This window comes from Methylobacterium phyllosphaerae (assembly GCF_001936175.1).
Classification (GTDB): domain Bacteria; phylum Pseudomonadota; class Alphaproteobacteria; order Rhizobiales; family Beijerinckiaceae; genus Methylobacterium; species Methylobacterium fujisawaense.
On record NZ_CP015367.1, the window covers coordinates 5893241 to 6008583 of the forward strand.

Sequence of the window (115343 nt, forward strand, 5' to 3'; positions counted from 1 at the left end):
TCGGCTCGGCGTAGAGGCGCGCCGTCGGCACGGCGGCGCCGATCATGTTGGGCAGCGCCACGATCTCGATGTCGCGGCCGAACCCGTCGAACAGGCGTGGATCGGCGGTCAGCACCGAGACGGCCCGGTCACGAGCAAACTCGGCGGCCACCGCCATCGTGCGGTTGGCGTGGCCGCGGCCCTGATGATGAACGAAGAACGCGATCGGCTTCTTCATGGCGGTGGGTTCGGGCTCGCTCTCAAGAAAACAGGGCGTCGGGCCGCCGGGCCGCGGCGATCTCGGGTTCGGTCGGCGGGCGGATCAGGCGGATCGCGGGGGCGGCGACGTCCCAGTCGATCAGCCCCGCCGCGCGGAACTGGTCGAGCCAGTAGGTCATGCACCAGCGCCCGTGCCGCGCCCGGAAACGCGCCGCGTTGGCGAGGATCGACGCGAAATGCTGCAGCGGCGGCACGTGGACCGGATGGTGCTGGTGATAGGCGCGAGCCCCCGCGACCCAGAAGACCGGCAGCCCGGCGGCGGCAAGCCGGGCGGCGAGGTCCGTCTCCTCACCGCCGTAGCCCACGAAGGCCTCGTCCATGCCGCCGGCCGTGCGCCAAACCGCGGCCGGTAGGGCGAAGGACAGGCCCCAGAGCTGGCCTGCATCGGGTTCCGGCCGCAGGCCGTTTTCGGGCAAGGCGGGCCGGGCCGGATGGGCTCGGCCGAGGCGGTCGAGTACCGCCGGCTTGCAATCGCCGGTGCCCGCCCCCGGCGGAAGGTAGAGGACCTCGCCGAGCAACAGCCCCTGCGCCGTAGCGCCGGCCCGCGCATAGGCTTCCGTCAAAGTCGGCGACGGGATGCAATCCACGTCGAGGAAGACGAGGAGTTCAGCGCACGCTGCCTCGGCGGCCCGGTTGCGCGCGGCGGCCAGCGGCATCGGCTCGCCCGGCACGTGGAGGTGCCGGATCGGGCAGCCGGGATCGGGCAGGTCCGGCGCACGCTCCGACTGCATCCAGGCGATCACCAGCTCTCGCGGGGCCAGCGTCTGGCGGGCGAGACCCTGCATCAGGTTACGGAGCCGGTCGGCCCGGCCGCGGACCAGGGTCAGGACGCTGGGAGCCGGCCCCCCCGCGTGCTCAGCCGGCATCGGCGAGCATCCGGCGGAAGTGCGAGACCCCTTCAATGATGCCCCGGGCGTGGGTCCGACGGGACACGTAGGAGTGCTTCAGGGCGGCATGGCTTGCGAGGTCGTCGGAATAGTTCGCCACGATGATCGCCTGCACGCGGGCGCCGAGCATCTCGATGTCGTTGCCGGAATCGCCGGCCACGAACACGGCGTGCTCCGGCAGGTCGTACAGGGCCCGGACGTGGTCCACGGCAGTGCCCTTCGAGGCGGCCTCGGGCAGGACGTCGAGATACCGTCCATGACTGTGAATCACACGCGCGGCGATACCGGCCTCTGCCAGACGCGCGCGGACGCGCCGTTCGGTCTCGGTGTCACCGAAATAGCTCAGCTTCAGGGCCCGCTGCTCCAGAGGACCCTGCGGGCTCAGCCCATCAAGCCTGTCGAGCGCTGCCTGCACGGCGGGCCGATCCCAGCCGGGCTCTATGATCCGGCGCCACGCGGCGTCTGCCGTGTATGTCACGCCGTTGGCGTCGAGGTGGTAAATTTCGGATCCCACCGAGGTGATCATTACCTGAGGCCGGGGGCTGTCCTGTTGCTCCAGCACGGCCATCGCGCTGTGGAAGGACCGGCCGGTTGCGACGCCGAAGGCGAGCCCCGCCTGCCGGCTGCGCCACCGGCGGAAGATTCCCATCGCCGCATCGCAGCCGACCAGCGTGTTATCGATGTCGCAGACGAGCAGCTGCCGGGGTGTCTGGGTGGGCGGCTCCGGGGACAGCAGCGCGCGCAGCAGGACGTGATAGCGGGCGGCGTGCCGGTCCCAGTCGTAGGCTGCAGCCGCCCGGGCGCCGCCAGCCACGCAGCGTGCGTAGAGGACCGGATCGCCCAGGATCCGCAGGCACGCTTCCGCGATCGCCCCGTGGGTGCGTGGATCGACCAAGAGCCCGTTGCCGCAGGTCTCGACGATGTCGTTGGGGCCGCCGCTGTCGGTGGCGACCAGCGGCAGGCCGGCGGCAGAGGCCTCGAGTAGCGTCAGGCCGAAGGGCTCGTTGAGGGCCGGGTTGACGAACAGGCCGCCGCGCGTCCGAGCATGGGCGTAGATCGCCGGAACGTCCTCCGGACGGTGCGTCTTCGGGTAGGCGACGCGCCCGTAGAGATCGTAGCGATCGATCAGGACGAGGAGGTCGCGCATGGTCGCGGCCATGTCGCCGTCGAGGGTATCGATGTCGTCACGGGTCCCGGCGATGATCACGAGGTTGGCGTGGGCCTGGAGCGCACGACTCTTGCCGTAGGCACGCACCAGCGCAGCGAGGTTCTTGCGCGCCACCGGCCGGGCGAGCGCCAGGATTGCCGGCCTGTCCGGATCGTCGAGGAAGCGGTCGATCGCCGCGTCGACCCGGGGATGGGTCTGGGCCGCGGCGAAGCGGGCGAGGTCGCTGCCTGGAGGCAGGACGCGGACGCGTCCGGGATCGTAGGCCGCATAGCCGGCGTACTGCACCTCCGCCTCGTCCCGCGAGGAGGCGATCACGAGCTGGGCTCGCGCCACAGCCTCCTCCTCGGCGGCGATCCGGCGGGCGAGATCAGGCCGGACGGGGGCCGTGCCCAGCATCGTTGCCTTCACGCGTCCGAGGGAATGGGCCGTGAAGACGAAGGGGATGCCCAGGCGATCTTCCACCAGGGCCGCCACCGTCGCCGCGTCCGCGTAATGCGCGTGAATGAGATCCGGCGCCCGGGCCTGGGCGGCGATCCAGGTGATGAGGTTTTCGGCGAAGGACGCGACCTCGGCGTGCATCGCCTCCTTGGCGCGGTAGTCCGGGGACGCGCTCGCGAGCCGCACGAGCGTGACCTTGTCGGCGATCGGCTCTTCGGGCACGGCGTAGGCGGCCCCGAGGGAGCCGCGAAACAGACGGGTCGCCACCACGATCCGCGTGAGATCGCGGTCCTGCACCGAGGCCGAGACCAGATCGAGCAGGTAGCGGATATGGCCGCCCGTGTCGGCGGTGAGCCCGTAGACGACGCCGTCGCCGCGCAGGCAGCCCTGCAGGGCGATATGCAGGACAAACATCAGGCGTGCGCTGCGGCTCTCGCGCGCCGCAGAACGCTTAACTTATGTAAAGCGAACGCCGCGCCCCGGCTTAACATATGTAAAGAGGTTGCCGTGCTTCGCGTCGCGCAGGTCGCTCCGAACATTTTTCCCGTTCCCCCAGACCATCACGGCGGCACCGAGCGGGTTGTGCACGATCTCAGCACGGCGCTACGAAGCTTGGGTGTGGAACTAACATTATTCGCCCCCTCGGACAGTGCGACAGACTTACCGCGCGTCGGCAATTACCCGAGTCTCGCGGCGCTGGAACGGCAGTATGGGCGCGTCGCACCCGGGGTGCCCGCCGTCCTGGAGGCTCTGCAGCTGGAGGACCTGCGGCAGCGGCTCGACGATTTCGACATCGTCCATTGCCACGGCGAATTCGCCCACGCGGCGCTGCTGGGCGCGCGGCGCCGACGCAGCCTGACCACCATCCACTGGCGGGTCGACGAGCTCGACCGGGCCTTGTTCTTCCAGGGTTTCCCCGACCTGCCCGTCGCGGCGATCTCGGCCGCGCAGGCGACCGGCATCCCGGCCGTGAACCTGGCCGGCATCGTCCATCATGGCATTGACCGGGCGCGCTATGCCTTCCGCGCCGCGCCGGACGACCATGTCGCCTTCGTGGGTCGCATGACCGACCAGAAGCGGCCCGACGTGGCGATCCGGGTCGCCCGCGTTGCCGGTCTGCCGATCCGGCTCGGCGGCACGATCGATGTCGGCAACCCGGACTATTTCGACCGCTGCGTGCGTCCCCTGCTGAGCGTCGACGCGACCTATCTCGGGCCCGTCGACGATACCCGGAAGGGCGAGCTCCTGGGCGGCGCCCGGGCGCTCCTGTTCCCGATCGACTGGCCCGAGCCCTTCGGCCTCGTGATGATCGAGGCGATGGCCTGCGGCACTCCGGTGGTCGCCTGGAACCGCGGCTCGGTTCCCGAGATCGTCGAGGACGGGGTGACGGGCTTCATCGTCTCCAGCGAAGCCGAGGCGGTCGCGGCCCTCGCCCGGATCGGGCAGCTCGACCGCGCCGCGATCCGCCGCCGGTTCGAGGAGCGCTTCACCGCCGAACGCATGGCCCGGGATTACCTCGCCCTCTACCACCGCCTGCGCGCCGCCTGATGCGCACCGCCTTCCTGGCCTGGGACTACCCGCCATCGCCGAGCGGGCTCTCCACCGCGGCCCGAGAGATCGCCGAGAGCCTTGCGCAGGCGGGCGCGGAGGTGACGGTGTTCACCCTCGACCGGACCGGACACGAACGGATCGGCGGCGTCACCGTGTCGGGGCTCGCCCTGGCGCCTGGCAGCTCCCTCGCGCGCCTGCGCCTCTGGGGCTCCGCCGGCCATCTCGCCGCCCCGCTCGCCTTCCGGCGTGCCGTGCTCGAGGCGCATCGCCAAGGGCCCTTCGCCGTGATCGAGGCGACCAATTGGTATGCGCCGGCTGCCCTGCTCGCCGGCCGGCGGGATCTGCCGCTGGTGACCCGCAGCTCCACGCCGGCCGCCTTCACCCGCGACCCGGCCGGCAGCCTGCGGAACCGCCTCGACGGCTGGACGGCTGACCGCCTGGAGCGTCGGCAGGCTCAGGCGAGCGCTGGGCTCATCGCAAACACCGCGACGCACGCGGGGGTGATCACCCGTTGCTACGGGCTGACCGGGCGGCAGCCCGAGGCGGTGATCGGTCTCAGCCTGCCCCCCGAGGTCGCCGAGGCCGCGAGTGGCGCCCCCTATCCGGAGGCGGCGGAACCGATCCGCCTGCTCTTCGTCGGGCGGGCGGAGGCGCGGAAGGGGTTCGATGCCCTTCTCGGCGCGGTCGCGATCCTCGGCACCGAGTGGGCGAGGGGCGCTCTGCCCGCCTTCCGGCTCGACCTCGTTGGCGTGCCGCCGGACGATCTTCCGGCCGATCTGCCCGATGTGGCGCGGCCGCACATCCAGGCCCGGGGCCGGATCGACGGCCGGGCGCTGTCGGCGGCCTACGCCGAGTCTCACGCGGTGCTGGCGCCCTCGCGCTACGAGAGTTTCGGCCTCGTCTACCAGGAGGCGCTCGCCTACGGCCGGCCGGTCGTGGCCTGCGCCGAGGATGCGAGCGCCCGCGCCTTCGTCGGCGTGCCCGGCGCCGGCCCCCTGGCCGCGGCCGCGACCGGGCCGGCCCTCGCCGACGCCCTGCGTCCGCTCCTCACCGATCCGGACCTGCGCCGCGCCTATCGCGCCCGCGCCCTGGCGGCGGCCGGGCGCTTCAGCCGGGCGAGCCTCGGGCGCGAGACCCTGGCGCTCTACGAACGGGCGATCACGGCGGCGCGGGGCGGCTGATCGTGCAGCCGCAGCAGATCCGGTCCGCTCCGACCCGTCAGTCTGCGTAGGGGCGCAGCAACGCGGCCTCTTCCTCCGGACGTCCGCGCCCGGGATCGAGCGCCTCGTAGCGCCGCGACCGTGCCCGGACATGGGCCGCGCTCAGGCGATGCTCGATGCCGCCGTGCAGGGCGATGAGGCTCCCGGGCCAGCCGCGGTCGAGAACCGGGCGCTCATGGACGCGGCCGGCGTAGACCAGATGGGTGCGGTTCAACCGATACTGGACATCCGGGAACACGTCCGAGAGGACGCCGTCGACCCGGTTCGCCCGGGCGAGGCCGATCGAGACGACGGCCTCCGCCTCGGCCAGGGCCGCCAGGGCGGGCAGCAAGCGGCCGGTCGCCGGGCCGAGCGCCTCGTCGGCGTCGAGCTGCAGCATCCAGCCGTGGCGGGCGAGGCCCTGGAGGGCATTGCGCTGCGCGGCGAAATCCCCGTCCAGGGGGCGGCCGGCCACGCGCACCGCCCCCGCGGCGAAGCCCGCGACCTGGACCGGCTCCGCCGCCCGCGCCGGCCCGTCGATCAGGATCGCGACGTCGTCCGTCCAGCCAGCCTGCGCCGGCAGCGAGGCCAGGACCGCGTCCCGGTCCGCCGGACGGCAGAGGAGGCCGAGGGACACCGGGCGCCCGTCGGCGGCTTCGAGGGCGAACAGCTCAGCGTCGGCCGCCCGGGTACCGTGGGGGTGTCGGAGTTCCGCGCGGCCGGCTGCGTCGCGGGGACGGACGCCGAGCCGCCAACGGGTCGCGGCGCTACGCAGGGTATAGAGGTCGAGGCCGTAGGGCGCCTCCGGGTCGGGCGCGAAGACGGGACCGGCGAGGCTTCGGGCCAGATGCGCGCGGCAGGCCTCCGGGGCCGCGCCGTGCGCGAGCAGGACCCCGCAGGCGTTGCAGGCCAGCGGGAAGGCGCGGCGCGCGCCGCCCGGATAGGACAGGGTCCGGTCGCTCGGCCCGATCATGGCGGCGGCACAGACGAAACACCGGCGCATGATCCCATCTCCCACGCCCGCGATCCAGCAGAGGGGCCTGGATGCGTCGGGCCCGCGCCTTACCTCCGCGGTTCCCATAACCCCTGCCGCACGTGATCCCGGACGTCGACTCCCTCCCTGCCGGACGCGCCGGCCTACCAGCCGACGGGTCCCTCGCCATCGTGGGCAACGCGCCCGGAGCGGGTGCGTGCGCAGCCGCGATCGATGCGGCGGACAGCGTGGTCCGCTTCAACAACGCGCTCGGCTTCGGCGGCGGCACCGGCCACCGCGTCACGCATCTCGCCCTGGTCAACCGCGGCGGCCAGCCGCGGGAATGGCTGGCGGACCGGCGCTTCCTCGAGCGCCCGGTGGTCCGCGCCGCGCAGGCCTTCATCCTGCCCTTCCCGATGCTGCCGGCGGAGCACAACGTCCCCGAGCCGATCTGCTGGACCCGCGAGCTTCTGGCGCGGCTGCGTCCGTTGGGCCGCCCGGTCCTCCTCCTGCCCGAGACGCTGCACCAGCAGGCTCACGCCCTGCTCGGCCCGCGCACGGCGGGACACCCGAACCCGAGCACCGGCTTCCTCGTGACGCTCGCGCTGCTGCTCGGCCGCCCGGCGGGTGCAGGACCGGCGCAGGTCTTCGGCTTTGGTTTCGACGGCTGGCCCGGTCATCCCTGGGCGGCCGAGCGCGCATGGTTCGCCGAGGCCGAGGCGGCCGGACGCATCCGAGTGCATCCACCATCTCTGACCGAGCAATAACGTCATGACCACGCTGATCACCGTCCTGAAGGGCGGCGGGCGCTACGACGCCACCTGGGTCGCCCGCCTCGCAGGCGGCATCCGCCGCCATGCCCCGGCTTTCGAACGGATCGTCTGTCTTACGGACCTGCCAGTGGCCGTCGCGGGCGTGGAGACGATCCCGCTCCGGCACGCTTGGTCGGCCTGGTGGGCGAAGATGGAAGCGTTCCGGCCCGGTCTCAGCACGGGTCCGACCCTCCTGTGCGACCTTGATACGGTGCTGACCGGCCCAGCCGATGCCCTCGCCCAGCCCGGCCTCGCCGCGATGGAGGACTTTTTCCACGCGGGGCGCCTCTCCAGTGCGCTGCTGCGCTGGTCCGGGGACGAGCTCGCATCGCTTTACACGACCTTCGCGGCCGACCCCGACCGCTGGATGAGCCCAGGATCCTGCGGCCCCGTGCCGAACGCGGTGCATGGCGATCAGGTCGTCATCGACCACCTGCTGCGTCGGAGCGGGCGGCAACCGGATTTCATCCAGCGCCTCCATCCCGGCCTGCTCGATTTCTATGACCCCCGGCGCGATTCCCATGGCCCGGTCGTGATTTTCATCGGAGCGGCGAAGCCGGATACGGCGACTGGAGCCGTGCATGCTGCGTGGACGCGTAGCTGATGGAGGATTCCCGATGTCGTCTCGGCTACAACTTCTGAAGCGTTATCGTGATCAGGTCGGCCGCAGGAAAGACGACCTATCTGGACAGAAGCTCCGAAGCTGCCCTTTGCCTACGGGCTACGTTCTCGCATGATCCTACGCGTGCCAGTGGCTCGCAGTCGGACAGGGAGAATGTCCGCATTTCGGGCGGCGGCATTCCGAAGCGGAATGGCAGGTTTCGGCCAAGTCCAGCCCCGCTGGCGTGTGGCTCCGAATGACCGGATTGGGTGGTCTTCTGCCGGTCTGCGTTCGGGCAGTGATCGATGGAAGCGGACATCGTCTCCGTGCCCGCCCACAACCCTCCGCCGAAGCCAAAACGTCCGCTTGTAGGCGGCACAATGAGATAGAAACTTACCGCTGGGACGAGTGGAAAGCGGGCGTGGAGTAAGGCACCATCTAAACGGGCGCGATGATAGGTCACCCTGATGACAGCTACGTTTGTGCGTGTGTCTCTCGCTGCGACAGCTGTTGCTTTCGCGGTAAGTTGCCTCCCCGTCCATGCGCAGGCTCCGCAAGCCCAAGCTAACCTGTCGAGCCGCGACCGAGAGGCTCGGGAGGTTTTTAGGGCAGTGATCGCCAAGGAGGCAGCGCCTGGACGTTGTCGATATGGCACCGATTGGGATCGAACCATGCTCGACGCTGACAGCATGCGCGTCGTCCGTGCCGAGGTAGGGAGTACCGTGCGGCCCACGACGGGAGACTTCCGCGCAATCGTCGATCCCGACCAACGTGCCGATGCAACCGCCTTCTGCACGGACGCGGAGTTGGGGAGCTACACTGCCGAGCGCATTGCGGAATTCGAGGCTAGCTCGGAGCCGAATATGCAGATTGATCGTAGGCTCTTCCACTACCCGATCTTCGATCAATTTCGGACCAAAGCTGTCGTGGTGGTGACCCATCTTGTTCTCGATGGCCGATTTCACTCGTCCGGCAAAATCGGCCGTCATCCCGCCGGGCTGGGTGTGGCGGCCCAGGTTTACAGGAAGGTCGGCGGTAGCTGGCGTTTCCTGCGATCTCACCTCCTCGGAATTTCCTGAGCCAAAAACAGGCGGAAGATCCGCGAAGGGTGGTTTTCCGCCGGTCGGCTTCCAGGCGAATGATGCATCGAAGCGAACATCATGGAACGCCAGTTCGCGACCCGCGGCAAGTTCGTTAAACCTAAGATAGGGAGAGATGCACGTACTTTTTGCTTACGTTTTGCCACTAAGATTTTCGGAATGCGACTATAATAAAACTGAGCGAGCATCGGAATGATTTTATTTACCGCTCCAATTTTCTCTCTGATCGGCGGTTTCGTCCTGGGCTACCTGCGAGGTTTTCAGCGTTCGCGATTTGGATGGCGTGCCAACAGGTTTGCACCGCTCATATTCATAGTGCCGGCAGCGATGGCGTACGCCCAAGATCGGATAGACGTGCTGATCATACTCGTGGCGGGAATTGCAACAAGCTATATCTTTCTGATGCTCGGCATAATTCCTGGCGGCTTATTCGGTCAGCGCACCGGTCGTCTCAGAAGTTGGAAGACCTAAGCTGTATTTACAATTATGCATGATTTCTTACAGGGACATCATATATTGAAACAACTCATCATCACATTGACAATCTCTATTTTGTGTTGCGTATTTGGCATGGCTGCTGTGCTCGCATTTTTCATACACCGGTTTCCTAGACATGATTGGTCGGGGAAACCCATCCCGGAATGCAGCCCTGGTTTATTTACAAATCAACCCTGCGGACCGGGTAATTAGATATAATTGCTTTTAGAATGAAGTCAGTTTTTTATATGTCAAGCATCTCCACCTAAAACTGGGTGTCGGCTGACATGTGTCCGCTATCAGGAAGCGGCGACCGCGACCCGCACGCCTGGTATGGGTCGAGTGCGGAACGGCGGCTGGGGGTGGCAAGCAGCCTGACTGCTTCTGAGTGGGTTTACCGGGAATCGGCCATCCTCGGCCCGCCAGCGCGATTCGAGGATGGCCTGCCGTCGGATCAGTGACCGCCGACGGCGAACGTCGCCCCGGGCTTATCGTGAGTGCCGATACGCTCGACCATGGTTGCCGTCGCCTCGTTCATGCCGACGACGTCGACCGTGATGCCATGGTGGCGGAGCTTCAGGACGACCCGGTCAAGAGCGTTGATAGCCGAGATGTCCCAGAAGTGTGCCGCCTGCAGGTCGATCACCACGCCCGTCAGCCCTTCCTCGCGGAAGTCGAAGGCGGCGTGGAAGGCTTCCGCCGTGGCGAAGAAAATCTGCCCGGTTATCCGGTAGGTCCGCACGTCGCCCTCGCCACGGGAAGACCGGACGGCGAAGAACTTCGTGACCTTGTGGGCGAAGAACAACCCACTCAAGACCACGCCGAACAGCACGCCCTTGGCGAGGTCGTGAGTGGCGACCACCACAGCGACAGTGCCGAGCATGACCACGCTCGACGCCTTCGGATGGGTGACCAGGGTGCGCAGAGACTTCCATTGAAAGGTGTTGATCGAGACCATGATCATCACGGCCACGAGCGATGCCATCGGAACCTGTGCCACGTAGGGCCCGAGCACCACGATGAGGAAGAGCAGGAACACGCCCGAGAACAACGTCGAGAGACGGCCGCGCCCACCGGAGGACACGTTGATGACCGACTGCCCGATCATGGCGCAGCCAGCCATGCCGCCAAAAAATCCGGAGGTGATGTTGGCCACGCCCTGACCGGCGCACTCACGGTTCTTGTTCGAGGTGGTGTCGGTCATCTCGTCGACGATCGCCGCCGTCATCAGGCTCTCCAGCAAACCGACCATGGTCAAGGTCAGCGAGACCGGAAGGATGATCCACAGCGTGTCGAGGGTGAACGGCACCTGTGGCAGGGCCACCCACGGCAGCTCGCTCGGGAGCGCCCCCATGTCGCCGACCCTGTGGATGCCGAGGCCGAGGTACATCGAGACGGCGGTAAGCAGGATGATGGTCACCAGCGGTGATGGCACGGCCTTGGTCAGGTACGGCAGCCCGTAGATGATGCCGAGGCCAACGGCGGTCATGACGTAGACCGTCGTGCCTTGGCCGAGGAGCTCGGGCATCTGCGCCAGGAAGATCAGGATCGCCAAGGCGTTGACGAAACCGGTGACCACCGACCGCGAGACGAACCGCATCAGGTTGCCCAGGCGCAGGGCCCCGGCGACGATCTGCAGGAGCCCGGTGAGGATGGTGGCGGCAAACAGGTAGCCGACGCCGTGGTCCTTCACGAGGCCGACCATGAGGAGCGCCATGGCGCCGGTGGCGGCGGAGATCATCGCCGGGCGGCCGCCGGCGAATGCGGTGACCACGGCGATACAGAAGGAGGCGTAGAGGCCGACCTTGGGGTCGACGCCTGCGATGATCGAGAAGGCGATGGCTTCTGGAATGAGGGCCAGGGCGACCACCGCGCCGGCCAATAATTCACGCGTGACCGTGTTCGGAACCCATTCGCTCCGGAGATGTGCGAAGTTCATGTTGGATAGGGACTTTCATCGTCCCGGCACGCGAAGCGTCTGCAAACCCGTGCGGGAGGCGCAAGACGGCAGGTCGGCCCCCGCGGGAGTCCGTGACACAGTCGCCGTCGATTGCGTGGTCCGGCGGATTGGCGGCCGGAAGAGCCACCCGGGCTTTCACCGGGTCCTGTCCTATACCGCCCTCGTACATCAGCAGGGTGGTGCGTTGCAATATCCCAACGATGTCCGGCGCGTCGCCTACCGCAGGATCGGCTTCGACGTCCCAGCATTTGCACGTCTGCTGACCGGGCCTGCTCAGGCGGCATTGGACGACTGGGTGGGGTCGATTGCGGGAGGGCCGCTCAGGGTGGTTTCCCGCCGGTCTGCTTTCAAGCAAATGACCAAGGTTAAATGACGTTCGAGTTCTGGTTATCGATAGACAAGGATCTTGCGCCCGACTCGGGGTCAAAACCAACTGGCGTGTGCAGGGCCGTTAAGCCGCTGTCCGTAGCCTCAGCCGGATCATCGAACTGACTGTTGCGCCGCTCGTCGATGCTCACCGGGTGAGCAGCCGTACCTGTGCTTGAAGCGCCGAGAGAAGTGCGCCTGGCTGGTGAACCCGGACTCATAAGCCAGCGTGCCAATCGGTAGGTGCAACGAGGCTGGGTCGGCCAAGCGCTTCGCAGCCACCGCCAGCCGGCGCTCCCAGATCCAGTCGGAGATGTGCTGACCGCGCTCGTGGAACAGCTCCTGCAGCCGCCGTAGCGAGACACCCATGGCGGCTGCAAGTCGAGGCGGATCGAGCGTCTGGTCGTGCAGATTGGCTTCGACGTAAGCCTTGGCACGCTGGACCACGACGCTACCGTGCAGCGGCCGGGGCACTTCCTTGGCCAAGCGCTCAGCGATGCTGGCCATGATCAGGTCCAGCCCGATCGACGACATGCGCTCCGCCGTGTCGGCGCCAAGCTGTCCCTCGACCCGGATCAGCTCCCGGAAGTAAGTCAGGGCCAGCGTCGTGGAGGCCAACTCCGCCCCGATGGTCAAGGACGTGTAGAGGTTGGACGGACCAAACAGGCCCTCCAGGCGCGCGCGCGGCAGTTCGATCACTAGTGACTGGCCATCGTCAGCTGTTCCCAGCACGGAGGGCCGACGATTGAGCAAGACCAGATCGCCGGGGCGTTGAACGGCCGCTCGGTCTTCCTGCATGGTTCCCGACGTCGTTCCGGCCAGCTTGAAGAGTGCCAGCACCGAGTCAGGGGCGTGGCTCGACGGGCGCCTTCGGCTTGTTTGCTCTGCTGCACTTTGCGTGAAACGCGCGATCGGCAAGGACCCGATCTTCGTCGCCTCGACCTTGCTCGTGAACGGCCGGTCACCAAGGCGGGTAAACTCGAACTCTCCGTATCGGTCCGCCAGCAGATCGCGCCAGACCTTGAACCTGTTCGCAGGCGGCAGCGTAGCTGTAGAATGAAGAAGATGCATCGACAGGTCTTGTGCTCACCGCCCGCTGAGGCATGTGCCATCACCGACGTTGAATGGTCGTCGTCACCTGGACACAACACCTCAGCTGATATCTATGACGATCGTATACAATCTTCAGAAATGGTGTCCATAGCGCCGCCATTCTGTGAACGGGAAGTCGCACCCAGCTGCGTCCGCGTATGGGAATTTATCTCGGCCGGTTGAGTGACCGGGTTGGGTCGCTACCGGAACGGCGGTAGGGAGTGGTCTGGAGACGGTCTGCTTCTACCGCAGATTGGGCCAATGTGCTGGTTCGGAGTCGGGAGCCGATCGACGACTTGCTCCGCCCGGGCGGTAGAAGTCTCAGGGATTCTCCGAAGATGGTCCGGTCTGTGCTTGCCCCTGCTGGTCACCCGATCGTGCCGGTCCCTGTCGTCGCTGGGCGCGCGGACGGACGATGGGTTTGCCCCGATGGAAGGGCGGCGCCCCTTTTTTCCACCCCGGTTCCCCCATGCCCGAATGCCTCGTCTTCCGCGTGCCCGCGCAGCATCCCGCCGACGTCTCCGAGGTGATGGGCCTCGTCGCTTCCGGGGCGGTGGACGTGACCGAGATCGTCGCGATCTTCGGCAAGACCGAGGGCAATGGCTGCGTGAATGACTTCACCCGGCAGCTTGCGGTGATGGCCCTGGAGACGGCGCTCGCCACCGCCCTCGGCTGCACGGCGGCGGAGGTCGGCGCGCGGATCGCCCTCGTCATGTCCGGCGGCACCGAAGGCGGGCTGTCGCCGCACTTCCTCGTCCTCGCCCGGCGTGACAGCCCTGCGGTGCCGGAGGGCAAGGCGCTCGCCATCGGCACGGCCTTCACGCAGGAGTTCCGGGCGGAGGAGATCGGCCGGATGGCGCAGGTCGAGGCGACTGCGGCGGCGGTCGGCCGGGCCATGGCAGAGGCGGGGCTCACCGATCCCGCCGACGTGCATTTGGTGCAGGTGAAGTGCCCGCTCCTGACGAGCGCTCGGATCGCCGAGGCGGCCGCCCGGGGCCACGGCGTTGCCACACACGACACCTACGCCTCGATGGGCTTATCCCGCGGCGCCTCGGCGCTCGGCATCGCCCTCGCCCTCGGGGAGGTCGACCGCGAACATCTCACGGATTCCGCCATCGGCACCCGACGCGATCTTTTCTCCGGCCGCGCCAGCTGCTCGGCGGGGATCGAGCTGATGCGCAACGAGATCATCGTGCTCGGCAACTCCCAGGGCTGGACAGGCCCGCTCGCCATCGCCCACCGGGTCATGGACGACGGCATCGACCTGCCCGCCATTCGGGGGGTGCTCACCGACCTCGGCTTCCTGGAAGCGGGGCAGTTGCCGCCTCATGAGTCGGAGCGCGTGATCGCCCTGCTCGCCAAGGCCGAGCCCTCCCACGACGGCCTGATCCGGGGACGGCGCCACATCATGAACGACGACAGCGATATCAACGCCACCCGGCACGCCCGCGCCTTGGTCGGCGGCGTGGCCGCCGCGGCGATCGGCCGGACGGACCTGTTCGTCTCCGGCGGCGCTGAGCATCAGGGGCCGGATGGCGGCGGGCCGGTAGCGGTCATCGCCCGCGTGAGGGACTGAAGCCGTGCGCGGGGCCGCAGAAGTGCGTCCGCTCTGCCGAGGGCCGTTCGCCAAAGCAAGCTGGTAGCCCTCGGCCAGCTCCCGCGGCGCCAACGCGCCTCCGAGTGCCTTCGATCGGTGGACGGCAGTCCTTCGGCTTCAGGGCAAGGACGCATCGAAAGCTGACGTTGATGGGCGATGTTGCCGTCCCGAAAACATTGAGAATCGGAAGGCAACACATTCACTCAATCCAACTGTGACGATGCCGTGAGACGCGCAATGACTGGACTGGCGATCAGCCGGGAGGGTGCCCGGGAAGACGGCAAACCCTGTGCCGGATTGCAGCTTCGACTTATCGCTAACGCTGCAATCCATCGAAGCTGGCAACCAGCGCGTCGATGAAGACTCGCACCTTGGCCGACAAGCTGCGGTGGCTCGGGTAGATCGCGTGAATCACGGTCTCGATGCCCTCGGCGGTGGGCCATAGCCGAACCAGCCGGCCGTCCGCGACGTACGGCCTCGCAAGGAAATCTGGCAGGTACGCGATGCCGGCGCCGCCCAGTAGCACTGGCAGCAGAGCCGCGGAGTCGGAGATGGCGACGGCCGGCGGCAGCTCGATGCGTCTGGCGTCGCCGGTCGCATTGTCCTGGTAGGCCATGGCCCGGTCGCCGTATCCGATCAGCGTATGGTCGGTGAGGTCGGCGGCGTGAGCGGGCGTTCCCCGCGCCGCGAGGTAGCCGTGGCTGGCGCAGAGCCATGCCTCCGAGACCAGCAGCCGGCGTGCGATCAGGTCGCTGTCCACGAGCGGTCCCACCCGGATCAGCAGGTCGGCCGTCTCGGCCGGCATGTCGATGAACCGGTTCTCGACCGCCAGCATCACGCGGACCTGGGGATAGGCGGCCATGAACCCCGGCAGCATGGGAGCGACCAGTGCGGTCGCGACCGTGAAAGGCAGGCTGACCCGCAGCGTACCGGCCGGAACGCCTCCCAACCCTTCGAGTGCCGTGCCTGCCTCGTCCACGTCGGCCAGGATGCGGAGCGCGTGCGGCCGAAACAGCGTGCCGGCGTCGGTCAGCCGCAAATGCCGCGTCGAGCGGTCCATCAGCACCACGCCGAGATCGCGCTCTAGCCGTGCGAGCGCGCGGCTGACCCCCGACTTCGGCAGGCCGAGCGCGCGCGCCGCGGCCGACACGCTCATCAGGTCGGTGATGCGCACGAACGCGCGCAGGTCGGAGAGCTGCATTGTCGTTCCACCTTTTGCAACACCCTATCCCATCTCGCCCAGCTAATCGCAGGAGAGCGCAACGCCTATTCACCTGATCGGCGAGCGGATGGAGGAATGAGTGGTGGATGGCGCGCAGACCCAGCACTTGGTGGTCGTGGCAGGAGCCACCGGCGATCTCGGCACCCGGATCGTCAAGGCACTGACGGCCAAGGGTAGGCCGGTACGGGCGCTGGTGCGCCGGCCGGCCGATGAGCTGGCCCGCGGCAACGTCGAGCAAGTCTCCGTGGATTTCGGAAACGGTGTTGCGCTGACTCACGCCGTCTCCGGCGCCGCGTGCGTCGTGTCTGCGCTGAACGGTACCGCGCCGGTGATCCTCGACACGCAAGGGCAACTGCTCGACGCGGCGGTGGCAGCCGGCGTGCCGCGCTTCATCCCGTCCGACTTCTGCCTGGACTATCTGACAACTCGGCCGGGCGACAATCGCAACATGGACCTGCGACGCCAATTCGCGGCCCGCCTCGATGCGGCACGGATCCGTGCGACCTCGATACTCAACGGGCCGTTCGCCGACCTCCTCGAAGGCCAGGCTCCTATCGTGCTGCACCGCTTTCGCCGCGTCCTCTTCTGGGGCGATGCCGACCAGGTGTTCGACTTCACCGCCAAGGACGACGTCGCCGCCTACACCGCGGACGCGGCGCTCGACCCTGCTGCGCCCCGCCATCTGCGCATCTCGGGCGATCAGATCAGCCCGCGCGGGCTGGCCGAGCTGTTGACCAGCCTGGAAGGCCGGCGCTGGCGGCTGCTGCGCGCCGGCGGCATCGGTCGCCTGAGCGCGATCATAGCTGTCGCGCGCGCGCTGACCCCGGAGACCGACGCGCCGTTCCCGGCGTGGCAGGGGATGCAATACCTGCGCGACATGTCGACCGGGCGCGGCAAGCTGCACGGCTTCGACAACACCCGCTACGGCAAGACCGATTGGACCAGCGCCGCAGCCGTCCTCGCCCCCACGATCCGCTGAGCATCGACCCGCCAAGGGAAAGCCATGCCATGACCGACGCTATCACTCCCTTCCCGATCCGGGTCGCCGACGCCGACCTGACCGACCTGTCCGACCGCCTCGCCCGCACCCGCTGGCCCGATGCCGGCACCGTCACCGACGGGAGCCAAGGTCCGACCGTGCACGCCATCCGCCGTCTGGTCGGCCGCTGGCACGATGGCTACGATTGGCGGGTGGCAGAAGCCCTCATCAACGGCTGGGGCAGCAGCCGCACCGTTATCGACGGCCTCGGCATCCACTTCCTGCATGTCCGCTCGCCCGAGCCCGATGCCCAACCGCTCTTGCTGGCGCATGGCTGGCCAGGCTCGATCCTGGAGTTCCGCGACGTGATCGGGCCGCTGACCGACCCTGCGGCGCATGGCGGAAATCCGCGGTGTGCGTTCCACCTCGTGATCCCGTCGATGCCGGGGTTCGGATTCTCCGACAAGCCGACCGAGCCGGGTTGGAACGTCGGCCGCGTCGCTGGCGCCTATGTCGAACTGATGCAGAGGCTGGGCTATGGCGACCGGTGGTTCGCCCAGGGCGGCGATTGGGGTGCGGCCGTGGTGACGGTGCTGGCGCACATGCGCGCGCCCGGCCTCGCCGGCATCCACCTGAATATGGTCATGTTCCAGCCGACCGAGGACGAGATCGCGGACGCGACGCCGGAGGAGCAGGCGATGCTGTCCGGCATGGCGCGATACGACCGGGTGCAGTCGGGTTACATGAAGCTCCAGAACACGCGTCCGCAGTCGGTCGGATTTGCGCTGGCGGACTCGCCGGTGGGGCTGGCGGCCTGGATCTACGCGCTGTTTCAGGACGTGACCGACAGCGGCGGCGAGCCCGAGCGGGTGATCCCGCTGGACCACATGCTCGACGACATCATGCTCTACTGGCTGCCGAACGCCGGAGCCAGCTCGGCGCGGTTCTATTGGGACAACGCGCAAGGCCAAGCGGGTATGCCGAACGAACCCATGCCGCTGCCAGCCGGCGTCAGTGTGTTCCCCGGTGAGGTGATGCGGCTGTCACGGCGCTGGGCGGAAAAGCGTTTCGTGGACCTGCGTCATTACAACCGGCCCCCAAGGGGCGGACATTTCGCGGCCATGGAGAACCCTTCGGCCTTGGTCGCAGATGTGCGCGCGACGTTCGCGAAGGTCGGATAGTTCCAGGTGGCTCGGCCTCCACGCGAGGTCATCATCGTGGTCCAGTGCGCGTCCGCATCCCCGTCTGATGCGTCCGATCTCTGTCCGCTTCGAACTTGCGTCGCCCAGCACCGAGAAGGACCGCTTTCGGGACGTAGCAACGGCTGTCGGGACGGTCGATATGGGTCGTTTGGAGACGGTCCGCTTTTGGACGAAAGTGTAGGAAGCAGATGCCCCACGGCATCCAATCGACCGCGATCGGTGTTGGTGAGGTCGGCAGCAGCCTTTCTCAGAAGCGCAGCTGCATCCGAGCAGTCCCCGCATGCGAGAGGAAGTGGTCTCCGACTTGACCTTGATACTCGCCGGTCACCTCGATGCCGCCACCGAGGCTGACCTGAAAACCCAGCCCCACTTCGCCGAGGCGATCGGGGATCGATGATTCCGTAGCGAACAGGCCCAGCGCGCCGGTCCCGTTAAAGCTCGCCTTGCCGGTGAAATGGTCGTCCGACAGGAGTGTCACGCCAAGGGTGCCGTAGGGGCGGACCCAGCGCCCCCCGTCGAGGTCGATCCGGCCGCCGATCTCCATCATCGGGCTGAATGCCACCAGCGTCTTGGCCACCGGCCGCATGTCGAGGTTGAAGCCCGGCGCCCCGGTCTCGGAATAGGCGGGGCTGTAGCTGTAGAGCAGGTCCAGATCCGCGTAGGGCTTGAGATACCAGTCGCCGAACAAGACTTGGTAGCTCGCCCGCAGCCGACCGCCCGCGGTGAGGATCCCGGACTTGCTGCGCGCCGTGGCGGTAGCGCCACCAAAATCGATCAGGCGTTTGTTGTCGGCCCAGGAATAACCAAGATTGGCCGAAGCCGCGAGCAGCCAGGGGCCAATCTGGTGCTTGAGCGCCGCAGAGACATCGGCGGCATCGCTCGTTGTCCCGGTGATCCGGTCGGGGTCGCTCTGGATCGCCCGTGTGTAGGCGCCAGTGAGGCCGAAGAACCAGTCCGGGGCGAACTCGGTCTGGAGTCCGCTTTGGTAGCTGAGGGCGGTCTGACGGTAGCCAACGTCGTCCGCGGTGGCGGATTGGGTCGTGTGAGCGCTGGTGATGCGCCCCCAGACGCATTCACCCTCACGCAGGAGCGTACCGGTTCCCGTGAACGCCGGGCAACTCATGGCGCGCTGGAGACCCTTGCGGGTATCGAGCGTCCGGTCGGTCAGGTTGTCCTGGTTGGATTCTGGCTTCAACTCGTCCAGGGCGGCGGCATAGGCCTTCGAGCTGTCGACGGAGAGGAAGCGTCCGTAGAGCGTGCCCAGCTTCGTCGTGTTTCCGTCCCAGGCATCCTGCAGGCCTTGCGCCACGCTGCGCTGGTCCTCGGTCAGGGTCACGCCGACCGGCGCCGTGAAATGAGCCTGCGGCACCAGCGCGATGCTGTTCCCCGTCGAGACGATCGTCCAGGAGATTGGGATGGCCCCCGAGCTGATGCTGCTTCCGGTGGCGCTGGCGCCGACGTTCTCCACTTGGCCGGCCCTGAGGAAAGTGTAGCGGCCGGGCGAGAGACCATCGATCACGTGCGGCTCGACCACGCCCCTCAGGGAGGCAGTGCCGGTGACGGTCAGAAGATCGTTCCGCAAGGCGGGATCTGTCGCCAGCGGTGCGATATCGACCAACAGGCGCCCGGACTCGGTCTGCTCGAAATTGCCGGTTATCGTCGCCCGGGCGACTTTGCCGACCCCGCCGATGTCGAGGATGGCGCCGTTGCGCAGGCGGCCGCCATCTCCCAGGGCGATGACACCGTCGGGACCGGTGCGCAGGATCGCCGAAGCTGCGCCGTCGAATCCGTTGTCGAACAGGACGCGACCCGTCTGCCCTCCGCCTGTGAGGTCGACATCGCCGATCAGCGTACCGCGATTGGTGATCGTGCCGGTGGTGAACGCGCCGACGATCGCCCGGCCCGAGGCGGCGCTGACCACGGCGCCCTCCTCGATGGCGATCCTATTGTCGTGCCCACCCTCGACGCGCATCGCCGCGCCCGCGCCGCTGCCGCCAGTGACGAGGCCGCTGACCCGGATGACGATCTTGCCGCTGCGGCTCGGATCGAGCTCGAGGCTACCATCGGTCCGCTGGACGCCGGATTGTGCCAGGATCGCGTGGGCGTCCAGGCCGGACGCGATGATCGACCCGGCCGACTCGATGGAGATATCGCCGCCGCTCCCGGTTACGGCGCGGCTTCGCACGGGCTGCATCCCCGTCTCGCCGGACAGGCCGACGAGGAGCCCGCCACCTCCGCCGAGGCTCTGAGCGACGATGCCGTGGGATTGCGTGCCCGCGGTGCGGATGACGGAGCCCTGCTCCAGGTTGACCCTGACCGCACCGCCGGAGCCGCTACTGCCGTCCGCCAGTCCGTAGGGGATCGCGTAGCCCATGGCCTGATGGGCGCCGCCGTAGCCGCCGCCACCGCCGATCGACTGCAAGAGCAGGGCCGGTGCCGCGTCGCCGGTGGTCAGGATCTGCGCGCTCGCCCCCATCCTGACCTGGATCGAACCGCCATCGCCAGCGGCACCGCCCGTGCCGCCCAGCCCGAACGTATATTTATGGCCGCCCGGTCCCGCCGCCACGGAGGCGAGCCCGCCGCCGCCGCCGATGCTCTGGGCCAGGATGCCGACCGCGCCGAAGCCGCTCGTGGCGACCGTGCCGTCCTGAACGATCCGCACGGTGCCGCCATTGCCCGCCATGGCTCCGGAGCCGCCGAGCGTCAGGCTGCCGGACTTGGCCGAGACGGAGGCAGGATCCTCCGGCGGTGCGATCTGTACGATGTCGAGCGCTGCGAGCAGCGCATCCGTCAGCGCCTTGGCATCGCTCTTCGTGTCATCCTTGGCGCCACTCTTGGCGTCGCTCCCGGAGCCGTCCCTGGTCGTGCCATCGTCAGCCGCGTCGTCGCCAGCCGGTGCGGCGAAGCTGCCGCCGCCGCCGCCGATGCTCTGAGCGACAACGGCATGCGCCTCGATCCCGGCCGTCGCGACGGTGCCGCGGTTTTCGATCGTGACGTCGCCGCCATGCGCGCCGACACCACCGCGGCCGCCGACGTTCAGATTGAGTGTCAAACCCTTGTTGACTTGGCTGTCGACGCTGGCGCCGACACCGGTCCCGCCGCCGCCGCCGATGCTCTGCGCGTAGAGGCCGTAGGCTGCATTGCCCTCTGTAGCGACCGTACCGAGGTTGAGGATCCCCACAGGACCGCCAGTATTGCCCGTGCCGCCCGAGCCGCCGACGGTCGCCGCGATGTTGGTCGCATTGGTGGCCTGTGCGAACGAAACGCCGCCCTGGCCGCCGCCGCCGCCGATGCTCTGCGCCATGATCCCGTGAGCGGAGGCTCCAAGGGTCGTGATCGTCCCCTCGTTCTTGACGTTGACCTCGCCACCGGAGCCTCCGCTTGCCCCGTCGCCGCCGAGAGCCAAAGTTGCCGAGATATTGGGCAGCTTGGTCCCGGTCTTCTTCTGTGTGTCCAGGTAGTTTGAGATGCCGGTCGAGTAGGATTTCAGCGCCTTGCCGAAATCCGATTTCTTCAGCTTGTCAGCGAGCCCCTTGTAGGTGTCGCTGGCCTTGATGTCCTTGAGGAATTGTTCAAGCGATTTCTTGTCGTCCTTGTTATTTTTGTCGGCGGCCCACTTCTGATACGCTTCGACGCCGATCGCCTGCTTGATCTGCTGCCAGATCTCCCCGACGGCGTCAGGCGCGACATCCGTTCCGGCCGCGAGGCTGCCCCCCGTACCGCCGCCGCCGCCGATGCTCTGGGCAAGGATCCCGTGTGCGCCGTCACCCGAGGTCGCGACCGTGCCGGTCGCGGCGTTGACGACAGCCACTGGGCCGCCCGTGCTACCGGTCCCGCCGGATCCGCCAAGCTGTCGGGTGATTTTGAACGTACCCGTGGCGGCACCCGACACCTCGCCGCCGTTGCCGCCGCCGCCGCCGATGCTCTGGGCCTGGATGCCGGTCGCGTTCGAACCGCCGGTCAAGACCGTGCCTTCGTTCGTGACCTGGACGGTACCGCCGCGGTTGCCGACGCCGCCTGAGCCGCCAACGGTATCGCTCACCGACAGGGTGTCGGCGATCGGGAGCTTGCCGAGAACTTCGTTGAGGGTCTTGTCGAAGGAGACTCCGGACGTCGCGACTGCCGAGGCCGGCCCGGCATTACCACCGCCGCCGCCGACGCTCAGCGCGAGGACGCCGATCGCGGCGTCGCCTCCGGTCATGACGCGACCCGTCTGAGTGACGGTCACGTCGCCGCCGGTACCACCGCCTCCACCCTCCCCACCGCTCCGATCGCGGTTCTTCCCGCCGATGCCCCGGGTGATGGCGATGTTCTGGCGCAGGCTCAAGGTGTTGCTCGTCGCGGTCGCGCCACCGCCGGTTCCGCCGCCGCCACCGATGCTCAGGGCCTCGATGCCGGACGCGCCGTCGCCGGAGGTCCGCACGGTCCCGCGATTGGTGATGGTAGCGCTGCCGCCGTTGCCGCCGCCGCCGCCCGTGCCGCCGAGGATCGTGGTGGCAGCCACAGCCATCTGCTGCGGCGGTGCGACGGCCAGCGCGTAGGCCGTCGCGTTGCCGCCGATTCCGCCGCCGCCGCCAACGCTGAGGGCGAGGAGGCCGGTCGCCCCATCGCCGTAAGTGGTAACGAGGCCGGTGTTGGCGACACGCGCTGCGCCGCCCGCGCCACCATCCCCTCCCGAACCGCCGATCGCGGTGGAGAACGCGAAGCTCGGCAGCGCCTTGCCGGTCGGGGTCACGAGGGGTGCCGTGATCGCTTGCGCGTTGGCCAGGCCGCCCACGCCGCCGCCGCCGCCGATGCTGAGCGCCGCGAGGCCGTCCGCGCCGAGGCCGACGGTCGTGACCGTGCTGCCGCTCTCGATGACGGCGGAGCCGCCCTGTCCGCCTCGGCCTCCGCTCCCGCCGATCGCCCACGACGCCGAAAGCCCTACACCCACCGCCTTGGTCCTGGCCTCGCCGCCGGCACCGCCGCCGCCGCCGATGCTCTGAACCAGCACGGCCGTCGCGCCGTCACCGCCGGTCTCGACCGTACCGCCGACGCCCGTGAAGCGGGCGAGGCCGCCATCGCCGCCGCCGCCGCCGCTGCCGCCCAGGCCGACAGAGAAGAAGGCATTCGCCGTGAACGCGTCGCCGCCGATGCCGCCGCTGCCGCCGATGCTCTGGACGAGGGCGCCGTATGCGGCGTCACCCGCGGTCACGATCCTGCCGCCGGCATCGACGATCTCGGCGGTGGCGCCTCTCCCCCCGGTGCCGCCGGTACCGCCGGTGGAGAACCACAGCGTCCTGCCCCCGGCACCGCCGCCATTTGCCTCGGACCTCACGGCCAGGGGCGAGAGGGGCAGGGCCGTGTCGGCGCTGCCGCCACCGATGCTCTGCGCGACCAGACCGATCGCCCCGGTACCGCCGGTCGTCACGGTGCCGCTGTTGGTCAATGTCACCGATCCGCCCGTGGCGGCATCCCCACCCTTGCCGCCGCCGAAGATGCCGTCGCCGCCCCTGCCGCCGGGGCCGCCGACCGACTGCGCAACGATGCCCAGGGCATAATCGCCCTGCGTGACCACGGTGCCGCGCTGGATCACCGTGACGGTGCCGCCGTCGCCGCCTCGGGCTCCATCCCGTCCACCTGCATCGCCCTGGCTTCCGCCTCGACCGCCGATGCTCTGGACGAGGGCGCCGAAGGCATAGTCGCCAGCCGTCCTGATCGTGCCGGCCATGTCGAGGCGCGCAGGGCCACCGATGCCGCCCTGCGTCACCTCGGGTTTGCTGTAGGCGGTTCCTGTTCCGCGGTTGCCGCCCGCGCCGCCGATGGACTCGACGATCGCCGCAGTAGCACCGGCACCGTCGGTGCTCACCTGCCCGGACGGCGTCACGACGAGCGAGGCCGACCCGCCGGTCCCGCCCTTCCGGAACGCAGTCTGGTCGGCGGCAACCCCGCCTGAGCCGGCATTTCCCCCGGTGGCGCTCGCTCGCACGCCAAGGAAGGCTTGCCCCACGGTCGAGACCATGGACGAAACGGTGAGCGCAACTGGGCCGGCATCTCCGCCGCCGCCGAAGTTCGTGAGGGCGAATCCGCCATCCCCGCCCCGGGAAAAAACGAGGAACCGGGGAATGGGCTTGAACTCCGGCCGAGCGCCGCTGCTGACTTGGTCGCCCAGTCCGGCGACGTCCTCCAACAACGTTACCGAGACGGCACCGCCGGCGCCTCCGTTGGCGCCGAAAACCGAACCGAGGCCAAAATCGTCGCCTCGTCCACCGCGTCCGCCCTTCGAGCCAATTTGGAGCGTCACGGCGGGATCAAGCCCGGCGGCTGCGGTATCGACATCGATCAAGGTCAGATCGCCGCCAGCCTGGCCGGGCGTGGCAGAAGTGTTCCGGCCAATGATGACGACTTTGCCATCCCGGCCATCTGCGCCGATGACCACTTGGGGTTGGGATTGCTCGGCGGCGTGCGCAGAGAAGCTGACGATCAATGCCAGGGTGGCGGTGGCCGTAACCAGAAATCGTTCGCGGCTACGGACCGTCCCGTGGCAAATCACAACAGATGGCTGACCTGACAGAGACGGCATCGAGAAAAGGCTCTTTGCTCGCACGGATCCGCACATCTGCGCAGCCCTCAGCGAGAGGGTTGGGGTCATCGGTGCACGGATTGCCCGTCATCGAGGCCGCCCAATTCGACGAATGTTTTCCTCAAAGATGGTTAACAAAATCTTTACGACAGACCCATTCCCGTAAGCCTGGCAGAACATCTTCAGGGCGGCCATCGATTAAAGGCTGTACAATTCGACATCGACGCAATGATGGAGAACAATTCCGAATATCAATTGCTGACCGGGCAGGGACAAGGCGCGGTCTGACATCAACGGGGAGGCTGGGTCGATAGTGGCCATTTGCTACCGCGTTGAGCTACATCTCACATGCGCGCGTTATTCGAGCGGTTGGCTGGGATCGCGATCGGAACTGGATTCTCCATCCGGAAGCGGACCTTCCGCATGCGACCCAACCCGGGCACTTGGACCGTCGTTTGCGGTTCTCCAAAGCGGCCGCTGGTCACTCAGGAAATCAGCCGATCAGCCAAGGCTGCAGCTTCGACTGCGTCGATCCATGCACTCTTGCATGCGCCATACGCGTGAGAGTTTTCGGGGTGGAGCGCTCGGCACCTGACTTTCTCATGCGCATAGGATGCGACGAGATCTGGTCTCTTCCGAAGGTAGTCGCGAAAGACGAGGTGGCGCTCGATATCGGGAGATCCCTTTGCGAAGCAGTGCAGTTGTACGAGCCGCCGCCCAGAATGGCACTCGTCCTTCGTCGCGTAGCGCCGCCCCGGCAGTCCGAACTCGCCCCACCATGCGAAGCCGACTGCTTCGAGGTCATTTCTGCGCCGATCCAGGTCATGGAGGTCGCCGACGACCGGCATGAGATCCAAAATGGGCTTTGCTGCCAGACCGGGGATAGCGGTCGATCCGATATGGTGGACGGCAAGTAAGATTGGATTGAGCGCAATGCGCAGGATCGCGGCCTGCGCCTCAGCCGCTTCTGACCAGCAGGGGTTGTGTTCGGCCAACTCGACCTTGAATGGGGGCGGCATCAGATGTTCAACAACGTGCGCCCGCGCGCGGCGTCGATGACCACATGTGCGGGAACGTTGATCCATGTGTCACCGCTTAGGTCGGCCCCTGCTTCCAGCCAATCGCCCACGATATGGTAGCCCAGGGTGTAGCCGAGCCAGCGCGGATACCGTCCCCCGAAGCCGAAGAACCACGCACGGTGGTCGTGCCCGTTGCCGACGAGCGTCGCGTTGTCCGGCAAGTTGGCCGCGAGCACCTCGTTGGTGACGGCACATTCCCACGGCTCGGGCTGCGAGTTGAACAGGCGGCTCACGAACTGCCCTGCCAAGCCCTCGCTCACCAGGGCCTCACCCAGCGTCCAGCCGTAGCCGGGTCCAGCCATGCGCAAGCAGTGGTGGGCCTCGTGCGCCACAGTCCGGCGCAGGTCCCCATTACGCAGCGCGCGTGAGAAGTTGGGGTTGTCGGGGTCGATAGTCAGGGAGAACAGGCCAGGTCGCATCGCCAGTCCCGTCGTGCCAGTCTCCGGGATCACCGCGCCGGGCAGGCGTTGCACGAGAATGTCGAGCGGCGACACCGGCAAGACGCCCGCTATAGCCTTTCGAGCGATCTCGACCTCTTCGGCGATGGTGCTACGCCAGGGATCCAGATCGCCGGACGCCTCAAGCCAATGTAGCCGCCACGTCATCCTGAACCTCGTCGGGCCCCTTAGCCTCATCCTGCCGTTGGTGGCAGGACGGGACAACCCGCCTACGTCTTGGAGACGGGCGCGGCGGCGACGTCCGCTTCACGCCATTGTCGCCCGACAGCGGACCGGCAGAAATCCACCCAAAGCACTCGGCCGCGTGCTCAAGGAGCGGTTCAGACGTAGGCGACCGGCAACTCGCCGACCTGCGTCGTGTAGCGCGGCGTGCGCATCTCGAACTTCGTGTTCCAGTCGCGCCGGCTCACCAGCCCCGCGCGCGCCGGCACCACGGCGCCGCGGCCCCAGCGCGCGTTGCACGCGTCCATCGCCGCCATGAGCGGGCCCGACCGCTCCCGGTCCAGCGCGCCGATCAGCGCCCGCGGGCTGTGGGATAGCGGCACGAGGTCGTTCGTCACGAGCCCGGCCTTGCTGTACCGCCACGGCCGTTCGCCCGGCTCGCGCCAGGTCCTCGCCACCCCGTGCCGCGCGGCCTTGATGAGCGCCAGCGTGTCCGAGCTGTGCTCCGGCAAGCGCACCGTGGTCGAGACCGAGCGCATCGGCGCGTCGCGGTCGTGCTCGCTCGTGTGGTAGAAGATCGTCACGTGGTTGGTGCCGAGCCCCTCGCGCCGCAGCTTCTCCCCGAGCCGCGTCGCGTGCGCGGCCACCGCCTCCTCCAGCACCGCCCGCTCGGTGATCCGGCTGGAGAACGAGCGGGTCACCGCGCAGCCCTTGCGCCGCGCCGGCACCATCTCCAGCGGCAGGCAGGCCGCCCCACGCAATTCGTAGATGATCCGCTCGCCCACCACGGTCAGGCCCCTGCGTACCGGCCGCGGATCGAGGTCGCGCAGGTCCGCGACGCTCTCGACGCCCATCGCCTGGAGCTTGGCGAGCGAGGCCCGGCCGATGCCCCAGACCTCGCCGACGTCGATCCGGCACAGCCAATGCGCGTAGGCCGTCGGGTCGGTCAGGTCGCAGACGCCTTCCAGCACCGGTACGGTCTTGGCGATGTGGTTGGCGAGCTTGGCCAGCGTCTTGGTCGGGCCGATACCGACGCAGGTCGGGATCCCGGTCCAGGCCCGCACCGTGGCGCGCAGGTCCCGCGCCAGCTCGACCCGCAGGCCCGGCGCCACGTCGGTGAGGTTCAGGAAGCTCTCGTCGATGGAGTAGACCTCCACCTGGGGGCTGAACTGCCGGTAGACCGCGTTGGTCCGGCCCGACATGTCGCCGTAGAGGGTGTAGTTCGACGAGAACACCCGCACGCCCTAGGCGCGGCACAGGTCGCGGATCTTGAAGAACGGATCGCCCATCTTGATGCCGAGCGCCTTGGCCTCGGCGGTCCGGGCGATGGCGCAGCCATCGTTGTTCGAGAGCACGATCACCGGCACCGCGGCGAGCTTCGGGTCGAACACGCGCTCGCACGAGCAGTAGAAGCTGTTGCCGTCGATCAGCGCCACGGCGCGGCCGCCGCCGATCCGGTCGCGCTGCCGGGCTTCCGGCGTGCTCACGAGAGTTGCCCGCGGGCGACATGCCAGCGGATCGAGAAGCGGACCACGCCCCAGATCACGCCCTCCCCGAGCTCCTCGACCGCGAAGGCCGGCAGGTCCGGGTTGCAGAAGGCGAGCCGGGCGGTGTTGCCGTCGATCACGAGGCGCTTGCAGCTCATCTGGCCGTCGACCGCCGCCACGACGATGCTGCCGTGGCCGGCCGTGAGGCTGCGGTCGACGCAGGCGAGGTCGCGGTCGTAGATTCCGGCGCCCTCCATGGACGAGCCACTGATCCGCCACAGGAAGGTGGCGGGCGGGTTCGGCACGAGCCAGCGCGGCAGCTCCAGCGCGCCCTCCAGAAAGTCGTCGGCGGGCGACGGGAAGCCGGCGCACAGGGCCTGCCCGATCAGGGGCACGCGGACGGCGTCGGGACTCTCAAACAGCAGCGCGTCGATCGGGTGGATCGGCACGGGGCTCAGGCCGTCCAGCCGCGGCATCGTGCGTATCCGCGGGAGATCAGCCGACCCTGTGCGAGCACGCGCGCTTCGGCGTCTTGCAGGTCGGTGAGCGCATCCTCCACCGCCCGAACGAGGGCGGCCCAGGCATCGCCGGAGGCGGCCCGGTGATAGGCCAGGGCGATCACCTCGGCCTCGGACAGACGGATCTCCACAGGCGGTTCGTGCCGTTGGGCATGCATCCGGATCACAACCTCGACTAGAACACATCGGGAACAAAGCCCGATGGTGGGGCGTGGTTCAATGGCCGTGTCGGATCCCGCGGAGATCGCAGTGGGCACGTGTGGAGAGGTCGGGAAAACGCCAATGCCGCGGAGGCTTTATCGCTTCCACTGCCTGGGAGGCGGTGATGCCGTGTTCGACCTGCAGGGGCGGTGGCTGTCGAGCATCCGCGAAATCCGGCAGCACGCGGACCGGGTGGCGCTGGGCCTGATGGAGGGGGTCGGCTGTCAGGACTGGACCGTGTGGTCGGTGGACGTGCGCGATGCCGCAGGTCGGCCCGTGCTGCTCCGCGCGTTCACTGCGGTACGGGTCGGCGGCACGTCGGCGTAAGGGCGGGAGCCGCACCATGGCGATGACGACCAGCTTCGTGGTGCAGCCGTTCGAGATCCACCGCAAGCGCCTGCGCCCGGCCCGCCAGGAGCCGGCGCAGACGGAGAGCGGCGCGCTGAAGAAGGCCGAGACCCTGGCCAGGCGGATGCCGGGTGCGGCGGCGCTGAAGGTGGTGGCCGACGACGAGACCGGCGAGCTGGAGGGCGTCACGATCCTCGGCCAGTGGGGCGAGGTGCCGGACGACTTCGCCGAGAGCCTGCAGGGCTGAGCGTCAGCCACGCCGCTTGGCCGCGAACTCCCAGACCGGCGGGCCCAGGTCTGACCCGGCTTCGTCCGGTAGCCGGAGAAGCGGTCGAACACGATCCGGTTGGGCTCGACGCCGACGGTCCGGCTAGCGTTGACCATCAGGGCGCCGGCCTACGTCACGCGCAGGAAGCCGTGCTCCGGATGGACGCCGAAGAGCTGCGGCGCGGCTCAGCCGAGCCGATACGCAACGCGGCTCGTGATGCTGGATGCCCGGCGGCGGTAACCGGGCCGTTCGGTGCCGGCCGAAGGATGGTCCCGCGCAGGGATTCCGAGCACGAAAGAGCCCGCGCCGGCGAACCCGGCGGGCGGATGTCCGAAGGGACAGGGCGACACCCTATTGCGGGCGGAACAGGTCCGGGTGATCCTGCCTTTGCCAGTCGACGCACGATCGACGGCACGGGAGGTAAGCATGACGATCTTCCAGGTGAGGCAGAACAGCACGCGCGCGGTCCTCTGGACGGGACAGGCCGACACAGCGGATCGGGCATTGGAAGTCGCCGCCCAGGCCGCCGGTTATCACGGCTTCGAGGAGCTGCCCGAGACGGCGCGCGCCGATATGACGGCTGAGGCCGTGATCGTCTGAGCACGAGAAAAAGCCCCGTGCGGCGGGCCGGCGGGGTCGGCGCATTCGAGGGATATGGCCGGCTGGCAGACGCCGGACACGAAAAAACCGCCGCGGCCGGAGCCGGGCGGTTCGAGAGAGTCTACGCTTGGGGATTGGTCTACGCGCACGCGGCGGCACGGTTCCCGCGCCTGAATCGGCGAGCGGCGCCCCGGCCGAAACCAGGGTGCCCGGGGCAACGTGAACGTCTGCGTTTGCGGGTGCCAGACCCGCTCGGCCCCGCCCCGATCTGCTCACGGGGCGGAGGAGCGTCCGATCTCACCAGCGTGTGAGCCGAGCCGATACGCAACGCGGCTCGGCGGTAAGATGGCGAGCACCGGTTACCGAGCCGTGCTCGTGCCGGCTGCCGGCCAATCCCGCGCCGGGATTCCGCGCACGAGAAAGCCCGCGCCGGCGCGCCGGGCGGGCTTCTCAGGTCGGGCACCGAAAGGGGGGAAGTTCAGCCAAACCTCGCACCGAGGCTAGGCGGGACGCAGGGAAAGGAAAGCCCCGCTGACGTCAGTGAATCGGAGAGCGAGGGAGCGGCATCCGCTCAGGCAAATCGAACCACCCACCGTTGAAAGCGTTCACGCCCCGCAACAACGGAGAGCACGACATGAAGGTGATCTCAGCGACCGTCCTTGGCCTGGCGCTACTCATTGGAGCCGCTCCGGCCTTCGCGCAGCCATACGGCGGACGCGATTACGGCTACGATCGCGGCGACTACGGGCCCCGTGACAGAGGCTACGGAGATCGCGGCTACGGAGATCGCGGCTACGGCGACCGTGACCGCCGCGATTACGATCGGGATTACGACCGAGGCTCCCGGGGCGGGCGTGGCGACTACGCGTTCAACGAGGAAGAGTATCTGCGCTGCAATCCGGACGTGCGCCGAGCGGTCATTGGCCGAGCGATCAAGTCGGGTCTGGAACACTACCGCAAGGTCGGGATGGCCGAAGGCCGGAAGTTGACCTGCAATTAGAGCGCATTCGAAGAGCAGAGCAGACTGTGAGAACGCCCCGCGCGGCAATGCCGGCGGGGCTGACGAAGGCGGACGCAGATGATGGCGCTTGGCGGCTACCTGCTGCTGCCGCCACCGCCGCCGCCCTGAGGAACGGCGCGCTCAGGCTGATTGGCATTCCCGGCGGAGGACGAGCTGTTCGACATCGTGTCGGCCGGCTGCCCGGTCGGCGAAGTCGTCACGGCGCCATTGCTACCGGTCGTGCTGTTCTGCGGCGCAACCACGCCCGAAGCGCCAGGAGCGGAGGGCGCCACGGGAGTCGCCGCGGGAGCCTGCGCAGAGGCCCCGCCTGCGAGGAGGCTGAAAGCAGCGGCGGCTGCGAGAACGCGATGGCGCATGAGAACCTTCCTTTGCACTAAAGGCTGAGAAACGCACTCGCTCGAGAGATAGTTCGATACTGACGAAGCCAGGGGGGCTCGAAAAAGCCCCGCGCGGCGGTGCCGGCGGGGCTGAGTGGATCCTGGGAGGAAGCTGAGCTCAGGCAAGCGGCGGGCCACCAGTACGAGAAAACCGCCGCGATCGGAGCCGGGCGGTTCGAAGTGATCTCGCTGGGGGAATGTCGAGGCCTCGCCTATGCGGGGATGGCGGCGCGGTTCCGGTCACCGATCCGGCTCACCGCCCCGCCAGCCCGATCTTGGCCAGCACGATCCCCCCGAAGGCCAGCAGCGCCGCCGAGGCCAGCCCCCAGCCGATCTTGCGCAGATCCCGCACCTGCCCGGCGACCTCGGCCAACCCCTTGGCGGCCTCGGCCTTCGCCCCGTCCACCGCCTTGTCGATCCGCCGCTCGATCTCGTCGCGCGCCACGAAGTGCTCGATGTCCCGCCGGTAGGCCACGCCCTCCAGCTTCTCGTCCATCCGGTCGAGCTTGCCCCCGAGCGCATCCATCTGGCGGCCGGTGGCCTCGACGCGCTCGATCAGGCGCCCGATCCATTCGGGCAGATGGTCGGCCATGGGTCCGGTCCTTCGCTCGCCGCGGCCCGGCCGCGCCGTCCAGGCCCGGGGCGGGGTCTCGTCCGTCATCGGGGCGCGCCCGCGGTTCCGGTGTTCACCCCTTCGGCCCGATCACCTGCGGCACGATCTTGTCCACCGAGCGGGCCAGCATGTAGGCGCCGATCCCGACGGTCAGCAGCGACCACAGCTCGGCCGGCACGCCCTTGAGCGCCGCCACAACCTCGACCTGCAGGCCGAGCATCGGCGCGACCACGCCCACCCAGGTGATCATCGCCAGCGCCCACAGCACGGTGATCGGCCGGGCGTTGCGGGCGAGCGGGCTCTCGGACCCCGCATCGGCCTTCATCACCTCGGCCATGGCCCGGCCGAGATCGTCCTGCTGCTCGATCAGGGCCTTCTGCAGCTCCAGCTGCACCTGGAGCCGCTGGCCTTCGTCGGGAAGCACCTTCTGGAGGATCAAACCGAGCGCGCCGAGCAGCGCCGGCAGGAGGGCGAGGAACCCCATGGTCAGGCCCCCTTCTGCATGTTGCGGCGGACGGCCTCGCGCAGGCGCGGCCACCAGGCGGTCGATGGCGGGGCCGGGGCGGCCGGCGGCGCCGCGGCGGCGCACGCCGCCCGGAGGCAGGCGAGGAAGACGGCGTGATAGCCCGCGATCCGCGCGCCGTTCCGCGCGCCGTCACCGTTGACGATGGCCCGCGCACCCTCCGGATCGTCGGTGCCGCCGTCGAAGTAGCGCGCGAGGGTATGGCCGGGGCGGAACAGGCCGTCGCGCGCGCCGACGATCAGGATCGCCGCGCTCGTCTCCGGCACGAGCGCCAGGTCCGGATCGCCGACGAGGTCGAGGCCGAGCCGCCGGCCGAACCGCCGGTAATTGTCGAGCCAAGTGAGCTGGCTCGCGCCGCGGCCGTAATAGACCCGGCCGTCCACCGGCACACCGTAGGGATGCCCGCGCCCGAGACCGTCCTCGCGGATCGACAGGTTCAGCCGGCATTCGTGCCAGGCGGTGGCCAGGGTGTAGGCGACGTGGCGGAGATCGCCGGGCCAGCCCAGGCGCTCCCAGGCGTCGAGGAGGCCGGTCAGCCCGTCGACCTCGGTCTGCGCGAGGGTGGCGCCGAGCAACCCCGTCGCGCGCAGCCGCGCGAAGAAGGTCGCCCGCACGAGGGGAGCGGTCATGTCGGCCTCACGGGGGTCCGGGTGGAGAGGGAGCGGCGCCGAATCGGCACCGCGGCTACGTCAGGGCGAGGCTGACGCCCGCCTTGTTCGCGGCCTTGAGGGCGGTGGCGTCGGTGCGGCCCTGCGCCCCGGAGAAGCCGACCGCGATGCCGGCGCCGAAGGACAGGCCGAGACCCTTGAGGATCTGCTGGTAGGCCTCGGGCCAGACAATCTCGCCGCCCTGCACCCAGGGCATCGGCAGGCGGCCGTCCTCGCCGAGGATCGGCTTGATGGGGGCGCCGTCGATCGGCTTCAGGGCCAGGAGGTCGCCCGCGCGGGAGCGCTTCTTGAAAGTGGTCCAGGCGTCGAGGACGAGCACGTCCTCCAGGCCTATGCGCAGCCAGTCGGTCCAGGGGAGGACGCCGTCCGGTTTGGCGAAGAAGGCGGTGATGGCCCACTTCATCCGCGCGGCTTGATCCTTCCGCGTCTCGATCATGAGCCGCATCAGGTCGTCGCCGTCGGCGATCCGGCGTAGCTGGGCGAACGAGACCGGCTCTTAGAGCGCGGGACAAAACCGCAGCGAGCGGGTTTGGCGTGCATGGACGCTCTCGTAGCCGGAGCGCCCGTACCGGCGCGCCAACTCCACGAGATCGGCGGTCAACGCCGCCTCATCGTCTCTGCCCCGCGGCACCTTGCGCTGCGTCGAACGATGCTGACCGAGCGCACGGCACGCGCGGCGCTCGGAGACGTCCAGGACGTCCATCACAAGCTCAATGCAGGCGCGTCGGCGCGCGGGGCTGGTCAGTTTCCCCGGACAGCCTCCTGCAGGATCAGCGTGTCGAGCGTGAGATCCGCGATCACTTTCCGGAGCCCCTGGTTCTCGGTCTCCAAGTCCTTCATGCGCCGGACCTGGTCGCTCTTCAGGCCGCCGTACCCCTTGCGCCAGCGATAGTACGTCACCTCCGTCACGTTGGTCGTGCGGATCGCGTCCCCGACGCTCTGGCCCTGCGAGACCAGCACATCCATCTGCCGCAGCTCGGCGACAACGTCCTCCGGCTTGTGCCGCTTCGTTCCCATCTGTCCGTCCTCGCATTGGCCCGAAAGCCAGACCTCAGGGCGGACCACTTCATTGGGGGCGGATCATCCCCTGCAAGCTTCTCCACAGTGGACCAGCCGCTTACGGCCAGACTACGCCACGCCGGATCGCCAGCGCGCACAGAACCGGACGTTCGGCTTGGCGCCCATCCCGGTCATTCAGCTTGTTTCGAGAACGCTCCGAAGCGGACATCTCTTCCGCAAAGATCCCAGGCCGGAGAAGAACCGACACGGTGAAGATTTTCGCGCCTTCCACCGGTCGCCGCTCGCATGCAGCGGCACCGATCAGGCTGGCGCCGACCGCGAAGGTCCCGTCATCGACCAAACGCTCGCCGATGCGGTGCTGCACAGTGATCCTGAACGCCGCTCAAGGTACTTCGTCCCGAGCGCCCGCGCTTCATCCGGCAGCAGCCAGGCTTCACAGCCCCCTCACGGGCTGGTCGGCACCACGGCCCCGACGCTTGCCGCCCGAGCCTTCAGCCTTGCGGCGGCCGCGGCGTAGCCTCCGCCAGCGCCATCGATGAAGTGCATGTGCCCGCGGCCGGGCACCGGAGGGCTGATGCAGGTCAACTGCGCAGCCAATTGCCGTTCCAGCCCGAAATGGCAGATCCCCCCGCGCCTCCGCACCGGCGAGCTGCGCCTCCAGCTGATCCGCGAAGGCCTCTGTGCAGTCCAGCGTCATCCGCAGCGCATCATCGTATTTGCGGAAGTCCGTATTCCCGACGATCTCGTGCCGAAGCGCGGCCGGATCGAACCCTCCCACCCGCAAGCCGATGCGGTAGATCAGGTATTCGGGGATCGATCGTGCCACGAGGCGAAGCTTGCGCCAGAGGCGGCTCAGACGGGAGCCCGGCATGGCGCGCAGCTCAAGATCCAGGCCCGCCCACGGTCCGTGCATCTGCGGTCCCTCATCCTGCATCGGATGTGCGACCTCGGCACTGATCTCCACACTGTGCAGGATTTCTTGCACGAGTTGCCGGAAGGCCGGCGCGTCGCCGCTGTGCTGCGGCACGAGCATGAGCGAGAGAATCGACGCGTGGCGGGGACGGATTGCCTGCCAGCGGCAGGAGAGGCCGGTCAGGTCGGGCTGGCTACCGGGCTCAGCCGGTGCGACGGCATAGTCGCCGGTCTTCATGGCGGACTCTGCCCAGGGCAGGCCGCCTCCGCTGAACATGGCATAGGAAACGTGAGCACTGGGCGCGTAGCGCGCGACGCGCACGTCGAGCCCGCGATCGCGCACGGCTGAGACCGGTACCAGAGCGGTGCGCAACTCGAGCTGCAGCGCCTCGCGGACCCAGACGGCCGTTGCGGCCAGCGCTTCTCTGGCGGCGTCTACGTCTCCCGGGGCAATCGCGAAGCTTGCCCCGTCGCCGGCGAAGACGAACGGGAACGCGCGCCGGCCGAGGGCATTCGAAACGGCCGCGATGATGGCTGCGCCGGCCGCATTGACCGCCTTGTAGCGGCCGAGCCCGATCTGCTGCTGAGAGCCGACGACATCGGTCACACCCAGCCACCAGGTCGTGGGAAGCGGCCGATAGAGGCCTGGATCCATGAGGCTGGAGAAGGCGGTAAACCGGGGCAGGCTCGCGTAGAAATCAGGGGTCGTGCGGCCCATTGCGGCTTCGATTGGCTCCTCTGCACGTCCCGATGTCCTCGTCGCCGTCATCGCCCTGCTCCCCGGCACAGCCTCGGACGCGCGGCGCGCCCGGAACGCGGCACCGACATCTTCCTTGGTGGGACCACCATCACCACGGTCGCATGCACGCCTTCAAGCGAACGCGCTACGGCGGCGACAAACTCACGACCGCTCCGCGCTGCCGCTCGGCTCATGTCTAATGCGGTTGCGGTTTGACTTTCGATATTCGGGCGGCGTCTTCGGGACGAATGGGTCCAGGGTGCCGGCTCCCATCCCGTCGTCACGGCAAGCTTTGGTGTGACGACGTCGGCCAACCGGCCGCCGCTGCGGGTGCAGCGGCGGCCGATCGCGCACCGGGGCCTCAATCAGCCGAAGACGGATGCTCCGTCAGCTGCAGACGCGCTCGTGTCCGAAGAACAAGGGGTTGTAGACGACGCGGCAATCCCTGAAATCCGAGCTCAGGAAGTAGCCACCCGTGGGATAATTCCAGTCGAACCCGCCGAAGTGCCGACGGTAGCCACGGTGGTGGAAGTATCGATGGTGGCCGAACCCGCCGTTTCCGAAGCGACCGTACCCGAATCCGCGATGGCCGAAGCCGCCGTGATGGCCGAAGTTGCCGTGACCAAATCCGCCGTGACCGAACCCGCGGGCATCGGCGCTGGCGGCACCGCCGGCCAGTGTCGCGAGCGCGAGACCTGCGACCATCATTGTCTTCGTCGAAGTCGTCTTCATCGTGCTTCTCCCTGTTGGGGTGACAGCACTCTGCGCCCGACGATGGCCGGCCGCTGTGACCGCCGTCACAGAGGCCCGGAAACGCGGCGTTGCGCGGGATCTATGGCAGCCGCGCAGGTTCGCGCGTCAACCAAACCGCGATGGGTTGGGACCGTCCGCGGATGGAAGCCGTCCGCCGCTCGTCGAAGAGGCCGGCCGGCTCAACGATGCCGGCCGCCGTCAGGAGATCGGCGCTGACGGCGAGGCGGGCCTTGGCCTCCGACGCCACGGCCAGCAGGCGGCTCGCGACGTTGACGGTATCGCCCGTCGCCGTGACCTGCTGATTGGTGTCGCTGCCGAGGCGCGAGAGGATCGCCGGTCCGGAATGCGCGCCGATCCGCACGTCGAGCGCCCGTCCGGCGCCTGCCAGTTCGGGATCGCGCGCGATCCAGTCGCGGGTCCGGACGATGAGATCGCCGGCCGCCCGCACGGCGTTTTCCGCCTGCGCGGGATCGGGGTCCAGGGCGCCGAACACGACCATCGCGCCGTCGCCCATGAAGTTGACGACGAGGCCTTTGTGCGACGAGGCGGTCTCGTCCACGAGATCGTGGAACGTCTTGAGGAGGGCGCGGGTGCGGACCGGGCCCAGGCGCTCACTCTGGCCGGTGAAGCCGGTCAGATCGATGAAGAGCACCGGGATCTCGCGCGTGAGGGGTGCGGCCAGATAGGTCGGGTCCCAGGCGAGCCGTTCCGCGAGCGCGGCGGGTTGAAGTCGGCGCAGGGCCTGCTCCGATCGGGCGAGCCTCAGGCCCTGGCGGCGATCCAGCGTCTGGCGCGCCACCGCGCACAGGAGCGTCGGCAGGCCAGCGGCTGCGAGCGGCAGGGCGGCGCTCATCCAGATGCCCTGGCTAAAGGCGACAGTGCCCAGAGCGAACCAGGCGGCCAGGAGGAGGAGTACGAGGATGGCTGCTGGGAGCGGTGGGGCCAGCGCGATCAGGAGCACGGCGGCGCCCGCGAGAATCCCGGCCGCCACCCCGTCGAGCCGCCGAACGCGCGCATCGCGCACGAGTCCGTCGCCCGCGGTCAGATGGGCGATGCCGGTCGCCAGCAGTTCGACGCCGGGCATCACGGGATCGAACGCCGTCGCAAAGGTGTCGCTGCCCCCGAGTGCCGTCGCGCCGATCACCACGACACGGTCCGCCAGAGCGGCGACGGGTGCCGTCCCATCGAGAAGTGCGGCGGCGCTCAAAGTCTGGATCGTGCGCCGCGGCCCGTAGGGACGAAGCGGAAGATGATAGCCGAGGTCGAGCCGGATGACGGCAGGCCCGATCCCGACCTGTCCCTCGCGCAGAACCGGATCGCTTCGGGCCGCCAGGGCCGCTGTGCGCAGGACGAAATGGGCCGCAACGCCGTTGTCCGCTCTGGCAACGAGAGGAAGGTGCCGCGGAACGCCGGCGGCGTCCTCGGACAGGTTGACGAGTCCCGTCAGCGCGGCCGCGCCGATCACCGGGATCGGGCGATGCACGGCGGTGGCGACCGGGATGCCCCCTTCGTTCGTGGCCTCGTCGAAGACGGCTGCCGCCGCCAGGACGGCGGGCACCTTGCGGAGGGCGGCGGCGAGGGCACGATCCGCCTCGGGCTGGCGCCCGTCTTCGAGGAACAGGACATCGACGGCGAGCGCACGGGGGTGGGCCGCGGCGATCGTTTCGATCAGCCGCGCCATCGTCGTGCGCGAGATGGGAAAGCCTCCTTCCCGGCGGACGATTTCGTCGTCGATGGCGACGATCGCGACATCTTTGGGCGGCATGCGTGGACCGGCCAGGCGCATGCGCAGGTCCGTCGCCGCCGCCTCCAGGTAATCGAGGGGCGTTGCCCGTCCGGCGATGTGCAGGTGCGCGAGCCAGCCGCTCCACCCCAGCGCGGCCACGAACATGAGGAGGGCGAAGCGTCGCTTGGTCCGCCCGGGGCGCGAGATCGACTCAAGCCGCGGCACCGGACCCGCGGCTCTCACCGCCCGAAGCGCTCGAGCAGGCTTCTGACGCGCTCCTGCGGCCACCGTCGCACGTCCAGGGGGGCCTGATCCTCACCGACATCGACGCCCTCACCCGGGCCGAGCGTGACGAACACGGCCGGGGTGTTCCGGCGCGCGACGGCGACGCGGCCGCGAGCCACGAAAACCGCCGTCTTGGCGGTGGTCACATCGACGGCGTAGATCGTGCCGCGCACGGAGGCAATCGCGTGGGGGGTGAGGATCTGGAAGCCGCCCCGGCGCGTCTTCGAGCGCGTCGGCAGGGTCACGAGTACGGCGCTGCCGCCGATCTCCGCTCCCTCGAGCTGCCCGTCGCCGTCCCGATCCACCGGCCGTAACGTGGCCGCTCGCTCGGCTTCGAGCGTGAGCCCGTCGGTGCATCGCAGGATCCGCAGAGGCGGGTCGAAGCGGGTCGTTTCCGTGCAGCGCGTCTGGGCATGGACGGTGACCGGGACGACGACGGCCGCGAATGCGGTCACGACGCGCGCGAGATTCCTCATGGGGTGGATCCCTTCTGCCGCCTCAGAGCCGTGAGGGCGCGCCGAGGGCCGCCAGACGCGGCGCGACCTTCACATGCACGCGTGAGCGCCCAAGATCGATGATGCCGGATCGACGCCAATCCTGAAGGACGCGATTGACGCTTTCCCGCGCCGCGCCAACGTAAGCGGCGAGTTCTTGCTGTGTCACCTGGATTTCTGCGCCGTAATCCTCGGACAGCATAACCAGACGCCGCGCCAGCCGGGCATCGAGGGGAAGGAGCGTCGCCTCCTCCATGCGCTCGCTCATCCAGCGCAACCGTCGGCACAGGAAGCCGATGATCCGCGCCGCCAGGGCCGCGTCGTGCGCCAGGAGTTCGAGGAAGTCCCGCCGGTCGATGACGAAGAGATCCGTCGTCTCGAGCGCGATGGCCTCTGCGGTGCGGGCATGGCCATCGAGCAGGGCGATCTCGCCGAAGACATCGCCGGGGCCGAGGAGGTTGAGCGTCACGGACCGGCCGTCCTCGGTGCCGGTGGCGATGCGGATCTGCCCGCGACGGATCGCGTAGAGGGCATCGCCTGGGTCCCCCTTCTGGAAGAGGATCTCGTGACGCGCAACGCTGCGCATCCGGCAAAGGCCGGCGATGGCTTGTAGAGCGTCTTGGCCCAGCTCGGCGAAGAACGCGTTGGCGGCCAAGAGCCCGACAAGCCTGTTCGGCGCGCTCACGACATCCTCTCTCGACTGTGCCGACCCAGGCTCGTGTGCGCTCCGCAAAGTTCTCCGCGGCGCAGCCTGGTGTCAGCATGATGCCGCACCGTGTCGCCTCTGACCGGCGGGCGGGTCCGTGACAAAACTCACAGCCCGGCTGGCCACGCCGTCCCACGAGGACCGGCTATCGGCCAGCGATCGCGTATGGCCGCCACCGCCTCTCGGGGAGACGCGATCCGGGCTGCCCGCCGAACCTTCGGACGGCCCTGCTATGTCGGAGGTTCCCGCAGCCGGGATGCGGCTGTGACCGAGGGATCGGTTCGCCCCGAGGCTTTTCAGAAGGCCGGACCAAGACGCATCTCCGTCGGCAAGATCGACGACAATGGCGTGGGGGCGAACCGAGCCTATCACGAGAAGCGCGGCATGCAGATCCGCGAAGATCTCTGTAACGCATTCGGGAGTCGAAGCGAACAGGCCCTCGTGAACTTCATCCCGCGCTTCCGGTGTGACGTCGATCACAGTCGCGGAGGTCGAAGGCATGGAACATCCACCCGAATTCCTGCGGCTCAGGATTATTTTCGCGGGACCCGCCGTGTTGGCGGGACAAAACGCTCCGTTCATCAGCAACGGCAGCGCAGCAGTAGAAGGATGTTACATATCATGAGCCAGTCTCGTCGCGAGGACCGCGATTCATCCCGGCGCGCGCAGGAGAACCAGCAGCGCCTGGTCGCCGACCTGCGCTCGCAATACGATGTCATCATTTGCGGCGCCGGATCCTCGGGCTCGGTCGTGGCGCGGCGCCTCGCGGAAAATCCCGACCTGCGCGTGCTGCTGATCGAAGCCGGAGGCAGCGACGATGCCGAGACGGTGCTCGACCCCGCACAATGGCCGGCCAACTTGGGCAGCAAGCGGGATTGGGGATTTCAGGCGCAGCCGAACCCGCACCTGAACGGTCGTGCCCTGTCGATGTCGATGGGCAAAGGTCTCGGGGGCGGCTCCAGCATCAACGTGATGGTCTGGGCGCGCGGGCATCGCAGCGACTGGGATTACTTCGCTGCGGAGGCGGGCGATGCCGAGTGGAGTTACGACAACGTCCTCCAGATCTATCGTCGAATCGAGAACTGGCAGGGTTCACCGGATCCGCGGTATCGTGGCGAGTCCGGGCCGGTCTGGGTCCAGCCCGCCTCGGATCCCAGCCCCATCGCACACGCGATGCTCGATGCGGCCCGCGAGGTCGGCATCCCGACCTTCGCGCATCCGAATGGCCAGATGATGGAGGGGCCGGGCGGCGCCTCGATTTCGGACATGCTGGTTCGCGACGGCCGGCGCCAATCGCTCTATCGGGCCTATGTCCACCCTTGGCTCGACCGCCCCAACCTGACGGTCCTCACCGACACGACCGTGCGGCGTGTCCTGATCGAGCAGCAGCGCGCGGTCGGCGTCGAAGTGGTCCACGCCGGGCAGGTCCTGGAGATCAGAGCCTGGGCCGAGGTGGTGCTGTCCCTGGGCGCCATCCAGACGCCCAAGGTTCTGATGCATTCCGGCATCGGGGACCATGCGGAGCTGACGCGCTTCGGCATCCCGGTGGTGCAGCACCTGCCGGGCGTCGGCCAGAACTTTCAGGACCATGTCTCGTTCGGATGCGTCTGGGAGTATGCCGAACCCATCGCCCCCCGTAACAGCGGCAGCGAGGCGACCCTGTATTGGACGAGCCGCCCCGGGCTCGATGCGCCGGACGTGCTCTTCTGCCAGGTCGAATTTCCCGTGCCGAGCGATCGGACCGCGGCGCGCGGTGTGCCGGCGCAGGGCTGGACGATGTTCGCCGGTCTGGCGCGCCCAGCGAGCCGCGGCCGGCTTCGGCTGACGAGTGCCGATCCCGAAGTGCCGTTGGCGATCGAGGCCAACATGATGTCCGATCCCGCGGATCTGACGACGGCCGTCGCCTGCGTGGATCTGTGCCGCGCGCTGGGCAACGCCCAGGCGTTTCGGCCGCATGTCCGCGGAGAGGCCATGCCGGGCGACATCCGGGGAGACGCACTCGAAGACTTCATCCGTGATGCCGCCGTGACCTACTGGCACCAGAGCTGCACGGCCAAGATGGGCCGCGATGCCATGTCGGTGGTCGATGCATCGCTGAACGTCTACGGGATCGACGCTCTGCGCATCGCGGATGCTTCGATCATGCCGCGTGTGACGGCGGGAAACACGCAGGCCCCCTGCGCCATCATCGGAGAGCGGGCGGCACAGATGATCGCTCAGGCGCACGGCCTGTGATCACCCTGCAGGTCGCGGCCCGGCCGGGTTCCGAGGCTGCCGGGTCCGGCTCTTCTGCTTCGGGCGCCACGCCGTGTCGTGGTGAACATCATTCTGGCGGTCGCCGATGACTTTCCAAGACGTTCAACACACGCTGCGGCAGATGGGCGATGCGGCAAGAGGCCTTGCTGCGATCGGTGCAGCCCTACGCCTGCGGCGGGAGGCGCCGGACATTCATCCCGAGGTCGCGCGCCGGCTGCACGACGTGGTCGCCGCCGTGGTGCCGGGCGGCCTCGGTGACCTTGATCAGGCGCAGGTCTCCGCGTCCCTGGCCTCCGTCACGCTCGCCCTGCAGGAGGCGCGGGATCTGTTGGAGTGTCCCGAGCGACCGCCCGTCTGGCAGGTCCGCGATCCTGCGATGTTGCAGGCTCAGGGCCAAGCCTCGCGGGTCGTCGTACGGCGCTTGGCGGCCCTGGCGGCCGACCGCCCGGCGCTCGCGGCCGCCCTCACCGGGCGCTTCCTGGATGTCGGCACGGGTGTGGGCGGCATTGCTCTCGAAGCCGCAGCGCAGTGGCCCTCGCTGCGTGTCGTGGGCCTGGACATCTGGGAGCCGGCCCTCGAACTGGCCCGTGCGAACGTGGCGGCAAGCCCATTCCGCAGCCGTATCGATCTCCGCCTGCAGGATGTGACCCAGTTCGATGATCCAGCCGGCTACGCGCTGACGTGGCTTCCGGCACCCTTCCTTTCCCAGGACGCGGCTCGGACAGCGCTCGACCGGCTAACGGTTGCCCTCCAGCCGAAGGGATACCTTGTTGTCGGTCTCTACGCTCCGCCTCCGGATCCGGTCGGCGCCGCGCTTGCAGCCCTGCGGCTGGCCCGAAGCGGCGGCCACCTATGGTCGTGTGCTGCGATGGAGGCTGAACTTCGCTCCCGTAAATTCACCGCCATCGAGACTTCTGCGGGACAGCCGGTCACGCTCATGATGGGACGACGCGCGTAGAACGCTTTCCGTCGAGGCGGTGGCCTGCCGCGACGGGGCGCATCAAGCCGGCCAGTACCGACCGGGTCCAAGGCAGCGCGATCAGGACCGACGATCGGGCGGCTCGAGAGCCGCTGCCGCGTCGCGCCTGCGAATGACTTTCGAAGCCGCGATCCGGTTGTTGGGGCGCACCCCGAGGCCTCTGCCTGAACCGCTTCGAGTGTCCGCTCCGGTGCAGTTGGCCCCCCAGAGCGGACCGGCGGGTCTCGGCCAAATCCCGTCGTGGTGGCAGGCGCCTCTGAATGACTGGGGTGGGTGGTTTGCCGCCCTTCCGCTTTATAGTGCAGACCGGAGAAAGCGGACGTCCGGCGATTGCGCTCAAGCTCACCGAAAGTAAGGAGCCCCAGCGGAGATTGTTCGCCGCCAGATCGAACGACATTGAAATGAACTGACTAAGGTGAAGGTGAGGCGGTCATCCTGAAGCTCTCAAGTTCTCAATGCGTCGACAACCGCAGTATCCAGAGAAGTGCACGGCACGTCGCCGAGGAGTTCCATCAATCGACTTCCGTCGAGGCGCATCGCGTGCGCCCAGAACGGACGGACATCCATGACTTCTCGGGGGAACCCACCGAACGGTGCGAGCGCGCGCATCAGCGCCCAGGGGAATCGGCGCTCGGGCAGGTCGGTGCGACCCGAAGCCCGGCGGACCGCAGCAACCATCGCGCGACCATCGGCATCGTAGTGGCCGGGAAACTGGAGCCGCTCGCATGGCAGCAGGCGATCCGCAGGCAGTTCCAGCAGGTGGATGATGGTCTCAGCGAGGTCGGGCAGGTACGCCCAGGCATGGCCAACGTCCCGCGTTGCGGGATTGACGATGCGCGTGAGCGGCGGCTTCGCCAGGGCCTGCGCGAACCAACTCTGGCCCGCCCCCGGTCCGAAGAAATCGCCCGCTCGCACGACGAGACTCCTCACCTCCGGGGCGGCCTCCGCCAAGCGCTTCTCCATCTCGACGCGGATCGCGCCCTTGCGCCCTCGCGGATGCTGCGTGGTCGTCTCGTCGATCACCGGGGCGAGGGTCGGGTCGTAGTTGTAGATCGTGCCCGGCAGGACGATCCGGGCGCCAGCCTCCCGCGCCGCCGCGAGCGTGTTGTCGAGCATCGGCAGGACTAGCCGATCCCACCCGCGATAGCCGGGCGGGTTCACCGCGTGGACGATGACGCTCGTCCTTTCCGCGGCGCGAACCACGTCCGCCCGGTTCATGGCGTCGCCAGCTTGCCAACCCGGTGCGACCGGGGCGCTCCAGGCAGCCGCCGCTCGGCTCGGATCACGTACCAAGGCAGTGACGTGCCACCCACGCGCCAGCATCGCTCGGGTCACCGCACCGCCGACGCCGCCCGTCGCCCCCAACACCAGAGCCGTTCTCATCGTCCTGTTCCTCCGTTCGTCCCCGCGTTGATGCGTCGAACGAGAGGTCCGGTAAATTGACGAGCTTCGATGGTCCGCCTATCGAATTTCGATGAGCAATGCGGACTGCGACTGGGACGATCAACGCGCCTTCCTAACGGTGCTCGACACCGGTAGCCTGTCGGCCGCAGCGCGAGCCCTCGGCCTCACCCAGCCCACCGTCCGGCACCGGATCGAGGCGCTGGAGCGGGCCGTCGGGCAACCGCTCTTCGTCCGCGGCGTGAACGGGTTGGCGCCGACGCCCGAGGCGCTCGGCTTGGTTGGGCACGTCCGGCGCATGGCTCACGCGTCCGAGGCGTTCCGGCGCGAGGCGAAGGGAGCGGCGTCCGAGGTGGCCGGCCCGGTCCGACTCAGCGTCTCGGACTTCGTCGGCATCGAGGTCGTGCCGCCGATGCTGGCGGCTTTGCGAGAGCACCACCCGCGCCTCACGGTCGAACTCCTCCTCACCAACACCAACGCCGACCTACCCGGCCAGGAGGCGGACGTGGCGGTTCGCATGGCGCGGCCGAGCCAGAACTCGCTCGTGGCGCGCCACGTCGGCAGCATCCCGCTCGGGCTCTTCGCGTCGCCGGCCTACCTCGACCGGAACGGCATTCCCGAGACCGTCACGGACCTTACCCGGCACGCCATGGTCGGGCCCGACCGCATGCCGGCCTACCTCGCGATCTTGGACGCCCTGGGCCGCGAGGCGGGCGGGCCGCTGCACGTCGCCCTGCGCAGCGACAGCCATCCCGCGCAACTCGCCGCGATCCGCGTCGGCCTCGGCATCGGCGTGGTGCAGGTGCCGGTCGGCGAGCGCGATCTCGTGCGCGTCCTACCCGACCGCGTCGTGTTCGACCTCGACACCTGGATCGTGGCGCACGAGGACGTGCGGCGCAGCACCCGCATCGACGCCCTGTTCAACCACCTCGTGGAGTCTTTTCAAGCCTACTGCTCCCGGTAGAGGCCGCCCTCAGCCGCTGGGCGCCGACGACACCAGGAGATCCCGCAGCCATGCCTGGGCCGGGTGCCGGTCCGAGCGCCTGTGCCAGAGCAGGTGGAACTCTACTGGGGCGAGTTCGACGGGGCAGGGCCTGACCGTGAGGAGAGGCGCCATGCCCGAGCCGGTCACGACGCCTTCCATCAGCGTCGCGACGAGATCCGTGCGCGCCACGAGCGCCGGTGCCGCGTACATCTGGGGGAGCACCACCCCGAGCCGCCGGCGAAGGCCGCGTTCGGAAAGGGCCTCGTCGACGGCGCCGAACCCGTCGCCCTCGGGGGAGACCAGGACATGCCGGGCGGCAGCGAAGGCCGCCGCGTCGCCGAGGCATTCGGCGGCCGGCGAGCCGGACCTGGCGACGGACACGAATCGCTCGCGGAACAGGGGCCGCGCCAGGATACGCGCCTCGGTGCCGGGAGGTACGCCAACCGCCACATCGGCCAACCCCTCGTCCAGCAGGCGGACCGCCTCGTTCCTGTCCGTGAAGCCCCGGATGTGCAGGTCCACTCCCGGCGCCGCGGCCGCCAACGCCTCCGCGAGCGGCGGCAACAGGACGTGGGCGGGATGCTCGGAGAGGGCCAAGGTGAAGACGACGGACGCCTCGGCCGGACGGAAGTCGTCGCGCAGCGCCAGAGCCTCACCGACCGCCCGCAGCGCACCCTTGAAGGGGGCGGCGAGATCCTGCGCCCGGGGGGTGGGGGCCAAGCCCTTGGGGCCCCGCACGAACAACTCGTCGCCCGTCGCCTTCCTCAGCCGGGCAAGCGCCGCACTCATGGCGGGCTGGGTCAGACCGATGCGACGCGCCGCGCGCGTCACGTGACGCTCCTCCATCAGTGCATCGAACGCCACGATCAGGTTCAGGTCGAGCCCATGGAAATCCATGGCGTGGATGTTCACACATCAACACCATGCGTTTCAATGATGACCTACACCATCTTACGTCTCCGGGATTGGAACGGAGATCAAAGATGCCCGACCCCCGCATTCCCGATGGCGCGGCCCTCGTGCTCACCCACGGACAGCGCACGGCGCTGGAAGCCTTTTACGGCGCTCTTGGGCGCCGCGACGTCAACCTGCTTGACGGGGCCACGACGCCGGACTGGGAAGATATCCCGCTCGCACCGGGCCAAGGCCCCGGGCCGGAGGGCGCAAAGCCGGTTTTCCGGATGCTTCTCACCGCGTTCCCCGACCTCGTCGTCGAGATCGTCGACGTCCTGGCCGAGCGGGACCGGGCTGCGGTCCGCGCGCGCGTGTCCGCCACCCATGCCGGCCCCCTCTTCGGGGTTCCGGCAAGCGGCCGCCGCGTCGCGTTCGTGCTGCACGAGTTCCACGACTTCGAAGGCGACCGGCTCCGCCGCACATGGCACCTGGAGGACCTGTTCGGCCTGTTCTCGCAAGCCGGGGCCTTCCCGGCGCTTCCCGGAAGGCAAGGCTGATGCGCGCCCTTCTGATCGACGGCTACGCGCCGGTCCCGTCCGCGCACCTCGGCACCGCCGCGGATGTCCGGCCCGGGCCCGGGGAGGTCCGCATCCGGGTGGAGGCCGCGGCCCTCAACCCGCTCGACGCCAAGCTGGCGCACGGCGACATGACGGGCTGGTTCCCGCTGGCATTCCCCTACGTGCCAGGCACGGACTTCGCCGGTGTCGTGGACGCACTCGGTGAGGCGGTCACGGATCTCCGACTGGGTGATGCCGTCCTCGGACGCAGCGACCCGGTGGCGGGCGGTGCCCTGGCTGAAGCCATCATCGTCCCTGCCCGCTGCGTGACCCGCCGCCCTGAGGGACTGGACGGGAGCATCGCCGCTTGCCTTCCGACCCCGGCCGGCATCGCGTACCAAGCTCTGTTCGATCACCTCCGCGTCCCGGAAGGGGCGGTGCTGCTGATCCTCGGGGCGGGCGGCGCAGTCGGGCGCGCCGCGATCCAGCTGGCTCCCGCGGGGGTGGAGGTCGTCGCCTGCGCCGGCCAACCGCGCGGAACCGACCCGGCCTCCCCCGCACGCTGGGTCCGCCCCGACGAACCCGATTTCCTTCGTGTGGCGGCCAAGGCCGATTGCGTCCTCGATTGCGCCGGTGGGGAAATCCAGCACCGGGTCATCGCGGCGATGCATCCGCGGGCCAAGCTCGCGGCCATCGTGGCGCCTGCGGACGAGGCGGCCGTTGTCGCTCGGGGCATCGACGCTGCCTTCCTCGTCCTGGAGACGCGCCGGGATACGCTCGCCGCCATCGCCGATGCCGCGGCACGGGGTGTCCTGCATCCGGAGGCCCCGGCCGTCTTCGGCTTCGAGGAATCGGCGGCGACCTACCGCGACTACGTCGCCGGCCGCACGATCGGCAAGCTCGTGATGACGACCGGAGGCGGGCGATGAGCGGGTTCGGACACGGGCGTGGGGCCATCGTGACGGGCGCATCCCGCGGCATCGGCGCGGCCATCGCCCGGCGTCTCGCCGCCGAGGGCTTCGGCGTGACCGTCGGCTTCGGCTCCGATGCCGGCGCCGCCCATTCCGTCGTGGCCGAGATCCGCGGCCGCGGCGGCGATGCGGTCGCGGTGGAAGGCGACGTCACGCGTGAAGAGGACGTCGCGCGCCTCTTCGACGAGGCCGCGGCACGCTTCGGAGGCCTGGACGTACTGATCAACAACGCCGGAGTGATGTCGCCGATGCCGCTGGCTGGGCTGGACGGGGTTGCCTTCGACCGTCTCATGGCCGTCAACGTCCGTGGCGTCGTGAATGGCTGCCGGCAGGCTTGCGCGCGGCTCCGGGACGGGGGCCGGATCGTCAACCTGTCGACCAGCGTCCTGGCTATGGCCCCGGCCGGATACGGACCGTACTGCGCCAGCAAAGCGGCGGTCGAGGCCCTGACCCGTTGCCTCGCCAAGGAACTCGCGGCTCGCTCGATCACGGTCAACGCCGTCGCACCGGGACCGACTGAGACGGATTTGCTCGCGGCGGCCAACGGCGCGGATCGCCTGGAAGGCTATGCCCGGATGACGCCGCTCGGGCGGCTGGGGCAGCCGGACGACATTGCGGGCGTCGCGGCTTTTCTTGCCGGGCCCGAGGCGTCCTGGGTTACGGGACAGGTGATCCGCGCGAACGGAGGCATGGCCTGACCGCGTTGCAGGACCACGGCCGTCGTTCGCGCCGAGCGTGCCCTGAAACTTCAGAAGCGCCGGTGCCAACCGCCATGCCGGAAGCCGCCCCAACGGTGGCCGCCATGCCAGGCGAAGCCGCGGTGCCAGCGGTGCCAGCTGTCTCGTCCGGCGGGGCATCCACGATGTCGGCCCGCAGCGCCTCGCCGTTGATGGCGCGCAGGATGGCGGGCCTCTGCGCCGGGTCGGCGTCCCCCAGGAGGCCCATGATGCCGCCGGCCTGGTCGAGGCGGGGGAACCGGGTGGCGTAGGGCGACCGTTCCTGGCCGCGCTGCCACTGGTCGATGCCGAAAGTTGCCACGACCAGCAGCGAGAGCGCGCCCAGCAAGACCAGCATGATCCGCCCGAGCAGGCCAACGCGGGCCATCAAGGGGCGGCCCTAACGGGTGCCGCGAGGATGTAACCCGCGTTGCGCACCGTCTTGATCAGAGCCGTCGCCTTCCATCAGCGTCGTCGAGCTTGTGCCGGAGGCGGCTCACCTGCACGTCGATGGTGCGGTCGAAAGCGTCCGCCGCGCGGCCCCGTGTCCAGTCGAGGAGCTGGTCGCGAGAGAGCACCCGTTGGGGCCGGGTGACGAAACAGTGCAGGAGATCGTGCTCGGCGCTGGTGAGCGGGATCTCGGCAGCCGGCTCGCCGATGGTGACGGCGCGGCCCGCGAGATCGACGATAGGGTCGGCGACGGCGAGCCGTTCGGGCGCGGGTTCCACCGAGGCGGGGGCGCCATTCGCGCGACGCCGGACCGCGCGGATGCGGGCCAACAGGACGCGGGCGCTGAACGGCTTCGACACATAGTCGTCGGCACCCATCTCCAGGCCGAGCACCTTGTCGATGTCCTCGTCCTTGGCGGTCAGTATGACGACCGGCGGGCCGGCCGCCTCGCGCAGGCGGCGGCAGATGGAGAGCCCGTCCTCGCCAGGAAGCATCCAGTCGAGGACGACGAGGTGCGGCCTAGGTCCCGTCGCGAGCAGGCGGTCGAGGCCTGCGCCTCCGTCGAGGGAGACGACGCGAAAGCCTTCTTCCTCCCGGTAGCCGGCGAGCTGGCTGCGGATGTCGTCGTCGTCCTCGAAGATGGCGATGGTGGTGCCGTCTGTCATGCCCCGAGGATAGATCGCCGGGGCGGGGCGGCAACGCAAAAACAGACGTCGTTACATATCGTTACACGCTTCCGGCGTCCCGTCACATCGGGGAACGGGACCGGCGCGATGGTCTTCCGCATCAAGACGGGCCCTTCCCCAGGGCGAGAGAAGCGGAAGTGAGATCAGCATGGTGACATCCCCGATCTGGCACGTCGTATCGGCTCTGGCCGTGGCCGGGACACTGGCGGTTCATGGCGGACCTGCGCACGCGACGCCGCGGCATGCGCCTGCCGGCACGCTGCACTTCGATGATGGCGGCGAACGCTACCGCGGCTACCGCATCGAGATGGCCCGGGACGTCCCGAACGCCGAGATCGGCCAGTTGCGTCAGGCGGCCGAGCATCAGGTCAACATCGTGGAGGCGACGAGCCTGGACGAGGGCACCAAAGCCTTCCTCCGCCGCTTCCCGGTCGTCGTCCATTCCGGGGCCGGTGAGCGCAGCCATTACAGCGGCGGCGACCACGTCGACATCGCGGTCGAGGACCCGAAGGACGACCGCCCCATCCTGCTGCACGAGTACATGCACGTCTACCACTTCCGGAGGCTGCCGGGCGGCCGGAATAATCCGGACATCCTGACGTTCTACGGGCGAGCGAAGGACGGGGGCTTCTACCCGGCAGGCGCCTACCTCCTGACGAACCAGGGAGAGTTCTTCGCCATGACCGCCAGCGTCTACCTGCACGGCAAGCTGGCGCGCGAACCCTTCACCCGCGACGAACTCCGGCAGAAGCAACCGGTCTACTACCGCTTCCTCACCCGGCTGTTCGGCCCGGTCGGAACCTAAGCCCCTTCGCGCAACCGTAGCCAATTCCCGACACCCTGACATTCGAGGGAATGACAGATGACCACTCGATACATCGCGGCCTGCGTCCTGCTCCTGAGCATCGGGCCCGGCGTTGGCTGAAACCCTGCCCCTGCGCCACGGCGCCTATGTCGGCGTGGGCACGGATTGCACGAACCCGCGGAACGTCGAGTTGCGAACGTACGACGGAGGCGGTCTGGGGAGTTCGAAGGCGAATGATTGCCGGAGCCGGGTTCTGCAACAGCAGGGAAACGTGTTCGAAATTGAGCAGGATTGCCGCCAATTCGGCGGCCCGAAAGTCGAGGGTAGCACCGAACGCTCCACCATCCGGGTCGACGGGCCGGACCGCTACACGGACATGACGGACGGCGGCAACGAGAGCTTTCGCTTATGCCCCGGACTAAAACCGTGACGGCAGGAAACCTGGAATCGACTGGTTCGTAGGACCAGAGATGGACCCTGATCCACGCCCACTAGAGACGATGCCGATCTTGAGGGCTGGACTGGTTCGGAAGCGCGAGGGCCGTTCAGGGTGGATTTGTGCCTTTCCGCTTCCGAGCCCAAATGGATCGAAGCGGACAATGGTTACTCCGCCCATACTGCTCGCGCAGGCTGTCTGCGCCGGCGGATTGATCTAACGCAAAGTTCCCGTCGCTCGCTGGCACAGCATTGCGCGCTGGCCCTTCGGGTGTCAGCCGCGACCGCTGGCGTCTTGGTCGGTTTTTCCTCCCCCAAGATGCTGGCGGTCGCGTCACTCGCCGAGGGCAGTGCCATGTCAGACGACGAGGATGAGGCATCCACGCCACCGCCATCGTTCGTCCGCATGCGATACACATTCGTCTTGCTCAACGAATACGCCGAGTGGTGCGATCTCTGCACGCTCTACGCCTTCGATGATGCCGAGGCTTTGGCCGTCTCGAAGACCTTGGCAAACGGCCGACCCTTCGAAGTGTGGCTTGGGTTCCCCTGCATCGGCGTCTTCTTAGGCACGGAGCACTGAGACCGAGCCCGGTCCGCCCGACCGTGCGCGGAGCCTCCGGAGGTGATTCGTCGAACAACTGTACAGGTCGGCGCCGTGCCGCTCTGCTTAGAGCGGCGAAGCCAGAGGGCATTAGCTCTCGCCCCATCACAGGCTTTCGTGAGGCCTGCTCTACGCCCGCTCAAGAGGCATGCCGAGCCGGTTCGAGCCATTCGCCAGCGCCAGTGTTCAGTGGAGGCGGCGGGTGAACTCGGCAATGCCCTGCATCAGACGATGCAAGTGGTAGGGTACAGGCGTAGCGCCCGTCCGGACGGCCAAGACCTCAATCAATCCATCGACGAAGTGGGCTGAGCCGTTATAGGCGAGGGTCCAATCCGGGAACTGCCGCTCCTTGATGTCCTCGTAGACGAGGATCTGGACGTCCCGATGTCTCCGATCTCGGCTGATGCTCGTCATGAGCGTGTCGATTGATCCGCCAGAGCCTTCGAGGATCTGGGCGAACCAGTGTTGCGAGGCGACCAACGCGCCCGTGACGTCGAGCACGGCGTTGCGCGCGTGAAATCTCGACGATGTCGGTGATCTCGTCGGGCGTGGCCAGCTTCTGACTTATGTAGAGCGATGAGCAGTCCATCCTCGAAGCGATGCACTCGGCACGCTGACCGACTTTGATCCGGATCAATTTTTAGGCGGCGGGTTCCCTGCAGACAGATCGGTACGGCGCCTCGGTGAGCAGTCTTTCCTACGATAGGCGCTTGGGCGTTCATGATGCGGAATGCTCGCATTCTGGAACTGCGCGCTTCGGTCTCCAATCGCAGGCAACTCAAGCCGAACTTGCCGGATGGTCGCGAATGACCGGTTTCGAGAGGCGCCGACGATCATCGGCACGTCTCATATGAGTCGGCAGCGGGCCGTCCGCTTTTCCGGCGGACCTCCTCCGAAGCGGACCGACGGCTTTCGGCCAGACTACGTCATGCCAAATCGCCATCGCGCGCAGAACCGGACGTTCGGCTTCACGCTCATCTCGGTCACCGGCCTCAGTAAGGCGCTCAGTGTAGCGGATGCTGACGTAGTGCGAGCTGCGGTCGGAGTGGCAGACGAGGCCACTACCAGCGGAGGGGCGGCGCTCGTGCCTGGCCTGCTCCAGGACATAGAGGAGGCCTTGCTCCGCCCACATCGTCTTGTCCGCCGACGTTCGCAGGTAGTCGCTCACCGCGCAGGACGTTTCGTCGAGCCCCGCCTCGATGATCTCGAGCTGGCGGACGAACGTAGGCCGGACGGCCAAGAGGGCTTCGATGTCGCCGGGCACGGGCTTGGGAGCCAGGGAGACCAGAAGGTCCGGCAGGTTGTGCCTTTGGATGAAGGAACGGAACTGCCGCTTGTAGGCATCTCCTTCGATGATCGCCGGCCTGCCTGCGCGGATCAATTCGTCGGCCCATTCCTTCGCGATGCCGATGGCGCTCCTGGCTATGGCCAACGCGAGTTCCGGCGGATCCGTCACCTCGATGAGTTTCAGCAAAGGCAAAACGGGAGAGTGGTCGCCGTTCTCCAGACGGAGCCGAGCAATCGCGCATGCTCGAAGGTCCTTGTCCGCGGCTAGATATCTTTTCAGATGCGATGCGCACGCGGCGGATGTCGCGGTATTCTAGACCAGTCTTCCGACCTTCGCGTCGACCGAAGCCACCTCGTCTTCGCTGCGGGCTTCGTCAAGCGCCTGGACCAACTTTCCTGTCCGCGTCGGCACCACGTAGAGGTTGAACCGCGCCTTCAAGACGTCGATGCTGCCGCGCCGGCACCCTTCAAGCCAATGCGAAGGTCTTCCAGAGATCGGCCGTCCTGTCGGGCACTGGATTCTGCCTGGGCGCGCTCTTGCATTGCTCAAGCAGGACGGAGCCGTCCGGGTAGTGAACGGCGACATCGTCCAGGTGCTCGAGCGGGATGAGCGCTCCCGGCGGAGCCGTCAGAAGCTGATGGCAGAGGCGCACCGGCTGAAGCGCGAAGCCAAGATACTGGCCAGGCGCCGCATGCGCGGCTTGCTTCGAGGCGATGTCCATTTCGTACCTTGAGGAACAGTTCCGCAAGGAAGAGGGAAGGTCATCTCCCTCGAGGTGCCCATCACCCGATTTCCGTCGTTCTCTGCAGGTGCCGATGATGAGCCGCTGCCCCCGACTCGGCAAGCTCTGATGCAAGCCACGCGGGAGCACGCTTCCGGAGAGGCGGTGGGAGGCGACGATAGGACGTCCGCCGACTTGCGATCGGATGCCTCTCCCCTCCGTCCTTTGGATGGGAGGAGGATGCCGCCTACAGGACCCGTCGTCGATGGCGACACCTTCCAGGTGCGACGGCGCAGATCGTCGCCGTTGCCGGTCACGCCGCACGGTTCCTTCCGGCCGCCTGGCTCAGGCCGGGTTGAAGGAACCACTGTTCCTTTATTTCGAGCGAATCAGTTGTGTCTCGGCGCTTGGCGGTGCGAGACCGGTGTACCTTCAGAAGCTGGAGCCGGTGCCGCCGTGGGGGGACAAATCAGGGTCAAACCGCGAATCTAACTTTCGCAAAATCTAGCAACCGCAGCGACTTAGATGATGTCGAGTCATGCTGGCGGAGACGGAGGGAGTCGAACCTTCGTTCCAGCTTGGAAGATGCAACTACAAAAAGATGCCGATGCGACTCCCTTGCTGGCGCAGGACCGGTGGCCGACGTGCCACCACCATCGGAGCGGTTGCCGGTCGTTGATCGCTTGAGCTGAAAGAACGAAAGCGCCATTTTAGAGCAATGGACCTGAAGCGGTCTATGCACACAGGCGACATCGGTACCAATCCGATACGAGTTTACAGGTCGGATCGTCCGTGACGCCGAAAAGCTCAATAAAATCAGTGGTAGCGAGGGAGGGATTTGAACCCCCGACACAAGGATTATGATCTGATCGCGAGCACGGCTAAGTCATTGACAGCGCTGACCTTAGTGAAGGGCTGCGCTAGCGGTGCGCTAGATCGATCAAGCTTGCAGTTAGATGGCTGACGGCCCTCGAGAATGGCTGCTTTTGCGCGTGTCACGCTTACCTGAGATGTCCGATCAGGGTGGACGGGAGATGGTCCGCTTCTGGACTGGAATGAGCCGAGGCGGACGCCGTACTCGCACTCAGCCGCAATGCCAGCCGCTCACGATGGCCTGGATGCGAACATCGCAGCGACGCTGTGTGGAGCCTCCAGGCCAAAGAACCGGGCAAGGTTCCGGGCGGAGGCAGCGGCAATCTCGGCGCTTCGAATAAACATGCTTTGCTCATATGCGGTGAGCGCAAGGCCGATGTGATCGGGCGAGGCAATGATCGCCCTCGCGAGTTCGGCGCCATCGTAGAGGGCGAGGTTCGCGCCTTCGCCCGCGAACGGCGACATCAGGTGCGCCGCATCGCCGACGAGGGTCACACCGGGCACCCGGTCCCATCGGTGGCCGACCGGAAGGGCGTGGATGGGGCGGAGGACGGGATCGTCGTCACCGGTCGTGATGAGTGCGGTCAGGTGCGGGGGCCATCCGGCGAACTCGGCCGCGACGCGGGCCAAAGTAGCTTTGGTGTCGCGAACGTCGATGGCGTCGAACCAGGATGCCGGCCTCTTCAACGCCGTGTAGGTGTGCAGCCGCCCGTCCGCATACCTGTGGGCCAGGATGCCTTGGCCCGGTGCCACAGCCATCAGCGTACCGCCGCCAATCGCCTCCGCACTGGCCGGAAGGCGACTGTCGCCGTCGCGGACCGTCGTCTCGATGAACGATACGCCAGCGTAAGCGGGCGTTGCGCGCGACAGCAAGGGGCGGACCTTCGACCATGCTCCGTCCGCGCCTACGAGCAAGTCGGCGGTGACCGTCGCGCCGTTCGTGAAGTTGACCGTGTGCCGCCCGTCGCCGCAGGCGGTGACCGTAGCCGCCCGGTGGTCCCACTTGATCGTCCCGACGGGGAGCGAGGCGATGAGCAGCCGCCGGAGGACACCTCGATCAATTTCGGGCCGATGGTCCGCCGGGCTGCCGGGTCGGTCGAACAGGATATGGCCGCTTCGATCCACGACGCGTTTGGCGTTTTCACCGTGGCACACGAGGCTGAGGAAGCCGTCGTGAAGTCCCGCGGCCCTCAGGGCGATCTGCCCGGTTGGTTCGTGGATGTCGAGCAGGCCGCCCTGAGCACGCGCATCGACCGACGGCTCCCCCTCGTAGACCGTTGCCGTGATCCCATGGAGATGGAGGATGCGGGCCAGCACGAGGCCACCGGGGCCCGCGCCGAGGATCGTGATCGACTGTCGCATGGGTGCGCTCCCGCGACCGCGTGCGACCGGCGCCTTCAACGGCCAGTCACCACGGTTGCCCGAGATCATCGGGCGATTGCTTCGGAGACGCTGGCCGATCCATGCGAGGAGCGTGGATGACGTGTATTCGATGGCCCTTCGCTGGGCGATCGTTTTTCGCGACACTGAGGAGATTACCTCCGACCAGCCGGCTCGGCAACTCTTCGATACTACGACGAGGACGAACGATCGCTTTCGTGAAGCGGCGGAAGCTATCCGGGCGACTGCATCGGGTCAGACGCGGAAGGGCTGCTCCAGGTTGTTTTCATTCCGTCCGCTTCAGAGCAGAGAAGCATAGAAAGCTGACGTCGGTGGGTGATGCTGCCTGTCCCAAGAAATCAGAAGTTAGCAGCCAACATGTCCCATAATAAAGTTTGACTATGACGTGACAGGCGCAATGACTGCAACTGCCGCTTCGACTTGGCTCTAACGATGTAGTCCATCGAAGCTGGCAACCAGCGCGTCGATGAAAACTCGCACCTTGGCCGACAAGCTGCGGTGGCTTGGGTAGATCGCGTGGATCACAGTCTCGATCGCCTCGGCTGCGGGCCATAGCCGAACCAGCTGGTCGTTCGAGACGTACGGCCTTGCAAGGAAGTCGGGCAGGTACGCGATGCCGGCGCCGCCCAGTACCACCGGCAGCAGGGCTGCGGAATCGGAGATGGCAACGGTCGGCGGCAGCTCGATGCGTCTGGCTTCGCCGGTCGCATCGTCGTGGTAGGCCATGACCCGGTCGCCGTAGCCGATCAGCGTATGGTTGGTGAGGTCCGAGGCGTGAGAGGGCGTCCCGCGTGCCGCGAGGTAGTCGGGACTGGCGCAAAGCCAGGCCTCCGAGACCAGCAGCCGGCGGGCAATCAGGTCGCTATCCACGAGGGGGCCGACCCGGATCAGCAGGTCCGCCGTCTCGGCCGGCATGTCGACGAACCGGTTCTCGACCGCCAGGATCACTCGGACTTGGGGGTAAGCGGTCATGAAGCCCGGCAGCATGGGCGCGACAAGTGCGGTCGCGACTGTGAAAGGCAGGCTGACCCGCAGCGTCCCAGCTGGAACGCCGCCCAGTCCTTCGAGAGCCGTGCCGGCCTCGTCCACGTCGGCCAGGATGCGCAGCGCGTGCGGCCGGAACAGCGTGCCGGCGTCAGTCAGCCGTAGGTGTCGCGTCGAGCGTTCCATCAGCACCACACCGAGATCGCGTTCCAGCCGGGCGAGCGCGCGGCTCACCGCCGACTTCGGAAGGCCGAGCGCCCGCGCCGCAGCTGACACACTCATCAGGTCGGTGATGCGCGCGAACGCGCGCAGGTCGGAGAGCTGCATCGTCGTTCCACCTTTTGCAACACCCTGTCGCATCTCACCCGGCTAATCGCAGGAATGCGCAACGACTATCCCCTGATTGGCCAGCGAATGGAGGAATGAGCGGTGGACGGCGAGCAGACCCGGAAATTGGTGGTCGTGGCAGGAGCCACCGGCGACCTCGGCACCCGGATCGTCAAGGCGCTAGCGGCCAAGGGGACGCCGGTACGGGCGCTGGTGCGCCGCCCAGTCAGCGATCTCGCCCGCGACCACGTCCAACAAATTCCCGTCGATTTCGGGAACGGTGCAGATCTGACCCACGCCGTGACAGGCGCCGCATGCGTCGTGTCTGCACTGAACGGCACCGCGCCGGTGATCCTCGACACGCAAGGGCAGCTGCTGGACGCTACGGTGGCGGCCGGCGTGCCGCGTTTCATCCCGTCCGACTTCTGCCTGGACTACCGAGCGACCCGGCCGGGCGACAATCGAAACATGGATCTGCGGCGTCGGTTTGCGGCCCGCCTCGACACGGCGCCGATCCGTGCGACCTCGATATTCAATGGGCCGTTCGCCGACCTCCTCACAGGTCAGGCTCCGATCGTGCTGCACCGCTTTCGCCGTGTCCTCTTCTGGGGCGACGCCGACCAAGTGTTCGACTTCACCGCCAAGGACGACGTCGCCGCCTACACCGCGGACGCGGCACTCGACCCTGCCGCGCCCCGCCATCTGCGCATTTCCGGCGATCAGCTAAGCCCGCGCGGACTAGCCGAACTGCTCACCGGCCTGGGCGGGCGGCGCTGGCGGCTACTACGCGCCGGCGGCATCGGTCGCCTGAGCGCGATTATAGCCATCGCGCGTGCGCTGACCCCCAAGACGGATGCGCCGTTCCCGGCGTGGCAGGGGATGCAGTACCTGCGCGACATGTCGACCGGTCGCGGCAAGCTGCACGGCCTCGACAACGCCCGCTACGGCAAAGCCGATTGGACGAGCGCCGCAGCCGTCCTCGCCCCCACGATCCGCTGAACGTCGCCCGCCAAAGGGATAGCCCCGCCATGACCGACGCCATCACGTCCTTCCCGATCCGGGCCGCCGACGCCGACCTGACCGACCTGTCGGACCGCCTCGCCCGCACCCGTTGGCCCGACGCCGGCACCGTCACCGACGGGAGGCAAGGTCCGACCTCGCACGCCATCCGCCGTTTGGTCGGCCGTTGGCAGGAGGGCTACGACTGGCGGTCTACAGAGGCCCTCATCAACGGCTGGGGCAGCAGCCGCACCATCATCGATGGCCTCGGCATCCACTTCCTGCATATTCGCTCGCCCGAACCCGATGCCCAACCGCTCCTGCTGGCGCATGGCTGGCCAGGCTCGATCCTGGAATTCCGGGACGTGATCGGGCAGCTGACCGACCCTGCCGCGCACGGTGGAGATCCGCGGTGTGCGTTCCATCTCGTGATCCCGTCGATGCCGGGGTTCGGCTTCTCCGACAAGCCGACCGAGCCGGGCTGGAACGTTAGCCGCGTCACTGGCGCCTATGTCGAGCTGATGCGGAGGCTGGGCTATGGCGACCGGTGGTTCGCCCAGGGCGGCGATTGGGGTGCGGCCGTGGTGACGGTGCTGGCGCACATGCGCGCGCCTGGCCTCGCGGGTATCCACCTGAACATGGTGATGTTCCGGCCAACCGAGGACGAGATCGCCGACGCGACGCCGGATGAGCAGGCGATGTTGTCCGGCATCGCGCGGTACGAGAAGGAGCAATCGGGTTACATGAAGCTCCAGAGCACGCGTCCGCAGTCGATCGGATTCGCGCTGGCGGACTCGCCCGTGGGACTGGCGGCCTGGATCTACGCGCTGTTTCAGGACGTGACCGACAGCGGCGGCGAGCCCGAGCGGGTGATCCCGTTGGACCACATGCTCGACGACATCATGCTCTACTGGCTCCCGAACGCCGGAGCCAGCTCCGCGCGGTTCTACTGGGACAATGCGCAAGGCCAAGGCGGTATGCCAAGCGAACCCATTCCGCTGCCGGCCGGGGTCAGTGTGTTCCCCGGCGAGGTGATGCGGTTGTCACGGCGATGGGCGGAAAAGCGCTTCGCGGACCTGCGTCTTTACAACGAACCCCCGAGGGGAGGCCATTTCGCGGCCATGGAAAACCCACTGGCCTTGGTCGCCGATGTGCGCGCGACGTTCGCGAAGGTCAGATAGTTCCAGGTCCATAGGACTCTCATGCGAGGTAATCAGCGTTGTCAAGAATTCGTCCGCATTTCCGCCTGACCTTCGATACTTATCTGATCTGAACTAGCATCACCCAGCAACCGAGAGTGACCGCTTTCAGGAAAAAGCAACGGCTTTCGCGGTGGCCACGTCGGGTCGCTGCGGGAAGGACCGTTCAGGGTGGATTGCTGCTGTTCCGATTTCGGGGACGGTTCAAGGTAAGCGGGCGTTCGGCGGCTGACTATGATCGGTCCAGACCCGTATGTTCACTCAACGCCCTGCGACAGGCGGAAAGCAAACACGTGAATCCAGAATTTTAGGTTTTCCTGAGTGAGTATATCAATTTCAGTCCTGAATTTTTCCGAGATAATTCACCGCCAAAAGGTGGAGCGCTAACCTAATTGCCAAGGCCATAAAGCTGACAAAGCCGGGCTATGACTTGATGTAGGAAAGGCTGACTTGCATGACCTCGGAGCACGCCAAGCTGTGATCGTATTGATCCCAAAGCCTGATCCCCGGCAGGAAGAATCCGAGCATCACCAGCGAGGTGCCAATGGCGTTGAGGGATGTCGCCCGATAGCGGATGCGGTCGTTCCACGCCGCCCTGCTGACGATGTTTTTGTTCGAAAGAACTCCCATGCGCATCCAAATGGTTCGCGAATTATCGGCGGTGTCCGATCCGCTCGAGAACAGGGTGAGCCCGCCCTTTCAGGACCGCGACGATGGAAAGGTCGATGACTCCTTGGTGTCGCGCTGACGAAGACAATCTCCCGGGCGGGATGTGGAACACCTCATCGACTTTGAGTCAGGTTCATCGGGAAGCGTAGGTCCACCGTCCCCTCAGGTGTGAGGAGGGCTTCCGGTGGGGCGGCAAAGGGGGCTGCGGACCTCACCGCGGCGATGGCGCGCTCGTCGGTCGTCCGCGAGCCGGAACGCCCCTCGACGGAAACGTCCCGTAACGCTCCATCCGCACCGACCACGATCCTGAGGTCGACGACCTCGGGGCGTCGCCTGTTCCGAGGAATGCCGTCGGCATTCTCAGCGGTTTGGACCTTGGCCACGAGGGCGGATACCCATTGCCTGACCTCGGGAGCGACGCCGGCCTGCGCCTGGGCGTTCGCCTGTCCGAGCAACAGGTAGCCGAGCCAAAAGCATACAATCGTTCGATGCGGGGCCATGGGAATCCACTCGTGCTGATGACGGTCTCCCTGATGGGAGTGGGTCATTTCGTCGATGCGATGACCTTGGCCGCCAGTGGGGAGACGGGAACGTCCCCACGCCATGCAGATCCGGACCGGGCCTTGTCGTAGCCAGCTTGATAGAGGCTGCGCATGTAGGCCGTGTTGAAGCCGCGAGCGGTCGAGGTGCGTGGGGCGCCCTCGTCGATGTACGTGAGGTGGAAGCCGATACGGTGAGCCCGCGAGAAGGCATAGGTCGCCGCAAGGCTTGCGCGGCTTCGGGCTTGGCTGCCGGTCGCCACGGCCTGCTCGACGATGGACAGCGTATTGTTGGTCACCAGTTCGAACTCGGGTTCGACCCTGCCGTTCATCAGCACGTAGATGTCGGACTTGCGCGGGGCCACGCCGGTTCGCCCATCCCCCACCATGAATGCTTGCGGCACCGTGAACACCGGCGTCACCACCGAACCATCGACATGCAGTTCCTGGAAAGTTCGGTCTCCGACTTGGACGTCGAGGAGTTGCGGGGGAAATACGGCAGGGATGCTCGCGGAGGCGGTGAGCACGTCCCTGAACAGATCCACGGCGTTGGGCGCGCCGCTGGCGGCAATGACACCCATGTTCCAGATCATCGCCCGCTTGGCGTCGAGGTTGGTGGTCACGACCAGCAGACGGCGGCCCTTGGCGTGCTCGGCGGCGACGGCGGTGAGCAGGTCAGGCGTGACGTAGCGCCCGACGAGGTCCCGCAGGCGGTCGTCACCGAAGAGCCCGGAACTGAAAAGCACGTTCACGACGCTCGGATTCTTTACCTAGCTTTCAGCGACGCCGCTGGTGTAGATCTCGGTGAGGACCAGGTCGTAGGCCGGGCCGAGGAAGGCGAATTGAGCGATCAGCGCCCCCGTGCTCACACCCGAAACGAGGCTGAATTCTGGGCGGGTGCCGGCGGCGGCCCATCCGTTCATGATGCCCGCCCCGTAAGCACCGTCACCGCCTCCGCCCGACAGGGCGAGATAGGAAAACGGGCGATTGCGTGCCGACGCATTCGACAGCATCGCCGTGAAGGTCTCGACAGATGCGTCGGAGAAGGCGCGGGCGCCGGGGATGCCCGCGACCTCGGCCGCGGCGGATTCACCCGCGGCGTAGGGTGTGCGGGGAAGCGAGGCGCATGCTCCGAGTGATCCGACGAGGGCGGACAAAAGGACGGCATAAGCGTGTGATTTGCGCTTTGGGATTGGCATGGGACTGCCTCCGGGTGAACCGGCATCTCGGACGGTGAGGACGGAATGGGACGGCGGGTAACCGATGATCGGGACCCGCAAGTCCATCACGCGGATAGCTATGGCATGGTCAGAGAGTGACGGGGTGTGGCGGCAACGCCGTGCGATTTTCTATATGTATATGTCCAGTATAGCAAACTACCGCAAACAAGAAATACGAGCAAAAACAACAGACCCATCGTCATACCAATAGAAAAAGGGGCACGATGTTTTCTTTGTTTTTTCGCTTTGCCGATCTTGATTTCATCAATCATCGCGAAATCGCCTCTGAGAGGATCTGCCCCGGACTGCGTGATCCCGCCTTCATCGACACCTCACGGCCATCGGGCGTTCGGAGCCAAACACCCTCATCTCGTCGGAGGTCATGGGCGGGGAACGGGGGTGGGAGACCCCCGGGAATCGGCAAACGGCCGGTCCGTTGATGATCGGGAAGGTCGAACCGGCCGTCGCACCGCGCGATGAGGGCATTCGCGCGATCCGTTGAAGAACTGCATAGGGCGGAGGAGTGCCCTGCGTGGTCCTGGGCGGAAACCTGGCTGATCCCGCTCGCCCTCCTCAGGCCGCCCCCTGCCGTCGAGTTCCGAAGCCGATGTCTTTCGCGAGCCTGGATCGGCGTCGACTGTAGCCGGGTGCGGTCATCGGGTAGCTGGCCGGCAGGCCGAACCGTTCGCGGTATCCGTCCGGTTCGAGCCCGTTGACCCTGAGATGACGCTTGAGGACCTGATAGGTCTTGCCGTCGATGAAGCTGACGACGCCATCCGGCCCGATCGAATTTCGGATGGCCATGGGAGTCATCCTGAGCCGCCCGTCGAGCTCCGGCCGGGGAGTAGGCTGCGGGAAGAGCGACGTCAGGCTTCCATGGACCAGCCTCAGCAGGTCCAGCAGCTCCCTGGCCGGCAAACTGTTATTCGCAACATAGGAGCAGACGAGCGCCACCGTTGATGCCAGAACTTGGTCGTTGATCTTGGTTGCAGTCACGGGCAACTGCGTTCAGGCAAGGAAACGAGATCAGCGTGCGATCAGGGCGGTATGCTCGACAGGTAGACCCCAGCCGAGGCCGAGGCTCTTCTGGAGCGCGACGTAGGCTGTGGTGTAATCGGCTTGCGCCTGGGCGAGGCTCTGTTGGGCCTGGAGGCGCTGGCGCTCGACGTCGAGCACGTCGATGGTGCTGATCGTGCCGGCCGTGTTTCGCTGATCGGTCAGCATCGACGCCTTGCCGGCCGAGGCGCTGGCCCGGGCCAGACGGGCGACGGTGGTGCGTTGATTGCCGTAGCGCGACAGCGAGGTCTCGGCGTCCTGCATCGCTTGCAGGACGGTCTGCTCGTACTGCGCCAATGCCTCGTCGGCGCCCGCCTCGGATTGCCTGATCTGAGCGAGGGTCCGCCCAAAGTCGAGGATGCTCCACGACAGAGTCGGCCCGAGGCTGTAGGTCGAGGCCGCCAGCGAGCCGATGGAGCCGATGTTGGGCGAGACCCAGCCGGCGTTGCCGATGAGGTTCACGCGCGGGAACAGTCGCGCCACGGACTGGCCGATCTGGGCGTTGGCGGCCGCGAGTTGCCGCTCCGCCCGGCGAATGTCCGGCCGCCTCCGGATCATATCGCCGGGATCGCCGATGGCCACCACCCGCGGCGGCATCGGCACGGCCCGGGGTTGTTTGAGCACCGCATCGACGGCACCGGGTTCGCGGGCGACCAGCACCGCGATCTGGTTCAGGGATTGGTCGATCTGCGCCTGAAACTGCGGCGCCTGCGAGGCGGTCGTCTCGAACTGGGTGCGCAGGCGTTCAACGTCGAGCGACGAGGCGGCCCCGCCGGCCAGGCGCTGCTGGCTGAGGCCGACCGCCTCGCGTTGGAGTGTTGCCGCCTGTTGGGTCAATGCAAGGCGTTTCTGGGCGCCGCGCAGGGTCACGTAGGCCTGCGCCACTTCGGCCGCGACCTGCACCTGCGCGTCGGCCACGGCCGCTTCTGCTGCCTCGCCCTGGGCGGCGGCCTGCTCGATGGCGCGCTGCTTGCCGCCGAAGATATCGATCTCCCAGGTGGCGTCGAAACTGGCGTTGTAGAGGTCGATGTTCAGTGACTTCGGCACCGCCCCCCCGGCCGACCCGAGGCCACTTCCGACGAAATCCCTGACCGGCAGCTGGTTGTTCAAGGCGAAGGTATTCGCTGAGATGCTGGGCGCGAGGGCTGCCGTCCTCTGACCGAGCACGGCCCGGGACTGGAGCAGCCGCGCCGATGCGATCCGCACGTTGGTATTGGAGGCGAGGGCCGCCTCGACGAGGTCGCTCAGGACGGGGTCGCCTAAGGTCGTCCACCATCGGGCCGGCGGATCGACGGCAACGGCGTTGCGAACCGCGACGCCGCGCATGAACGGAGCACCCGCCTCGGCGCGTGGCGCCGCGACCGGTGCGCCCCCGTAGTCCGGGCCGACCACGCAGCCGCCGAGGAGGGCTGCCGTCACGGGCAGCATGCCCCGCAGAAGTGTGTTGGGGATCATGGCTGGCTCAATGCATCGCGACCGGGCCGCCCTTGGGCAGCGGGCGCAGGAACAGGACGAGCGGGATGACGACCAGCATGATCACGCCGAAGACGAAGAACAGGTCGGAGAAGGTCATCACCAGGGCCTGGGCGTCGATGATCTGCTTGAAGCCGGCGAGAGCTTGGCGCATGCCGTCGGGTCCGCCGGCACCGCCCATCGCATTCAAGCGGTCCTGCGCCAGGACGGAATTGGCGTTCACGGATTCGAGTAGGCGGTCCGTATGCAGGTCGCTGCGTCGCTCCTGCAGGGTGGTGATCAGGGCCAGGCCGAAGGAGCCGCCGAGGTTGCGGGCTCCGTTGAACAGGCCGGAGGCGTCGTTCGCCTTTTCCGGCGGGACTGAGCTCGTCGCGGCCTGGTTGAGGAACAGCAACGCGAAGCCCTGTCCGACCCCGCGCAGGAGCTGGGAGACCACGAACTGGCCGCCGGCATCCTCGGTTGTGAGGCCGGAATCGAGGAAACAGCTCCAGCCGTAGAAGACCAAGCCAAGGGCTACCGCGATCCGGACGTCGATCACCCGAATGAGGAGGGGGAAGAACGGCAGCATCATCAGGGTCGGGACGCCGGACAGCAGCACGATGTGGCCCGCCTGCTCGGCGTTGTAGCGTGGCACCTGCGAGAGGAACTGGGGAATCAGGTAGAGGATGCCGTAGAGGCCGCCGCCGACGGCGAAGCTCATCAGGAACACGCTGCCGAACGCCCGCGTGCGCAGGATGCTCATGTCGATGACGGGTGCCTTCGCGGTGAACTGCCCGATGGCGAGCAGGACAAACCCGAAGGTCGCAGCGACGCTCAGCGAGACGATGAGGTTCGAGGCGAACCACTGCTCGCGCTGCCCGTCCTCCAGCACCACGGTGAGGCAGCCGAGACCGATGATGAGGCCGAGGATGCCGAACCAGTCGCCTTCGAGCACTTGCGCCGGTTGGGCTTTCTCGTGTGGCAGACCGACAAACAGCAGCACGAGAAGGCCGAGGCCGATGGGGACGTTGATGAAGAACAGGTAGTGCCAACTCGCGTTCTCGGTGAGCCAGCCACCGATGACGGGACCGACGACCGGTCCGAGCACCGCCGTCATGCCGAACAGGGCGACGCCGACGGGCTGCTTGTCCGGCGGCAGACGGGTGGCGACGATGGTGAGCGCCGTCGGGATCATGCCGCCGCCGGCCACCCCCTGGCCGACGCGACCGATGATCATCATGTTGAGGTTTGTCGCCACGCCGCACAGCACCGAGAATCCGACGAACAGGATCGTGCAAGTGACGAGGAAGTTGCGCAGGCCGAAGACGCGTTCGAGCCATCCCGTGAGCGGGATGATGATGATCTCGGCGACAAGGTAGGCCGTCGAGATCCAGGTTCCCTCCGAGCCGCTGGCGCCGACCTCGCCCTGGATGGTCGGCAGGGCCGCGTTGACGATGGAGGTGTCGAGGGTCGCCATCAGCGCGCCTATGGTCCCGGCCGCGACGGCGAGCCAAGCGGCAGCATCGGCCTTGGCCGGTGGGGTGTGGTGTGCGCTCATGGCTTTGCGCCCGCCGAGCGGGAACGGCCGACCTGTCCGCCCGGGCCGACCTGCGCCACAGGCTCCTCGGCCGGCTCCTCGTCTTCCTCCTCCGCGCGAGCGGCGCGGGTGTCGACCGAGACGACGACGGACAGGCCGGGGACCAGCACCTTGCGGGCCTCTGCACCGGCCTTGAAGCGGATGCGCACGGGCACGCGCTGTACGATCTTGGTGAAGTTGCCCGTGGCATTCTCCGGCGGGATCAGCGCGAACTGCGCGCCGGTACCCGGCGAGAAGCTGGCCACGCGCCCCTGCAGATCCCTCCCCGAGAGGGCATCGACCGAAACCGTCACCGGCTGGCCGATCCGCATCAGGCCGATCTGGGTCTCCTTGAAGTTCGCGTCGATGTAGAGGTCGTCGACCGGCACGACGCTCATCAGGCGCGTGCTGGCCTGGACGTACTGGCCGACCCGGGCGGTCAGGTCGCCAACCCGGCCGGCGATGGGGCTCTTGATCGTGGCGTGGCCGATGTCGATGCGGGCTCGGAGCAGCCCGGCGCGGGCCTGATCCACCGCCGCCTTGGCCTGGACCACTGCCGCCTTCAGGGAGTCGACCTGTTTGGTGGCCGACAGCAGCTGCGCCTTGTTGATCTCGACCTGCGCCTCGTTCTGCTCGGCCTGGCTGCGATACTGGTCGAGCTTCTCCACGGTGTCGGCGCCCGACGCGGCGAGCGGCTTGTAGCGCCGGACCTGATCGGACGAGAACTTTGCGGTCACCTGCGAGGCGGACAGTTGCGCCTTGGCTTGGTCGATCTGCGCCTGCTGCCGCGAGAGCTCGGTCTCCGCTCGGGCGACGTCGGCCTGTCGCACGTCGACCAGCGCTTGCTGCTCGGAGAGCCTCGCCTGCGCCTCGCCGTCGTCGATGGTCAGCAGGATCTGACCGGCAGCCACGACTTGGTTCGCCGACACCGGCAGTGAGGAAACGTACCCCGAGACCTGGGGCGAGACCGTCACTTGATCGGCCTTGACGTAGGCGTTGTTGGTTTCCTGGATGAAGCGCCCGACGGTCCAGTACCGCCATCCCCAGACTCCACCGCCGACGAGGACCGCGATCACGATCACGACGAGAAGCACCTTCACCCAGGTCTTCTTCAGCGGCGAAGACGCCTTCGCGTCTCCGTCCTCAACTCCGTCGCCTTTGGCCTCCGGTGTCCGTCGTTTCTGATCCCGGCTTCTGCGGTCCTGGCTCGATCCACGGGCGTCGTCCTCACGCCGTTGGTTGTCGTCCGCCGATCCCGACCCCGTGTCCCGTTCGCTTTCGGCCATCGCGTTGCCAGTCTCGGATCGCAGTTAAATAGTACGGATCCGTTCCTTAGACGGGGAGTCAATTGCGTGCAACCGGCTTTCCCAAATCAGGTGTGCGCATCGCATCACCGGGGATCACCCGATGTGGCATGGGGCTCTTTCTTCGCGGAAAAGCTCCTGATACGTTTCCGCCGGGTAGAAATGGCAACGCATCATGTCGAGTGAAACGACACTGACGAGCGCGCGGCGCCCGGGGCGTCCCGCACGCGGGACTGAGGGCGAGGCGACCCTGCGCATCCTCGACGCCGCAACGCCGATCTTTCTGGCCGAAGGGTTCGAGGCCGCCAGCATTGACAGTATCGTGGCTGCCGCGGGGATCTCGAAGAAGACTTTCTACGTCCGCTTCAATTCGAAGGCCGACCTGTTCGAGGCCGTCTTCCTGCGCTTCATTGAGGAGCGCATCCCCGTCATTGAGCGGGAGGCGGGTCATGTCGGATCGGCAAGCGACTGCCTCCACCGGATCGCCCTCGCATCGCTGAAGGTCGCTTTGACGCCGGATGTCATCGCGTTCCAGCGCATCATCACGGCCGAGGCGATACGCTTCCCGCAATTCGCCTTGGTGATGAACGACTTCGGGCAGTCACGGCTTCATTCCCTGATCGAGCGATGCCTCGAACAGGCTGTCGAGGCTGGCGAGATCAAAGTTCCCGATATCCGCTTCGCCGCCGATTGCTTCCTGAACCTGACCATGCGTCCGCCGGTCGACCGAGCAGTCCTGGGGCTGGAACGGGCAGAATTGACACATGTAAAACGGACTGCCCTGAAGCGCACCGTCGAGTTCTTCCTCGAGAGCTGCCGCCCCTGAAGCTTACCAACGAATGAGCTTGTCGTAGTCGGCTCCGAGGGAGGCTGCGGCAGCATCTCCCTCGCGACCGATGTGCCTTGATGCGGGCGTGCGGACATCTCGCCGACTACCGCTGTCCGGTCTGGATCAGTTGCTGCGGGCGGCATGGCCTTCTCGGCACATCATCAAATCGCTCCCCCGCGCGATCAAGCCTGCCAGCATCCGAATGTCCTCGGGATGACGCGGGCTGGCGGCGATCAGGCTGGCGTCCCGCTTGAGCCGCCGATGACAGCCGCAGGAGGGCAACCCGACGTCCGGCATACACGCATCGTGACGCATGCAGGCGGCGTCGAGCGCATCCACCGGCGCCACGCCTGGGCCGTCGTTCCCTGGACCGCAATAGTGACCGCGGATCAACAACTTAGGCTGCATCGATTGGCCCGGCATCTCCTGGGCGCGGACCGGCGTCACGAGAGAGGCGGCCATCATGGGCAGGAACAGTCCGGCTAAACGAAGGTAGCGCATCGGGTCGCTCAGGTGGATTATCGCATGACGCAAGCATCGTCGGTCGCCAGCTGAACGACTAATAAACGGAATCGTTCCATTTTTTTGGATGTGTCCCTGACAGGCGCGATACCACAGCAGACACGCTTCGCCGTCCGGTGCGTGCCGGTCCTGTGCACGTATGAGCTGGCGGGCCCGCGGTCGCTTGCCGTGGCAAATGATATCCCCTCGCGATACGGAACCGTTCCGTATCCTAAGTGTTCTGGGATGTGCGGCGGCTAGGCGCCGCACCCTGCATGCCCGTCGAGGCCTCTAAACCCTTACGTCCTTTGTAGGACCTAATTCATATGACGATACAAATTCGCCTCATTGCATCAACCCTAGGACTTGGTGTCGCCGGCGTCGGTTCAGCCCAGGCCCGAGTTCCTGACCTCGACGACCCCTCGCTGGGCTCCCTTGCAACCAATACCGGCGCCTTCCTGGCAGCAGCACTGCGCAACGATGCTCGAGGCGCGGCCGGACTTCGTCGAGGTTGGGCTGCGTGAGGGTGGGATATCGTATGGGACGCCTTCCCATCTGCGTGCGGTATCCGACGTCGGTGAGGTACGTTGCTTCGATCCGCAACATGTCTGGCAAAGATCGCGGGATGTTGAACCGGCGTTCCGTCCCGGTCGTGACGCGATCATTCACGGCCTCTCAGCCGATGTTCAGACACGCCCCGCCGAAGAGATACGATGAGCACGTCCGCATCGCCTTGTTCCAAGCGCGCTCGATGACGTTGACGGAGAGTGAGATCGCGGCCCTTTTGAGCGGGCGGGACCTCATCACTCTTATTCCTCCGAGGTCTGGCGAGGATGCGCCCGAATACGGTTGCCGAGCTGCAAGCGAACTCATGAGCCGTTATCTCCTCAGTTGACTGCGATCCATCGAAGATGATGGGGAGATTTTTTACGGCGAAATAACAGAATGCATGATCGGCAGCTGACGGTTCGTCCCGCCGGTCTAGTCTTTGATGAAGATGCTTGAGCATGGACATTGCCGCCGTACCAGCTCAGGCCCCCCACCTCGTTCGTTAGTTCGGCTACCAGCCATCCTTTCTACCGATGGCTGGCAAACATCGGACGCACAAACGTCCCTTGATAAAAGACCGGCTGGACGGTAGTGGGTGGCGATGGGCCTCTCTCCTGCGCAGATTAAGAAAGCTGCTGACCTCAAGCAGAGCCTGCTCGCCGCGGCGGCGCAGATCGCCGCGCAACAGGGCATCCAGGCGCTCACCCTCGACGCAGTCGCGAAGCAAGCCGGAGCGAGCAAGGGGGCGCTACTGCATCATTTCTCGAGCAAGGCCGACTTGCTCGACGCCCTGATGACCGACCTCCTCGATCATTTTAAGGCCGACCTAGAGCGCTATGCAGCGGCCGATCTCAATCCCCGTGGACGACGGGTTCGCGCCGCCATCTACGCCTCCGCGTATTTTGAACAGGACAAGAACCGCCTTGGGGTCGCCATCGCGGCTGCCATGCAGTTCGATCCAACCTTGCTTAACAGGTGGCGTGAGCTGGCCGCTCAATGGCTGGATGAGGATCTAGCCGAAGCCGACCCCGTCAAGGCCAGCATCCTGCGCCTGGTCACGAATGGGTTGTGGGCCTCCGAAACATTCGGGCTCTACCCAATGGATGTCCAACAACGAGCGGCGGTCGTCGAGCGTCTTCTCGCCATGACGCGCTTTTAGCCGCTCAGCCCTTTCTCGCCTATCCAGCCCCTTACGAGCACAGCGATGAACACGGAGCCACGCTTCTCCGCGCCCGAGATCCTGCAGAGCATTGCTGGTGCCGGCCGCGCCTTGTTGAGGCGCCAAAGAGGCGACGGGCATTGGGTTTTCGAGTTGGAGGCGGATGCTACCATCCCGGCCGAGTACGTGCTGCTTGAGCACTACATGGACCGCATCACGCCCGACCGACAGGCCAAAATCGGAGTGTATCTTCGGCGCATTCAGGGCGAACATGGTGGCTGGCCGATGTTCCATGCTGGGGCATTCGACCTCTCTGCCAGCGTAAAGGCCTACTGTGCCCTCAAGGCCATCGGCGACGATCCACAGGCGCCGCACATGATCCGAGCGCGGCAAGCGATCCTCGATCATGGTGGCGCGGAACGCGCCAATGTCTTCACGCGCATTCAGCTTACCTTGTTCGGAGCAATCCCTTGGCGCGGCGTGCCGGTCATGCCGGTCGAGGTCATGTACCTGCCCAAGTGGTTCTTCTTCAACATCTGGGCGATGTCGTACTGGGCACGCGCCTGCGTCGTCCCGCTCCTCGTCCTACAAGCCCTGCATCCGCGAGCACGCAACCCGCAGGGGCTGAGCTTCGATGAGATTTTCCGGACTTCACCGGAAAATGTTCGCGACTGGATCCGCGGCCCTTATCGGTCCCGCTGGGGCGTAGCTTTCAAGTACATCGACACCTTTCTGCGCGTGACCGAGCCAGTGCTCTCGAAGATCGCCCGGGATAAGGCCATTGCCAAGGCGGTTGCCTTCGTAGACGAGCGCCTGAACGGCGAGGATGGCCTGGGCGCGATCTACCCGGCCATGGCCTACGCGCTGATGATGTACGACGTGCTGGGCTACCCCAGGAACGATCCGCGCTGCATCACGATCTGGAAGGCAATCGACAAGCTGCTCGTCGAGAACGAGAATGAAATCTACTGCCAGCCCTGCGTGTCGCCAGTTTGGGACACCAGCCTGTCAGGCCATGCAATAATCGAGGCATGCAGGAGTGGCGGCGTCGACGCCCAGAAGGACTTGGACGCTGCCTGTGACTGGCTGGTGGCCCGCCAAGTCACCGAGGTGCGAGGCGACTGGGCGGAAACCCGACCGGATCTGCAGCCCGGCGGCTGGGCGTTCCAGTACCGCAATGACCACTATCCTGACGTCGACGACACGGCAGTCGTCGCCATGCTGCTTCACCGCAACGGTCGGCCTGAGCACGCTGAGGCAGTCGAGAAGGCACGGCGCTGGATCGTCGGCATGCAGAGCCGTAACGGCGGCTGGGGGGCCTTCGACGCTGACAACGATCGGGAGTTTCTTAATCATATCCCATTCTCCGATCACGGCGCGCTACTGGATCCGCCCACGGCAGACGTCACGGGACGCTGCGTTTCGCTGCTGGCGCAGCTCGGACGCGAAGAAGACCGTCCGGTCATTCATCGGGCATTGATCTACCTGCGGGCCGAGCAGGAGCCGGACGGCAGTTGGTACGGGCGCTGGGGCACCAACTACATCTACGGAACATGGTCGGTGCTCTGCGCCCTGAACGCTGCCGGGGTGCCCCACGACGATGCGATGGTAAGACGGGCCGTGAACTGGCTGATCTCGATCCAGCGCGCCGACGGGGGGTGGGGCGAGGACGAGCGCAGCTACGACGTGGGCTGCTACGTTGAAAATGCCGAGAGCCTACCGTCGCAGACAGCCTGGGCCATGCTGGGCCTGATGGCCGCTGGGCAGGCCGATCATCCGGCCGTCTCGAAGGGCGCAGCCTACCTTCAGAGCAGCCAGGGGGCACAGGGGGAATGGCAAGAGCGCGCCTACAATGCTGTCGGCTTTCCGCGTGTCTTCTATCTGAAGTACCATGGATACCGCCTGTTCTTTCCTCTATTTGCTCTGTCGCGTTTCCATAATCTCAAGCGCGGCAACAGTCGGCAGGTGAATTTCGGTTTTTGAAGACACTCCAGTCGGCAAGCCGAAGCAGCGAGAGATCTGCTATCAGGCGATTACTGCTGCCCGGCGGCTCTACCGCTTTGCGCCCTGAGTTTCTTCTATCCGAATGCAATTCATGGCTGCTTTCGGGTTTTGCCTACAGCGTTTTCTACGGCCGTCTTGGGTCGGAGGCGGAATGGCCGGGTCGGGTGGTTTTGCGAAGGTCCGCTTTTGAGCCTATTTGGGCCTTCAGCGGACCTTCGAATGGCAACGGTGCGTACTGGATCCACCTAAGCAAGGTTAGGCGGCGCGAACCGTCGCGAGGAAGCGCTCAACTTCCGCGCCGAGATGTTCCGATTGCCGCGACAGTTCGGAGGCCGCCGAGAGCACTTGGCTGGCCGCCGCCCCGGTTTCCTCCGAGGCCTGGGCCACGCCCGCGATGGTCCCGGTCACTTCCGAGGTACCGATCGCGGCCTGCGAGACGTTGCGCACGATCTCCTGGGTCGCGGCGCCCTGCTGCTCGACGGCCGCCGCGATGCTGGTGGCGACGGTGTCGATCTCGCGGATGCGGTGAGCGATGGTGCCGATGGCCGAGACCGCCTGATCCGTCACGCCCTGGATCTCGCCGATCTGGCTGGCGATCTCCTGCGTCGCGCGAGCCGTCTGCTCGGCCAGGGCCTTCACCTCGGTCGCCACCACCGCGAAGCCCTTGCCGGCCGCGCCGGCGCGCGCCGCCTCGATGGTCGCGTTGAGGGCCAGGAGGTTGGTCTGGCCCGCGATGCCGGAGATCAGGCCGACCATCTCGCCGATCTTGGCCGAAGTGGCCTTCAGAGCCTGCACGAGCTGGGCGGTCTGGGCAGCCTCGCCGACGGCCGCCTGGGCCAAGCTCGCCGAACCCTGCACCTGCCGACCGATCTCCTGAACCGACGAGCCCAGCTCCTCGGCCGCTGCCGCGACGGTGTTGACGTTGGACGAGGCCTCTTCCGCGGCTGCGGCCACAGTAATTGATTGATTCGCCGTCTCCTGGGCGGTTGCAGTCATCTGCTGAGCAGTCGCCTGAAGCTCGGTGGACGAGGATGACACCACCCCGACGATACCCCCTACCGCCCGCTCGAAGCTGTCAGCCAACTCGATCATGGTGCGCTTACGCTCAGCAGCGGCCGCCTCATCTGCGCGACGCTTGATCTCAGCCTCTTCGGCAGCCTTGCGGGCGACCATGGTTCTGATGCCCTCGACTGCTTTACCCACCGCGCCAATCTCGTCACCGCGACTGGCCTCGCGTATCTCAGCATTGATCTCACCGAGGACCATACGCTGTAGCACGCCAACTAAGCTGCCAAGCGGGCGCGTAACCTGGAAGATGATAACATAGACGCCATAAGCGATACTGAGTGCAGCAAGAACAAGCGCGGTCAGAAGCGCAAGGCGCGACCAACCAGCAGTCGTCTCGGAGCGCTGATACTCCGCCTCAGCTTCCCGGACTTGCAACGCGGTTAGCTTGCTCAGCGTCGCATTCGTAGCTTGCAAGCTTTTGATAAGATCTACATGTGTGGCATCGAAATCCGATCCGGCACCAGCGGCAACGCGCCTAAGGATTTCGGTGACAATCAGATCGTTTTGATCAATTTGTTTCTTCAGATCATTTACTAGAATTTTCTCGTCCGGGGTTAGATAAGTCGCCAAATAAGCCGACCACTCCGCGTGAAGCTTCGACATGTTGCGATCGATCTTATTCCTGGCTTTAGCCGACTCGATCTGCTTGCTTCGTAGCATACGCGAGGCGTCTAGCAAGTCATCGTAGGCATCGCGAATCATGCTGAATTGTCGAAGGCAGACGACCCTATCGTCAAATATCGTTTTTAGACTTGCGTGATTCCAGTGAAGCGCGAAATTTCCCAACGCGGTCGTCGCAAGCAAGACCAAACCAAGGCCGCTGAGCAATAGAATGAGCCGAAGTTTTATTGTTATCTTCACGGAATGGGTTTCCAGGCGCCGAAAGCTGAGGCCGCCGCTAGGGCCGCCCAAATAGCCTTCCAAAAAGGTTACCCCTGTTGGAAGCAGAATACTTAAAGATCTGCAAAATTAAAACTTTAGGTCTGGCGACCAATAGCCGCTCTCAATTTTGCGATACTTCGAAACTGGCACGCTAGATACAACTTTTGATTGATGCGTTCAGCAGTTTCGTGCGCAGAGAGCCAGCCTCTCATATCGGGTATTAGACCTGATTTTGATTTAACTATCCGCGCTTAGTCCGCTCCAATGAATTGGTCCGCCCTTTGAAATGGCTTCCTGAACTCGTAATCGCGCATACCCGGTCCCGGTCCACTGATCTCAAGACCTCCTGCATCTCCGAAAGCCTGGAGACGACTGAACAGAATGATGTCGCGGACCACCTGACCTGGTGGGTCAACCTCGTCGGTCAGGTGTCGCATGGTGCGCCCGATCACTCTCATGGACACCTCCCAGTCAGGGGTGGCTTGGGAGATGAGCAGGGCGTCGAAATGCGTGAGTAGAGCCGACACCAAGCGACCATCGCGCACAATACGCAATGATGCATCCACGCTCCTCAATAACGTCCACGCAACAGCGGCAGCGTCGCACTCCGCCCGAGTGAAGACGCGTCGCTTGTCTCTAAAGCTACGCGACGATGTCCTCGCAGCGCGTGATCCCAGGCGACCAGGGCTTTCGGATCCCGTCGCGCGTAACGAAATCGAGGGCCATAGCGTCTACGATGTTGAACGGGCGACCGTTCAGACTCACAACTAATAGCTGATGGTGACAGCGAGGCATCGGGCGATGCCAACCGACCCAAGGATCACCGCACCGTCCTCGATGGCTTCCGACAGGGGGCCGAACAACGCCACTTCCAGTACAGCGCCGCCGATGAAGCCGAGCAGTAGGGTGTAGGCGGTGCGGCAGCGCAGCGTCAGGAAGCTGCTGCACAGAATCGCCACGGCGGTCGTCAAGCCTACGGCAGAGATCAGCGGGTGCCTGACCGACCCGACGCCCATCCTCAGTGAGTCGCCGGATCGACGGCCAGGAACAGCCGCACGGGGTCCCCTGGCCGCCGAGGAGGAGAGCGGTGGATGAGCGGATGTTTGCCCGTCACGCCGCGCAAGCCTTTGAAGACCCCGACGGTGCCGGTAGCCATCTCGTAAATGCGGTCCTCCGGTACGTCACCGCCGTGGTCCGATATGTCCACGTCTGCATCCGAGAGCCATTGCGTCCCGCGGCCTTCATAGGTCGTGACGAGGCGCAAGGCGACGGCATCGGCGTGGAACAGGCGACAGGCATCCCCCACGATCGCTTCGATGCGAAGCACGACTCGGCGCGTGCCGGTGAGTTGCGCTAGGGTCCGCGCCAGCAGCGCGGCATCGGCGGCAAGCCAATCCCGGAACGGGCTAGGCGGGAGCAGAGTGCGAAGCTCGGCCTCGATCGCATCGTGGGGCGCTTCGCATCGCACCGGCGTAAGACCGGCCGAGACCATTGCTGGAAGGTAGGCCACGACCTCTGCCGGAAGCGCCCTTGGCCAGAACGTGAGGTTGACCCCGGGACGCCGAATGATCGCGAGGCCTTCCACGCTGTCTACCTCGCGGACATGCATGGGAAGCCCTCTCTTCTGGCGGGCGACGGCCCCAGTCGCCGATCGTGCGGCACTCGGGCGTCGATTGGCCTGCATCATGATCATCCCCGAACCTCGCGCTTCACGATCCCGGCTTCTTCAGGCGGCGCGACGCCAGGCCGGGAATGGGTCGGGCAGAGCCTGGTAAGGAGCAGGATCGAACGGTGTCACATCACGTCCGGTCTCGATGAGACATGCATCCAGGGCTGCGGTGATGGCAGCCCGGTCCATGCCGGTACCGATAAAGACCAGTTCCTGGCGACGGTCGCCCCAGACCTCGCTCCAGACTGTGTGTAGGCGCTCCCGGAATTCCGTTGCCTCCGGCCAGCGCTTCCTTGGAACAGCCGACCACCAGAACCCCATCGCGGAGACGTGCGCGACGGCGCCGGCCAGCGAGAACTCGCCGACCCAATCCGGTCGCGTCGCCAGCCAGAAGTGGCCCTTGGCCCTGATGAGGCCGGGCCAGGTCGCATCGATGAAGGCCTTGAAGGGTTCCGGATCGAAGGGCCGGCGCGCCCGGTAGACGAATGAGGAGATGCCGTATTCCTCAGTCTCCGGCACATGCTCGTGGGAGCCGTACAGCTCCTTGAACCACAGCGGGTGCTGCTGCGCCTTCTCCTCGTCGAACAACCCGGTGTCGAGGATCGCGTCGAGGGGCGCTTGCCCGTGAGACGTCTCGACGATGCGTGCGTCGCCGTTCAGCCCCCGCACCACCGAGCGAACCAGGGCGAGCTGTTCGGACGCGACGTCCCGCGCCTTGTTGATCACGACCACGTCGGCGAACTCGATCTGCTCCACCAACAGGTCGACCAGGGTGCGGGTGTCCTCCGCGCCCGCCGTCTCGCCACGGTCGCGAAGGAAGTCGTTCGAGCCGTAATCCTTCAGCAGGTTCACGGCGTCCACCACGGTGACCATCGTGTCGAGGCGGGCGACGTCGGAAAGGGCGACACCGTCCTCGTCGCGGAACGAGAAGGTGGAGGCTACCGGCAGCGGTTCGGCGATGCCGGTCCCCTCGATCAGCAGGTAGTCGAACCGCCCCGCCTCCGACAGCCGCCGCACCTCGGCGAGAAGGTCGTCGCGCAACGTGCAGCAGATGCAGCCGTTGGTCATCTCCACGAGCTTCTCGTCGGTCCGCGAGAGGTCGGCGCCGCCCTCGCGCACGAGATCGGCGTCGATGTTCACCTCGCTCATGTCGTTGACGATCACCGCGACCCGCCGGCCCTCGCGATTGTGCAGGACGTGGTTAAGCAGGGTGGTCTTTCCGGCACCCAGAAAGCCGGAAAGGACCGTGACGGGCAGGCGTTTGTCGTGAAGTTGCGGCATCGATGTTTCACTTCGGTGCGGAGAAGCCCTAGCAGAATGTAATAACGTTGCGTCGTCAACCCGGAGCATGCCATATGCAGGTGGAGGCTGCTTGCTCATCGGCCGACAATCCCGATCACGTAGCGGGGACCGAGGCGGCAAGCTTTGACGCTGCGGCAGACAAAAATTGACACAAAAGATGGCTTAAACTTATAATGATCCGGCGCGATAAAGAATTATATTAGATTTAACGCATCGGTTTGATGCTCTATCTGATCATGGACCATGAAACATCGCGTGCGATACAGCTATCCAGGTGCCTACCGGCGAAGAATTCGTCATTGTAGAGGGCGATCGTAGCGTCTGGTGGAACTGAGTATGTCGAGCCATCCTGGTACAACGGTCGCACGATCAGGTCCGTCTTGCTGCGCCGACCATCGAAGGTGACCCAGCAGCTGAATGACACCCGGGTCAGGTTGGCGTCGTTACGAGTGTTCTTAACCTGAAAAACGTACCGGTTATCCTTGTCCTTTAAGTAGGTGAACGCAGGCGTGAACGCCGACGCCTCGTACATATCTGCAGAACCGACCCAGCAACGTGTGCGCTCAATGGCCAAACCGGGCTGCCACGAAAGGCCATTTGCGCTGACGAGTGACGCCTGAGCCATTTCCCCCGGCGCCATCCAACCTCCGGCCCCGATAGAGACCTCCAGCACACGCTGGCTGAGATTGCCGTTCGCATAGATCGGTCGACAGGACACCATAGCCAGACGCAGCCAATTCCGCGGGTGCCGGTTCGTGATTCGCCCATACAAGTAGCTGCCCTCGACCCAGGTCTCCAACCCCACGGGTGGATCTTCGGTGTAGCGGTGAAAGGCAGCCCTCGGCTTGATGCCCTCGGCCAAGAGGCGCTCTGCGTAACCCATTGCCAGGGGGACGGCACCCAACGCCATCAGCACGAGCAATCCGCTGCGGAGGATAGCTGCTGCCAGTAAGACGCCACCGCCGAAGAATGCGATGCCGCCGAGGATGATCCATTCGTAAAGGTAGGGTGAGAGCGGATCGAGCCCTTCGTACCAAGCGGTAACGATCCCGAAGCCAATGCTGGTGAGCCAGAGCCGCAGCATGTTCAGCGATACCTTGGTGGGCAGGGGGTGTCGTCCATTGCGTAGGAAGCTCCAGGACCGCCGGGATAGCCCCAGGGGCAACCTAGCTGCGCGGGACGCTGCAACGGCACAGGACGGCGCTCCAAATGCCCTGCAGCGGTGCTGGCCGAATGCCGGCTTCCGATGAGATGATGCAGGCTATGATGACGCCGGCCGATCTGCCCTTCTGGGCCATGCTGACCCCGCCCAGCTTGGACGCACTTCTGCTAGGTCGCGGCCAAACCGTGCCACGAGCGATCACCCTCGCCTCGGACCTCGACAGCAGCAGCGTTGCCGACGCCCCGCTGCTCACGACCACTCGGCTGATGATCCAGCGGGCCCAGGCAATCGACGGCCTCACCTTGACCGCTACCGGCGTACTAAGCCGCGCCGACGTGCTGGCAATTTTCGACGTAATGAGCTGGCCCGGCTACGACAAAGTCAACGCGCTCGCCACGAACAAGGTGCTCAACGAGGCCGACGTGCTGCCTGTCGAGCTTACCCGCCTGACCGCGCAGACCGCCAGGTTGCTGCGAAAGCGCGAGAAGCGGCTGCTGGCGACCAAACTCGGCAGTGGTCTCGCTGAGGCCGAGGCAGCCGCCGAGCTTTTCGCGAAACTCTTCGCGACAATCTTCTGGCAGACAAACCTCAGCTATTTCGATCGCGTGCCGTTCGAGGCCTGGCCGCAGAACCACATTGGCATCGTGCTGTGGTGCTTGTCCGTGGCAGGTGAGGGGTGGTTTCTGCCCGAGGACCTGATGCGGTCGTGTACGGTGTGGGAGCCGGCGCTGATCGAAGGCCACGTGGACTTCCCGGCATACGCCTTCGAGAGCCGGGTCCTGCGCCCGCTCAGTTGGTTCGGACTGCTGGAGATGCGGATGATCGGCGACCCGAACGCCCCCACCTGGCAACGCGATCGTCAGTACCGAAAAGCCACGCTGTTCGATCTGGCACTGCGATTCGACGTGAAGGTAGCCAGACTGCCAGGGCCTGCACATTGATCGCTTGGCGGCCGATCGCACCGCTAAGCTCTTGCTGCCGCACTCAGAAAATCTGCGAAATCGCGGTATTCGACCCGACCACCTCAGCGCCGTCTGCCGCATGGATCCCCAGGGGGTTTAGTACGGACTAAAAAGTTTGTGTGGCCATGGCGCAGCTGCCGGCAGCGTTCGCCATGGCCAGTGAGATCACGCGGCCTTCTTCCGCCGCTCGGACATCATCAAACCGCGCGCAGCTGCGGCCTCCTTGATCTGCGGATCCAACTCTCCTGCACGAACCGCGGTGATCAGCGCGTCGAGCGTGGCGGGCAGTTTGTCCAGGCTGCCGATGCTGATGGCGGCCTTGCCCGGCTGCAGCTCCAGCGGCTTGCCACCAACCCGCATGATGAAATGCACGGTGCCCGCCTCGTCCTGAAACCAGCCCTTTCGCACACGGCGGTTTACCTCCACCCGCACGCGCTGACCCGACGTGTCCTTGCGCATCCCTACGGTCTTGGGTGGCTCGTACAGCCGGCCTTCGAGGGTGGCGCTCACCATATCCTTCTGTTCGGCGAGCTGACCGAGCAGCTTCTCGCGCGCCCGGCTCAGGGGATCGTTGGCCGAAGCGGCCGGAGCGGCGGTGCTCAGCTTAAGGGTCTTCAGCACGGACATCTGCATCTCCTACATGTGAGCTCGATTAGCTCTCATATCTGGAACGCTACTGCCACTATCCTGCCGTTCAACCTGAGACTGAATCAGGACGCTGTCTGGATTAACGCACAGCGAGATACGGCTATGCACGTTAGATTGGCTCGTCCGCTCCGCTCAGCTGGGGTATGCACGTATTATCTCGGAACAATGTCGAATATAAGCTATTGAAATCGCGTTCAAAAATATCCGGATTTTGGGCTTTTTGGCATGATAGCGGTCGCTGCCCTGGCCGCGGCACCCTCTCCCAAAGCCAATAGCCAAGAAAACCAAATGGGTAGACTGGAAGTCCGCTCATGGCGCTCTCCACGGAGCGATAGCGAAGTGGCGCCATGAGCAGCCATCGACAGATGGGTGCGAAAGCAGCAGGCGCGAAGAGCCCGTCCGGCCCGAGGCGCGCGTGGCTGGCTTGAAGAGCCAGACACGTCGCGGGAGGGCGCGGACAACGCCTGATAGTACTTCGTTGGATAGCGTCTTAAGGACGGATAATCTCTCTATAGAGAGATTGTTCTTTCTTATGTCGTTAGCCAATGATGCAATGTCAGTCGGATGATATATTATGCTCTTACCTATGCGGCATAAATATCGACGGTCGCCATACCGGCGTCGTATACCCATATGAGGCCAACAATAAGGAAGAAAAGATGAAACAGGAAATCATGACGTGGCTCGAGACCCAGGCTGCTACTCAGGAGTGGCTTGAAAAACACTACCGCGGCCGTATGGCCTACCAGACTAGTAGGGGAAAGATATTCGCCCTGTCTTTTTCGGACTATGTGGATCTGTGGGGCCTGAGGAAGCTCAAGCAGGTCGCCAAATTAATTGAAGAGGGCAAGCTCACGAAGAGGATGCGCCATCCCGACAGGGGATGGGTTCTCAGTTGGACGAGCAAAGAAGCCCGAGAGACCGGGGTAATGAACATCACGACCGCGCGCATCCTCCAGCGCAATTCGAGCAAACACCGTTTTTACCTGAAGGCCGGCGACACCCATACGGATACAGCCAAGCGCAAGATTGGCGATGCCAAACGCGGAAAGTCACTGTCGGAGGATCACAAACAGGCCATCCGAGAAGCACGTATTGGGGTCGCGCAGAGCGCGGGTCACAAGGCCAAGCGTATCGCGGCCATGAAGGCGACCAAGCAGCGTCAGCGTGAGGCCAAAGCCCAACTGGCTGTGCAGCCGGCTTGACTGCCAGCGGGTCGTGGTGCGTGCAGGGATCCACAATCTCTGCGTTCAGGCTGATGGCTGCAAAGACGCCACTGGATGTCTATGGTACGGCTGGATGTGGCCGGAAGCGGACTGGCCGCTTCGGGGCAGACTCATAGGAAAAGCGGACGGCCTGCATCCGACCCAACACGATCACTCTTGCGCGGCTGCCCGGATCCCGAAAGCAGACACATGTTTCGTTGCTACAATGGCGGCGATGCGCCTTTGGTCACCACTTGGCCGGGCCCGACAGTATCCCAAAGGCAGATGTCAAAGGGGATACCTTCGCCACAGCGTGGTGGCCGCTTTGCAGCTCACAGGGTTGGCACGTTTTAAGGCTCGACGAACTCGACTTGAGCGTGAGAGAGCGCACGCCACCAAGCGTCTGGCGCGTGGAAGGCATCGTAGGCCAACCGCAGGACGGTCTTTGGCTGCCGATGCGACGGGTCAATCCTGCCGCGCTCCTCGTTGCGGGCGAGGAGCATTTCCCAGGACAGGTCGAACACCTTCCACTCGACCGTGAGGCCATACCGCTCAATGACCTGAAGCTCGGCCTCGAACACCTCCCGGGTCAGGTGGGTGTCGGCCATCACCACACTGAACCCTGCCGCCAGGGCCGCATCCAGAGCGGCGACCTTCACACCGTGGAGCAGTCGGCGCGCCCGCTCGTCCCAGTCCGTCCGGCGTACCTGCCAGTAGACCTGACGGTCCGGCGGCCAGAACGTCTGACGTAGGTCGTCGAGGGTGAGGTGCACCCAGCCCTGGAGTGGGTCGTACCGGCGTGCGTAGGTCGTCTTGCCCGCCCCGGGGCATCCGATCAGCCCTACCACCCTCTGTCGGCGCGGGTATCCCTCATCGTCCATGAAGAGCGGGATCAGGCATGGTGGGCGACATCCTCGTCCTCATCGATCTCGGGGTCGGCCTCGACGGTGTCACCACGAAGATAGCGTGCTTGGACCTCGGCGACGCGGCGAGCGGCCTGGGCGTGGCGGTTGGACACAAGGCTGTCCGGGCCGAGCTCCGCGCCACGCTTGGCCGCGAGCAAGTCCGGGTCTCCCCATTGGTCTAGGAGAACCTGGAAGGCGTCGTGCCGGGCGACATCGAAGGCGATGCGCTGGCCCATCATGTCCTTGTAGGGGTGAGCCGGATGAATGCCGGCGCATGGGACCCAGCCCGCCGGGATCGGCGTGGTCGCCGCGTGCGTACGGCCTCCGCGCAAGAGCTTTGGCAGGACATGAGTGTGAGGCCCCTCCGGGCTGGTGCCGCCGGGTCCAGGGATCGGGGCGTAGACCTCGATGCGGCCGACCCGGGCGAAGAACACCCGGTGGGGGCTCAGCGTCACGAGTTGGCGGCCGATGGGGCTCGCAGGGTCGAACAGGGGAACCCCGACACCGGACCGAAGACAGGCGATGGCCTCCAGGTCGCTCGTGCGCACGCAAGCATCGACCGCTAGGAGGCCGAGCCCCAGGTCGAACAGGATGGCATCCCGATCCCGTTCGCGGGCGGCGTCCCGGTCGGGGCCGAGCTCGGTCACTTCGCCGCGCCGGTTCATAGCGCAACTCGCCTCGGGCAGGCACAGGGCGACGGCGTGGTTCCAGCCGGTCGCGACGGCGGTCTCATAGGCCACCGGACGCAGGTCGGGACTGGGAGCGAGCGCGATGGCGCCCCGCTCGGTCGACAGGCCCATGCGCCCGTCCGGCAGCGGCGACGTGGCCTCGTCGGGATCGCGCATGAACTCGGCGATGGCCCCGAAGCTGCCGAGGCTCCAGGCGGTGCCGGGATCCGCCAACGCCTCGCGCAGCAGGGTCGTGACCGCGTCAGCCTGTGATGGTGACGTCATCGCGTTCCTCCGTCTGAGCCCCGGACCGCGCCCAGGGCAGGATGTATCGGGATCCGTCAGAAGCCCAGCCCCGCTCGGCCGTGACCCCGAACGCCCTGGCGAGTAGGACGTCGGTCAGAGCTTCCTCCGGGGTATCGTCGGCCAAGAGGCGGCCACCGGTCAGCACGACGATGCGGTCGCAGAACCGGGACGCGAGCGTCAGGTCGTGCAGCACGGCGACGACACCGGTTCCGTCCTGCGCGGTGCGCCGGAGCAGCGCCATGGCGTCGATCTGGTGCGCCGGGTCGAGGGCCGTGACCGGCTCGTCGACGAGAAGCCAAGGCGCCTCGACCGCCAGAGCCCGGGCGAGCAGCGCGCGCATGCGCTCGCCCGAGGAAAGGGTCGGCTCGGCTCGGGCCGCGAGGTGGAGGATGTCAGTGCGCGCCATTGCCCGCGCGACCGCGGCATCGTCGACTTCGGTGGGGGATGCGAAGGCTCGGCGGTGCGGCAGCCGGCCGAGCGCCACGATCTCGCGAACCGTCATCGGCCAGCCGACCCCCGCACCCTGGAACAGGGCGGCGATGCGGCGGGCTCGCTCCTCGCGGCCCATGTCGGCTAGCGGACGGGCTTCGAGGGTGACCCGCCCCCGGTTCGGGGTGATCAGCCCCGCCAGGACGCGAAGGAGCGTGGTCTTGCCGGCTCCGTTCGGGCCGACCAGCCCGACGAAGCGGCCCGGCTGAAAGGTCAGATCGATGTCCGAGAGGATGGCCCGGCCATCCAACGTAACGTGGGCTTCGTGCAGACCGAGGCTCATGCCCGCCTCCCGCGACCGCGTAGGAGCAGCACGATCAGGAACGGCGCCCCGACCAGAGCGGTCACCACGCCGAGCTTGAGTTCCGGCCGGGTGGCGAGCAGGCGCACGCCGATATCCGCGGCAAGGACCAGGACCGCCCCCGCGAGGCCGCTCGGCAGCAGGCAGGCGCCGGGGCGGGCGCCGACGAGCGGCCGCATCAGGTGCGGCACGACGAGACCGACGAAGCCGATGGCGCCGGAAACCGCGACCCCGCTGCCGACGGCCAGGGCCGCACCGGTGACGAGACGCAGGCGCACGGAGACTAGGCCGACCCCGAGGCTCGCGGCGGTGTCATCGCCGAGCGTCAGGGCGTCGAGGGCGGAGCCGGTCGACAGCATCAGGGTCCAGCCGACAGCCATCAGCGGTAGGCACAGAAGCACGTGGTCCAGACTACGGTCGCTGAGAGAACCCATCAGCCAGAACACGATCTCCAGGGCCGCATAGGGGTTCGGCGAGAGGTTCAGTGCCAGCGCGGTCAGTGCCCCGGCCAAGCTCGACAACCCGACTCCTGCGAGGATCAGCCCGAGGGTACTGCTGCCGCGTGCGGCGAGCGCGTTCAGAAGGAGCGCGGCAATACCGGCACCGGCGATGCCGCCGAGCGGCAGGGCAAGGCTCATGGTGGCGGCGAAATCGCCGTAGAAGACGATGACGGCACCGAGCGCCGCCGCGGAGGAGATGCCGAGGATGCCGGGGTCCGCGAGCGGGTTGCGCAGGTAGCCCTGCATCGCGGCGCCGGTCAGGCCGAGGCTGAAGCCGACCAGGGCTCCGAGCAGGGCGCGCGGGATGCGAAGCTCCCACAGGACCAGGGCCGGCAGCGTCGGGCGGCCGGCGACGAGGTCAGCGAAGGCGGCGGGCACGTCGAAGGGCGCGTAACCGATGGCGATGGAGGCGAGCGTCAGCGCAAGTGTGGTGAGCCCGAGGACGGCGATGACGGTTCGCCAGGCACGCGCCGTACCGAGGCGCCGGGATGCCGTGGAGTTGAGCGCGGAAATGGGGGCGTTCATGGTCCGGGCGCCCGTTCATTCGCAGCCTCGGCGAGGCGCGCCACGACCTCGGCCACCTGCGGTCCCGGACACGTCCAGAAGCGGTTCGGGATGTCGACCGTCCGGTGTGCCCGCGAGAGGGCCCTGAAGACGGGATGGTGCAGGAGCGTGTCGGCCAGGGAAGGCCAGCCCGGCGCTCCTTCATCGACGACGATCAGGTCCGGGTTCGCCAGCGCCGCCGCTTCGAGGGGCACCTGCCCCAGGCGGTCACGCCCGATCTCGGCCGAGACGTTGACGAGGCCGGCGGCGCGGATCAGCGCGTCCCCGAGCCCGCCGGGTGCCACCGTGAAGGCGTTCGGACGCATCACCAGGGCGCGTAGAGGCCGCTTGGCCGGCACGATGGCGGCAAGACGCGCATCGAGCGCCGCCACCATCGCCTCGCCCCGTTCGGGATGGCCGAGCGCCGCCGCGACCTGCCGGATCTGTGCGCGGACGCCGTCGAGGTCGCCGATGCTCAGGGAGGCGCGCAGGCCGCGGTCTCGCTGTCCGAGATCTCCGTGTCGGCCACCGGCGTGCCGACGCCGATTGCCAACACAGGATCGAGTGTCACCGTGCTCACCGACCGCCTGCTTCAGGAGCAGCAGCGCCGGACGGTGCCGGATGCTCTGCAGCAGGTGCCGGGCCTCAACGTCGTGCAGACCGGCGGCGCCGGCGGCCAGACCTCGGTCTTCATCCGCGGCACCAACTCGAACCACGTGAAGGTTCAGATTGACGGCATCGACGTCAACGACCCCTCGACCCCGAACCGCGCCTTCGACTTCAGCCAGTTGCAGACCTACGACCTCTCGCGGATCGAAGTGCTGCGCGGGCCCCAGAGCGGCCTCTACGGGGCCGACGCCATCGGCGGCGTCATCTCCGTCGTGACCAAGCGTGGCGAAGGGCCAACTCGGGCAATGGCGACGGTCGAAGGCGGCTCGTTCGGCACCTTCAACCAGTTCGGCAACGTCTCCGGCTCGGAGGGGATCTTCGACTACTCGGTGTCGGTCGGCCACATCCGGCAATCCGCCGTGCAGGTCACCCCGTTCGAGCTGCTGCCCCGCGGCGTACCGCTGCGGACCGCCTTCACCGACATCAAGACGGTCTCGACCAAGCTCGGGGCGCAACTCACCGACGAGTTCCGCCTCAACTACGTCCTGCGCTTCTCCGACAGCGCCTACCTCGACCAGGCCGACGGCGGCTTCCCGTACGTGCCGCTGCCGTACCGGAACCTCAACGACCAGCAGCAACTGATCATGAGGGGCGAGGCCGAGTGGACGCCGGTGCCGGGCTTCCACAACGTCTTCGGGGCGAACTACTCGAAGTTCGACCGGCTATTCGCCGGCCCGCTCGACCCGCTCGCGCCGCCGACACCCACCACCTACCTCGGCGAGCGGACCCGGTTCGATTACCGCGGCGACTGGCAGGTCTCACCCGGCAACCTCGTCCTGTTTGGGGCACAGCGCGAGGACGAGCGCTTCGAGACGACCGGCATCGACCGGTCCAACGGCAACTCCGCCGGCTTCGCCGAGCTTCAGACGACACCCTTCGCGGGCGCCGCGCTGGTCGCCAACATCCGCCACGACTCGAACGACCAGTTCGGCGGCGCGACCACCTTTCGGGTGGCGCCGAGCTACATCGTGCCCGCCACCGACACCCGCCTGAAGGGCAGCGTCGGGACCGGCTTCAAACCGCCGACCCTGAGCCAGCTCTACCAGGACTATCCGGGCTTCCGCTTCTTCGGGAACCCGAACCTACGGCCGGAGGAAAGCTTCGGGTTCGACGGCGGCTTCGAGCAGCCGCTGTTCGACGGGTTCATGACCGTGGGCGCGACCTACTATCAGACCGACTTCAAGAACCTGATCCAGACGGCCTACTACCCGACCTTCTCCACCAACGTGAACGTCGGTCAGGCGACTGCCTACGGCACCGAGAGCTTCGTCGCCCTGCGCTTCAACGAGTTCTGGAGCGGGCGGCTCGACTGGACCACCACGGTGACGAAGGACGAGATCGCCCACCAGGAGCTGCTGCGTCGGCCTCGCAACAAGGTCAGCGCCACCGCGATCTGGAACCTGATGCCGGGCCTGACCATAACCGGCACGCTCATCGTGCTGGGGTCGTTCGTGGACGGCAACCGGGACTTCTCCGTGCCTCGCCTGAAGGCCCCCGGCTTCACGCTAGTGAACCTGTCGGTCAACTACGCCTGGAGCGAGACCCTGACGGTATTCGGGCGGATCGATAACCTGTTCGACAAGCGCTACCAGAACCCGACTGGCTTCCAGGGCCCGGGGCTCGCTGTCTACGGCGGCGTCCGCGTGACGTCGTTCTGAGGTCGCCGATGCCGTCGCGCCTCGTAATCACCTTCGCGGCCATGATGTCCGCCGTACCCATCGGCGCGGCGGCGGCACCCGTGCGGGTGGTCTCGATGAACCTGTGCGCCGACGAGCTCGTCCTGCGGCTGGCCGACCGCGACCAGGTGCTGGCGGTCACCTACCTCGCACGCGACTCGCGCGGGTCGACGGTCGCGACCGAGGCGGTCGGGCTGCCGGTGACGCGGGGGCTCACCGAGGAGGTCGTGGCCTTGAAGCCCGATCTCGTCATCGCCGGTGCCTTCACCACCCGCACGACGGTGGGCATGCTCAAGCGCGTCGGCGCCCCCGTGCTCGAACTCGGCGTGCCGGCCGAAGGGCGCGGCGACCTGCTGCGAGCGGGCGGGAATGGAGACGAGCAGCGCGGATGCGGCGCAGGACAACGCCAGCGTGCGCCGGAGCGCGGAGGAAACGGGACTGGACACGGGACGGCCTCGGGGGACGGCTGTGGCACGTCACCGCGAACGAGGCCTCGGCGGTCGCGTCCTCCAAGGAACCACGACGCCGCGACACCTCCCAGGACACCCCGCCCGGCAAGCTCCGCGTGTGACCACGGCTGACGGCAGGTCTCCTGGCTCGCGGGTCGTCGCCCTCTCATCGTCTTCCCGGGCGAGGCCGCCCAGTGACGTGGTGATGAAGGACTCGCCGCTTACAGTTGCGGGGGCAGCCGCGGCATCGGTCGAGCCCTCACGGGCGTGACCTCACCGCGTTCCCTTTTGATCCCCGAGGGGAACCGTCACGCTCAAGCTAAGCTGCGGTGCATCTATCCGTCAACGCACGGAAGCACATTGTTCAGATGTGTGGCTTTTGAGGCGTCAATCGATGTCTGAGCAGGGTGGATTTCCGCCGATCCGTTTTGAATTCACACCCTCGCCAAGCGACGAACGTCCGCCGGGCTATCATAGGATTGAGGTGGGGCGTGCTGAACACCTCTGCGAAGGGTGTCCAATCCTCGGTCGCGGTGAACACCCTGTAGGAAATGGTTCACGGTCAAGCTTGGGCAGTGTATGACGTTCGGCAACGATCCTCATACCGCGACCCATACATGACCAAGTCGGCGACCCTCGCCGTCGCCGCATTGGCGGCGAGCTTCCTCGGACCGCCCCAGACAGCCGCCGGGCAACTCACCTACTCGTGGCCCTCGAACGTCGGACCGCTGAACCCGCACCTCTACGCGCCCAACCAGATGTTCGCGCAGGCGAGCCTCTACGAGCCTCTGGTAAAGTACCGCGATGATGGATCGGTCGAGCCCTGGCTCGCGACCTCGTGGAACATCTCTGAGGACGGGCGGACCTACGATTTCGTCTTGCGCCCCGGCGTCACCTTCAGCGACGGGGTTCCCTTCGACGCGGCCGCGGTCAAGGCGAACTTCGACGCGATCCTGGCCAACCGCCCGCGGCACGCGTGGCTCGATCTCGTCCAGCAGATCGAACGCACAGAAGTTGTTGGGCCTCTGGCGTTCCGCCTCGTCCTGAAGGCGCCGCACTACCCGACACTGCTCGAACTTTCCCTGCCGCGGCCCTTCCGGTTCCTGTCTCCGAAGGCCATGGGCCCCGGCGGTACGACGGCCGTCAACATCAGGGCGCCGGTCGGCACAGGGCCGTGGCGGCTCGTCGACACCCAGCTCGGCGTTTCCGACACGTTCGAGAGCAACCCGGGTTACTGGGGCCCGAGACCCATCTTCGACCGGCTCGTCGTCAAGGTCATCCCCGATCCTAACACCCGCGTCATCGCCCTGCAGACGGGGGAGATCGACCTCGTCTACGGCGCGGGCGGACAGATTCCTTCGGAAGCCTTCGTCCGACTTCGAGACATGGCCCCGAACTTCGCCTCAGCGGTCTCGCCGCCGCTGGCGACCCGGGTGCTCGCGATGAACTCCGCGCGCTTCCCGACAGATGATCGGGCGGTCCGCCTCGCCATCAACCACGCCGTCGACAAGGACACGCTGGTCCGGACGGTACTCGATGGGATCGAGCCGCGCGCGGACTTCCTGTTTGCGCCGCGCGTGCCGTACGCCGACGTCGGGCTGAAGCCCTACGGCTTCGACCGGGCCGCGGCCTCCCGCATGCTCGATGCAGCCGGCTGGACGCTTGGGCGTGACGGCGTGCGTGCGAAGGACGGACGCCGCCTTGCCGTCGAGGTTGATTTCGTCGGTACAAACGCTCAGCAGCGGGCGATTGCCGAGGTTCTCCAGGCCGACCTTGGGCGCGTGGGCATCGATAGCCGGCTGATCGGCGAGGAGGAGAGTTCGATCCTGGCCCGCCAGAAGGACGGCCGCTTCGGCCTCATCTTCGGCGAGACCTGGGGGCCGCCCTACGATCCCGCCTCCTTCATCAGTTCGATGCGCACCCCGTCGCACGCGGACTATCAGGCGCAGGTCGGGCTGCCGGAGAAGCCCGGCATCGACGCGGCCATCGCGGAAGTCCTCGCCTCGACGGACGAGACTGAGCGCCGACGGCTTTATGCCAAGCTGCTGACTACCCTCCACGAGGCCGCGATCTACCTGCCGATCTCTCACTCCGTGGCCATTGAGGTCCATCGCCCGACCATCGCGGGCGTCGGCTTCGGGGCGACGATCAACGAGATCCCCTTCGCGGCGATGCGGCCGGCGGCCCGGTGACCGGCATGCCGATGCTCCGCTTCATCGCCGTGCGTCTCGCGCTGATCCCGCCGATGCTGCTCGGCGTGTCGATCCTCGTGTTCGTGATGCTCCGTCTTGGCCAAGGCGACCCGGCCCTCGACTACCTGCGCCTCTCGCAGATCCCGCCGACCGACGCCGCCCTCGCCGACGCACGCATCCTGCTCGGCCTCGACCGACCGTTCGTCGTCCAATACCTCGATTGGCTCTGGCGTGCGCTTCAGGGTGACTTCGGCCTCTCCTACGTCACGCGCCGGCCGGTCCTGCCTGAGCTCCTCGGCTACCTGCCCGCGACCCTCGAACTGGCCGGGACCGCGCTCGCCGTCACCATCGCGGTCAGCCTGCCGCTGGGCGCCTGGGCGGCCACGCATCGCGGCGGCTGGCAGGATCGCCTCGTGCGTGGGATCGCCGTGCTCGGCGTCTCACTGCCGAATTTTTGGATCGCCTTCCTCCTCGTCGCGCTCTTCTCGGTCACCTTGGGCTGGCTGCCGCCGATGGGCCGAGGCACGCTCGCCCACCTCATCATGCCGGCGCTGGCGATCTGCCTGATGTCGCTGTCGGTCAACGCGCGCCTCCTGCGGGCGAGCATGCTGGAGGCCGCGGGTGGGCGTCACGTCCTCTATGCGCGCCTGCGCGGGCTCTCCGAGGGAGCCGTGCAGCGCCGGCACGTGTTCCGCAACGCCCTGGTGCCGGTCGTGACCGCCACCGGCATGCATGTCGGCGAGCTCCTGGGCGGCGCCCTCGTGGTGGAGACGATCTTCTCGTGGCCGGGCGTCGGCCGCTACGCGGTCTCGGCGATCTACAACCGCGACTACCCGGTCATCCAGTGCTTCACCCTGGTCATGACCGCGGTGTTCGTCCTCTGCAATCTCGCCGTCGACATCGCCTACGCGTGGCTCGATCCGCGCATTCGGCTGGGTGCGGAGGAGGCGGCATGAGGCTGTCCGAATCCTTAAAGGCCACCCGCACGGGCCTTGGGCCCTTCGCGGTCCCGGTCGCGGTCGCCTTGGTAATCCTCCTTCTGGCGCTTCTCGGACCGCTAGCCGCGCCGCACGACCCCCTGGCCGTGAACCTCACGGTCCGCTTCGCGCCATCGAGCCTCGTCCACCCCCTCGGCACCGACCACCTCGGGCGGGACATCCTGTCCCGCCTGATCACCGGTGCCCAGACGACGCTTGGCGCCGTCGCGGCCGCCCTCGCGCTTGTGGTCGCACTCGGCCTTGGGGTCGGCGCCCTCTCAGGCATGATCGGCGGCCGGACCGACGCCGTGCTCATGCGTCTGTGCGACGTGTTCCTCACCGTGCCGACCTTCGTGCTGGCGCTGTTCCTGATCGGCGCGTTCGGCACCGGCCTCGTCAACGTCATCGCGGCCATCGCCCTGTCTCACTGGGCTTGGTACGCCCGCATCGTCCGAGGTCTCGTCCTCGAACTCAAGACGCGCGACTACGTCCTGGCCGCCCGGATCGCGGGGGCGTCGCCGGCGGCGGTCTTCATCGAGCACGTGCTGGCGGGGGTCCTGCCGCCGCTCGCCGCGCTCGCCACCCTGGACGTCGGCCACATGGCCCTCCACGTCGCCGGCCTGTCCTTCCTCGGCCTCGGCGTGCAGCCTCCGACCGCGGAATGGGGCGTGATGATCAACGAGGCCCGAACCTTCTTCTGGACACGGCCCCTGCTGGTCGTTTGGCCAGGGCTCGCGATCGCCGTCGCCGTCCTTGCGTTCAACCAACTCGGTGACGCGCTGCGCGACCGCCTCGATCCGACGCTGGTTGCGGAGCGGGGCCTATGAACCCGCGCGTGCTCCGGGCCGAGAACCTGCGCGTCGAGACCCGGCGCGGAGCCGAGGCCGTGCCGCTGGTCGCGGACGCGTCGTTCGAGTTGCGCACGGGCGAGGTGCTGGCCCTCGTCGGCACGAGTGGCTCGGGCAAGTCGCTGGCCTGCGCGGCGCTCCTCGACACGCTGCCGCCGGGGACCAGGCGCGTCGCTGGTCGCGTCCACCTCGATGGCACGGCGGTGGCACCCGCTGAGCTCCGCGGCCGGACAGTCACCACCGTACTCCAGGCCCCCCGCTCGGCCTTCAACCCGCTCCGCACGATTGGCGACCACGCCGGTGAAACCGGCGCGGCTGCGGGCCTCCGGCGTACCGAGAGCCGCGCGGCGATGCGCGAGGCGTTGGAGGCCGTCGGGCTCGGCGACGATCCACAGGTACCCGACCTCTACCCGTTCCAGATGTCGGGCGGCATGCTCCAGCGCGCCATGATCGCGCTCGCCTTGCTCGCGAGGGCTCCCTTCCTGGTCGCCGACGAGCCGACAACGGATCTCGACCTCGTCGCCCAGGCTCGTATCCTCGACCTGCTGGCAGCCCTCGTGCGCGACCGAGGCCTCGGCCTCCTGATCGTCACGCACGATCTGGGCGTCGTCGCCCGCCTCGCTGATCGCATGGCGGTGATGGCGGACGGACGGATCGTCGAGACGGACGACACGGCATCAGTCTTCGCACGGCCGGACCGACCGGAGACGCGGGCGCTGCTCGCGGCCCATCAAGCCCTCCATGAGGCCGCGCCATGACGGCCCTCCTGTCCGCCCATGGGCTCGGCAAAGTCTACGCCGGCACTGGCTGGCGCCCCGGCACGCCTCGACCCGTCCTCGCAGATGTCGAGTTTGCCATCGAGGACGGCGAGTGCGTCGCCCTGATCGGACGCAGCGGTTCCGGCAAGAGCACGCTCGCCCGCCTCCTCCTCGGCCTGGAACGACCCTCTGCCGGTGTCGTGCGGTTCCGCGGATTGGGTCTGGCCGGGCTCGACGACGCTGGACGGCGAGCTTTCAGGTCGGCGGTTCAGATGGTTCTCCAGGACCCGCTCTCGGCGGTGAACCCACGACACAAAGTAGGCCGGACGATTGCGGAGCCGTTGCGGCATCTCACCGGCCTCTCGGCGGCGGCGAGGCGAGCCCGGGTTCATGCGCTGCTGTCTTTAGTCGGGCTCGACCAATCCATAATCGGGCGGCTCCCCGGCCAGCTCTCCGGCGGCCAGGTGCAGCGCGTCGGCCTCGCCAGGGCGCTGGCGACCCGACCTGCGCTCATCGTGCTCGATGAGGCGGTCTCGAACGTGGACGCGCCGCTGCAGATCGAGATCCTCGACCGCCTCGCTGTCCTGCGACGTGAACAGGGAACCGCGTTCCTGCTCGTCACGCATGACATCCGTCTGGCGCGCCGGTTCGCGGATCGGGTTGTCGTTCTCGACGCCGGGCGGATCGTCGACGCGTCGCCGTGCCGACCGAGGCTTGCGCTGGGGCATCCGGCCGCGCGCGAGCTCGTCGACGCCGTCCTCCCGGCCTTCCCAGTGGTTGCAAGCTGATGCAGCGGATTACCGTCACCCTGGACCACGAACTCGTCGAAGCGGTCGACCGGATCGCCGAGGTCCGCTGCTACGCAGGCCGTTCGGAGGCGATGCGCGACCTGCTGCGTCGAGGGCTCGCGGAGGCGCGCCGGGAGCGCGACCCCGACCATGCCTGCGTGGCGACCTTCAGCTTCGTGGCGGAAGCCGGCGTGCGCGACCTCGGGCAGCGCCTCGCGGAGGAACAGCGGGCACGGCATGACCTCGTCATCACGCAGGTGCAGGTGCCGCTGGACCACGAAGCGGCGTTGCACACCCTCGTCCTGCGTGGGCGTGTCCGGGAGATCCACGCCTTCGTCGACGCAATCGCGACGCAGCGCGGCGTGCGCCACGACAGCCTGTCAATCATCCCAGCGCAGATCGAGGTCGTGGACCACCCGCACGGGCACGCGCCCCATCCACACGAGCATATCCGGACGTGACGATGCGCGCGCTCGATCCGACCCGTGCCCCTGTCCGTCGGCGACTGACCCGGCCGCCGCATCGCACGAGAAGCGGCACCGGCCTCGCGTTGGCGGCCGTGCTCTCCGCCGGTACGCCAGTGGGCGAGGCACGGGCGCAGGAGAGCGTCGCGCTGGATGAATTGTCGGTTGAGGCAGTTGGGACTGGCGCCCCGGCCGGCACGACGACCGCCGCCGGCACGATTGGCCAGATCGGACCGACGCCGGGCTTCGGTGCCGGGCGGGCGGTGAGCAGCACCAAGATCGACACGCCGCAGCTGGACGTGCCCCAGGTCGTCTCCGTCGCGCCGCGCGAGGTCATCACCGACCTCGCCGCGACCCGCGTCGACCGGGTGTTCAACTACCTGCCGGGCGTCGCGCAACAGAACAACTTCGGCGGCCTGAGCATCTTCAGCTACGCCATCCGCGGGGTGACCACCTCGGAGATCTACCAGAACGGCTTCCCCCTCAACCGCGGCACGCCGCCCCCGCCCGACGCGCAGAACATCGAGCGCATCGAGGTTCTGAAAGGCCCTGGCGCCGGCCTGTTCGGACGCAGCGATCCGGGCGGGCTCGTCAACATCATCACCAAGCAGCCGACCGCACAACGCTTCGTCGAGTTCGGCAATCAGGTCGACTCGTTCGGCCTGACCCGCGGGACGGTCGACGCGGGTGGTCCGCTCAACGAGGACGGCACCGTCCTCTACCGCTTCAACTTCGCGGCCCAGGGCGCAGGAAGCTTCCGCGACTTCGTCGACAGCGACCGGCTGCTCGTCGCTCCGGTGGTGAGCTGGCAGATCACGCCGGACACGCGCATCACCGTCGAGGCCGACATCCAGCGGAACCGGATCATCTTCGACCGGGGCGTGATCGCCATCAACAAGCAGCTCGGCTTCCTGCCGATCTCGCGCTTCCTCGGGGAGCCGGGACAGAGCACCTACCAGAGCCAGAACATCCTCCAGGCGCGCATCGACCACCGCTTCAACGCGGACTGGCAGATGCGGCTGGCGACGCACTTCGCCACCGGAACCCTGGACGGCGAGTCTGCCGAGATCCGCTCTATCGCCTCCGACAACCGGACGGTGGCCCGAGACCGGAACGTGCGCGATTATCGCTGGGACGTCGCGGTCGGGCAGGCGGACCTGATCGGGCGCTTCGACACCGGCGGGATCAGCCACACGCTGCTTCTCGGCTTTGAGCGCGAGAGCACTGACAGCCGGACGCTCTACCTGCGCTCGAACTTCCGCACGAGCCCCTACGCCCTCGACATCTATGCGCCTGTCTACGGGCAGGCGCTGCCGCCGCTGACCATCCCGCGCAACAACCTGGAGCGGGTCACCAACACGGCCCTCTACGCCCAGGATCAGATCGTGCTGAGCCCGGAGTGGAAGGCGCTCGTGGCCACGCGGCTCGACATCTTCGAGGACTCCTTCCGCGAGCGCATCCCGCGCAGCCAGGCGGACCAGTCGCGGGTCGCTGCCTCGCCGCGGGCCGGCCTCATTTACCAGCCGATCCCATGGCTCTCGCTGTACACCAACGCCGGGACGAGCTTCCGGCCCAACATCGGCCCCGACGCCGCGGCCGTGTCGCCGGGCAAGCCACTGAAGCCGGAGACGGGACAGGGCTACGAGATCGGCGCCAAGGCCGAGCTGTTCGGCGGCAACCTGCTGCTGACTGCGGCGGCCTTCCGGGTGGATCGGCAGAACGTTTTGACGCCGGACCCGAACAACAGCGGCTTCTCGCTCGCGGCGGGCGCGGTGCGCAGCCAGGGCTTCGAGCTGACGGCGCAGGGGCAGCTCTCGCCGGAGCTGAAGATCCTGGCCGGCTATGTCTACGCCGACGCGGTGGTGACCAAGGACAACGTGCTGCCGGTGGGCGCGCCACTCATCAATGTGCCGCGCCACTCGGGAAGCCTGCTCGCCGTGTACGAGGTGCAGGGTGGGGACTGGAAGGGGTTCGGCATCGGGGGTGGCGTGCGCGGCGTCGGGGAGCGTCCGGGCGACGCGGCCGGCTCCGGTTTTGTCCTACCGGCCTACATCGCGGCCGACGCGTTGGCGTACTACCGCTACGAGAACCTCCGCTTCGGCCTCAACATCGAGAACGTCTTCAACACGGTCTATTATGAGAGCTCGCTCAACGTGTTTCGCGTTTATCCGGGATCTCCACGACGTATCACCGGGTCGTTCACGGTTCGATTCTGACCCAGTGATCCACGTAGATTTTCCTCGACCGCATTGTGGGCGCCGAGCTGATGTCCGCTTCGAGCCTTCACTAAAGGGACGTTGCACGACCATCATGGGTCGGGAACAATCCTCACCACCGGTACCGAAGGCCTCCGTAGATTGCCCGGCCGGTGCCAGGGTTGAAGATCTCTGAGCTGGCGTTAGCGATGCCGGCGATGGCCACGCTTGAGATGTAACGCTTGTCCAGGAGATTGCGTGCCTCAAGGTAGCCTGACCAAGCCGAGCCCTGATCGAAGCCGATCCTGAGGTTCAGGAGCGCGTAGGCGGGCACCGTCAGGCTGTTGGCGTTGTCGGCGAAGTAGGACTGCGGCGACCACTCCACGTTGGGGCCGGCGTAGAAGCCGCTAGGGTGTCGGTAGAGCACCTCGGCGCGCAGGTAGTGGGTCGGCACGCCGGGCAAGCGGTTGTTGCCATAGAGCGCGTCGCGAACGAAGAAGAAATCGTTGTAGGTGTAGGCGGCGTTGAACCAGACACGGTCTTCAACCGTGACGAGCGACTTCAGGAACGCCACCCCGAGACCGGCCTCGACACCCTGGTGAACGGTGCGGTCCGCGTTCACGATGCTGCAGGGGCTGAAGATCGACGTCGTCAGGCATTGCAGTTCGTTCTGGATTTCCGAGCGGTAGAGCGAGAGGTCCCAGCTCAGGTCCGGTCGGACCCCGCGCGTACCGACCTCGTAGGTGGTCGCGGTCTGGGCGCGCAGGTTTGAGGTTGCGAAGGTCGCGAAGGAGTTCGCGTCGAAGGTCGGCGCCTCGGCGCTGCCCGAGACGTTGCCGTAGACCTGCCACGTGGGGTCGACGTCCCAGAGCACGCCGAACTTCGGCTTGGCGATGTCGTAGGTGGAGCGGCCCGACTGGTCGCCGTCTGTCAGGAGCCGGTCCTTCCGGTCGCGGACCGCGCGCAGGAAGAAGCCGCCCCCGACGAGGGCGACGTTCGGCAGGATGAAGAACGAGTTCTCTGCATAGGCCGACAGGTTCTCCGAACGGTCGAGGGTCGAGAATGTTAGGGGGCCCTTCACGGCGCCATTCAGGTTGACGAACTGCCTGTAGTCGATGGTGCCGTTGTCGACGTTCACGCCCACGACCAGGCGGTTGCGAAAGCCGCCAATGACCCTGTCGTCGGTCGCGCGGACGAAGCCGCCGTAGTCCTGCACCGTGTAGTCGAGGTACTCGTAGATCGGATGGTCGACGTGGCGCTGGACCGTGAAGACGCCGAAGTCCAGGGTCGTCTCGTCGAAGCGCAGCGTGGTTTTGTTGGCGAGCCGCACCGAGTCGATGTTGCGCTGCTGGTCCTGCAGGACCCAGACCGGGTTCGCGGCACGTGGGTTCGTCAGCGCGGATTGCCGGGTCACCTCGCCGGGGATGCGCTGGTTGATGGTGTTGGCGTTGACGTAGAAGCGCGTCTCGGCGTCCGGCGAGAACTGGTAGCCGAAGTTGGCGTTGCCCCGAACCGAATTTCCGTCGCTGTGCTCGCGGAAGCCGTCGAACCGGTCGCCGGACAGCGTGAGGAAGTAGTCGAACGGGACCGACACCCCGCCGGTGGCGGCCTGCCCCTTTAGGTATCCGAAACTGCCGGCATCGATGCGGGCCTCGAAGGGGGAAACGTCTCGGCCTGTCGGCGTGACTAGGTTGATCGCGCCGCCGAGCGCGTTGGCGCCGAACCGCAGCGCGTTGGCGCCCCTGAAGACCTCGACGTAGCGGTAGGCGGTCGGGTCGATCTCGAAGAAGTCGACGAGGCCGTCGGAGGTGTTGATGGGGATGCCGTCCTGGAAAACGTTGATGCCGCGGTTGCCGTAGTTGCGGGAGAGGCCCGAGCCACGGATGGACAGCCGGGCATCCGAGCCGAACCTGGGCTGCACGATCACGCCAGGCACGAAGTCGAGCACGTCCTTGAGCGTCTGGGCCGGCCTGTTCTTGAAGTAGGTGTCCGGCACGAGGGCGACCCCGCCCGGCGTGCGCTGAAGTTCCGCGCGCGCCTGCTCGATGGTCGGGACGGTCAGGCTCGCCGCCTGGGCGGCCGGTGGAAGCTGCGTCTCGGCCAGCGGTCCGGCGGAGCCGGAGACGCTGAGCTCGGAAAGGGTGACGGACTGGGTCGCGGCGGTCTGGGCGAAGACCGACGTGGTGGCGAGCAGCGTCAACAGCAGGGCGGCGTAGAGCTTGACCCGGGGAATTCGGTACATGGCATGAGGTCCGTGGCCTGGAGGATCGGGGTGATGCGACCGATCAGGCGACGGGCGGCGCGCGTGCACTGGCTCTGGCTCCTGGTGGCCCGCGCGGACAGGCGAGGACCTCCGGACGCCAGGTCACGGCAACGGCTTGGCGGAGGGGCCAGGCGACGGGAACCGCCTCCATGGACGGGACAGCCGCGGATCCCGCCACATGGGCGACGATGCAGCACTTCAAGTGCCCATGATGAGAGAGAGGCGACTTGGATAGCCCGTTGTCGATGGCTACGTCTGGCTGGCAAATGACGTGAACAGGGTCGAGAAAGACCGTGAGGCTCGCGCCGCCGAGCGCCGCCTGAAGCGCGAGTGCGTACAGGGCGACCACCGCGATGGCCGCGCGGAAGACACGCCGTCGCGGGGCCTGCATGGGTGCGGGCGCTGTGCTCCTCGATCGCATCAGAATGCCAGCCGCATGCCGCCGACGAAGTTGCGCGGAGCTCCCGCGAACACCGAGCCGGTGGTGTTGGCCAGGACGCTCGCGCCGTTCTGCAGGCCGGAGGTTGCGCTGATCGAATTTGCGAGGTTCTGGGCCGAGGCGATGTAGGTCTTGTCGAAGACGTTCCGCGCCTCGAAGAACAGGTTCAACCGCTTGGCGTAGCCGACCAGCTCCGTCGTGTAGTGGACGTTCAGGTTCACTATGGCGTAGCCGGGCGCCTTCAGCAGGTTGGCGTTGTCGATGAAGAATTCGTCCTGGAACACCGTCTCGACATAGGCGCCCAGACCGGCCAACGGGCCTGTGGCCTGCTCGTAGCCCACGCGCGCGAGAAGCTGGTTGGCAGGCACGCCGGGGATGTGGTTGCCCGCGCGGTCGAACCGCCTGGTGAGGCTGCCGGCGCTGAGCTGCTCGACGTACTTGGTGTAGATCTGGTCGTCGAAGGTGTAGGCGGCGGTTGCTCGCCAGCCCGGCGAGAAAGCCCAGTCCGCCCCGACCTCGACGCCGCGATGCTCCGAGGCCGGTGCGTTGAAGGTGTAGCTTAGGAGGCCAGCACCGGGCGATTGCGTGACGAGCTCGTTGCGGAAGAACTCGTAGAAGCCCGTGACGCTGAATCGGACGCCGGGCAGCGGCGTCCAGTCGGCTCCGACGTCGAAGCCGAGGTTCTCCTGTGTCTGCAGCTGCCCGTTGTTGCCGGGCACACCGGCGGACGTGACGGTGAGGTTCGAGGCCGAAGGCGTGGCGTAGCCGGTGGCGACCCGACCCCGGAACTGCCAGTCTGTGTTGGGCCGATACACCAGCGCGAGCTCGGGCGCGACGTTGAGAAAGCTGCGGTCGAGGTTGGCTAGGGTGGTCGTGAAGCCGCCGGCGGCCGGGAAGCCATAGGTGATGTTGCGGCCGTTGATCGTGGTGTTCTCGGCACTGATTCCGGCCACCGCGATCCACTGCTCCGAGAGCTGCACCTCGATCCGCGCGCGCCCGCCGAGGTTGGCCTGCGTAGCCTCAAGATCGGCGGTCAGCGCGCCGAGCCGCGGGCCGCCGTAGGGCGCGCGATTGTAGGTTAGGCTGTGACTGTCCAGGGTGTTGTAGGCGAGCGCCACGTAGCCGGTCGCCGGAAGGCTGAACAGGTCGCCGCGCCGGGTCAAGTCGGTGAGGAAGTTGAAGCCTGGGAAATCACCGCGTCCTGAGCTCGTGTAGAAGGGTTGGTTGATCTGGCGGTCGTCGAACACGAGTTGGGTGCGCCAGGTCGTGAAGGCATCGAAGTCATGTTCCCAGCGTCCGCCCACGATGGTGCGCCGGTCGCCGCGAACGAAGGCGCCCTCGTCGGCGGTGACCGGCACGGTGGCGCCGTTCCGGCCGTTGAGAAGCAGGTTGTAGGTCACGCAGCCGGGGGCCGCCGCGGCGGCCGTGGCGCAGCCCCGCTGGAAGGGGTTGAGCCGGAACTGGTTGAGCGAGCCGCGCCCCGGCAGGTCGGTGGAGACCTCGTTGTTGATGATTTTCAGGGTGAAGCGGTCGTCCGTGGTCGGCGCGTAGGTGCCCAGAAAGTTGATGGTCTGGGTGTCGAATGAGTTGTGGCTGAGGAAGCCGTTGCCCCGCGTGTCGCTGGTGAACAGGCTGTACTCGAACGGGCCGCTGACCCCGCCGAAAGTGGCGTAGTTGTTGAGGTAGCCGAAGCTGCCGGCATCGACCCCGTACTCGACGCCGTTGATCTCGGAACCGCGGCGGGTGACGAAGTTCAGCGCCCCGCCCGTGGCGTAGTTGCCGAAGAACGGCGACTGCGGCCCGCGGAACACGTCGATGCGCGAGTAGGCGCGCGGGTCGACAAGGTCGAAGCGGGAGGAGCCGTCCGCCTGGGTAACGGGAAAACCGTCTTCCAGCACGACGAAGTTGCGCGAGACACCGGTGGCGCGGGCGTTGTTGCCGCGGATCGAGACGACGACGTCGCGAGGCCCGTTGCCCTGCCGCACGGTCACGCCCGGACTATTGCGCAGGATGTCCGCCACGGTCGTAGCGGCGCGGTTGTCGATGACGCCCTCGCGCCCGACGCTGGTAACGACCTCGCCGACGGGCTTGTCCAGCGGAGTCGGGGCGGAGACCGGCGGCAGGCCCGGCCCGGGAGCGCCGGCCGACGCGGCCAGCACCCCACCCGACGCGCCGTTGCCCTCCGCGGTAACGGAGATCTCATCCAGGGCGACTGCTTGGCCGGCGCCCTGGGCCTGTGCGGCGGTGATAGCTAGCGGGCTGGCGGCCAGGATCAGGCCGAGCGCACGGGCTCGATGGCCGGGGCGGCATTGAGACATGACGGACACTCGTCGAGGGACAGCAAGCGGATGCGACCGCTGCGACCGGGAAAGGGGATTAGAACTGGGGGCATCCGGGACGCGTTCGTCCCAGACCGGACAGATCAGGGCGCCAAGCGCGGTCGCAGGATCTGGATGACGAGGTCGACGACGATCATGCCGACGATGGCTAGGCCGGTCAGCGGGAAGAGAGCGCCGAGACCGAGCACGATCGCCGTCACCGTGGCGGCGACGCGCCTTCGCGGCCAGGGCGGGACGCCGAGGCGACCGGCAGGCCGGCGCTTCCACCACATCACCGCAGCCGTGACCGACAGCAGGATGGTGGCGAGGCAGAAGACGAGCATCGCGAGCTGGTTGGCACGACCCCAGTGCTCGCCCTTGTGGATGCCGATGCCGTACTGGATGGCCCGGGCGACGCCACCGAGGTCACCGAAGCGTACGTCGACGAGCGGCTTGCCGGTGTACTGGTCGAGGGAGATCATCCGCTGCGCGGTTACGTCCTTCGGGTAGGCCGCCGCCGCGTAGACGCCGGTCTCGCCGACCGGCAGCGAGATCTCAAAGCCGCGGGGCATTCCGAGACCGCGCAGGATCTCGACGGCGCGTGTGAGGCCGATGGCAGCGGTCGCACTCGGCTGCGAGACCGGCACTGGCGCATCTTCCATCGCCCAACCGGTGGTGGTGAGCATCTCCTGCATAGGCACGTTCGATACGGGCTTGTTCGCCCAAAGCGCGCGCGGTTGGCCGACGCCGGCCTCGTTGGACAGGATGCGGACCTGCTGGCCCCACCAGACCGACCAGGGCAAGCCGGTCGCGGCGAGGAAGAACAGGCCGGCGCCCGCGACCATACCCGTGACCGCGTGTAGATCGCGCCACCAGACGCGCTTGCGCGGCGTGCCGCGGACGCTGACGACGCCGCCGGTCTGCTGGCGTGGCCACCAGAGATAGGTGCCGGTGACCACGAGGATGATGGCGAACCCAGCCACGACCTCGATGACGCCGTTCGCGACCGTGCCGAAATACGCGAGGCTGTGCAGGCGTCGCACCACCATCATGAACTCGCTGTCGCGGTCCACCCGGTCAAGCACGTCGCCGTTGTAGGGGTTCAGGTAGACGAGGGTCCTGCGCGGCCCCTCGGCCATCGTCACCACGGCCGTGGCGGCTGGATCGGCGGGGTCGGCCAATGACACCGGCACCGCCGTCGGTACGGCTTCCGTAGCGTTGAAGAGCAGGATGTCCGGGCTGAGCGGGCGGCTCGCCTGTGGCGCCACCGCCGTTCGGTAGGCGAACAGGGTGCCGTTGATCTCGTCCTTGAAAAGGTAGAGCGAGCCTGTGACGGACAGCAGGATCAGGAAGGGCAGGCAGAGCAGGCCGGCGTAGAAATGCCAGCGCCACACGGCGCGGTACACGGCATCCTGCGCCGGGTGCGCGACAGCAACGGCGGTGAACGCCGTCGCGTCGCCCTGGAGGGACTGTGACATGGGTGAGGTCCGGGTCTGAGCGATCTTGACGACGGATCGGTCAAACGGCCGGCGGACCTCGTGGGCTTACGGACTGTTGGGGGGGCGCACGCGCCTGAACCATGCCGGCGTCGCGCCAGGCCACGGGGGCTACCTGGGGTGGAGCCCAGGCCACCGTCGCGAACACCGTCAGCATTGGGTGGATCAGCTGCACGGCCTGGACCGCCGTGCAGCAGGCGTGTTGGTGGCAGGCAGGACCCTGATCACCGGATGAGCTCGAACCGTCGTGCTCGGCGCAGATTACACTGCCGAGCGGCGCAGCCGGCAACGCAACAAGGCCACCGAGGAAGGCTTGCAGCACGAGCGCGTAGAGCGCGATCATGGCGATGATCGCGCGGCCTTGGACCGTCCGAGGCAGGCACCCGCGCATTCATCCACTTACGGTTCAGGTAGACGCCGGGTCAATCTACCGAAGGGCCTTTCGCGCTGAGGAAAATCCAGAGAATGCCCGCGTGTGGCAACTAGGTGACCCCTCGTATCCATCAAGCCGGTGTCGAGTGTTGCCGCGTCACTTGTAGCCGAGGCGACTACCTACTGGGCCAGGAAAGGATGCGGCTTGAACCGTTTCTTGGACAACACTCGAATATCCGGTCTCAAGATACTGCCGGGCTCGGCCGCGCAGTGGCGATGGCTGCCTAGCTCCGGAAAACGCGCACGCGTGCGGTATGGAAACGGCCGCACTCGAATGACTTCGCTGATTGGTAACCAGACCGTCGCATGCCCAAGCTGATGGGTCTGACCCTAGAGGTACTTGAGCCAAGCGAGGTCGCGCCGCGACGCCCTGAGGCGCGAGAACCAAGCCGTCGGGAAGTAGAGGGGCGGCATCAACACCGCGTACCAGACCACGACCCACACGTAGTTGTCGATGCCGAACACAGTGTTCTGCGTCGCTCCCCAGATCGCGAACGCGCCGTGGTAGAGCAGCCGCACAACCGTCAGGTGAAGCAGGTAGAAGAAGAGCGGCGCACCGCCGAACACCGCCAGCGCGGCGACGGCCGGGCGGTCGCCCAGGCGTTCCAACACGACGAGCAGTAGTGCTCCGATCCCCAGCGTTAGGAGAAGGAACAGCAGCGAGGGCGGATACTTCGTCAGCGCGAAGAAGCTCATCGCGGTCCGCATGGCGCTGTCGTCGACGACGAACCAGGGCTTGTCGCCGTAGCCGTTCGCCAGACGCAGCAGCGCGAAACCGGCCAGCATCGTGATGCCGGCTGCAGCGAAGCGGCGCTCCCGCGTACCCGCGGCGACGCCGGGCAGGAACCACGGACCGATGGCATAGCCGAGCAGGATGACCCCGATCCAGGGAAGCACCGGGTAGGTCGTCTTAGCCACCAGACCGAATGGGAGCGCGATGACGTCGCGCTGGTGCAGCATGGCCCAGACGGCGAAGAAGGAATCATCGGGCCGGAGTTGGATCGGGTCGAGGAGGTTGTGACCGCAAACGAGCAGCATCCCGACGGCGAGAAGAAACGACCGCGGCAGGCCGATCAGCGCGGCCAGGACGATCATGCACACGCCGATGCACCAGATCACCTGAAGCCACAGCGTCGGGCTGGCGACGCCCCAGTACAGCTCCGAGAGGTAGAAGACCTCAAACGCTATCAGGACGAGGCCGCGCTTCACGAGATAGGCGCGCGTTTCCCCCAGGGTGTGCCGGGTGCTGAACAGGTACGCGGCCACCCCCGTCAGCACGATGAAGATGGGCGCGCACAGGCTGACCGCGAGGCGGGCGAGATACAGGGCCGGCATGGCGGTCCTGGCATCCATCGGGTCGGCGACGGGCACGTGCAGGAACCAGGTCTCGCGCAGGTGGTCGAGGAGCATCAGCACCATCACCAGCCCGCGCAAGGCGTCGATAAAGGCGATGCGTCCGGTCCTGGCCGATTCCTCTGCCGTCGCCTCCAGAATGCCCGGATGCACGCCCATCAGAACCGCGCCGTCATGCTGACGATCACCCGCCGGGGCTCGCCGACGCCGACCCAGAAGGCGTTGTAGGAGCGCTCGTAGTAGGTCTCGTCGAAGATGTTATCGACGTTTAGCCCGAAGCGCAGGTTCTCGTAGCGGTAGTAGACCAGGGCGTCGGTCAGCACGTAGCCCGGGAGCCGGAACCGCTCGTTGCCGCTGTCCCCGAGACGCGAGCCGACGGCCCGGACGCCTCCGCCGAACCCAAAACCCTTCCAGTCGCCGGCCTGGACCTCGTAGACGCCGAGCAGGCTGCCGGAGTGGCGCGGGATGTTGAGGAGCGGCGAGCCGACCCTCAGGACCTCGTCGCGGGTCACGGCGGCGTCGATAAAGGCGTAGCCCCCGATCACACGAAACTCCGGCGTTACCTGTCCGACGAAGCTCAAGTCGAAGCCCTGGCTGCGCACCGCCCCGGCGGCGATCTGGAAGAAGAAGTCCCTCGGGTCGGTGGTGAGGACATTCTCCTTCTCGATGTGGAAGGCCGCTCCCGTCACGCTCAAGCCCGTGAAGAGGTCGAGCTTGACCCCGGCCTCGTAGCCGAAGCCGGTCTCGGGGGCGAAGGGGCGGGTCGCGATGTCGAAGCCGGTATTGGGCCGGAACGAGGCCGCCACGTTGCCGTAGAACGAGAGGAAGGAGAGCGGCTGGTAGACGAGACCCGCACGCGGTGAAAAGCCGGTCCGGTCCTGCTCCGTGCGCTCGTTGCTGACCTTGTCGCGGAAGGTCTGGTTGTAGAAGTCGGTCCGGTTGCCGAGGAGCAGCTTCCACTCCGGACTAAGCGCGATCTGGTCCTGCACGTAGACGGCGGTGTTCCCGACGTTCTCGCTCGCGCTGTAGCGCCGCGTGATGGGCGGCTTCGGCTGGCCGTAGACCGGGTTGAACAGGTCGATGGCGAACGGGTCGAGCCGCGGCGTCGAGCGCAGCAGGTTCTCGGTGCTGTTGTAGCGCTCGTGCTCAAGGCCGAGCAGCACGGTGTGCGCGAACGGCCCGGTGGCGAAGTGCCCGACGAGTTCGGCCTGACCGATGGCCACGCCCCAGGTAAAGTCGTGCCGGCGGAACTCGCGCAGCAGGGTGCGGCCGTCGTCGAGGAGGCCGGTCGCGCCGGTCTGCAGGCCGGTCAGGCTGCCGGTGTTGAAGTGGCCGGCAACCCTGAGCTGCCAGTCGGCATTGAAGGCGTGATCCAGGCGGATCTGCAGGATCCCGGCTTCTGACACCGAGTCGTCGCCCGGCTCACCGAAGAATCGCGAGCGCGGGACGAGGCCCAGGCGGTTGTTCACCGCGACCGTCCCGCGGTCGAAGGTCTGACGGTTGCGAAGGTACTGCGCCTCGACGGTGAGCTTGGTATCTGGGCTGATCAACCAACTCACCACGGGCGCGACCAGGACGCGGTCGCCGTCGACGAAATCGCGAAAGCTGTCCTGCCGGGCGAGCGCGCCGTTGAACCGGTAGAGGACGGTGCCCTCCTCGTTCAGCGGTCCGCCGGCGTCGACGGTGGTGCGCGCCGTGCCGAAACTTCCGAACAGCGTGCCCATCTCGACGAAGGGCAAGGCGACGGGCTGCTTAGTGAGGATGTTGATGGTGCCGCCCGGATCGCTGCGCCCATAAAGTGCCCCGCTAGGTCCTTTAAGCACCTCGATGGACTGCACGTTCTGGGTGTCCGGCGCGCCATTGTATCCGCGGGCGATGTTGAAGCCGTTGAAGAAGATGTCCTGGGTGGCGAAGCCGCGCACTGAGTAGAGCGCGAGGTTCTGGGCTCCGAAATCGTTCTGCTTGCCGACGCCCGGCACGTAGTCGAGGGCGCGCTCGACGCGCGTGGCGGCGGTGTCCCGCAGGACCTCTTGAGGCACGACGTCGACCTGCTGAGGCAGCGAGAGACGCGGCGTGACCGTCTTAGTGCCACTGTAGAGGTCCTTGACCTGGTACTTGGGGGCGGCCGTGTAGCTACCCTCGACCGAGAGCGGGTCGAGAACGACCGATGCCGGGGCGGTCTCGGCTCGTGGGCTCTGGGCGGTGGTTGGGGTCACCCCCTGGAGGGCGAGCGCGAGCGACGCGACGGACGCGCGAAGCCACCATTGCGGAGCGGGACGGGACACGGGCCTGGGACCTCGGGACGGCTGTGGCACGTCACCGCGAACGAGGCCTCGGCGCCTACCTCACCGGGCGGCGCTTCAACACCCGCCAGGACACCCCGCCCGACGCGTTTCGCGTGTGACCACGGCTGACGGCAGGTCTCCTGGCTCACGGGTCATCGCCCTCGCACCGTCTTCCCGGGGCTTGACCCAGTGACATGGTGGTGAAGGACTCACCGCTTACAGTTGCGGGGGCAGCCACGGCATCGGGCTGTCACCCTCACCGCGTTCCCTTTTGATCCCCGAGGGGAACCGTCACTGCTCAGCTACAGCCTCACGAACTCGTGAGTCAACGCGAGCGTCGTAATAGCGCCGCCGTGACGCCGGCTTTGGCGTTTGGCCAGCTCCTGCAATGGGTCGAACGACCGCTCTTTGGGTTTGATGCTTCAAAGCCGATTGGCCGGAAACCACTCAACCCCGCCATTCAGAGACGCCAGTCGGCGTGGCTGTGTGTGGCCGAAAGCCGCTGGTCCGCTTCGGAGCAGATTCGCCGGAAAACCGGACGAGCTCCTAACGACCCAATCCAGCCGCCTGGACCGCCATCGCAACTTCCCAGAAGCGGCCGTCCGTCAGCCCTCCGGCAACTTCGGCTCGGGTTGGTAAGCCGTCATCGGGCCGCTGCCCCAAAGCCGACATTTACACTCGCTTCTCTCGCCGAGATTTCAGGAGCGACTTATGGCAAGCGCCACACGCATTCCCGCCGACAAGCTGCTGGACTTCGCCAGCGCGGTCTATGCTGCGGCCGGCATGCCGGAGCCCGATGCGCAGCTCGCCGCCGACACACTAGTCCAAGCCGACTTATGGGGGCACCAATCGCACGGGGTCATGCGGCTCTCCTGGTATACAGCGCGGCTGAAGGCGGGCGTTTGCGCTCCGGTCGCGCGCCCTGAGACGGTGGTCGATGCCGGCGGTCTCGCCGTGATCGACGGTCACGACGGAATGGGGCAGGTGCTCACCGCCCATGCCATGCGGGAGGCGATCCGCCGGGCGAAGGCGCACGGGGTCAGCGCGGTCGCCCTACGCAACTCCGGGCATTTCGGGACGGCCCTTTACTTTACGCTGATGGCCGCGCGCGAAGGTTGCGTGGCGTTCCTATCGACCAACGCCAGCCCGGCGATGGCACCGTGGGGGGGCCGCAAGAAGACGGTGGGCACAAACCCGTGGTCCTGGGCCTGCCCGGCCGGCTCGCACGCGCCGATGGCGCTGGACATCGCCAATACCGGAGTGGCGCGGGGCAAGGTCTACCTGGCCAAGCAGAAGGGCCAGCCGATCCCGGAGGGGTGGGCCCTCGATGCGGCCGGTAGGCCGACGACCGACCCGGCGGCGGCCATCGACGGGATCATCCTGCCGATGGCCCAGCACAAGGGCTACGCCATCGCGCTGATGATGGACATGCTCTCGGGCGTGCTCACCGGCAGCGCCTTCGGGCCGCGGGTGACCGGCCCCTATCAGACCGAGCACCGTAGCGGGGCGGGGCAGTTGATGATCGCGATCGACATCGCCCAGATCCAGCCGCTGGCGGAGTTCAACACGCGCATGGACCAACTGATCGCTGACTTGAAGTGCGTGCCGCTGGCGCAGGGGTTCGATGAGGTCTTCTATCCAGGCGAGATCGAGGCCCGCAACGCAACGCGGAACCGCGCCGAGGGCTTGGCCCTGCCCGACGACACCCTCGCCGACCTGCACCGGCTCGCCGAAGGAACCGGGCTTACTTCTAGATGGTAAGGAAGGATCGTCAGAAGCGGTCCATCCCCCCTTCGGCAGTGGGTCTTGAACGGGCGCGTTGGTAGTGTCCGCTCTTACTGCATGGCCACCCGAAAGCGGGCTGGCGGAAAACCGCCCCGAGCGGACAGTCCGGTAGCGACCCAACCCAGCCACTCGGACCACCGTCGGCGCCGCCCAAAAGCAGCCATCCAGCGACTGTCATGACACTTCCGACCGGCATGGTGGAACGAGCAACCTGGCGAGCCTGATCCTCAGGGAGCCCAGCGAGTTCGTCATCCAGTGCGGCATCTACCCGAAGATGAAGCTTGCCCTCCACATTCACTAGATTGCTACTATTGGTTGTTATACGGGGCGGCAAAGTTGTGGCGGGTGCGATCAAGCGTCTCATCGCTTGCGTGACGCCCGCTTAACCAAATTCCCCCTTTCATCGCACTCGTGCCGTCGTGGCACGTGGAGACATCTGCGGTGCCGCTCTTCGACGCCAACCTGCGTGCCTTGATGGCGGCTATCGACAAGTCTAGGGCTCGGATCGAGTTCGCCCCTGATGGGACCGTTCTCGCCGCCAACGACCTGTTCCTCGTTCTGATGGGCTACAGCCTTGCGGAGGTGAAGGGGCAGCATCACACCTTGTTCGTCCCAGCAGCTGAGCGTGACGGCGAGGCATACCGCACGTTCTGGGCCGCCCTGCGGCGTGGCGAGGCGCAGACACACGAGTTCAAGCGCATCGCCAAGGACGGTCGTACCGTCTGGATCCAAGCAACGTACAATCCCGTGCTCGACCGCAACGGGCGCGTCGCGCGGATCGTCAAGCTCGCCACGGACGTCACGGCGCAGGTGCTGCGCAACATCGATCATGATGGACAGCTCGATGCCTTGCACCGATCGCAGGCAGTGATCGAGTTCACCCTCGACGGCACAATCCTGACCGCCAACCAAAACTTCCTCGACGCCGTCGGCTATAGTCTGGATGAGGTGAAGGGCCGCCACCACGGCTTGTTCGTCGAGGCCACCGAGCGGGCGGGAACGGGGTATCGCGAATTCTGGGCGCGCCTCGCGCGTGGAGAGTTCGCCTCAGGCGAGTACCGGCGCATCGCCAAGGGAGGTCGCGAGGTGTGGATCCAGGCGACCTACAATCCGATTCGGGATCGAAACGGCCAGCCGGTGAAAGTGGTCAAGTTCGCAACCGACATCACGGCGCAGAAGTTGCAGACCACCGACGCGACGGGGCAGCTCGCCGCCGTCAATCGGTCACAAGCGGTGATCCAATTCGCCCCCGACGGAACGGTGCTCGATGCCAACGCGAACTTCCTCAAGGCAGTTGGCTATCGGATCGAGGAGATCCGAGGGCAGCACCACGCCATGTTCGTCGAGCCTGGCTACGCGAAGACGTCGGAGTATGCAGCATTCTGGGACCGGCTGCGGGCGGGTGAGTTCGCCACCGGCATGTTCCAGCGCTTCGGCAAGGGCAATCGGAATGTCTGGATCCAGGCGAGCTACAACCCGATCTTCGACCCGAACGGCCGGCTGACCAAGATCGTCAAGTACGCCACGGACGTGACTGCCAACATGGACGCCCGCTCGGTCGCCATAGAGGCGGCCGAGGAGACCATCGACAACGTCCAGGCGGTCACCGACGCGGCCGAGACCATGAACGCCGCTGCGTTGGAGATCTCGCGCAGTATGGCGCAGTCGAAGACCGTCGTCGACGACATCCACGGACGTGCCGGCGAAGCCAATGCCGCCACGGAACGCCTGCAGGCCGCCGCCAGCGCGATGGACGGCGTTGGGGCTGTGATCGCGGGCATCGCCCAGCAGATCAACTTGTTGGCCCTGAACGCGACGATCGAGGCGGCACGGGCCGGATCGGCCGGCAAGGGCTTCGCCGTGGTTGCGACTGAGGTGAAGGAGCTTGCCAGTCAGGCGGCCGCGGCTACAGCCCGGATCAGCGGAGAGGTCGCCGGCATGCAAGCCGTGTCGTCCGAGGTGGCGGCCAACCTGACGACCATCACCGCGGCGATCGATACGATCAGCGCCTACGTCGACGGGGTCAGTGGCTCGATGGACGAGCAGACGCGTGCGACGGCGGAAATCCTGACCAGCATGCGCCAGGCGGCCAGTGGTGTATCGAGCATCAGCACCAGCCTGGACAACTGGACCGTCGGCATGGAGGAGCGGCGCAACGAGCGCCGGACCCGCGTCTTGCTTCCAGCGACCATCAACGTGCCTGGCGGCGGTTCGATCGCTTGCTCGATCCGCGATCTCTCGAACGGCGGCGCACGGCTCCATGTCCGGATGCACGCTCAGGTTCCGGATCGGTTCGACCTGACCGTCGATGCCGACGGGCGGCGGTTTAGCTGTGATATCCGGCACCGCTCCGGTACCAGCATCAACGTGCAGTTTCGCTCGGCCATCCCAGATGCGATGACACGCGTGGCGTGATGGTTCGGCGAGAGCCGCTTACTCGGCTTTCGCTTCAACGGATCAGGCGACACGCTGCCCCCTTCGCTTCCATCGCAACTCCAGGCAGGTGTGAGCGACGGGTCGAAACCCGCGCACGAGACCGGGGTCGAGCCGCCTATCATGTTCTCCAGGATGGCGTAGGCCTTCGCTGTTTCCATGCACGTCGGATTGCAGACTTTGAACCGGTTCACCGTGTCTGCTTCAGCCAGTTTGCGTCTCCAGAGCGGATCGTCGCAAAACCACCCTGTCCAGTCATTCTGCACCCGACTCAACTAAGTCATTCACATACAGCCATGCGGATCCCGAAAGCGGACGCATGTTTCGCGGTGTCACGATGCGTCAAAGGCTTTACTGCGCTGATCAGAGCCTATCGCTCGACTTTCTGCCGTGTCGAAACCCGACCCCCATTCAGCCTGCGCAACGATACCTGAAGACGCGCTTCCGATGCTTTGATCTCACTTAGGGCGTGGTGCGTGTAGTGAACGTGCGCCTCAGCGGCATTGGCGGCTTCCTCCGCATTTCCGGCCATCACGCTCTCGAAGATCGCCCGATGTTGCGCACGCAGTTGGTCGCGCGTCTCCGGACGGGAGAACAAGGTCTCGCGGTTCTCGATCACACCCTGACGGAGCAGGCCGGACAACGCCCGCATCGTGTGCAGAACGACGAGGTTGTGGCTCGCCTCGTAGACCGCGATGTGCAGGTCGACATCCGCCTCCGCCTCCTCGCGCCGGACGCCGCTCTCGTGAGCGCGGTCGATGCGATCCATACAGAGGCTGAGCCGCTCGCGATCGACGCTGTTCGCGCGTTCGGCCGCGAGGCGGGCCGCTAGCCGTTCGGTCGTCGCCCGGAACTCCAGGTAATCGTCCACGACCTCCGCATGGGAGGCGATGAGCGCGATCAGCGGGTCCGTGATCCCGCGGCCGAGGGCGGCCACCGAGCGTCCGGTGGGCGTTTGGACGATGAGGCCTTCGTCCTCCAGGATCTTGATGCCCTGTCGCAAGGTCGGGCGCGACACGTTGAGCTGCACGGCCAGATCACGCTCGGGCAGTAGATGATCGCCCGGGCTGAGAGAACCCTCGCGGATCAGGTCCTTCAGGTGGCGCGCTGTGCTCTCGGCAGCGCTCGCCCCCTTGATCGAGTCCTCCTCCATCTCCCGCTCCCACTCACCCGTACCAACCCGCCCCGCCTGACAACTGTAGCTCGGGCAAGCGCTATGTCCAGTTGACACGATTGGTAAAATTGTTTTACCACCAGATCGCCTGCGGTTTAATAATAAGCCCTGGCGTCGGTTCAGCTCGGTGAAGGCGGCCCTGGTTCTGCGCGCGTACGCCACACGCGCGGGGCGACGATGGGTGCTGGCTCGATCACGGCTCGGATCGGACCACCATCGGGAGGACCACGCCGTGAGTTGGAACCAAGTCTACGATCCCCTGGGCAGCGCACTCTGGTCGACGGCGCTCGCCGCCCTGCCGATCGTCGTGCTGCTCGGCGGCATCGGCCTGCTGCACCTGAAGGCGCACGTCGCGGCTTTGCTGGGCCTCGTCGTGGCGCTCTGCGTCGCCGTGATCGGCTTCGGGATGCCGGCCCCGATGGCCGGGGCCACCGCCGTCTACGGCGCGGCGTTCGGCCTGCTGCCGATCGGCTGGATCATCCTCAACGTCATCTTCCTCTACCGGCTCACGGAGCGGACCGGGCAGTTCGACATCCTGCGCGACTCGATCGCCGGCATCACGCCGGACCGGCGGCTGCAGCTCCTGTTCATCGCGTTCTCGTTCGGCGCCTTCTTCGAGGGTGCGGCCGGCTTCGGCACGCCGGTGGCGGTGACGGCCGCGATGCTGATGGGCCTCGGTTTCACCCCGCTGGCCGCCGCGGGCCTCTCACTCATCGCCAACACGGCGCCCGTCGCCTACGGCGCGCTCGGCGCTCCCGTGATCGCGCTCTCAGCGGTGACGGGGCTCGATCTCATCGCGCTGTCCGCGATGATCGGCCGGCAGCTGCCGTTCTTCTCCCTCCTCGTGCCGTTCTGGCTGATCTGGGCGTTTGCCGGCCGCAAGGGCATGCTGGAGGTCTGGCCAGCGCTGCTCGTGGCCGGTCTCTCGTTCGCGGTTCCGCAGTATCTCGTCTCGAACTTCCACGGCCCTTGGCTCGTAGACGTGGTCGCGGCGATCTGCTCGATGGCGGCGCTCGCCGGCTTCCTGCGCGTCTGGCAGCCCGCTCGCATCTGGACCGCAACCGATGTCGCCGCAGGAACGGCTCCGGTCGCTGAGCGGCGGACTCACTCCCCCGGCACGGTGTTCCGCGCCTGGCTGCCCTGGCTGATCCTGTCGCTGTTCGTCTTCGCCTGGGGCACGCCGCAGTTCCGCGCCTGGCTCGACGCCCTCTGGGTGTGGAAGATGCCAGTGCCCTACCTGCACAACCTCGTCTTCAAGATGCCGCCGGTTGTCGCCGCGAGTCACAGCGAGGCCGCGATCTATACCCTCAACCTGCTCTCGGCGACGGGCACCGGCATCCTGCTCTCGGCGATCGTGGGCGGCCTGATCCTCGGCTTCAGCCCGCTCAAGCTGCTGCGCGAGTACGGCCGCACCGCTTGGCTCGTGCGCTACTCCCTGATCACGATCTCGGCGATGCTGGCGCTGGGCTACGTCACCAAGTACTCGGGCACCGACGCGACGCTGGGCCTCGCCTTCGCGCAGACCGGCTGGATCTACCCGTTCTTCGGGGCGATGCTCGGCTGGCTCGGCGTGGCGCTGACGGGTTCTGACACGGCCTCGAACGTGTTGTTCGGCGGCCTGCAGAAGATCACCGCGGAGCAGCTCGGCCTGTCGCCGACCCTGATGGCGGCCTCGAACTCCTCGGGTGGCGTGATGGGCAAGATGATCGACGCGCAGTCGATCGTCGTCGCCTCCACGGCGACGCAGTGGTACGGCGGCGAGGCGAAGATCCTGCGCTACGTCTTCTTCCACTCTATCGCGCTCGCCTGCCTCGTCGGCGTCCTGGTGATGCTGCAGGCCTACGTGCCGCCATTCACCGCCATGGTACCGGCCGCGGCCATCCCAACCCTCGCTCATTGAGGCCGCCGGGCCGGGGGCGAGCGATCCCTCCCGGCCATCCTTCTGCTCTGGCGATGGCGCCACGCGCCCACGGGGATCCGAGATGCGACTGAACAGCTGCCACAGCTTCCACGATTTCCGCCGCATGGCGAAGGCCCGGCTGCCCGGGCCGATCTTCGACTACATCGACGGGGCGGCCGACGACGAGGTCACGTACCGGCGCAACACGTCGGCCTTCGACCGGTGCGACCTGGTGCCGAACGTCCTGCGCGGCGTCGGCGATATCGACCTGTCCGTGACTGTCATGGGCCAGCGGCTCGCGCTGCCTGTCTACTGCTCGCCCACGGCTCTTCAGCGGCTATTCCATCATCAGGGGGAACGCGCCGTCGCCGCTGCGGCGGGCAAGTACGGGACGATGTTCGGCGTCTCGTCGCTCGGGACCGTAAGCCTGGAGGAAGCGCGTCGCATCAGCGGCGGTCCCCAGGTCTACCAGTTCTACTTCCACAAGGACCGCGGCTTGAATCGCGAGATGATGGCCCGGGCCAAGCAGGCCGGCATCGAGGTCATGATGCTGACCGTCGACAGCATCACGGGGGGGAACCGCGAGCGCGACAAGCGGACGGGCTTCTCGATCCCGTTCCGGCTCACCCTCGCCGGGATGATGCAGTTCGCCATGAAGCCGGCCTGGGGGATCAACTATGTCACGCACGAGAGCTTCAAGCTCCCGCAACTTGATGGCCACGTGGATATGGGCGGCGGGGCACTCTCTATCAGCCGCTACTTCACCGAGATGCTCGATCCCAGCCTGTCATGGGACGACGTCGCCGCCATGGTGCGTGAGTGGGGCGGCCAATTCTGCCTGAAGGGCGTGATGTCGGTGGAGGACGCCAAGCGTGCGGTCGACATCGGCTGCACCGGCATCATCCTGTCGAACCACGGCGGCCGCCAGCTCGACGGCTCACGCACGGCGTTCGACCAGCTCGCCGAGATCGTGGACGCGGTCGGTGACCGGATTGACGTGATCATGGACGGCGGCGTCCAGCGCGGCACCCATGTCTTGAAGGCGTTGTCCGTCGGCGCGAAGGCCGTCGGCCTCGGGCGCTACTACCTGTTCCCCCTCGCCGCGGCTGGTCAGGCCGGCGTCGAGCGCGCATTGGACCTGATGCGGTCCGAGATCGAACGGGACATGCGGCTGATGGGTTGCGCATCCGTCGATCAGCTGACCCGGAGCAACTTGCGCTTCTCCTAACGGGGTCCGGGCTTGCCGCTGTCGCGGGCCGTTGCAACGCACTGCGATGTGGTTGAGCGCGGGTCCGCGAATCCTAGGAAAGACGCAGCATCGCCGGTTGTCCAAGCTTTTCAGCCGGATCGTAATCGGGATGCGCGCCCGAGGCGATCGAGCCCTTGGAAGATGTCCGGCGCCGTGTCGCAGCCGACGGGCCAGATCAACTTGGTCCGGTCGATCATCGGCTCCAGCATCGACGGCAGCTTGGGCGTGGCGCTTAAGCCGGGTGAAATACGGCTTACCGGAACGTTGAGGAGTTCATCTTGCGTCCGCTCACGCCGCACGAACTTAAGATCTTGGCGGCTCTAGACGACGAATTCATGAGCGCATCAGTCATCAAGATCCGGTCTGGCCACTCCAGCTCCGATCCCATCGACGGCGTCTGCGCGGCCTGCATCGAACTTGAGCGAAGAGGCTTGGCGGAGCGGATAGGGTCAGGTCGACGGTCGAAAAACCGCTGGCGTCGATCGCCGCAGACCAACTGAGTTTTAGGCTGGGAATTATAGATTAAATATAACTTTGTAAATTTGAGAAATTAAAGTTTTACTTTCCACAATCCGATTTTTGGAGTCCGAGCAGTTTGTAATAAAGCGAACTTTGCTAAATTATTACTTGAATTGAAATGTGCCACTTCGCTTTCGGCATGAATTTGCTGCGGCCGAGCGTCCGCTTTTCCCGATCTGTGCCTGAAACCGGACCGGCGGAAAACCACCCATCTGAGACCTTCCCGCAGGCGCAGCGCGACGACTGACGCTGGCCGTAAGCGGAATGGCTGCTTCTGAAA

Annotated in this window: 94 protein-coding genes, 1 tRNA gene, 8 pseudogenes, 2 riboswitches and 1 other annotated feature (1 of these 106 cut by a window edge); of the genes and pseudogenes, 41 read left to right on the forward strand and 62 right to left on the reverse strand. The window is 66.8% G+C overall.

Features of this window, described 5'->3' with window-relative positions:
* The 3 genes in view from MCBMB27_RS26865 to MCBMB27_RS26875 are tightly spaced (at most 22 nt apart) and all read right to left on the reverse strand, a layout consistent with a single transcriptional unit that may run on beyond the window.
* On the reverse strand, positions 1–217 hold the beginning of the coding sequence (locus MCBMB27_RS26865) for a glycosyltransferase (RefSeq protein ID WP_043384605.1). The gene continues 929 nt to the left of window position 1, outside the view; the window shows 217 of its 1146 coding nt (coding positions 1–217); it begins with the start codon at positions 215–217; the stop codon falls past the left edge of the window.
* A gap of 22 nt (positions 218–239) precedes the next feature.
* Entirely contained in the window at positions 240–1124 is an 885-nt protein-coding gene (locus MCBMB27_RS26870; RefSeq protein WP_075381725.1) for a glycosyltransferase family 2 protein, read from the reverse strand.
* A complete protein-coding gene (locus MCBMB27_RS26875) occupies positions 1114–3165 on the reverse strand; it encodes an HAD-IIB family hydrolase (protein WP_075381726.1) in 2052 nt (683 codons plus the stop codon). Before MCBMB27_RS26875 ends, MCBMB27_RS26870 begins: the two co-directional genes overlap by 11 nt.
* A gap of 93 nt (positions 3166–3258) precedes the next feature.
* Here MCBMB27_RS26875 and MCBMB27_RS26880 point away from each other — a divergent pair, with 93 nt between their 5' ends.
* Together MCBMB27_RS26880 and MCBMB27_RS26885 are read left to right on the forward strand one after the other, a co-directional pair.
* On the forward strand, positions 3259–4299 hold the full coding sequence (locus MCBMB27_RS26880; protein ID WP_075381727.1) for a glycosyltransferase family 4 protein: 1041 nt from the start codon (positions 3259–3261) through the stop codon (positions 4297–4299).
* Positions 4299–5483 carry a glycosyltransferase family 4 protein gene (locus tag MCBMB27_RS26885; RefSeq protein WP_075381728.1) on the forward strand — a complete coding sequence of 395 codons (1185 nt, stop codon included), beginning with the start codon at positions 4299–4301 and terminating at the stop codon, positions 5481–5483. Before MCBMB27_RS26880 ends, MCBMB27_RS26885 begins: the two co-directional genes overlap by 1 nt.
* Positions 5484–5520: 37 nt before the next feature.
* Here the strand turns inward: MCBMB27_RS26885 and MCBMB27_RS26890 are convergent, their stop codons facing one another.
* Positions 5521–6504 (reverse strand): glycosyltransferase family protein, encoded by a 984-nt coding sequence (locus tag MCBMB27_RS26890; protein WP_075381729.1) that lies wholly within the window; start codon positions 6502–6504, stop codon positions 5521–5523.
* Positions 6505–6596: 92 nt separating this feature from the next.
* Between MCBMB27_RS26890 and MCBMB27_RS26895 the strand changes: the two genes are divergently transcribed.
* From MCBMB27_RS26895 to MCBMB27_RS26905, 3 genes are all read left to right on the forward strand, one after another.
* Positions 6597–7241 carry a hypothetical protein gene (locus tag MCBMB27_RS26895; RefSeq protein WP_043755499.1) on the forward strand — a complete coding sequence of 215 codons (645 nt, stop codon included), beginning with the start codon at positions 6597–6599 and terminating at the stop codon, positions 7239–7241.
* 4 nt (positions 7242–7245) lie between these two features.
* Entirely contained in the window at positions 7246–7890 is a 645-nt protein-coding gene (locus MCBMB27_RS26900; protein WP_075381730.1) for a hypothetical protein, read from the forward strand.
* Positions 7891–8558: 668 nt separating this feature from the next.
* Positions 8559–8966: a hypothetical protein gene (locus MCBMB27_RS26905; protein ID WP_075381731.1), complete on the forward strand. Its 408-nt coding sequence runs from the start codon at positions 8559–8561 to the stop codon at positions 8964–8966.
* A 952-nt stretch (positions 8967–9918) separates the two neighbouring features.
* On the opposite strand, the gene MCBMB27_RS26910 is transcribed toward MCBMB27_RS26905, so the two are convergent.
* Positions 9919–11403, reverse strand: a complete 1485-nt coding sequence (locus MCBMB27_RS26910) for a SulP family inorganic anion transporter (RefSeq protein WP_075381732.1) — start codon at positions 11401–11403, stop codon at positions 9919–9921.
* A gap of 114 nt (positions 11404–11517) precedes the next feature.
* Positions 11518–11573 (reverse strand) — a sequence feature (sul1 is cis-regulatory element that is thought to sense ions involved in sulfur or methionine metabolism; They are found in Alphaproteobacteria).
* A 331-nt stretch (positions 11574–11904) separates the two neighbouring features.
* Positions 11905–12861, reverse strand: a complete 957-nt coding sequence (locus MCBMB27_RS26915; protein ID WP_075381733.1) for a helix-turn-helix domain-containing protein — start codon at positions 12859–12861, stop codon at positions 11905–11907.
* 490 nt (positions 12862–13351) lie between these two features.
* On the opposite strand from MCBMB27_RS26915, the gene atzD reads away from it, so the two are divergent.
* Positions 13352–14458 carry a cyanuric acid amidohydrolase gene (gene atzD, locus MCBMB27_RS26920; RefSeq protein WP_075381734.1) on the forward strand — a complete coding sequence of 369 codons (1107 nt, stop codon included), beginning with the start codon at positions 13352–13354 and terminating at the stop codon, positions 14456–14458.
* 337 nt (positions 14459–14795) lie between these two features.
* On the opposite strand, the gene MCBMB27_RS26925 is transcribed toward atzD, so the two are convergent.
* Positions 14796–15680 (reverse strand): LysR family transcriptional regulator, encoded by an 885-nt coding sequence (locus MCBMB27_RS26925; protein WP_075381735.1) that lies wholly within the window; start codon positions 15678–15680, stop codon positions 14796–14798.
* Between the two features lie 103 nt (positions 15681–15783).
* Here MCBMB27_RS26925 and MCBMB27_RS26930 point away from each other — a divergent pair, with 103 nt between their 5' ends.
* Complete coding sequence (locus tag MCBMB27_RS26930) at positions 15784–16680, forward strand: NmrA family NAD(P)-binding protein (RefSeq protein ID WP_210187513.1); 897 nt, start codon at positions 15784–15786, stop codon at positions 16678–16680.
* Positions 16681–16709: 29 nt separating this feature from the next.
* Complete coding sequence (locus MCBMB27_RS26935) at positions 16710–17861, forward strand: epoxide hydrolase family protein (protein WP_075381737.1); 1152 nt, start codon at positions 16710–16712, stop codon at positions 17859–17861.
* Positions 17862–18129: 268 nt separating this feature from the next.
* Here the strand turns inward: MCBMB27_RS26935 and MCBMB27_RS26940 are convergent, their stop codons facing one another.
* From MCBMB27_RS26940 to MCBMB27_RS26965, 6 genes and pseudogenes are all read right to left on the reverse strand, one after another.
* The gene (locus MCBMB27_RS26940; RefSeq protein ID WP_236953028.1) at positions 18130–24513 is read right to left on the reverse strand and encodes an autotransporter outer membrane beta-barrel domain-containing protein; all 6384 of its coding nucleotides are present in this window, start codon (positions 24511–24513) and stop codon (positions 18130–18132) included.
* 416 nt (positions 24514–24929) lie between these two features.
* Positions 24930–25463 carry a GrpB family protein gene (locus MCBMB27_RS26945; RefSeq protein WP_075381739.1) on the reverse strand — a complete coding sequence of 178 codons (534 nt, stop codon included), beginning with the start codon at positions 25461–25463 and terminating at the stop codon, positions 24930–24932.
* The gene (locus MCBMB27_RS26950) at positions 25463–26128 is read right to left on the reverse strand and encodes a DUF2268 domain-containing putative Zn-dependent protease (RefSeq protein ID WP_075381740.1); all 666 of its coding nucleotides are present in this window, start codon (positions 26126–26128) and stop codon (positions 25463–25465) included. The genes MCBMB27_RS26945 and MCBMB27_RS26950 overlap by 1 nt, the downstream gene beginning before the upstream one ends.
* A gap of 173 nt (positions 26129–26301) precedes the next feature.
* Positions 26302–27630: pseudogene (locus MCBMB27_RS26955) on the reverse strand (Y-family DNA polymerase).
* Positions 27627–28106 (reverse strand): LexA family protein, encoded by a 480-nt coding sequence (locus tag MCBMB27_RS26960; protein ID WP_418287720.1) that lies wholly within the window; start codon positions 28104–28106, stop codon positions 27627–27629. The pseudogene MCBMB27_RS26955 and the gene MCBMB27_RS26960 overlap by 4 nt, the downstream one beginning before the upstream one ends.
* The gene (locus MCBMB27_RS26965; RefSeq protein ID WP_335633056.1) at positions 28085–28279 is read right to left on the reverse strand and encodes a hypothetical protein; all 195 of its coding nucleotides are present in this window, start codon (positions 28277–28279) and stop codon (positions 28085–28087) included. The genes MCBMB27_RS26960 and MCBMB27_RS26965 overlap by 22 nt, the downstream gene beginning before the upstream one ends.
* A gap of 151 nt (positions 28280–28430) precedes the next feature.
* Here MCBMB27_RS26965 and MCBMB27_RS26970 point away from each other — a divergent pair, with 151 nt between their 5' ends.
* The 4 genes from MCBMB27_RS26970 (at position 28431) to MCBMB27_RS26980 (ending at position 30565) form a co-directional block, all read left to right on the forward strand.
* The gene (locus tag MCBMB27_RS26970; RefSeq protein WP_075381741.1) at positions 28431–28676 is read left to right on the forward strand and encodes a DUF6894 family protein; all 246 of its coding nucleotides are present in this window, start codon (positions 28431–28433) and stop codon (positions 28674–28676) included.
* 16 nt (positions 28677–28692) lie between these two features.
* The gene (locus tag MCBMB27_RS26975; RefSeq protein WP_043755424.1) at positions 28693–28944 is read left to right on the forward strand and encodes a hypothetical protein; all 252 of its coding nucleotides are present in this window, start codon (positions 28693–28695) and stop codon (positions 28942–28944) included.
* A 447-nt stretch (positions 28945–29391) separates the two neighbouring features.
* A complete protein-coding gene (locus tag MCBMB27_RS30340; RefSeq protein WP_164706411.1) occupies positions 29392–29565 on the forward strand; it encodes a hypothetical protein in 174 nt (57 codons plus the stop codon).
* Between the two features lie 634 nt (positions 29566–30199).
* A complete protein-coding gene (locus tag MCBMB27_RS26980) occupies positions 30200–30565 on the forward strand; it encodes a hypothetical protein (protein ID WP_053608554.1) in 366 nt (121 codons plus the stop codon).
* Between the two features lie 651 nt (positions 30566–31216).
* On the opposite strand, the gene MCBMB27_RS26990 is transcribed toward MCBMB27_RS26980, so the two are convergent.
* The 11 genes and pseudogenes from MCBMB27_RS26990 to MCBMB27_RS27045 all read right to left on the reverse strand — a co-directional run bounded on the left by MCBMB27_RS26990 (position 31217) and on the right by MCBMB27_RS27045 (position 39381).
* On the reverse strand, positions 31217–31555 hold the full coding sequence (locus MCBMB27_RS26990; protein WP_043351545.1) for a hypothetical protein: 339 nt from the start codon (positions 31553–31555) through the stop codon (positions 31217–31219).
* A 94-nt stretch (positions 31556–31649) separates the two neighbouring features.
* On the reverse strand, positions 31650–32060 hold the full coding sequence (locus tag MCBMB27_RS26995; protein ID WP_075381743.1) for a 3TM-type holin: 411 nt from the start codon (positions 32058–32060) through the stop codon (positions 31650–31652).
* 2 nt (positions 32061–32062) lie between these two features.
* A complete protein-coding gene (locus MCBMB27_RS27000) occupies positions 32063–32728 on the reverse strand; it encodes a glycoside hydrolase family 19 protein (RefSeq protein ID WP_052083530.1) in 666 nt (221 codons plus the stop codon).
* 55 nt (positions 32729–32783) lie between these two features.
* A complete protein-coding gene (locus tag MCBMB27_RS27005; RefSeq protein ID WP_053608556.1) occupies positions 32784–33203 on the reverse strand; it encodes a hypothetical protein in 420 nt (139 codons plus the stop codon).
* 99 nt (positions 33204–33302) lie between these two features.
* Positions 33303–33784 (reverse strand): annotated as a pseudogene (locus MCBMB27_RS28950) (transposase); the annotation flags it as partial.
* Positions 33785–33884: 100 nt separating this feature from the next.
* Entirely contained in the window at positions 33885–34151 is a 267-nt protein-coding gene (locus MCBMB27_RS27020) for a hypothetical protein (protein ID WP_075381746.1), read from the reverse strand.
* An 80-nt stretch (positions 34152–34231) separates the two neighbouring features.
* A pseudogene (locus tag MCBMB27_RS27025) lies at positions 34232–35417 on the reverse strand (DUF3095 domain-containing protein).
* Between the two features lie 408 nt (positions 35418–35825).
* Positions 35826–36170, reverse strand: coding sequence for a hypothetical protein (locus tag MCBMB27_RS27030; RefSeq protein WP_075381747.1), 345 nt, complete (start codon positions 36168–36170; stop codon positions 35826–35828).
* A gap of 100 nt (positions 36171–36270) precedes the next feature.
* On the reverse strand, positions 36271–38142 hold the full coding sequence (locus tag MCBMB27_RS27035) for a CHASE2 domain-containing protein (protein WP_236952846.1): 1872 nt from the start codon (positions 38140–38142) through the stop codon (positions 36271–36273).
* A 14-nt stretch (positions 38143–38156) separates the two neighbouring features.
* The gene (locus MCBMB27_RS27040; protein ID WP_043352866.1) at positions 38157–38678 is read right to left on the reverse strand and encodes a FecR domain-containing protein; all 522 of its coding nucleotides are present in this window, start codon (positions 38676–38678) and stop codon (positions 38157–38159) included.
* Between the two features lie 22 nt (positions 38679–38700).
* Positions 38701–39381 (reverse strand): Crp/Fnr family transcriptional regulator, encoded by a 681-nt coding sequence (locus MCBMB27_RS27045; protein ID WP_043352864.1) that lies wholly within the window; start codon positions 39379–39381, stop codon positions 38701–38703.
* A gap of 642 nt (positions 39382–40023) precedes the next feature.
* Here MCBMB27_RS27045 and MCBMB27_RS27050 point away from each other — a divergent pair.
* Together MCBMB27_RS27050 and MCBMB27_RS27055 are read left to right on the forward strand one after the other, a co-directional pair.
* Positions 40024–41637, forward strand: a complete 1614-nt coding sequence (locus MCBMB27_RS27050) for a GMC family oxidoreductase (RefSeq protein WP_075381748.1) — start codon at positions 40024–40026, stop codon at positions 41635–41637.
* A 106-nt stretch (positions 41638–41743) separates the two neighbouring features.
* Entirely contained in the window at positions 41744–42616 is an 873-nt protein-coding gene (locus tag MCBMB27_RS27055; RefSeq protein ID WP_075381749.1) for a methyltransferase domain-containing protein, read from the forward strand.
* 465 nt (positions 42617–43081) lie between these two features.
* On the opposite strand, the gene MCBMB27_RS27060 is transcribed toward MCBMB27_RS27055, so the two are convergent.
* Positions 43082–44020 (reverse strand): NAD(P)H-binding protein, encoded by a 939-nt coding sequence (locus MCBMB27_RS27060; RefSeq protein ID WP_075381750.1) that lies wholly within the window; start codon positions 44018–44020, stop codon positions 43082–43084.
* Positions 44021–44111: 91 nt separating this feature from the next.
* Between MCBMB27_RS27060 and MCBMB27_RS27065 the strand changes: the two genes are divergently transcribed.
* On the forward strand, positions 44112–45002 hold the full coding sequence (locus MCBMB27_RS27065; protein ID WP_075381751.1) for a LysR family transcriptional regulator: 891 nt from the start codon (positions 44112–44114) through the stop codon (positions 45000–45002).
* Positions 45003–45011: 9 nt separating this feature from the next.
* Here MCBMB27_RS27065 and MCBMB27_RS27070 read toward each other — a convergent pair whose 3' ends face one another.
* Positions 45012–45935: a LysR family transcriptional regulator gene (locus MCBMB27_RS27070; protein WP_236952847.1), complete on the reverse strand. Its 924-nt coding sequence runs from the start codon at positions 45933–45935 to the stop codon at positions 45012–45014.
* A 71-nt stretch (positions 45936–46006) separates the two neighbouring features.
* Here MCBMB27_RS27070 and MCBMB27_RS27075 point away from each other — a divergent pair, with 71 nt between their 5' ends.
* The 3 genes from MCBMB27_RS27075 to MCBMB27_RS27085 are packed head-to-tail and all read left to right on the forward strand — an operon-like array spanning position 46007 to position 48143.
* Complete coding sequence (locus tag MCBMB27_RS27075; RefSeq protein ID WP_075381752.1) at positions 46007–46474, forward strand: ester cyclase; 468 nt, start codon at positions 46007–46009, stop codon at positions 46472–46474.
* A complete protein-coding gene (locus tag MCBMB27_RS27080; RefSeq protein WP_075381753.1) occupies positions 46474–47403 on the forward strand; it encodes an NADP-dependent oxidoreductase in 930 nt (309 codons plus the stop codon). Before MCBMB27_RS27075 ends, MCBMB27_RS27080 begins: the two co-directional genes overlap by 1 nt.
* Positions 47400–48143, forward strand: coding sequence for an SDR family oxidoreductase (locus MCBMB27_RS27085; protein WP_075381754.1), 744 nt, complete (start codon positions 47400–47402; stop codon positions 48141–48143). The genes MCBMB27_RS27080 and MCBMB27_RS27085 overlap by 4 nt, the downstream gene beginning before the upstream one ends.
* Here the strand turns inward: MCBMB27_RS27085 and MCBMB27_RS30735 are convergent.
* Positions 48103–48549, reverse strand: coding sequence for a hypothetical protein (locus MCBMB27_RS30735; protein WP_075381755.1), 447 nt, complete (start codon positions 48547–48549; stop codon positions 48103–48105). The two genes, MCBMB27_RS27085 and MCBMB27_RS30735, sit on opposite strands and share 41 nt — an antisense overlap.
* Positions 48549–49276 (reverse strand): annotated as a pseudogene (locus tag MCBMB27_RS27095) (response regulator). The gene MCBMB27_RS30735 and the pseudogene MCBMB27_RS27095 overlap by 1 nt, the downstream one beginning before the upstream one ends.
* Before the next feature lie 169 nt (positions 49277–49445).
* Here MCBMB27_RS27095 and MCBMB27_RS27100 point away from each other — a divergent pair.
* From MCBMB27_RS27100 to MCBMB27_RS27105, 3 genes are all read left to right on the forward strand, one after another.
* Positions 49446–50102, forward strand: coding sequence for a hypothetical protein (locus tag MCBMB27_RS27100; protein WP_075381756.1), 657 nt, complete (start codon positions 49446–49448; stop codon positions 50100–50102).
* A 112-nt stretch (positions 50103–50214) separates the two neighbouring features.
* Positions 50215–50532, forward strand: a complete 318-nt coding sequence (locus MCBMB27_RS29870; protein WP_139231620.1) for a hypothetical protein — start codon at positions 50215–50217, stop codon at positions 50530–50532.
* Positions 50533–50892: 360 nt separating this feature from the next.
* Entirely contained in the window at positions 50893–51120 is a 228-nt protein-coding gene (locus MCBMB27_RS27105; protein ID WP_139231621.1) for a hypothetical protein, read from the forward strand.
* A gap of 207 nt (positions 51121–51327) precedes the next feature.
* Here MCBMB27_RS27105 and MCBMB27_RS27110 read toward each other — a convergent pair whose 3' ends face one another.
* The 6 genes and pseudogenes from MCBMB27_RS27110 to MCBMB27_RS27130 form a co-directional block, all read right to left on the reverse strand.
* Positions 51328–51642: a BLUF domain-containing protein gene (locus MCBMB27_RS27110; protein WP_075381758.1), complete on the reverse strand. Its 315-nt coding sequence runs from the start codon at positions 51640–51642 to the stop codon at positions 51328–51330.
* A 484-nt stretch (positions 51643–52126) separates the two neighbouring features.
* A pseudogene (locus tag MCBMB27_RS29300) lies at positions 52127–52255 on the reverse strand (IS3 family transposase); the annotation flags it as partial.
* A 640-nt stretch (positions 52256–52895) separates the two neighbouring features.
* Positions 52896–53150, reverse strand: a complete 255-nt coding sequence (locus MCBMB27_RS27120) for a hypothetical protein (RefSeq protein ID WP_075381759.1) — start codon at positions 53148–53150, stop codon at positions 52896–52898.
* A gap of 820 nt (positions 53151–53970) precedes the next feature.
* Positions 53971–54076: transfer RNA gene (locus tag MCBMB27_RS29875), tRNA-OTHER, on the reverse strand.
* 178 nt (positions 54077–54254) lie between these two features.
* Positions 54255–55385 carry an FAD-dependent oxidoreductase gene (locus MCBMB27_RS27125; protein ID WP_043351551.1) on the reverse strand — a complete coding sequence of 377 codons (1131 nt, stop codon included), beginning with the start codon at positions 55383–55385 and terminating at the stop codon, positions 54255–54257.
* A gap of 465 nt (positions 55386–55850) precedes the next feature.
* Complete coding sequence (locus MCBMB27_RS27130; RefSeq protein ID WP_075381760.1) at positions 55851–56735, reverse strand: LysR family transcriptional regulator; 885 nt, start codon at positions 56733–56735, stop codon at positions 55851–55853.
* A gap of 102 nt (positions 56736–56837) precedes the next feature.
* On the opposite strand from MCBMB27_RS27130, the gene MCBMB27_RS27135 reads away from it, so the two are divergent.
* Both MCBMB27_RS27135 and MCBMB27_RS27140 read left to right on the forward strand, forming a co-directional pair.
* On the forward strand, positions 56838–57734 hold the full coding sequence (locus tag MCBMB27_RS27135) for an NmrA family NAD(P)-binding protein (protein WP_075381761.1): 897 nt from the start codon (positions 56838–56840) through the stop codon (positions 57732–57734).
* A gap of 29 nt (positions 57735–57763) precedes the next feature.
* The gene (locus tag MCBMB27_RS27140) at positions 57764–58915 is read left to right on the forward strand and encodes an epoxide hydrolase family protein (RefSeq protein WP_075381762.1); all 1152 of its coding nucleotides are present in this window, start codon (positions 57764–57766) and stop codon (positions 58913–58915) included.
* Between the two features lie 441 nt (positions 58916–59356).
* Here the strand turns inward: MCBMB27_RS27140 and MCBMB27_RS27145 are convergent, their stop codons facing one another.
* From MCBMB27_RS27145 to MCBMB27_RS27175, 7 genes and pseudogenes are all read right to left on the reverse strand, one after another.
* Positions 59357–59569 carry a hypothetical protein gene (locus tag MCBMB27_RS27145; RefSeq protein ID WP_236952848.1) on the reverse strand — a complete coding sequence of 71 codons (213 nt, stop codon included), beginning with the start codon at positions 59567–59569 and terminating at the stop codon, positions 59357–59359.
* A gap of 146 nt (positions 59570–59715) precedes the next feature.
* Complete coding sequence (locus tag MCBMB27_RS27150) at positions 59716–60102, reverse strand: cell envelope integrity TolA family protein (protein WP_043758472.1); 387 nt, start codon at positions 60100–60102, stop codon at positions 59716–59718.
* Between the two features lie 44 nt (positions 60103–60146).
* Positions 60147–61340 (reverse strand): annotated as a pseudogene (locus MCBMB27_RS27155) (patatin-like phospholipase family protein).
* Between the two features lie 594 nt (positions 61341–61934).
* On the reverse strand, positions 61935–62357 hold the full coding sequence (locus MCBMB27_RS27160; RefSeq protein WP_236952849.1) for a Ros/MucR family transcriptional regulator: 423 nt from the start codon (positions 62355–62357) through the stop codon (positions 61935–61937).
* Between the two features lie 30 nt (positions 62358–62387).
* Positions 62388–63872 carry an efflux transporter outer membrane subunit gene (locus MCBMB27_RS27165; RefSeq protein WP_083683755.1) on the reverse strand — a complete coding sequence of 495 codons (1485 nt, stop codon included), beginning with the start codon at positions 63870–63872 and terminating at the stop codon, positions 62388–62390.
* A gap of 7 nt (positions 63873–63879) precedes the next feature.
* Positions 63880–65427, reverse strand: a complete 1548-nt coding sequence (locus tag MCBMB27_RS27170; RefSeq protein WP_043351555.1) for an MDR family MFS transporter — start codon at positions 65425–65427, stop codon at positions 63880–63882.
* Positions 65424–66545 carry an HlyD family secretion protein gene (locus tag MCBMB27_RS27175; RefSeq protein ID WP_210165927.1) on the reverse strand — a complete coding sequence of 374 codons (1122 nt, stop codon included), beginning with the start codon at positions 66543–66545 and terminating at the stop codon, positions 65424–65426. The genes MCBMB27_RS27170 and MCBMB27_RS27175 overlap by 4 nt, the downstream gene beginning before the upstream one ends.
* A 379-nt stretch (positions 66546–66924) precedes the next feature.
* Between MCBMB27_RS27175 and MCBMB27_RS27180 the strand changes: the two genes are divergently transcribed.
* Positions 66925–67575 (forward strand): TetR/AcrR family transcriptional regulator, encoded by a 651-nt coding sequence (locus tag MCBMB27_RS27180; protein WP_052083636.1) that lies wholly within the window; start codon positions 66925–66927, stop codon positions 67573–67575.
* A gap of 126 nt (positions 67576–67701) precedes the next feature.
* On the opposite strand, the gene MCBMB27_RS27185 is transcribed toward MCBMB27_RS27180, so the two are convergent.
* Positions 67702–68079 (reverse strand): hypothetical protein, encoded by a 378-nt coding sequence (locus MCBMB27_RS27185; RefSeq protein ID WP_075381765.1) that lies wholly within the window; start codon positions 68077–68079, stop codon positions 67702–67704.
* Between the two features lie 1150 nt (positions 68080–69229).
* Between MCBMB27_RS27185 and MCBMB27_RS27195 the strand changes: the two genes are divergently transcribed.
* Both MCBMB27_RS27195 and shc read left to right on the forward strand, forming a co-directional pair.
* Positions 69230–69787, forward strand: a complete 558-nt coding sequence (locus tag MCBMB27_RS27195; protein WP_051044805.1) for a TetR/AcrR family transcriptional regulator — start codon at positions 69230–69232, stop codon at positions 69785–69787.
* Positions 69788–69832: 45 nt separating this feature from the next.
* Positions 69833–71770, forward strand: a complete 1938-nt coding sequence (gene shc, locus MCBMB27_RS27200; RefSeq protein WP_075381767.1) for a squalene--hopene cyclase — start codon at positions 69833–69835, stop codon at positions 71768–71770.
* A 276-nt stretch (positions 71771–72046) separates the two neighbouring features.
* Here shc and MCBMB27_RS27205 read toward each other — a convergent pair whose 3' ends face one another.
* From MCBMB27_RS27205 to MCBMB27_RS27230, 6 genes are all read right to left on the reverse strand, one after another.
* Positions 72047–73720 (reverse strand): methyl-accepting chemotaxis protein, encoded by a 1674-nt coding sequence (locus tag MCBMB27_RS27205; protein WP_075381768.1) that lies wholly within the window; start codon positions 73718–73720, stop codon positions 72047–72049.
* A gap of 272 nt (positions 73721–73992) precedes the next feature.
* Positions 73993–74457, reverse strand: coding sequence for a DUF3658 domain-containing protein (locus tag MCBMB27_RS31060; RefSeq protein ID WP_083683758.1), 465 nt, complete (start codon positions 74455–74457; stop codon positions 73993–73995).
* Between the two features lie 51 nt (positions 74458–74508).
* On the reverse strand, positions 74509–74712 hold the full coding sequence (locus MCBMB27_RS27215) for a hypothetical protein (RefSeq protein WP_139231623.1): 204 nt from the start codon (positions 74710–74712) through the stop codon (positions 74509–74511).
* A 47-nt stretch (positions 74713–74759) separates the two neighbouring features.
* Complete coding sequence (locus tag MCBMB27_RS27220; RefSeq protein ID WP_075381771.1) at positions 74760–75350, reverse strand: DUF1826 domain-containing protein; 591 nt, start codon at positions 75348–75350, stop codon at positions 74760–74762.
* A 117-nt stretch (positions 75351–75467) separates the two neighbouring features.
* Complete coding sequence (zigA, locus tag MCBMB27_RS27225) at positions 75468–76691, reverse strand: zinc metallochaperone GTPase ZigA (protein WP_075381772.1); 1224 nt, start codon at positions 76689–76691, stop codon at positions 75468–75470.
* A gap of 247 nt (positions 76692–76938) precedes the next feature.
* On the reverse strand, positions 76939–77796 hold the full coding sequence (locus tag MCBMB27_RS27230) for a hypothetical protein (RefSeq protein ID WP_075381773.1): 858 nt from the start codon (positions 77794–77796) through the stop codon (positions 76939–76941).
* Between the two features lie 149 nt (positions 77797–77945).
* On the opposite strand from MCBMB27_RS27230, the gene MCBMB27_RS27235 reads away from it, so the two are divergent.
* Positions 77946–78815, forward strand: coding sequence for a hypothetical protein (locus MCBMB27_RS27235; RefSeq protein ID WP_075381774.1), 870 nt, complete (start codon positions 77946–77948; stop codon positions 78813–78815).
* A gap of 186 nt (positions 78816–79001) precedes the next feature.
* Here the strand turns inward: MCBMB27_RS27235 and MCBMB27_RS27240 are convergent, their stop codons facing one another.
* Positions 79002–79463, reverse strand: coding sequence for a DUF6641 family protein (locus MCBMB27_RS27240; protein WP_042672067.1), 462 nt, complete (start codon positions 79461–79463; stop codon positions 79002–79004).
* A 680-nt stretch (positions 79464–80143) separates the two neighbouring features.
* Between MCBMB27_RS27240 and MCBMB27_RS27245 the strand changes: the two genes are divergently transcribed.
* Positions 80144–80689: a hypothetical protein gene (locus MCBMB27_RS27245; protein WP_075381775.1), complete on the forward strand. Its 546-nt coding sequence runs from the start codon at positions 80144–80146 to the stop codon at positions 80687–80689.
* 350 nt (positions 80690–81039) lie between these two features.
* On the opposite strand, the gene MCBMB27_RS27250 is transcribed toward MCBMB27_RS27245, so the two are convergent.
* The 5 genes and pseudogenes from MCBMB27_RS27250 to MCBMB27_RS27270 all read right to left on the reverse strand — a co-directional run.
* The gene (locus MCBMB27_RS27250) at positions 81040–81570 is read right to left on the reverse strand and encodes an AAA family ATPase (RefSeq protein ID WP_075381776.1); all 531 of its coding nucleotides are present in this window, start codon (positions 81568–81570) and stop codon (positions 81040–81042) included.
* Positions 81571–81581: 11 nt separating this feature from the next.
* Positions 81582–82547, reverse strand: coding sequence for a DUF6925 family protein (locus MCBMB27_RS27255; RefSeq protein ID WP_075381777.1), 966 nt, complete (start codon positions 82545–82547; stop codon positions 81582–81584).
* Positions 82525–83340: an ABC transporter ATP-binding protein gene (locus MCBMB27_RS27260; RefSeq protein WP_075381778.1), complete on the reverse strand. Its 816-nt coding sequence runs from the start codon at positions 83338–83340 to the stop codon at positions 82525–82527. Before MCBMB27_RS27260 ends, MCBMB27_RS27255 begins: the two co-directional genes overlap by 23 nt.
* Complete coding sequence (locus MCBMB27_RS27265; protein WP_075381779.1) at positions 83337–84383, reverse strand: FecCD family ABC transporter permease; 1047 nt, start codon at positions 84381–84383, stop codon at positions 83337–83339. The genes MCBMB27_RS27260 and MCBMB27_RS27265 overlap by 4 nt, the downstream gene beginning before the upstream one ends.
* A pseudogene (locus MCBMB27_RS27270) lies at positions 84380–84868 on the reverse strand (ABC transporter substrate-binding protein); the annotation flags it as partial. The gene MCBMB27_RS27265 and the pseudogene MCBMB27_RS27270, both read right to left, overlap by 4 nt.
* Between MCBMB27_RS27270 and MCBMB27_RS27275 the strand changes: the two are divergent.
* From MCBMB27_RS27275 to MCBMB27_RS27315, 9 genes and pseudogenes are all read left to right on the forward strand, one after another.
* The gene (locus MCBMB27_RS27275) at positions 84815–86728 is read left to right on the forward strand and encodes a TonB-dependent receptor plug domain-containing protein (RefSeq protein WP_075381780.1); all 1914 of its coding nucleotides are present in this window, start codon (positions 84815–84817) and stop codon (positions 86726–86728) included. The pseudogene MCBMB27_RS27270 and the gene MCBMB27_RS27275 overlap by 54 nt on opposite strands.
* Positions 86729–86736: 8 nt before the next feature.
* A pseudogene (locus MCBMB27_RS27280) lies at positions 86737–87084 on the forward strand (ABC transporter substrate-binding protein); the annotation flags it as partial.
* Positions 87085–87311: 227 nt separating this feature from the next.
* Positions 87312–87520: riboswitch (cobalamin riboswitch) on the reverse strand.
* 292 nt (positions 87521–87812) lie between these two features.
* Positions 87813–89387, forward strand: coding sequence for a nickel ABC transporter substrate-binding protein (gene nikA, locus MCBMB27_RS27285; RefSeq protein ID WP_043348906.1), 1575 nt, complete (start codon positions 87813–87815; stop codon positions 89385–89387).
* 11 nt (positions 89388–89398) lie between these two features.
* Complete coding sequence (gene nikB / locus MCBMB27_RS27290) at positions 89399–90343, forward strand: nickel ABC transporter permease subunit NikB (protein WP_043348966.1); 945 nt, start codon at positions 89399–89401, stop codon at positions 90341–90343.
* Positions 90340–91191, forward strand: a complete 852-nt coding sequence (gene nikC / locus MCBMB27_RS27295) for a nickel ABC transporter permease subunit NikC (RefSeq protein ID WP_085987635.1) — start codon at positions 90340–90342, stop codon at positions 91189–91191. The genes nikB and nikC overlap by 4 nt, the downstream gene beginning before the upstream one ends.
* Positions 91188–91970: an ATP-binding cassette domain-containing protein gene (locus MCBMB27_RS27300; protein WP_075381781.1), complete on the forward strand. Its 783-nt coding sequence runs from the start codon at positions 91188–91190 to the stop codon at positions 91968–91970. The genes nikC and MCBMB27_RS27300 overlap by 4 nt, the downstream gene beginning before the upstream one ends.
* Complete coding sequence (locus MCBMB27_RS27305) at positions 91967–92758, forward strand: ATP-binding cassette domain-containing protein (protein WP_075381782.1); 792 nt, start codon at positions 91967–91969, stop codon at positions 92756–92758. The genes MCBMB27_RS27300 and MCBMB27_RS27305 overlap by 4 nt, the downstream gene beginning before the upstream one ends.
* The gene (gene nikR, locus MCBMB27_RS27310) at positions 92758–93219 is read left to right on the forward strand and encodes a nickel-responsive transcriptional regulator NikR (protein ID WP_043348899.1); all 462 of its coding nucleotides are present in this window, start codon (positions 92758–92760) and stop codon (positions 93217–93219) included. The genes MCBMB27_RS27305 and nikR overlap by 1 nt, the downstream gene beginning before the upstream one ends.
* A 2-nt stretch (positions 93220–93221) precedes the next feature.
* A complete protein-coding gene (locus MCBMB27_RS27315) occupies positions 93222–95438 on the forward strand; it encodes a TonB-dependent siderophore receptor (protein ID WP_236952850.1) in 2217 nt (738 codons plus the stop codon).
* Between the two features lie 112 nt (positions 95439–95550).
* Here the strand turns inward: MCBMB27_RS27315 and MCBMB27_RS27320 are convergent, their stop codons facing one another.
* The 6 genes from MCBMB27_RS27320 to MCBMB27_RS27350 form a co-directional block, all read right to left on the reverse strand.
* Entirely contained in the window at positions 95551–97659 is a 2109-nt protein-coding gene (locus MCBMB27_RS27320; RefSeq protein ID WP_075381783.1) for a TonB-dependent receptor family protein, read from the reverse strand.
* A 441-nt stretch (positions 97660–98100) separates the two neighbouring features.
* Positions 98101–100437, reverse strand: a complete 2337-nt coding sequence (locus MCBMB27_RS27330; RefSeq protein ID WP_075381785.1) for a TonB-dependent receptor family protein — start codon at positions 100435–100437, stop codon at positions 98101–98103.
* Positions 100438–100541: 104 nt separating this feature from the next.
* Positions 100542–101915 carry a PepSY-associated TM helix domain-containing protein gene (locus MCBMB27_RS27335; RefSeq protein WP_075381786.1) on the reverse strand — a complete coding sequence of 458 codons (1374 nt, stop codon included), beginning with the start codon at positions 101913–101915 and terminating at the stop codon, positions 100542–100544.
* Positions 101916–101955: 40 nt separating this feature from the next.
* On the reverse strand, positions 101956–102276 hold the full coding sequence (locus MCBMB27_RS27340; protein ID WP_335633058.1) for a hypothetical protein: 321 nt from the start codon (positions 102274–102276) through the stop codon (positions 101956–101958).
* Between the two features lie 419 nt (positions 102277–102695).
* Positions 102696–103877: an acetyltransferase domain-containing protein gene (locus tag MCBMB27_RS27345; RefSeq protein WP_075381788.1), complete on the reverse strand. Its 1182-nt coding sequence runs from the start codon at positions 103875–103877 to the stop codon at positions 102696–102698.
* Positions 103877–106003, reverse strand: coding sequence for a TonB-dependent siderophore receptor (locus MCBMB27_RS27350; protein ID WP_083683763.1), 2127 nt, complete (start codon positions 106001–106003; stop codon positions 103877–103879). The genes MCBMB27_RS27345 and MCBMB27_RS27350 overlap by 1 nt, the downstream gene beginning before the upstream one ends.
* Positions 106004–106116: 113 nt before the next feature.
* A riboswitch (cobalamin riboswitch) is annotated at positions 106117–106311 on the reverse strand.
* 403 nt (positions 106312–106714) lie between these two features.
* Between MCBMB27_RS27350 and MCBMB27_RS27355 the strand changes: the two genes are divergently transcribed.
* Both MCBMB27_RS27355 and MCBMB27_RS27360 read left to right on the forward strand, forming a co-directional pair.
* Complete coding sequence (locus MCBMB27_RS27355) at positions 106715–107764, forward strand: Ldh family oxidoreductase (protein WP_075381789.1); 1050 nt, start codon at positions 106715–106717, stop codon at positions 107762–107764.
* Between the two features lie 465 nt (positions 107765–108229).
* Complete coding sequence (locus MCBMB27_RS27360) at positions 108230–110203, forward strand: methyl-accepting chemotaxis protein (protein WP_012319505.1); 1974 nt, start codon at positions 108230–108232, stop codon at positions 110201–110203.
* Positions 110204–110591: 388 nt separating this feature from the next.
* Here the strand turns inward: MCBMB27_RS27360 and MCBMB27_RS27365 are convergent, their stop codons facing one another.
* Positions 110592–111374, reverse strand: coding sequence for an FCD domain-containing protein (locus tag MCBMB27_RS27365; protein WP_058608339.1), 783 nt, complete (start codon positions 111372–111374; stop codon positions 110592–110594).
* 253 nt (positions 111375–111627) lie between these two features.
* On the opposite strand from MCBMB27_RS27365, the gene MCBMB27_RS27370 reads away from it, so the two are divergent.
* Both MCBMB27_RS27370 and MCBMB27_RS27375 read left to right on the forward strand, forming a co-directional pair.
* A complete protein-coding gene (locus tag MCBMB27_RS27370) occupies positions 111628–113295 on the forward strand; it encodes an L-lactate permease (RefSeq protein WP_012319507.1) in 1668 nt (555 codons plus the stop codon).
* A gap of 82 nt (positions 113296–113377) precedes the next feature.
* Positions 113378–114523 carry an alpha-hydroxy acid oxidase gene (locus MCBMB27_RS27375; RefSeq protein ID WP_043347310.1) on the forward strand — a complete coding sequence of 382 codons (1146 nt, stop codon included), beginning with the start codon at positions 113378–113380 and terminating at the stop codon, positions 114521–114523.
* 110 nt (positions 114524–114633) lie between these two features.
* Here MCBMB27_RS27375 and MCBMB27_RS29880 read toward each other — a convergent pair whose 3' ends face one another.
* Complete coding sequence (locus MCBMB27_RS29880) at positions 114634–114843, reverse strand: hypothetical protein (RefSeq protein ID WP_139231624.1); 210 nt, start codon at positions 114841–114843, stop codon at positions 114634–114636.
* Positions 114844–115343 lie beyond the last annotated feature (500 nt).

Coding starts and splice junctions, on each gene's coding strand:
- MCBMB27_RS26890 (WP_075381729.1), bottom strand. CDS start 6,504: ATGCGCCGGTGTTTCGTCTGTGCCGCCGCCATGATCGGGCCGAGCGAC.
- MCBMB27_RS27245 (WP_075381775.1), top strand. CDS start 80,144: ATGAAACAGGAAATCATGACGTGGCTCGAGACCCAGGCTGCTACTCAG.
- MCBMB27_RS26925 (WP_075381735.1), bottom strand. CDS start 15,680: ATGCAGCTCTCCGACCTGCGCGCGTTCGTGCGCATCACCGACCTGATG.
- MCBMB27_RS27165 (WP_083683755.1), bottom strand. CDS start 63,872: ATGATCCCCAACACACTTCTGCGGGGCATGCTGCCCGTGACGGCAGCC.
- nikR (WP_043348899.1), top strand. CDS start 92,758: ATGCAGCGGATTACCGTCACCCTGGACCACGAACTCGTCGAAGCGGTC.
- nikC (WP_085987635.1), top strand. CDS start 90,340: ATGAGGCTGTCCGAATCCTTAAAGGCCACCCGCACGGGCCTTGGGCCC.
- MCBMB27_RS27355 (WP_075381789.1), top strand. CDS start 106,715: ATGGCAAGCGCCACACGCATTCCCGCCGACAAGCTGCTGGACTTCGCC.
- nikB (WP_043348966.1), top strand. CDS start 89,399: ATGCTCCGCTTCATCGCCGTGCGTCTCGCGCTGATCCCGCCGATGCTG.
- MCBMB27_RS26915 (WP_075381733.1), bottom strand. CDS start 12,861: ATGCATCTTCTTCATTCTACAGCTACGCTGCCGCCTGCGAACAGGTTC.
- MCBMB27_RS27315 (WP_236952850.1), top strand. CDS start 93,222: ATGCGCGCGCTCGATCCGACCCGTGCCCCTGTCCGTCGGCGACTGACC.
- MCBMB27_RS26945 (WP_075381739.1), bottom strand. CDS start 25,463: ATGCCGCCCCCATTCAAGGTCGAGTTGGCCGAACACAACCCCTGCTGG.
- MCBMB27_RS26980 (WP_053608554.1), top strand. CDS start 30,200: ATGAAGGTGATCTCAGCGACCGTCCTTGGCCTGGCGCTACTCATTGGA.
- MCBMB27_RS26875 (WP_075381726.1), bottom strand. CDS start 3,165: ATGTTTGTCCTGCATATCGCCCTGCAGGGCTGCCTGCGCGGCGACGGC.
- MCBMB27_RS27300 (WP_075381781.1), top strand. CDS start 91,188: ATGAACCCGCGCGTGCTCCGGGCCGAGAACCTGCGCGTCGAGACCCGG.
- MCBMB27_RS27180 (WP_052083636.1), top strand. CDS start 66,925: ATGTCGAGTGAAACGACACTGACGAGCGCGCGGCGCCCGGGGCGTCCC.
- MCBMB27_RS26940 (WP_236953028.1), bottom strand. CDS start 24,513: ATGACCCCAACCCTCTCGCTGAGGGCTGCGCAGATGTGCGGATCCGTG.
- MCBMB27_RS27305 (WP_075381782.1), top strand. CDS start 91,967: ATGACGGCCCTCCTGTCCGCCCATGGGCTCGGCAAAGTCTACGCCGGC.
- MCBMB27_RS27145 (WP_236952848.1), bottom strand. CDS start 59,569: ATGCGCATGGGAGTTCTTTCGAACAAAAACATCGTCAGCAGGGCGGCG.
- MCBMB27_RS27240 (WP_042672067.1), bottom strand. CDS start 79,463: ATGTCCGTGCTGAAGACCCTTAAGCTGAGCACCGCCGCTCCGGCCGCT.
- MCBMB27_RS27250 (WP_075381776.1), bottom strand. CDS start 81,570: ATGGACGATGAGGGATACCCGCGCCGACAGAGGGTGGTAGGGCTGATC.
- MCBMB27_RS27170 (WP_043351555.1), bottom strand. CDS start 65,427: ATGAGCGCACACCACACCCCACCGGCCAAGGCCGATGCTGCCGCTTGG.
- MCBMB27_RS27055 (WP_075381749.1), top strand. CDS start 41,744: ATGACTTTCCAAGACGTTCAACACACGCTGCGGCAGATGGGCGATGCG.
- MCBMB27_RS27265 (WP_075381779.1), bottom strand. CDS start 84,383: ATGAACGCCCCCATTTCCGCGCTCAACTCCACGGCATCCCGGCGCCTC.
- MCBMB27_RS27150 (WP_043758472.1), bottom strand. CDS start 60,102: ATGGCCCCGCATCGAACGATTGTATGCTTTTGGCTCGGCTACCTGTTG.
- MCBMB27_RS27085 (WP_075381754.1), top strand. CDS start 47,400: ATGAGCGGGTTCGGACACGGGCGTGGGGCCATCGTGACGGGCGCATCC.
- MCBMB27_RS27260 (WP_075381778.1), bottom strand. CDS start 83,340: ATGAGCCTCGGTCTGCACGAAGCCCACGTTACGTTGGATGGCCGGGCC.
- MCBMB27_RS26885 (WP_075381728.1), top strand. CDS start 4,299: ATGCGCACCGCCTTCCTGGCCTGGGACTACCCGCCATCGCCGAGCGGG.
- MCBMB27_RS27065 (WP_075381751.1), top strand. CDS start 44,112: ATGAGCAATGCGGACTGCGACTGGGACGATCAACGCGCCTTCCTAACG.
- MCBMB27_RS27345 (WP_075381788.1), bottom strand. CDS start 103,877: ATGGGCGTGCATCCGGGCATTCTGGAGGCGACGGCAGAGGAATCGGCC.
- MCBMB27_RS27075 (WP_075381752.1), top strand. CDS start 46,007: ATGCCCGACCCCCGCATTCCCGATGGCGCGGCCCTCGTGCTCACCCAC.
- MCBMB27_RS26990 (WP_043351545.1), bottom strand. CDS start 31,555: ATGGCCGACCATCTGCCCGAATGGATCGGGCGCCTGATCGAGCGCGTC.
- MCBMB27_RS27375 (WP_043347310.1), top strand. CDS start 113,378: ATGCGACTGAACAGCTGCCACAGCTTCCACGATTTCCGCCGCATGGCG.
- MCBMB27_RS27100 (WP_075381756.1), top strand. CDS start 49,446: ATGGTGACATCCCCGATCTGGCACGTCGTATCGGCTCTGGCCGTGGCC.
- MCBMB27_RS27030 (WP_075381747.1), bottom strand. CDS start 36,170: ATGAAGACGACTTCGACGAAGACAATGATGGTCGCAGGTCTCGCGCTC.
- MCBMB27_RS27220 (WP_075381771.1), bottom strand. CDS start 75,350: ATGCATGTCCGCGAGGTAGACAGCGTGGAAGGCCTCGCGATCATTCGG.
- MCBMB27_RS27230 (WP_075381773.1), bottom strand. CDS start 77,796: ATGCTGCGGCTCTGGCTCACCAGCATTGGCTTCGGGATCGTTACCGCT.
- MCBMB27_RS27130 (WP_075381760.1), bottom strand. CDS start 56,735: ATGCAGCTCTCCGACCTGCGCGCGTTCGCGCGCATCACCGACCTGATG.
- MCBMB27_RS27080 (WP_075381753.1), top strand. CDS start 46,474: ATGCGCGCCCTTCTGATCGACGGCTACGCGCCGGTCCCGTCCGCGCAC.
- MCBMB27_RS27050 (WP_075381748.1), top strand. CDS start 40,024: ATGAGCCAGTCTCGTCGCGAGGACCGCGATTCATCCCGGCGCGCGCAG.
- MCBMB27_RS26935 (WP_075381737.1), top strand. CDS start 16,710: ATGACCGACGCTATCACTCCCTTCCCGATCCGGGTCGCCGACGCCGAC.
- MCBMB27_RS26960 (WP_418287720.1), bottom strand. CDS start 28,106: ATGCCGCGGCTGGACGGCCTGAGCCCCGTGCCGATCCACCCGATCGAC.
- MCBMB27_RS26870 (WP_075381725.1), bottom strand. CDS start 1,124: ATGCCGGCTGAGCACGCGGGGGGGCCGGCTCCCAGCGTCCTGACCCTG.
- MCBMB27_RS30340 (WP_164706411.1), top strand. CDS start 29,392: ATGACGATCTTCCAGGTGAGGCAGAACAGCACGCGCGCGGTCCTCTGG.
- MCBMB27_RS27105 (WP_139231621.1), top strand. CDS start 50,893: ATGTCAGACGACGAGGATGAGGCATCCACGCCACCGCCATCGTTCGTC.
- MCBMB27_RS26900 (WP_075381730.1), top strand. CDS start 7,246: ATGACCACGCTGATCACCGTCCTGAAGGGCGGCGGGCGCTACGACGCC.
- MCBMB27_RS27185 (WP_075381765.1), bottom strand. CDS start 68,079: ATGCGCTACCTTCGTTTAGCCGGACTGTTCCTGCCCATGATGGCCGCC.
- MCBMB27_RS27335 (WP_075381786.1), bottom strand. CDS start 101,915: ATGTCACAGTCCCTCCAGGGCGACGCGACGGCGTTCACCGCCGTTGCT.
- MCBMB27_RS30735 (WP_075381755.1), bottom strand. CDS start 48,549: ATGGCCCGCGTTGGCCTGCTCGGGCGGATCATGCTGGTCTTGCTGGGC.
- MCBMB27_RS26910 (WP_075381732.1), bottom strand. CDS start 11,403: ATGAACTTCGCACATCTCCGGAGCGAATGGGTTCCGAACACGGTCACG.
- MCBMB27_RS27000 (WP_052083530.1), bottom strand. CDS start 32,728: ATGACCGCTCCCCTCGTGCGGGCGACCTTCTTCGCGCGGCTGCGCGCG.
- MCBMB27_RS27235 (WP_075381774.1), top strand. CDS start 77,946: ATGCCGGCTTCCGATGAGATGATGCAGGCTATGATGACGCCGGCCGAT.
- MCBMB27_RS26950 (WP_075381740.1), bottom strand. CDS start 26,128: ATGACGTGGCGGCTACATTGGCTTGAGGCGTCCGGCGATCTGGATCCC.
- MCBMB27_RS27340 (WP_335633058.1), bottom strand. CDS start 102,276: ATGATCGCGCTCTACGCGCTCGTGCTGCAAGCCTTCCTCGGTGGCCTT.
- MCBMB27_RS27195 (WP_051044805.1), top strand. CDS start 69,230: ATGGGCCTCTCTCCTGCGCAGATTAAGAAAGCTGCTGACCTCAAGCAG.
- MCBMB27_RS27330 (WP_075381785.1), bottom strand. CDS start 100,437: ATGTCTCAATGCCGCCCCGGCCATCGAGCCCGTGCGCTCGGCCTGATC.
- nikA (WP_043348906.1), top strand. CDS start 87,813: ATGACCAAGTCGGCGACCCTCGCCGTCGCCGCATTGGCGGCGAGCTTC.
- zigA (WP_075381772.1), bottom strand. CDS start 76,691: ATGCCGCAACTTCACGACAAACGCCTGCCCGTCACGGTCCTTTCCGGC.
- MCBMB27_RS27125 (WP_043351551.1), bottom strand. CDS start 55,385: ATGCGACAGTCGATCACGATCCTCGGCGCGGGCCCCGGTGGCCTCGTG.
- MCBMB27_RS27320 (WP_075381783.1), bottom strand. CDS start 97,659: ATGTACCGAATTCCCCGGGTCAAGCTCTACGCCGCCCTGCTGTTGACG.
- MCBMB27_RS27120 (WP_075381759.1), bottom strand. CDS start 53,150: ATGGACATCGCCTCGAAGCAAGCCGCGCATGCGGCGCCTGGCCAGTAT.
- MCBMB27_RS27005 (WP_053608556.1), bottom strand. CDS start 33,203: ATGATCGAGACGCGGAAGGATCAAGCCGCGCGGATGAAGTGGGCCATC.
- MCBMB27_RS26970 (WP_075381741.1), top strand. CDS start 28,431: ATGCCGCGGAGGCTTTATCGCTTCCACTGCCTGGGAGGCGGTGATGCC.
- MCBMB27_RS27040 (WP_043352866.1), bottom strand. CDS start 38,678: ATGAGGAATCTCGCGCGCGTCGTGACCGCATTCGCGGCCGTCGTCGTC.
- MCBMB27_RS26905 (WP_075381731.1), top strand. CDS start 8,559: ATGCTCGACGCTGACAGCATGCGCGTCGTCCGTGCCGAGGTAGGGAGT.
- MCBMB27_RS27255 (WP_075381777.1), bottom strand. CDS start 82,547: ATGACGTCACCATCACAGGCTGACGCGGTCACGACCCTGCTGCGCGAG.
- MCBMB27_RS27275 (WP_075381780.1), top strand. CDS start 84,815: ATGGCCGAGCGCCGCCGCGACCTGCCGGATCTGTGCGCGGACGCCGTC.
- MCBMB27_RS27140 (WP_075381762.1), top strand. CDS start 57,764: ATGACCGACGCCATCACGTCCTTCCCGATCCGGGCCGCCGACGCCGAC.
- MCBMB27_RS27060 (WP_075381750.1), bottom strand. CDS start 44,020: ATGAGAACGGCTCTGGTGTTGGGGGCGACGGGCGGCGTCGGCGGTGCG.
- shc (WP_075381767.1), top strand. CDS start 69,833: ATGAACACGGAGCCACGCTTCTCCGCGCCCGAGATCCTGCAGAGCATT.
- MCBMB27_RS27365 (WP_058608339.1), bottom strand. CDS start 111,374: ATGGAGGAGGACTCGATCAAGGGGGCGAGCGCTGCCGAGAGCACAGCG.
- MCBMB27_RS26995 (WP_075381743.1), bottom strand. CDS start 32,060: ATGGGGTTCCTCGCCCTCCTGCCGGCGCTGCTCGGCGCGCTCGGTTTG.
- MCBMB27_RS26975 (WP_043755424.1), top strand. CDS start 28,693: ATGGCGATGACGACCAGCTTCGTGGTGCAGCCGTTCGAGATCCACCGC.
- atzD (WP_075381734.1), top strand. CDS start 13,352: ATGCCCGAATGCCTCGTCTTCCGCGTGCCCGCGCAGCATCCCGCCGAC.